The sequence below is a fragment of the Nonomuraea sp. H19 genome (genome assembly GCF_052068215.1).
GTDB lineage: Bacteria > Actinomycetota > Actinomycetes > Streptosporangiales > Streptosporangiaceae > Nonomuraea.
The window spans coordinates 167,153-257,271 of sequence record NZ_JBQHCV010000016.1 but is presented as its reverse complement, the minus strand read 5'-3'; the positions used below and the strand labels follow the sequence as shown (position 1 = coordinate 257,271).

Genomic DNA, 90,119 nt, shown 5'->3' with positions numbered 1-90,119 from the left:
CAATAATGACGGGGTTCATACATGTAAAAACATGCACTGGCTTTTAACACACTGTTGAGTTCTCAAGAAACGGACGCATACATCCTCGCCAGAAACTCTCGCTTCTGACCCGGAGGCGCAACTTCCGCAACGCTACCTTATCAGATCCCCAGCTTCCGTGTCAAATCCGAAGATCTCTCGAAAGCTGATCAAATCTAGCTAAGGTGGCGCACCCCGTTCTGGGGCAACCCTCTAAACTTACCGTGTCATCCAGAGCTTGTCGAATCAACCGATTTTCCGGTGATTCGGCGCGCCCAGGACAACTCGGACTCGAGCACGCCGAAGCGGCTCTGCCGAGTGGCTCGTCATTTCAAGGGGCTTGCCCTGAGGGCCCGTCCGCCTGATCGGCGTCCGGCTCACTCCCGGGGCGAAGTGAAAGATTAGGTCGCGATCCGCGACACGTCAAATCGCCAGCTCCGGGCTCGTCACGGCTTCGGTGCCGCGTCCCCGGGCCTCTCCTGCCCAGGGCCGTACCGGAGGTGGCCGGGCCGTACCGGAGATGCCTGGAGCGTCGGCCGGAACTTGGGGCCGCGCGTTTGTGGAACGGTAAGTCGGTAAGCCACCGACGGAACCCCATGGAAGAGGCCCGATGATTCCCGAGAGCCACCTGGATCTGCTGACCCGGCCGTTGTTCGCCCATCTGGCGACGATCGGACCCGACGGCGCGCCCAACGTGAACCCGGTCTGGACGATCTGGGATGGAGAGTTCTTGCGGTTCACGACCACAACCGACCGCCGCAAGTGCCGGAACGTCACAGAGAACCCGCACGTCGCGGTATCGATCAACGATCCGGACCAGCCGTACCGCTATCTGGAGATCCGTGGCGTGGTCGAGCGGCTGGAGCCCGATCCGTCGGGTGACTTTTTCGACGTGCTGGCCAAGCGTTACGGCCTGGAGTACGAGCGGCCGGTCGGCGACGCCGAGCGGCGGGTCCTGATCGTGGTGAAGCCGACGCGTACCACGCGTCAATGATACGGAGGTGAGCCGGCGCGCGGCGCGGGGCTCGCGGTGATCAGGTACGACTGCAGAACCCGCGCGACACGCCACGCGCGCGCCCGGTCCGGGCACGGCGGGTCGACAGGTGGCGCGCAGGTGGGCGTGCGACCACCGCGTGATACCGCGTGACCACCCACGTGACCACCGCGTGACCACGAGGACGTCGCCCTGGCCTCCGTGCTGGTGGTCAGCGGCACGGTCAACGGCCGAGCGTGACCGTTCGCGAGAGAGCACGCACCTGCTGCGCCGACTCGAACACCTGGGCCGCCATCCCCGCTTCCCGCGCCGCGACGACGTTCGCCTCGTTGTCGTCGAAGAACAGGATGTCCTGCGGCCTCACCCCGACGTTCTCCGCACAGATCTCGTACGCCCGCCGCGACGGCTTGGCCACCCCGATCCGGCACGAGAACGTCAACGCCGCGAACCGGCCCAGCCAGTCTCCGTGCCCGGACTCCCAGACCGGTACCAGGTCCTCGATGATGTTCGAGAGCAGGCCCAGCCGATGCCCCTGATCGGCCAGTTCGTGCACCACCGCCACCATGTCGGCGTCCACCTGGCACCAGCTGTCCAGATCGGCCGCGATGAGCGCGGGCACGTCCGCGAAGCGCGTCCCCAGCCGATCCGCCACCGCGCCCCAGTACGCGGCGCTGTCCTGACCCGCGTCATAGGCGGGCCGGCAGGCCCAGTACGCCTCCCAGAACCGCTCCCCGGCCACCCCCGCCAGGTCGACGATCTGCTGCCGCGCCTCGGGAGACTGGGTGCGGGCGATCACCCCATAGAGGTCAAAAACGATCACGTTCGCCATATCCCTGACCCTACGGCGCGTATCCTGCCCCGGTGACCACTGTCGCCACACTAGCTCCCCCAGCCCGCCCGGCCGCACGTCTCCGCACCTCAACCCCGTGGTGGATGGCGTTGCTCGCCGGGGGCGCGGCCTTCTCCGGAACGGGCTCGGCCACCTTGAACGGCGACGAGCTGGCCACCATCAGCGCCGCCTCCCGGTCGCTGTCAGGGATGTGGGAGCTGGCGCAGCACATAGACGGCCACTTCCTGCCGTACTACCTGTTCATGCACTTCTGGGCGCAGGCAGGCACGGCGGAGCTGTGGCTGCGGCTGCCGTCGGCCGTGGCGATCGGCGTGGCGGCCTGGTTCCTCGCGGACCTGGGCCGGCGGCTGCACTCCACGCGGGCCGGCGTGATCGCGGCCGCGATCTTCGCGATTCTGCCCTCGGTGTCCTACTTCGGCGCTTTCGCCAGGCCGTACGCCTTCGCCGCCGCAGCCGTCGTGTTCTCCTTCTGGACACTGCACCGGGCCCTCGAGCATCCCGCCGGCAGGCGGTGGGTGATCTACGGGGTGGCGGTCGCGCTGGTGTGCTCCACACATCTGTTCGCGGTGCTCGTCCTGCCCGCCCACCTGGCGCTGGCCCGCCGGGCGGCGCTGCTCCCGATGCTCGCGGCGCTGACGGCCGGCTGCGTGCCCGCCGCCGTGCTCGGCCTGATCGGGTACGGCGAGCGGCACGCGATCAGCTGGATCCCGCAGCGCGGGCCGGAGGTGTGGCTCAAATTCCCCAAGATGGCCGCGGGGACGGCCGGGTTCGGGCTGCTGCTGTTCACGATGGCCCTGGCCGGGGCGGCGCTGCTGTGGACGGCGCGCCGCGGACCCGCCCAGGCCGGCAGGCCGTGGGCCTTCGCGCTGGCCGGATGGCTGATCCTGCCGCCGCTGCTGCTCCTCGCGGTGTCGCAGCTCGTGACGCCGGTCTATGTGGATCGCTACCTGTTCGTCACCGCGCCTGCCCTGGCGCTGCTCGCGGGCCTGGCCGTGGCGGCGCTTCCCCGATTCCACGTCGTGGCGGGGGTGGCGGTCTTGGTGCTCGGGTGCGTGCTGTCGTTCCAGGATCATGTGGACGTACGCGACGAGAACGGGCGGTTCGAGAACATTCCCTGGGCGCTACGCGTGATCAAGGCCGAGCCCGAGGACGCGATCGTCTACGGGCAGAGCCAGTTGCGTACGGGATTCGAGTACTACGCGGACTCCTTGATGCCCGTCGATGTGCTCAAGGCCGGCGACGCGCCCTCGCCCGACGGCTTCGGCTATCCCGAGCGGTCCGATGTCTCGGCGGCGCTGGAGGGGCTGCAGCGGGTGTGGGTGGTCTGGCGCGGAACCAAGGCGTCGGGGCTGGAAGGAGACGGCATCGCGCGGGTCGGGGAGGTGCAGCGGGCGGGATTCGAGCTCAGCGTGGCCAAGCACTCCGCCGACCTGCCGGGGCTGACGGTGGCGCTGTTCACTCGCCGGTGAACCGGCGGCGGGCCTTTCCGCCGCCGGAAAGGCCCGCCTTCGCGAAGGGTCAGCCGACCTCGACGCCGCCGATCGACTTCTTGCCGCGCCGCAGCACCATGAAGCGCCCCTGCAGCAGGTCATCGGCGGTCGGCACGTACGCCTCGTCGGTGATCTTGACGTTGTTGAGGTACGCCCCGCCCTCCTTCACCGCACGCCGGGCCGCCGACTTCGACTCCACCAGGCCGCTGTCGGCCATCAGGTCCACGAGCGGCACCCCGAGTGCCGGGATCGCGGCCTTGGGCACCTCGGCCAGCGCCGCCTCCAGGGTGGCCGCCGACAGCTCGGTCAGGGAGCCCTGCCCGAACAGGGCCTTGGAGGCGGCCACCGCCGCGGCCAGCTCGTCGGCCCCGTGCACCAGCGTCGTCAGGTCCTCGGCCAGCGCGCGCTGCGCCTCGCGGGCGAACGGGCGGTCGGCGACGGCCTTCTCCAGCTCGTCGATCTCCTCGCGGGAGCGGAACGTGAAGACCTTCAGGAAGCGGATCACGTCCCGGTCGTCGGCGTTGAGCCAGTATTGGTAGAACGCGTAGGGCGAGGTCAGCGCCGGGTCGAGCCACACGGCCCCGCCCGCGGTCTTGCCGAACTTGGTGCCGTCGGCCTTGGTGATCAGCTTGCCGGTCAGCGCGTGGACGTGGGCGCCCTCGACACGCCTGATCAGGTCGACGCCGGCGGTGATGTTGCCCCACTGGTCGCTGCCGCCGACCTGGAGCACGCAGTCGTGCCGCCTGAACAGCTCCAGGTAGTCGTTGGCCTGCAGGATCTGGTAGCTGAACTCGGTGTAGCTGAGCCCTTCGCCGCCGAGCCTGGCCGAGACGGACTCGCGGGCCAGCATGCGGTTGACGGGGAAGTGCTTGCCGACGTCGCGCAGGAAGTCGATGGCCGACAGCTCGGCGGTCCAGTCGAGGTTGCTGACGAGCGTGGCGGCGTTCGGCCCCGGCTCGAACGCCAGGAACTTCTCCACCTGGACCCGGATGCGCGACACCCACTCGGCCACGACCTCGGCGGTGTTGAGCACGCGCTCGGTGCTGCGGCCGCTGGGGTCGCCGATCAGGCCGGTCGCGCCGCCGACCAGGCCGATGGGCTTGTGCCCGGCCCGCTGGAAGCGGGTGAGGATGAGCAGCGTGGCCAGGTTGCCGACATGCAGCGAGGGCGCGGTGGGATCGAAGCCGGCATAGACCGTGATCGGACCTTTCGACAGCGCCTCACGCAGGGCGTCGATGTCGGTGGTCTGCGCGAGGACGTCGCGCCATTCGAGCTCATCGAGAATGTCGGTCACGGTGCCGGCTTTCCATTAGACGGTTACGGGTCGAATGATTACAGCGTGCCCGATCGCCCGGGTCGCCCGCCACTTGGATACGCTCTGTCTCCATGTGGAGGGTCCGTCGCGAGCTGGCCGTTTTCAAGATCTTAGGGGCTCTGGCGTGCGCCGGGCTCGCCCTCTACTGGTGGATCGAGGGCGACGTCGGGGGCATGATCATCGCCGTTCCCGCCGCCGTCCTGGTGGGCGCGATGGGGCTGCGCGATCTGATCGTTCCCGTGCGGCTGGCGGCCGACGAGAGCGGGATCACCGTGGTGCACGGGTTCGCGGGCAAGCGGCACGTGCCCTGGGAGGCGATCTGGGACATCAAGGTCGACGTCCGCAGGAGGTGGGGGCTCCGCAGCGAGATGCTGGAGATCGACACCGGCGACTACCTGCACATCTTCAGCCCTCACGAGCTGGGCACCTCACCCACGGAGGTGGCCGCGGCGCTGCGGCGGCGCGGCACGTGAGCCCGGTACGGGGACACGGTCGGGTCCCCGTCGATCCAGAACCGCCACGGAGTGTCCTTGGCCGTCGAGATGCCGGTGCGGGGGCCTGACCTGATCAGTGCGGGGTCCGCCGCCCGGCCCTCCAGCATGGTGGCCGATCCGTGGGGCCGGCCCGTCAGGCGCGGCCCGCCCCCGTCCAAGGCGATCGCGTCCGGTGCGCCGTCCCAGATCGCGTCGAGGCCGTTGTGCTCGCGTCCCAGGCCGAGGGCGACCGCGAGCCTGGCCGGGCCGCGGGCGAGATCCCGGTCGGGGACGGGTTTGCGACCGGCGGCGCCCTGACCGCCGTCGCGCCTGCGGCGGGCCTCGTCCAGGCCCGCCACCACCTCGCCCGCCCGCAGCAGCACGGCCGAGCCGAAGCCGTCGGGCAGGCACACCAGGTTCGCGCAGAAGTGCATGCCGTAGGTGAAGTACACGTACAGGTGCCCGGGCGGGCCGAACATGACCGCGTTGCGCGGCGTCTTGCCCCGGTAGGTGTGCGCCGCGGGGTCCTCGCCCGGGCCGCCGTACGCCTCGACCTCGGTCAGGCGCACGGCGACGGTGCCGTCGGCGCTGCCGTGCACGAGCACGCGCCCGAGCAGGTCGGGCGCCACCTCGTGCGACGGCCGGTCGAAGAAACTCCGCGGCAGCGCGGCGGAGCTCAGCTGCCCGCCGCCCATGCCGCCTGCGCGTCGACCGCCTCGCGGAGGGCGATGAGCTGGTCGCGTACGCGGTCGGGCGCGGTGCCGCCGTGGGCCTTGCGCGCGGCCAGGGCGCCGGGCACGTTGAGCACGTCACGCACGTCGGGCGTCAGGTGCGGCGACACCTTGGCCAGCTCGTCGTCGGTCAGCTCGCCGAGATCCTTGTCGTTGACCTGGCACCACACCACCAGGTGGCCGACCGCCTCGTGGGCGTCGCGGAACGGCACGCCGCGCCGCACCAGCAGCTCGGCCAGGTCGGTGGCGAGCGCGAACCCGTCGGGGGCCGAGGCCTCCATGCGGGCGGTGTTGACCCGCATGGTCGCGACGAGGCCGGCCATCGCGGGCAGGACCAGCAGCAGCGTGTCGACCGAGTCGAACACCGGCTCCTTGTCCTCCTGCAGGTCGCGGTTGTAGGTCAGCGGCAGGCCCTTGAGCGTGGTCAGCATCGACATCAGGTTGCCGATGAGCCGGCCTGACTTGCCGCGGGCCAGCTCGGCCACGTCGGGGTTCTTCTTCTGCGGCATGATCGACGAGCCGGTGGAGTAGGCGTCGTCCATCTCGATCCAGCGGAACTCCTGCGAGGCCCACAGGACGATCTCCTCGCCGAGCCGCGACAGGTGCACGCCGATCATGGCCGCGTCGAACAGGAACTCGGCGGCGAAGTCGCGGTCGGCGACGGCGTCCATCGAGTTGGGCGCGGCGGCCGAGAACCCGAGTTCCTGGGCCACCGCCTGCGGGTCGAGCGGCAGCGACGAGCCCGCCAGCGCGCCGGCGCCGAGCGGGGAGATCGCGGCGCGCTTGTCCCAGTCGGTCAGCCGGTCGATGTCGCGGGCGAAGGCGTGCACGTGCGCCAGCAGCTGGTGGCCGAACGACACCGGCTGCGCGTGCTGCAGGTGCGTCATGCCGGGCGCGGCCGTCTCGGCGTGCTGCTCTGCCTGGGCCATCAGCGCCGTCTCCAGCTCGACCAGGCGGGAGACGATCGCGCGGGCGTGGTCGCGGAGGTAGAGGCGCAGGTCGGTGGCGATCTGGTCGTTGCGGCTGCGTCCGGCGCGCAGCTTGCCGCCGAGCGAGCCGAGCCGCTCCAGCAGGCCGCGCTCCAGCGCGGTGTGCACGTCCTCGTCGGCGACCGTCGGCCGGAACTCGCCCTCCTTGCAGGCGCGCTCCAGGTCGTCGAGCGCGCCGATCATGCGCTCGAGCTCCTCGTCGCTCAGCAGCCCCGCTCTGTGCAGCACGCGGGCGTGCGCCCTGGACGCGGCCAGGTCGTACGGCACCAGCCGCCAGTCGAAGTGCACACTCACCGACAGCCGGGTCAGCGCGTCGGCCGGTCCGCCTTCGAAGCGCGCGCCCCACAGCCGCATCGGCTTGCCATCACTCACCGTCATCTCCTCCGTTACTGTACTGATGCTCGCGCCCGCTTCGGTGCTCGCCGGCATCGTGCTTCGTTCTCTCCCCGAGCTCCTGTGCTCGGGCGCGACCATAGTGCAAGTCAGCCCTTCTTGCTGTCCCGCGCGGCCGCGATCTTGGCCGGGAGTGAGAAGAGCTGGACGAAGCCCTTGGCGAGGGACTGGTCGAAGGTGTCGCCGGTGTCGTACGTGGCCAGCGAGAAGTCGTACAGGGACTCCTCCGAGCGGCGGCCGGTGACGGTGGCCTTGCCGCCGTGCAGCGTCATGCGGATGTCGCCGGAGACGTGCTTCTGCGCCTCGGCGATGAGCGCGTCGAGTGCTCCCTTGAGCGGCGAGAACCACAGGCCGTCGTAGACGAGCTCGCTCCACCGCTGGTCCACGCCGCGCTTGAAGCGGGCCAGGTCGCGCTCGACGGTGACGTTCTCCAGCTCCATGTGGGCGGCGATGAGCGCGATCGCGCCCGGCGCCTCGTACACCTCACGGGACTTGATCCCGACGAGCCGGTCCTCGACCATGTCGATGCGGCCGACGCCCTGGATGCCCGCGCGCCGGTTGAGCTCGTCGATGATCTCGTACGCCGTGAGCTCCCGCCCGTCGATCTTGACCGGCACGCCCTGGTCGAAGGTGATGACGATCTCGTCGGCGTCGCGCGGCTTGGCCGGGTCGGAGGTGTAGGAGTAGACCTCCTCGGTGGGGCCGTTCCAGATGTCCTCGAGGAAGCCGGTCTCGACGGCGCGGCCCCAGAGGTTCTGGTCGATGGAGAACGGGTTCTTCTTCGACGTCTCGATGGGCAGGCCCTTGGCCTCGGCGTACTCGATGGCCTTGTCGCGGGTCCAGGCGAAGTCGCGGGCGGGCGCGACGACCCTGAGATCGGGGGCGAGCGCGGCCAGGCCGGCCTCGAAGCGGACCTGGTCGTTGCCCTTGCCGGTGCAGCCGTGGGAGACGATCGTGCCGCCGAACTGCTTGGCCGCCGACACCAGATGCTTGACGATGAGCGGGCGCGACAGCGCGGAAACGAGCGGGTAACGGTCCATGTAGAGGGCGTTGGCCTGCAGCGCGGGCACGCAGAAGTCGGCGGCGAACTCCTCCTTGGCGTCCACGACGACCGACTCGACGGCGCCGCAGTCCATGGCGCGCTTCTGGATGACCTCCATGTCCTCGCCGTCCTGGCCGAGGTCCACGGCGACGCAGATGACCTCGGCGTCCATCTTCTCGGCGAGGTAGGGGATGGCGACGGAGGTGTCGAGACCACCCGAATAAGCGAGAACCACTCTTTCCGACATAACTATTTCTCCGGTCTTCAGGACTGTCATTCAGTGCGGGAAAGCCCACCCGGTGGTGGGCTAACCACGCCGCACCGCCACTCTGAGCAGCGCGTCCGCGACGGCCTGTCCACCCGCGGGGTCGCGGCTGATGACGAGGATGGTGTCGTCGCCCGCCACGGTGCCGAGAATCGACTCCCAGTCGGCATGGTCGATGGCGGAGGCCAGGAACTGGGCGGCGCCCGGCGGAGTACGCACGATGACCAAGTTGGCCGACGCCTCGGCCCCGACCAGCAGCTCCTCCGCGATGCGGTGCAGCCGCGCGTCCGGGGACTCGCCGGTGCCCAGCCGGGCGAGCGGGATGCGGCCGCCGCCCTCGCCGGGCAGCGCGTACACCAGCGAGCCGTCGTCGGCCCGCAGCTTGAGCGCGCCGAGCTCGTCGAGGTCGCGCGAGAGCGTGGCCTGGGTGACCTCGAGGCCGCTGTCGGCGAGCAGCTTGGCCAGCTCCGGCTGGGAGCGCACGGCCTTCCGCCGCAGCAGATCTGTGATCTTCTGCTGCCTCGCCGCCTTGGTCATCGGGATGGTCATCGGCGGGTCACCAGCCAGTGCAGCAGTGCCTTCTGAGCATGGAGCCGGTTCTCCGCCTGGTCCCAAACCACGCTGCGCGGCCCTTCGAGCACCTCCTCGCTGATCTCGTAGCCGCGGTAGGCGGGCAGGCAGTGCAGCACGATCGCGTCCGGCGCGGCGTGCTCCAGCAGCTCGGAGTTGACCTGGTACGGCGAGAGCGCGGCCACCCGCTGCTCCTTGCCGTCCTGGCCCATCGACACCCACGTGTCGGTGGCGATCACGTGCGCGCCCTGGACGGCGGCGGCGGGGTCGGACATGGCGACCACCGAGCCGCCGGTCTTGGCGGCGATGGCGGCGGCCCGGTGGAGGATGACCGTGTCGGGCTGGTAGCCGGCCGGGGCCGCGATCCGCACGTGCAGGCCCGCGGTGGCGCCGCCGAGCAGGTAGGAGTGGGCCATGTTGTTGGCGCCGTCTCCGAGGTAGGTCAGCGTGAGCCCGGCGGTCCTGCCGAGGCGCTCCTGGATGGTCTGCAGGTCGGCGAGGATCTGGCAGGGGTGGTAGTCGTCGGTGAGCGCGTTGACGACCGGCACACGGGAGTGGGCGGCCATCTCGTCGATGAGCTCCTGGCCGCTGGTGCGCCACACGATGGCGGCGACCTGGCGGTCGAGCACCCTGGCAAGGTCGCGGGGCGGCTCGCCGCGGCCCATCAGCGCCGAGACGTTGTCCACGACCAGCGGCAGGCCGCCCAGCTCGCCGATGCCGGTGTGGAAGGACACGCGGGTGCGCGCCGACGGCTTGTCGAACAGCACCGCGACGGTCTGCGGACCCTCGAACGGGCGGAAACCGTACCGGTCCTTCTTCATCGCCGCGGCGAGATCGAGGACCTCCGCCTGCTCGGCGGGCGAGAGGTCATCGTCCTTCAAAAAGTGTCTGATGTGCGGCGAGTCCGCGCCATATCTGGTCACTTGGCAGCCTCCGTCAGGATCGAGGGGAACGCGGCGACGAAGGCGTCCACCTCGCCGGCCGTCACGACGAGCGGCGGCGCGAGGCGTACCGCGTCGGGCTGGAGGGCGTTCACCAGGAAGCCCGCCTTCGCGGCGGCCTGCTGCACCTGCGCCGAGTGCGGTTCGCTGAGCACCGCTCCCAGCCACAGGCCGCGGCCGCGGACGCCCTTGAGCAGCGGGTGGCTGATCGACTCCAGCCCATCGCGCAACCGGGCGGAGACGGTCTTGACGTGGTCGAGGTCCACGGTGTCGAGCACGGCCAGCGCCGCGGCGCAGGACACCGGGTTGCCGCCGAACGTCGAGCCGTGGTCGCCCTTCTCGAACAGCTTGCCCGCGTCGCCGAACCCGATGCAGGCGCCGATCGGCAGCCCGCCGCCCAGGCCCTTGGCCAGGGTCAGGATGTCGGGCGTGACGCCGTCGGCCTGGTGAGCGAACCAGTGCCCGGTACGCCCGATCGCCGACTGGATCTCGTCGGCCACCAGCAGCGCGCCGGTCGAGTCGCAGATCTCGCGGGCGGTCTCGAAATAGCCGTCCGGCGGCGGGACCACGCCGGCCTCGCCCTGCGTGGGCTCCAGGAAGAGCGCGATGCAGTCGCCGGTCACGGCCTCCTTGAGCGCGTCCGCGTCGCCGTAGGGGACGAAGCGGACCTCGACCGGGAACGGGCCGAACTGGTCGCGGATCGCCTTCTTGCCGGTCAGGGACAGAGCGCCGATCGTCCGGCCGTGGAAGCCGTTCTCCGCGGCGACGAAGTAGGAGCGGCCCTCGCGGCGGCCGTACTTGAGGGCCAGCTTGTAGGCGGCCTCGTTGGCCTCGGTGCCGGAGTTGGCGAAGAAGACCCTGGCGGGGGCGTTCAGCAGGGTGATGAGGCGCTCGGCGAGCAGCACCTCGGGCTCGTGCAGGAACAGGTTGCTGGTGTGCGCGATGGTGGCCACCTGCTTGGAGACGGCCTCGACCAGGGCGGGGTGGGCGTGGCCGAGCGAGCTGGTCGCGATGCCGCCGATGAAGTCGAGGTATTCCTTGCCGTCCACGTCCCACACGCGGGTGCCCTCGCCGCGTGTCAGGGCGACCGGGGGGACGCCGTAGTTGGGCATGAACGCCTTTTCGAACCTCTCGTAAAGGTTCATCAGGGCATCACCATCGTTCCGATTCCTTCGTTGGTGAAGATCTCTAGCAACATGGAGTGCGAGACGCGCCCGTCCAGGACGTGGGCGTGGGGAACGCCGCCCTGGACTGCGTTCAGGCAGGCCTCCATCTTCGGGACCATGCCGCTGGACAGGGTGGGCATCAGCGTCTCGAGCTCGTCGGCGGTGAGCATGTCGATCACGTCGGTGTCGTCGGGCCAGTTGGCGTACAGGCCCTCGACGTCGGTGAGCACGATCAGCTTCTCCGCCTGGAGCGCCACGGCCAGCGCGGCGGCCGCGGTGTCGGCGTTGACGTTGTAGATCTCGCCGTCGTCTCCCCTGGCGACGCTGGAGATGACGGGGATGCGGCCGTCCTGGATCAGGGCCCGCACCGCGCCGGGTTCGACCTTGATGATCTCGCCGACCTGGCCGATGTCCACGGGCTCGCCGTCCACGAGGGCGTGCTTGCGTACCGCGGTGAACAGGTGGGCGTCCTCGCCTGACATGCCGACCGCGAACGGGCCGTGCCGGTTGACCAGGCCGACGATGTCGCGGTTGACCTGGCCGACCAGGACCATCCTGACGACCTGCATGGCCTCCGGCGTGGTGACCCGCAGCCCGGCGGTGAACGTGGACTCGATGCCCAGCTTGTCCAGCGCGCTGCTGATCTGGGGGCCGCCGCCGTGCACGACGACCGGGCGCAGGCCGGCGTGGTGCAGGAAGACGACGTCCTCGGCGAAGCCCGCCTTGAGCGCCTCGTCGGTCATGGCGTTGCCGCCGTACTTGATGACGACGGTGGCGCCGTGGAAGCGGGTCAGCCAGGGCAGCGCCTCGATCAGGGCCTCGGCCTTGGTCTGCGCGGTGGTGACCCTCATGAGGAGTACGCCGAGTTCTCGTGGACGTAGTCGGCCGTCAGGTCCGTGGTGTGGACGGTGGCGGTGTGCGGTCCCGCGGACAGGTCGATGGTGATCGTCACGTCCCTGGGGCGCATGTCGACCTTGGAGCGGTCGTCGCCGACGGCGCCGCCGCGGCAGATCCAGATGCCGTTGATGGCCACGTTGAGCCGGTCGGGCTCGAAGACGGCGTCGGTGGTGCCGACGGCGGACAGGACGCGGCCCCAGTTGGGGTCCTCGCCGTGGATGGCGCACTTGAGCAGGTTGGAGCGGGCGACCGAGCGGCCGACCTTGACGGCGTCGTCCTCGGAGGCGGCGCCGACGACCTCGATGGCGATGGCCTTGGAGGCGCCCTCGGCGTCCACCAGGAGCTGTCTGGCCAGGTCGGCGCAGACCTCGGTGACCTTCTGCTCGAACTCGGCGAGGTCCGGCTTGACGCCGGAGGCCCCGCTGGCCAGCAGGAGCACGGTGTCGTTGGTGGACATGCAGCCGTCGGCGTCGAGCCGGTCGAACGTCATGGAGGTGGCCTTGCGCAGCGTGGCGTCGAGCTCCTCGCTGGTCAGGTCGGCGTCGGTGGTGATCACGCAGAGCATGGTCGCCAGCGCGGGGGCGAGCATGCCCGCGCCCTTGGCCATGCCGCCCACCATGTAGCCGCCGGCCCTCTTGAAGGAGATCTTGGAGACGGTGTCGGTGGTGCGGATGGCGTCGGCCGCGGCCAGGCCGCCGTCGCGGGAGAGCTGGGCGGCGGCGCTGTCGACGCCGGACAGCAGCGCGTCCATCGGCAGCCGCTCCCCGATCAGGCCGGTCGAGCAGACCGCGACCTCGCCCGCCGAGTCCTGGAGCACGTCGGCGACCTTCTCGGCGGTGGCGTGGGTGTCCTGGAAGCCCTCGGGGCCGGTGCAGGCGTTGGCGCCGCCGGAGTTGAGCACCACGGCGCGCAGCCGGCCGCCCGCCAGGACCTGCTGCGACCACAGCACGGGGGCGGCCTTGACGCGGTTGGCGGTGAACACGCCGGCGGCGGCGCGGCTGGGTCCGTCGTTGACGACGAGGGCCAGATCGCGGGCGCCGCCGGATTTGATCCCGGCGGCAATGCCCGCGGCTCTGAAACCAAGTGGCGCGGTTACGCTCAAGGTGCGACTCCTGTCAGGGGAAGGCCGAGCTCTTCCGGCAGGCCGAGGGCGAGGTTGACGCTCTGGATGGCGCCTCCGGCCGTGCCCTTGGTGAGGTTGTCGATGGCGATGACGGCGATCACGCGGCCCGCGCGCGCGTCGAGCGTCACCTGCAGGGCGGCGGTGTTGGCCCCGTAGGTCATGGAGGTGGCCGGCCAGACGCCCTCGGGCAGGAGCTTGACGAACGGCTCGTCCTTCAGCGCGACCTCGTAGGCCGTCCTGAGCGACTCCTTGGTGACGCCCGGCGCGGCGGGGGCGGAGCAGGTGGCGAGGATGCCGCGGCTCATGGGGGCCAGCGTCGGCGTGAACGACACCCGTACGGGCGTGCCGGCGACGGCCGACAGGCCCTGCTCCATCTCGGGGGTGTGCCGGTGCACGCCGCCCACGCCGTACGCGCTGACCGAGCCCATGACCTCGCTGCCGAGCAGGCTGGGCTTGAGCGACCTGCCGGCGCCGCTGGTGCCGCTGGCGGCCACCACGACCACGTCGGGCCCGGCCAGCCCGGCGGCGAACGCCGGTGACAGGGCGAGCAGCACGGAGGTCGGGTAGCAGCCGGGGACCGCGATGCGGGTGGCCTCGCGCAGCACCTCACGCTGCCCTGGCAGCTCGGGCAGGCCGTAGGGCCAGGTGCCGGCGTGCTCGCCGCCGTAGAACTCCTGCCAGGCGGCCGGGTCGGCGAGCCGGTGGTCGGCGCCGCAGTCGACCACGATCGTCTCCTCGCCGAGCTGCGCGGCGACGGCGGCCGAGTGGCCGTGCGGCAGGGCCAGGAAGACGACGTCGTGACCGGCGAGCGCGGCGGCGGTGGTGTCCTGGATGACGCGGTCGGCCAGCTGCGGCAGGTGGGGCTGGTGGGCGCCGAGCCGGCTGCCCGCGCTGGAGGCGGCGGTGAGCGCGCCTATCTCGAACTCGGGGTGGCCGAGCAGGAGGCGGAGCAGCTCCCCGCCCGCGTAGCCGCTGGCTCCCGCGATCGCTGCCCTCATTAAGCCCTCCTGCATATTCATGCGTCACCACTCATGACCTTGCTTGTGAAGATGATGCACTCCAGAGGATGAATATGCAAGCCGGGCCTTTCAGTCGGCTACAGGTGAACCTCAAGTCGAGTCCAGAATGATGAGCCTATGAGCGATTTCTTGCCCGATGTGCAGTTCGTCACGCCTGCGGGAAGAGACCCGGGACGGTTCGGCAAGATCGTCCTCGTGCTGCTGTGGCTCGGGGTCTGCGTGATGCCGATGGTGTTCGCGGTCCAGGATCTGCAGCTCGCCACGGGGCGGATCGGCACGCCGGGGACGCTGCGGGTGGCCTCGTGCGAGGCGCTGGGCGAGGGCCGCTATGACTGCAAGGGAACCTTCACCCCGGACTCGGGCGGCGCCTCGGTGCCGGTGGACGCCTCGCCGGACTCGGCGGCGGGCGAGGTGATGCAGGCCCAGCTCACGCCGGAGGGCGACCGCGCGGTCCCGGCCGGGACCATGGGCGTCCTGGCGGCGCTGGCGCTGCCGGCGCTCGGGTTCGGCGGGCTGGGGTTCCTGCCCTACGTGATCATGTACTGGGCGGGCGCGCGCAGGGGCCGCCGGGCCGCCGTGATCGGAGGATTCCTGGTCACGACGGCCGGCTTCATGGGGATGCTGGTCGGGCTGGTAGCGGCCTAGTCCTAACGCAGGAAGGCGGCGGCCACGCCCGCGTCCACCGGGATGTGCAGGCCGGTGGTGTGGGTGAGGTCGGCGCCGGTGAGGGCGAAGACCGCGGCGGCCACGTGCTCGGGCAGCACCTCGCGCTTGAGCAGGGTGCGCTGGGCGTAGAACTCTCCGAGCTTCTCCTCCTCGACCCCGTACACCGCGGCGCGGTTGGCGCCCCAGCCGGAGGCGAAGATGCCCGAGCCGCGTACCACGCCGTCCGGGTTGATGCCGTTGACGCGGATGCCGTGCGCGCCGAGCTCGGCCGCCAGCAGCCGGACCTGGTGCGCCTGGTCGGCCTTGGCGGCGCCGTAGGCGACGTTGTTCGGGCCGGCGAAGACGGCGTTCTTGGAGGAGATGTAGACGATGTCGCCGCCCATGGCCTGGTCGATCATCACCCGGGCGGTCTCCCGGGAGACCAGGAACGAGCCGCGGGCCATGACGTCGTGCTGCAGGTCCCAGTCCGCGAGGGTGGTCTCCAGCAGCGCCCGCGACAGCGACAGGCCGGCGTTGTTGACGACCAGGTCCACGCCGCCGAACGCGAGCACGCCCGCGCGTACCGCCGCGGCGATCTGCTCCTCCGAGGTGACGTCCACGCCGACGGCCACGGCCACGTCGGAGACGCGGTACGCGGCGGCGCCGAGCTCGGCGGCCACCTTCTCGGCGGCGCCCAGGTCGCGATCGGCGATCACCACGCAGGCGCCCTCGGCGGCCAGGCGGCGCGCCGTGGCGGCGCCGATGCCCGAGCCGCCGCCGGTGACCAGCGCCACCCGCGTGGCCAAGGGCTTGGGCTTGGGCATGCGGCGGAGCTTGGCCTCCTCCAGCTCCCAGTACTCGATGCGGAACTTCTCCGACTCGGGGATGGGCGCGTAGGTGGAGACCGACTCGGCGCCGCGCATGACGTTGATGGCGTTGACGTAGAACTCGCCGGCCACCCGCGCGGTCTGCTTGTCCTTGCCGAAGGAGAACATGCCCACGCCGGGCACCAGCACGATCGCCGGGTCCGCGCCGCGCATCGGCGGCGAGTCCGGGGTGGCGTTCCGCTGGTAGTAGGCGGTGTAGTCCTCGCGGTAGCCGGCGTGCAGCTCGCGCAGCCGCGCGACCGCCTGCTCCAGCGGCGCGTCCGGCGGCAGGTCCAGCACCAGCGGCGCGACCTTGGTCCGCAGGAAGTGGTCGGGGCAGGACGTGCCCAGAGCGGCCAGCCTCGGGTGCTCGGATCGGGAGACGAAGTCCAGCACCTCGGGGGTGTCGGTGTAGTGGCCGACCGTGCGGACGTCGGCGGAGGCCAGGCCGCGGATGACCGGGAACAGCGCCGCCGCGCGGGCGTGCCGCTCGGCCTCGGGCAGCGTCTCGTAGATCACCGAGCCGAACGGGTCGGGGCGGCCGTGCTCGGCCAGGTACGCCTCGGCGGTGCGGATGATCTCCAGCGAGCGGGACTCGCACTCCTCCGACGTGGCGCCCCAGGCGGTGATGCCGTGGCCGCCGAGGATGCAGCCGATGGCCTGCGGGTTGGCGTCCTTGATCGCGGCGATGTCCAGGCCGAGCTGGAAGCCGGGCCGCCGCCACGGCACCCACACGACCCGGTCGCCGAAGACGCGCCTGGTCAGCTCCTCGCCGTCGGCCGCGGTCGCGATGGCGATGCCGGCGTCGGGATGCAGGTGGTCGACGTGGCCGGCCTCGACCAGGCCGTGCATGGCCGTGTCGATCGACGGCGCCGCCCCGCCCTTGCCGTGCAGGCAGTAGTCGAACGCGGCGACCATCTCGTCCTCGCGCTCGACGCCCGGGTAGACGCCCTTGAGCGCGCGCAGCCGGTCCAGGCGGAGCACGGCCAGCCCGGACTCCTTCAGCGTGCCGAGGTCGCCGCCGGAGCCCTTGACCCAGAGCAGCTCGACCTCCTCGCCGGTCACCGGGTCGGGCGCGCTGCCCTTGGCCGAGGTGTTGCCGCCGGCGTAGTTGGTGTTGCGCGCGTCGGCTCCCAGGCGGTGAGAGCGTTCGAGCAGTTCGTTGATGACATCCATGGTGCTTCAGGCCCCCCAGCCGGCCTGTGTGCCGCCGACGCGGTCGGCGGCGATCTTCTCGAAATATCCTGACTTGGCGTACGCGGTCATCGGGTCGGGCGCCAGGCCCATCTCCTCCCGCAGCTCGGCGAGCAGCGGCCGCACGTCGGTGTTGTAGGCGTCCATGAACACGGCGTTCGCGCCCAGCACGTCGCCCTCGGTCTGTGCGGCGGCCAGCGCGTCCCGGTCGACCAGCAGCGCCTTGGCGGTGGCCTCCTGAACGTTCATGACCGAGCGGATCTGGCCCGGGATCTTGGGCTCGATGTTGTGGCACTGGTCGAGCATGAACGCGACCCCGGTCTCGGCGTCGAGCCCGCCGCCGCGCACGACCTCGAACATGATGCGGAACAGCTGGAACGGGTCCGCCGCCCCCACCATGAGGTCGTCGTCGGCGTAGAAGCGGGAGTTGAAGTCGAACCCGCCGAGCTTCCCCTCGCGCAGCAGGAACGCCACGATGAACTCGATGTTGGTGCCCGGCGCGTGGTGCCCGGTGTCCACGACCACCTGGGCCTTGGGGCCGAGCTTGACGCAGTGGGCGTACGCGGTGCCCCAGTCGGGCACGTCGGTGGCGTAGAAGGCGGGCTCGAACAGCTTGTACTCCAGCAGGAAGCGCTGCCCCTCGCCCAGGCGGCCGTACACCTCGGCGAGCGAGTCGGCCAGGCGGTCCTGGCGGGCGCGGATGTCGTCCTGGCCCGGGTAGTTGATGCCGTCGGAGAACCACAGCTTCAGCGTGTCGGAGCCGGTGGCGTCCATGATGTCCACACACTCGAGCAGGTGGTCGGTCGCCTTGCGGCGCACCCGCGCGGACGGGTGCGTGACGCTGCCGAGCATGTAGTCGTCGTCCTGGAAGACGTTGGAGTTGATCGCTCCGATGCCGACGCCCAGCTCGCGGGCGTGCCGGGCCAGGTCGGCGTAGTCGTCCACCTTGTCCCACGGGATGTGCAGGGCGACCGTGGGCGCCACCCCGGTGTAGGCGTGCACCTGCGCGGCGTCGGCGAGCTTCTCGTACGGGTCGCGCGGCACGCCCCGCTGGGCGAACACCTTGAACCTCGTGCCGCTGTTGCCGTACGCCCAGGAGGGCGTCTCGATGTGCTGCGCGCGCAGCGCGGCCTTGATGTCAGTCATTACTCCCCGATCAATCCAGGTGGAACACTTCGGTCAGCGGTGCCATGCCCTCGTCGGGGCGCCCGTCGAGGTCCTCGAAGAACGGCGCCATCTCGGCCTGCCAGCGGGCGTTGACCTCGGTTTCGGCCATGGCCTTCTTGGCGGCCTCGAAGTCTTCGGTCTCCAGGTAACCCACGAGCAGGCCGTCGTCTCTGAGAAAGAGCGAGTAGTTGTGCCAGCCGGTGCGCGTGAGCGCCTCGCGCATCTCCGGCCAGACCTCCCGGTGGCGTTCGCGGTACTCCGCCAGCCGCTCCGGGCGGACTTTCAGCAGGAAGCAGACGCGTTGCACTGGCACTCCCTTCAAAACGTTTTAATCCTTCGCCCAGGAAACTATGATTTCTGATGCTCGCCTGTCAATGCGGTCCCGGGCTCTTCGTGCGGCGGCGACAGGGCGTGAGGGTGGTGACACGTTTTAATCCATCTGGATCTTCGGCGTTCAATCGCGCCGGGGCGGGCCGGCCAGGGATGTGGCCGGCCCGGGAGGCGAACAGGGTCATGAGGTCAGCTTGTCACCCACCAGGGCGAGGTTCTGGATGGCGGCCAGGCCGTACAGGGCGGTGGCGTTGGTGGACACCCAGGCCGCCTCGTCGGTCGGGTTGAGCGTGGTGGCGACCTTCTCGGACTTCCACGGCAGGTTCGGGGCGTAGCCGTCGCCGGTGGCGAACTCCTGCCAGGCGCGGGCGGCGAGGTCGTCGCGCTTGAGCCGGACCGCCGCGTACGCCGTCAGCCGCGCATGCCCCTGCTTGAGGGTCCGGTTGCCGAAGTGGGCGCCGGTCTCGGCGGCCTGCTCGGCCCTGCTGGCGTTGTACAGGCGGCAGTACTGCAGCCAGGCCTTCTCGAACTCCGGCATGTCCACCAGGTCGATCAGCTCGGCGCAGATCTCCACCTGCCCGAACATGGCCGACAGATGGGACACCGAGACCTTCTTCTCGGCCGGGGCGAACTCGCCGGTGTTGATGTTGTAGATCCCCTCGCCCGTGACGAAGCCGTTGGGCATCGCGGCGATGGTCCGCATCGTGGCCTTGAGCTTCTTCTCGGCGATCGGGTCGCCGCCGCGCTCCCATTCGGTGAGCCAGGCCGCGGCCAGGCCGCTCCAGTCCGTGCCCAGTCCGATGGCCAGGGCCTCGGGATTCGGCGTGTACGGCTCCGTGCGGATCTTCCGCAGCGGGTCGAGCGCCATGAACGTCTTGTCGGAGTCCACCAGCGCCCGCATCAGGTCGCCGGTGCGCTCGTCGCCGGTCAGGAAATAGAAGATGCGCCGGTAGACGGCGGTGGAGATGCGCTGCTGCTTGGCGCTGCACCCCCAGTGCTGGACGTTGTGGCGGGTGCCGAGCCCGGCCCACGGGCCCAGGTGGTAGACGTCGACCTCGCCGGTGTGCCGGGTCATCGCCTCGGCGAACCGGAAGATGTCGGACCGGCCCGAGCGCAGGTAGGCGTACCAGAGCCACAGGTCGGGCGACAGCTCGGAGTTGTCCCAGGCGTAACCGCCGATGTCGTAGCGCCACACGTGCCGGTCCTCGTCGAACGTGTGCATGATGTCGCCGTAGTCCCAGAAGCCGTACCAGTGGCGCTGCTCGACCTGCTTCTTGTAGTAGTCGAAGAGGAAGTCGAGCCGGTCCTCGATCGTCTTCTTCGCCGGCGTGGCCCGGTCGACCGGGCTGAACAGGCCGCCGAACACCTTGGCCGCGGCCAGGTGCGCGGGCGGGGCGATGATCAGCGGCGGCGTGCGCACGGCGTCGGCCATCGCCCCGAGCCGCGCGGCGTCCGGGGTGGCGGCCACTGCCCAGAACGTCAGCTCGGTCGTCCGCGCGATGCCCAGCGGCGTGCCGAACTCCGGCTCGTAGTCCTCGTAGGTGATGTTGAGGCCCTCGATCTGCTCGGGATAGGTGTCCTGGCCGAGCCCGTCGTGGTAGAAGCGGGTGTCCATCGGCCCGGCCTCCGGCGACCACATCCAGACGGTGACCTCGGCCTCCTCAGAGGCGGCGCCGCGGATGTCGAGCTGGGTGGGGTGGCGCTGCCAGAAGTCGCGCATGCCGAACGCCAGACCGCCGCTCGTGCCGCCCACGTACCCGCAGCCGGAGGCCCGCTTGCCCTGGTCGACGGCGACCCAGCCGTACCCCTTCTTGGTGCGCTTCTTGAGCGTGAAGCCCTCGGAGGACAGCTGGGAGAGGGTGTAGTCGCCCCAGTCGGGGATGAGGTGGATCCGGCTGCTCACGCGGGTGTCCCAGGTGGCGATGTCAGGCAGCTTCTGCCCGGCGACCTGCGCCTGGCGCACCGCGAGGCCCGGGTCGCGGCGCAGGCCCGTGATGCCCTTGACCGCCTCGGTGAGCAGGCCGTGGCCGTCGCCGACGAAGCGGATGTGCCGGTTGTACGCCTCGTCCCGCATCGGCACGCGGAAGCGTACGCCGAGCCCGGCGACGAAGTCGTGCTGCCCGTCCCGGTCGAACACGAACGTGTGCACCATGCGCACGCTCTCCGCCCCGGCGTAGAAGTAGAGCCTGATCGTGAACGGCAGCCAGGACTTGCCCTTCTTGGAGGTGTGGCGGCCCTCGATCCGGACGACCGCGCGTACCGGGCCCGACTGCTCTACCTCGACCTTGGCGATGTCGCTGAGGTAGGAGTCGACCTCGGTGGTGCGGTCGTCGCCGTCTTCGATCTTGCCTTGCCTGAGGCTGACGAGCTGGCCCTTGCGGGCGATCTCGGTCTCGCCGCGCCAGATCTGGCTGATCAGCTCGCTGCCGTTCTTGCGGACGCGGACGCGGATCACGCCGGTGTCCACGTCCACGTACTGCTTGCTGTCGTCGACCTTGACCGCTTTGGCGGGGGCGGCCGCGGTGCCGGGGCGCAGTGTGTACGTCTCGGCGACCGGCGCGTCGGGGCCCACGGCGTGGGCGGTCCACTTGAGCGTGCCGTCCGGCCAGTACGCCAGCGGCCACGTCTGGACCGGCACGGCGGCGCCGTCGGCGGCGGTCAGCGCGAACGCCTGCTCCTTGGGCACCGTGCCCTTCGGCCAGGGGACGCCCCAGGTGGTGCCGGGGGTCTCGGCGGGCTTGCCCTCCAGCCAGCGCAGGGTGACGTCGGGGACGTCGAGGGCCGCCATGGCGGGTGAGTCCAGCATCGAGGCCAGCGGCACTGCGGCTCCGGCCGCAGCCATTCCCTTTAACGCGTCTCGTCGCGATATTCCGGACATGGAATGCACCTCCGTGCGGAAAGGGGCGCCCTGTGCTGGGCGCCCTGGGGGGTGGTCGGAGGGACGGCTCCTTGGGGGAAGCGCTTTCCCTATGACAGGAGAAGCTGGTGCGGGCGCGGTGGGCGGCGGTGCGGACCGTCAGCCCGGGATGACGCGGGCGTCGCCGGCCGGCACGGTGACCTTCTGCCCTGCGGGGGTGGTCACGACCGCGTCCTCCTCCGTGTGGTTGATCGCGAACAGGAAGGACCGGCCGTCGGCGTGCGAGCGCCGTACCACCTCCACGCCCGGCGCGGCCTGCGCGGCGGGCTTCGCCCCCGCTTCGGCGCACACCGCGGCCATCACCTCGGCCAGCGCGTCGTCGTCCAGCCGGGTGGTCAGGTAGTGCGCGGCCCCGTCGCCCTGCTCGTTGCGGGTCCAGGCGGGCTCGCCGGTGACGTAGGTGTCGAGGACCTTGGCCCCGTTGACGTGCGCCACCTCGCTCCAGACGCTCGCCGTCGCCCCCGACTCGAGCCGGATCGGCCCGTCCAGCGGGAAGAACTCCTCGACGCTCACGCCGAGCAGGTCGCGCCAGGCACCGGGATAGCCGCCCAGCCGCACCCGGTCGTGCTCGTCCACGATCCCGCTGTACGGCCCCACGAGCGCCACCCCGCCCCGGCGGACGAAGCCCTCCAGGTTGGCCGCTCCCGCGTCGCTCACCAGGTAGAGCGCGGGCACCAGGACCAGGCGGTAGCCGGTCAGGTCGCCCTCGGGGTGGGCGAGGTCGCAGGTGACGCCGACTCGCCAGAGCGCGGCGTGCCACCGCTTGGCCTCCTCCACCGGGTCCAGGTCCGAGGTCGGCTGGGCGGGATGGTCCTGGGCCCAGACGCTGGAGTGGTCGAGCAGGATCGCGACGTCGGCCTTGACCGTGCTGCCGGCCACCTCGGCGAGCCCGGCCAGCTCGGCGCCGAGCGCGACGACCTCACGGAAGATCTTGGTGTCGGGGCCCGCGTGCGGCAGCATCGCCGAGTGCCACTTCTCGGCGCCCGCGCGGGAGGCGCGCCACTGGAAGAACATGATCCCATCCGCCCCCCTGGCCAGGTGCTGCAGGGAGTTGCGGCGCAGCTCGCCGGGCGCCTTGGCGAGGTTGCGCGGCTGCCAGTTGACGGCGCTGGTCGAGTGCTCCATCAGCAGCCAGGGCCGCCCGCCGTTCAGCGAGCGGGCGTAGTCGGCGGCGAAGGCCAGGTCGATGTGCGGCTCCGAACGCGCCCCGATCAGGTAGTGGTCGGTCGAGACCACGTCCAGCTCGGCGGCGAAGGCCCAGCAGTCCATGTCCCAGTGCGCGCCCGCCATCAGGTTGGTGGTCACCGGCACGTCAGGGGTGATCTTCCTGAGCAGGTCGCGCTCGGAGGTGTAGAGCTCGACGAGCGCGTCGGAGCTGAACCTGCGGAAGTCGAGTTGCTGGCCCGGGTTGGGGAAGCTGGGGGTGGCGCGCGGCGGCAGGATCTGGGCCCAGTCGCTGTAGCGCTGGGACCAGAACGCGGTGCCCCACGCGTCGTTGAGCGCGTCGAGCGAGGCGTAGTGCGTACGCAGCCAGGCGCGGAAGGCCGCCGCCGAGGTGTCGCAGAAGCAGCGGGCGTTGTGGCAGCCGTACTCGTTGTGCACGTGCCACATCGCCAGCGCCGGGTGCTCCCGGTAGCGGGTGGCCACCTGCTCGGCGATCCGTAACGCCTTCTCGCGGTAGATCGGCGAGCTGGGGCAGAATCCCTGCCTGCTGCCGTGGGACAGCCGACGCCCGTCGGCGTCCACCGGCAGGGCCTCGGGATAGGCGTCGGCGAACCACGGCGGCGGGGACGCGGTCGGGGTGGCCAGGTTGGCCTGGATTCCGTTGGCGGCCAGCAGGTCCATGACGCGGTCGAACCAGCCGAACTCGAACACCGCCTCGACGGGCTCCAGCATCGACCAAGAGAAGATCCCGGCGCTGACCCGGTTGACGCCGGCCTCGCGCATCAGCGCGACGTCCTGCTCCCACGTCTCCTCGGGCCACTGCTCGGGATTCCAGTCCCCGCCGTAGGCGATGACATCCGGCATGAGCCTGCCTTTCACATGACTGTTAGCGCCCACAGCTGGGTTACGCCGATGTTTACCGGGGATTAAAACGTTCCTCTGCCCGAGCGCACAAGTCCTTACCCGCCTCGGCGGGCAGATTTCCGCTGCTCAGGGCGGAGGAAATCGGCGTATTCAGGGGCCCCGACCGGCCCTGGAGGTCAAGGAGTGGCGGTGGCCTCGAAGAAGGTTTCAATGCCGCCGTTCAGCCGATGGTAGAACGGGCTCTCCGGGGTGATCTCCTCCCTGCGCACGGGCCGGCCGGTGAAGGCGGAGGCGTACAGGCCGGTGACGAACTCCATCGCCCGCCGCCCGTCCGTCCCGCTCGCCGGCGGCCGCTCGCCCCGCTCGTAGGCGTCGAGCAGCCCGCCCAGCTGGGTGGCGTGGCTGCTGGGGACGTCCTCCGGCGGGTTCCACAACGGCGAGGTGGAGGTCCAGTGCTCGTTGCGGTAGCCGTACAGGTGGCGCAGCTCGACCGTGGCGGCGGCGAAGTCGAAGCGCAGGTAGCTCTCCTCGCGCGGCGACAGCACGCTGGTGACGACGGAGGCCATCGCGCCGGAGGCGAACCTGACCATGGCCATCGACACGTCCTCGGTCTCGATCGGCCGGTCCAGCCGTCCCGCCATGGCCCTGATCTCGCTCCAGTCGCCGAACACCGACAGCATGAGATCCATCTGGTGCACGCCGTGCAGCACGGTCGTGCCGCCGCCCTCGGTGGCCCACTTGCCGCGGTACGGGACCGCGTAGTAGTAGTCGTCGCCGCGGTGCCAGGTCGTCTGGCAGAGCGCCACCAGCGGCCGGCCGAGCGCGCCGCCCAGCGCGCGCAGGTGCTCGGCGCCCGAGCCGAAGCGCTGCTGGCAGACGACCGACATGTACGGCCCGGCGGCGCCCTCCTCCGCCTGGATCAGGTCGTACTCGGCGAGGGAGAGCGCGGCCGGCTTCTCGCACCACACCCAAGCCCCCGCGCGCAGCGCCGCGATCACCTGCGCGACGTGCAGGTGCGGCGGCGTGCACACCATGACCAGGTCGGGCCGCTCGGCCTCGAGCATCTCCCCCAGCTCCCGGTACGCCGCCGGCACCCCGTGCTCGGCGGCGAACGACTTCGCCTTGTCCTCGGCCACGTCCACCACGGCCACCAGCTCGGCCCGGTCGCGGTGTGCCCGCACGGCGGGCACGTGGCTGTGCGCGGCGATGGCGCCCGCGCCTACAATGGCAGCCCGGATCACGAGCCCTCCTAGAAATAGAACGTTTTACTACCGGCGCGCGAGGTTAGGGGCCGCTCCGCGCCCGTGTCAACGCTGTGCCCCTGCACCGACTGGCGAACGATTCGTTTGTACGTTTTAATGAGGGCTCATGGCCATGGTCAGCATCAAGGACGTCGCCGCGCACGCCGGCGTCTCCCCCGGAACGGTCTCCAACGTACTGAACCGGCCCGCCAAAGTCGCCCCCGCGACGCGGGAGCGGGTGGAGGCGGCCATCAGCGAGCTGGGGTTCGTCCGGCACGGCTCGGCCTCGACGCTGCGCGCAGGGCACAGCAGGACGATCGGCCTGAGCGTGATCGACATCGGCAACCCGTTCTTCACGGAGGTCGCGGCCGGGGTCGAGGACGTGGCCAGCGAGCTGGGCTACGCCGTCATCCTGGGCAACTCGGCCGGCTCCCAGGACAAGGAGGACCGCAACCTGCGGGTGCTGGCCGAGCACCGGGTGCGCGGCGTGCTGATCACCCCGTCCGGTGAGGACCCGGCCAGGCTGGAGCGGTTGCGTGAGCGCGACATCAGCGTGGTGCTCGTCGACCACCCGGCGCACCGGCCCGACCAGTGCGCCGTCGCCGTGGACGACGTGGCGGGCGGCCGGGCCGCGGTCGCGCACCTGCTGGCCAGGGGCGCGCGCAACGTCGCCTACGTCACGGGGCCGCTGACGATCAGGCAGTGCGTGGAGCGGCGGGAGGGCGCCAAGGCCGCGCTGCGGACCGCCGGGCTCGACCCCGGCGAGCTGCGCGTCGTGGAGGCGACGACGATGACCGCCCGCGCGGGCGAGAAGGCGGCCGCCGACCTGATCGCCGCTCCCCTGCCCGACGCCATCTTCTGCGCCAACGACCTGCTCGCGCTCGGCGTGCTGCGGGCGCTGCTGCGCTCCGGGGTGCGGGTGCCCGAGGACGTGGCGCTGATGGGCTACGACGACATCGACTTCGCCGCCGCTTCGACGGTGTCGCTGAGCTCGATGCGCCAGCCCACCTACCAGCTCGGCCGCATCGCCACCGAGCTACTGCTGGACGAGTGCGACAACCCGGACACGCACGCCCACCAGCACATCATGTTCCAGCCCGAGCTGGTCGCGAGGGAGTCGACGCAATGAGCCGCCGTTTCGCCGCCGTGGACCTCGGCGCCTCCAGTGGCCGGGTGATGCTGGCCGACCTGTCCGACGGGCTGGAGCTGACCGAGGCGCACCGCTTCCCCAACGGCCCGGTCCGCGTGGCCGGCCGCCTCTACTGGGACATCCTGGGCCTCTACCGGGAGATCCTGACGGGCCTGCGGGCCGCCGGGCCGGTCTCGTCGATCGGCGTGGACTCGTGGGCGGTCGACTACGGGCTGCTCGACGAGTCGGGCGCGCTGCTGGGCAACCCGGTGCACTACCGCGACGACCGCACGCACGGCGTGGCCGGGCGCGTGGCCGAGGCGGTCGGCGCGGCCGAGCTGTACGACGTGTCCGGGCTGCAGGTGCTGCCGTTCAACACGATCTACCAGCTGCTGGCCGACCGGCTCGACCAGGCGGCCACGATGCTGCTGGTCCCCGACCTGATCGGCTACTGGCTCACCGGCGAGCTGGGCGCCGAGGTCACCAACGCCTCGACGACGGGGCTGCTCGACGTGCGCAGCAGGACGTGGGCGTCGCCCCTGATCGAGCAGCTGGGCCTGCCGGCCGGCATCTTCCCGCCGCTGCGGCAGCCCGGCGAGGAGCTCGGCGGGCTGCGGCGGGAGGTGGCCGCCGAGATCGGCTGGTCGGCGCCGGTCAGGGCGGTGGCCTCGCACGACACCGCCTCGGCCGTCGCGGCGGTGCCCGCCTCCGGTCCGGCCTTCGCCTACATCTCCTGCGGCACCTGGTCGCTGGCCGGGGTGGAGCTGCCGGGTCCCGTGCTGACGCCGGAGAGCCGCGCCGCGAACTTCACCAACGAGGCCGGCATCGACGGCACCGTGCGCTACCTGCGCAACGTCATGGGCCTGTGGCTGCTGCAGGAGTGCCTGCGCGCCTGGCCGGGCGCCGATCTGGGCGAGCTGCTGAAGGCGGCGGCGGGTGAGCGGCCGTTCGCCGCCGTGGTCAACCCGGACGAGCCGGTGTTCCTGCCTCCGGGCGACATGCCGGCCAGGATCGCGGCCGAGTGCCGCCGCACCGGGCAGCTGCCGCCGTCGACGCCGGCGGCGTACGTGCGGTGCGTGCTGGAGAGCCTGGCGCTGGGGCACCGGCTGGCGGTGCGGCAGGCGATGGAGCTGTCGGGGCGCGACGTCGAGGTCGTCCACCTGGTGGGCGGCGGGTCGCGTAACGAGCTGCTGTGTCAGCTCACCGCGGACGCCTGCGGGCTGCCGGTGGTGGCCGGGCCCGCCGAGGCGACCACGTTCGGCAACGTGCTGGTGCAGGCCCGCGCGGCGGGGCTGGTCTCGGATCTGGCGCAGATGCGCGCGCTGGTCGCCGCCGCCGAGCCGCTGCGCCGCTACGAGCCCTCCGGCGACGGCGCCGCGTGGGCCGAGGCCGCGTCCCGCGTCTTCTGAGCTCCCTCATGAGGCCGCCCGCGGCTCCTGACCCCCCTTTGACCTGCGGCTACGGTTTTCCGCCGCCCGCGCAGGGCAAGGGTGGGACCAGGGGGCATGGGGGGCGTCATGGAGTTCGCGTGGCCGCTGTTGCGGCAGGTGACGGGCAAGGACAAGTCCGGGCGGGGGGCGGCGGTGAAGTCCGCCGCGACCGCCGCGCTGCGGGCCCGTACGGCCGCCGCCGACCGCGTCGTCAAGTCGGTGTGCCCGTACTGCGCGGTGGGCTGCGCCCAGAATGTGTACGTACGAGATGAGAAGGTCGTCCAGATCGAGGGCGACCCCGACTCCCCCGTCAGCAGGGGACGGCTGTGCCCGAAGGGCGCGGCCAGCCTCCAGCTCACCACCGCGTCGGGGCGGCAGCGCAAGGCGCTCTACCGGCCGCCGGGGGCGGCGGACTGGCAGGAGATCGACCTGGCCACGGCCATGGACATGGTGGCCGACCGGATCATCGCCACCAGGCGCGAGACCTGGGAGTGGGAGCGGGACGGCAGGCGTACCAGCAGGACCATGGGCATCGCCAGCCTGGGCGGCGCCACGCTGGACAACGAGGAGAACTACCTCATCAAGAAGCTGCTCACGGCGCTCGGCGTGGTGCAGATCGAGAACCAGGCCCGGGTGTGCCACAGCTCGACCGTGGTGGGGCTGGGCGCGTCGTTCGGCCGGGGCGGCGCGACCACGTTCATGCAGGACCTGCAGCATTCCGACTGCGTGATCATCCAGGGCGCGAACTTCGCCGAGGCGCACCCGGTGGGCTTCCAGTGGGTGATGGAGGCCAAGGCGCGCGGCGCGGTGATCATCCACGTGGATCCGCGCTTCACCCGCACCAGCGCGCTGGCCGACCTGCACGTGCCCATCCGGGCGGGCTCGGACGTGGCCTTCCTCGGCGCGATCATCAACCACGTGCTGGAGAACGAGCTGTACTTCCGCGAGTACGTGGTCAACTACACCAACGCGGCCACCATCCTGCGCGAGGACTACCGCGACGCCGAGGACCTGGACGGCCTGTTCTCGGGCTTCGATCCGGACAGCCGCGCCTACGACCACGAGAGCTGGCAGTACGAGGGCATGTCATCCGTGCCCGCCGGCGACGGGGACCAGGACTCCCAGCGGCGCACCGGCCAGGCGACGCCAGGGCGCGGCGAGGTGCACGGCGGCACCGGCGCGCCGATGGAGGGCGTTCCCGAGCGCGACGAGACGCTGCGGCATCCGCGCTGCGTCCTGCAGGTGCTGCGCCGCCACTTCGCCCGCTACACGCCGGAGACGGTCGAGCGGGTGTGCGGGGTGCCGCGCCGGCTGTTCGAGGAGGTGTGCCGGCACCTGACGGAGAACTCCGGCCCCGACAGGACCGCCGAGTTCGTGTACGCGGTGGGCTGGACCCAGCACAGCGAGGGCTCGCAGTTCATCAGGGCGGCGAGCATCCTGCAGCTGCTGCTCGGCAACATCGGCCGTCCCGGCGGCGGCATCCAGGCACTGCGCGGGCACGCCAGCATCCAGGGCTCCAGCGACATCCCGACGCTGTTCAACCTGCTGCCCGGCTACATCCCGATGCCGCAGGCGCACGAGCACGAGCGGCTGCGGGACTTCCTGCGGGCCGACGCGCCGCACCAGGGGTTCTGGGCGAACATGCCCGCCTACCTGGTGAGCCTGCTCAAGGCGTGGTGGGGCGAGGCGGCCCGCCCCGACAACGACTTCGCCTTCGGTTACCTGCCCCGGCTGACCGGCTCGCACAGCACGTACGACACGGTGCTGGCGCAGCTCGACGGCGTCTGCAAGGGCTACCTGCTGCTGGGCGAGAACCCGGCGGTCGGCTCCGCGAACGCCAGGATGCAACGCCTGGGCATGGCGAAGCTGGACTGGCTGGTGGTCCGGGACCTCAACCTGATCGAGAGCGCCACCTGGTGGAAGGACGGCCCGGAGATCGAGACGGGCGAGCTGGCCACGGAGGACATCCGCACCGAGGTGTTCTTCCTCCCGGCCGCCGCGCACACCGAGAAGAGCGGCAGCTTCACCAACACCAACCGGCTGCTGCAGTGGCACCACCAGGCCGTCGAGGCCGAGGGTGACGCCCGCAGCGACCTGTGGTTCATGTACCACCTGGGGCGGATCATCCGGGCGAAGCTGGCCGGCTCCCAGGACCCGATGGACGCGCCCGTGCTGGACCTCACCTGGGACTACCCGGTCGAGGGCGCGAACGCCGAGCCGGTCGCCGAGGCGGTGCTGGCGGAGATCAGCGGCCGGGACGCGCAGGGCCGGCCGCTGCCGGGCTACACCGAGCTCAAGAGCGACGGCTCCACCACCTGCGGCTGCTGGATCTACAGCGGCGTGTACGCCGACGGCGTCAACCAGGCCGCCCGCCGCAAACCCGCGGCCGAGCAGGACTGGATCGCCGCCGAATGGGCGTGGGCCTGGCCCGCCAACCGGCGCATCCTCTACAACAGGGCCTCGGCCCGGCCGGACGGCAGCCCGTGGAGCGAGCGCAAGAAGCTCGTCTGGTGGGATCCGGGCGCGGGCCGGTGGACCGGCTTCGACGTGCCCGACTTCGAGGCGGGCAAGAGCCCCGGCTACCGGCCGCCGCCCGGGGCGCAGGGCGTGGCGGCGCTGTCGGGCATCGACCCGTTCATCATGCAGGCCGACGGCAAGGGCTGGCTGTTCGCCCCGGCCGGGCTGGTCGACGGGCCGCTGCCGACGCACTACGAGCCGCAGGACTCGCCGGTGGCCAACCCGCTGTACGGGCACCAGCGCAACCCGGCCCGCAAGATCTATCCGCACGAGGAGAACCGTTACCATCCGAGCGGGGACGAGCCCGGGGCCTCGGCCTACCCCTACGTGGTCACGACGTACCGGCTGACAGAGCACTTCACGGCGGGCGGCATGAGCCGGCACACGCCGTACCTGGCCGAGTTGCAGCCGGAGATGTTCTGCGAGGTCTCGCCCGAGCTGGCCGCCGAGCGCGAGCTCGTGCACGGCGACTGGGCCACGATCATCACGGCGCGCAGTGCCATCGAGGCCAGGGTGCTGGTCACCGACCGGATCGCGCCGCTGCACCTGGACGGGCGGGTGCTGCACCAGATCGGCCTGCCGTTCCACTTCGGGCACAACGGCCTGGCCAGGGGCGACGCGGCCAACGAGCTGTCGGCGATCGCGCTGGACCCCAACTCGCACATCCAGGAGGTCAAGGCGCTGTCGGCGGACATCCGGCCGGGCCGCCGGCCGCGCGGCCCGGCACTGACCGAGCTGGTGGTGTCCTACCGGCGGCGGGCCGGCGTGACCGGCGACACGGGAATGGAGGCGTGAGCGTCATGGCCTTCGACCTCGACGAGGCGATCGGCTCCGGCCGGGTGGGGTTCTTCACCGACACCAGCATCTGCATCGGCTGCAAGGCGTGCGAGGTGGCCTGCAAGGAGTGGAACGCCCTGCCCGACGGCGGCCTGGCCTTCACCGGCATGTCGTACGACAACACCGGAGAGCTGAGCGCGGACACCTGGCGGCACGTGGCGTTCATCGAGCAGCGGCGGCCGATGGGGCACCAGGAGCCCGGGCTCGGCGATCTGGACTTCCGCTGGCTGATGGCCTCCGACGTGTGCAAGCACTGCACGCACGCGGCCTGCCTGGACGTATGCCCGACGGGGTCGCTGTTCCGCACCGAGTACGGCACGGTGGTGGTGCAGGAGGACGTGTGCAACGGCTGCGGCTACTGCGTGCCCGCCTGCCCGTTCGGGGTGATCGGCAAGCGGGAGAGCAGCGGCACGGTGGCCAAGTGCACGATGTGCTACGACCGCCTGGGCGCCGGTCAGGAACCGGCCTGCGCCAAGACGTGCCCGACGGACTCGATCCAGTTCGGCGACCTGGAGGAGCTGCGCGAGCGGGCCGGGCGGCGGCTGGAGCAGGTGCGCGCGTCCGGCGTCACGTCCGCCCGCCTGTACGGGCACGACACCGGGGACGGGGTGGGCGGCACGGGCGCGTTCTTCCTGCTGCTCGACGAGCCCGAGGTGTACGGCCTGCCGCCCGAGCCCGTGGTGACCACCAGGGACCTGCCGTCGATGTGGCGGCACGCGGGGGTCGCCGCCCTCGCCCTGCTGGCGGGCGTGGCCGCGGCGACGTGGCCGAGACGCCCGGCCCCGCCGGGACGCGCGGCGGCGGGGGCACGCGCGGCGGCGGCGTTGGGGCGGTCGGCCGGCAACGCTTGGCGGAGGCGGTCGTCGTGAGCCAGACGGACGTGAGCCAGACGGACGTGAGGCTGGACGGTTCGGCGCAACTGCGGACCGAGCGCGAGGCCACGCCGGGCTCCGCGGGCCCCAGGCGCGGGCGGCTCGTGGCGCCGGAGCGGGACTACGACTCCTACTACGGGCGCCCGATACTGAAGAAGCCCACCTGGCAGGGGGCCGACATCGCCGGCTACCTGTTCCTCGGCGGCCTGGCGGGGGCCTCCTCCACGCTGGCCGCCGCCGCCGAGCTGACCGGCCGGCCGCGCCTGGCCACGGTGAGCAAGGCGGGGGCCGTGTGCGCGCTGGGCGGGTCGCTGTACGCGCTGATCCACGACCTGGGCCGGCCCGAGCGGTTCATCAACATGCTGCGGGTGTTCAAGGTGACCTCGCCCATGAGCGTGGGCACCTGGATCATCACCGCCTACGGCCCGCAGGCCGGTTGCGCGGCGGCCGCCGCCGTGACGGGCCGGTTCCCGAGGCTGGGCCGGGCCGCCACGGTCGGGGCCGGGCTGGCCGGACCGGCGCTGGCCACCTACACCGCCGCCCTGATCTGCGACACCGCCGTGCCGGCCTGGCACGAGGGGTACCGCGAGATGCCGTTCCTGTTCGCCGGCTCGGCCGCCGCGGCGGCCGGCGGGCTCGGCATGCTGGCGGCGCCGCCGGCCGAGGCGGGTCCGGCCCGCCGGGCGGCGCTGCTCGGCGCGGTCGCCGAGTGCGCCGCCGCCACCCGGATGGAGCGGCGGCTGGGACCGCTGGCCGAGCCGCTCAAGCGCAGCAGGCTGCTGCGTGCGGGCGAGGCGCTGTCCTTGGCGGGCGCGCTGGCCGGGATCGCCCTCGGCGGGCGCAGCAGGGTCGCGGCCGTCGCGGCGGGCGCGGCCCTGCTGGCGGGGTCGGCGTGCACCCGGTTCGGGATCTTCCGTGCCGGCTTCGAGTCGGCCGACGACCCGAAGTACACCGTGCAGCCGCAGCGGAGGCGGCTGGCCCGAGCGAGAGCGGAGCGTGAACTCACATGAGCCGGAAAGTCGCCGAATATCTGCCCTTCCTCGGCATCGTGCTGTTCGTCTGCACGGCGTCCTGGCTGGCCGGACGTGCCCTTCCGGGCGGGGTCCGGCACGAGCGCGGAACCCGGGGACGTACGATCAGCCAATGACCGAAAAGACCGAGACGACGCCCGGTTGGCTTTCCCCTGAAGAGCTGGAATCGGTGCGCGGCCAGTTGCCGATCCTGTATATCGACGCCGTGCCGGTGCGCGTCGACGAGACCGGCGCGGTCACTCGCGTCGGCCTGTTGCTGCGCATCGCCTCGGACGGGACGGTCAGCCGGGCGCTCGTCTCGGGCCGCGTGCTGCTCCACGAGCGGATCCGCGACGCGTTGATGCGCCACTTGGAGAAGGATCTCGGTCCCGTGGCGCTGCCTCGCGTCCCCGTGTCTCCGCAGCCGTTCACCGTGGCCGAGTATTTCCCCACGCATGGTGTCTCGCCCTACCACGACCCGCGCCAGCACGCCGTGTCCCTGGCCTACATCGTGCCCGTGGCGGGCGACTGCCGGCCCCGGCAGGACGCCCTTGACCTGGTGTGGTTCACGCCCGAGGAGGCGGCGTCCCCGATGGTGCAGCAGGAGATGCCCGGCGGGCAGGGCGTGCTGCTGAAGCAGGCCCTGGCCCACGTCGGATGCCTGCCCTGAGTCGTGCGGGTCAGGGGCGCTCGGCGCCCTTGCGCACCCAGGCGTAGAGGGGGTCCCCGGGGCACGAGGTGGCGTAGCCGTCCCTGTGCCCCTTGACCTCGCGGCCCGCGTCCCCGCGCTCGCGCAGATATTCGATGGCGTCGACGAGCGCGTTGAGCAGGTCGTCGTTGGGCTCGGTCAAGCCCGAGCTGCCGACCAGCGCGAGCACCGCGTAGTGGCCGGAGTTGAGGCCGGCGCCGTTGGCGGCGGGAAGAGCGTGCGCGCCGCGGCCCATGAACGTGCGCCGATGCGGGCAGCACACCATGCTGTAGCCGATGTCGATGTAGCGCTCGCCGCGGCCGCCCGCCATGTGCATGGCCTGGATGTCGCGGACCATCTCGACGCAGCGGTCGTGGTTGCCGGGCTCGGCGAGATCGGCGGCGACCTTCCCGCCGGTGTAGTGGATCTTCACGCCCTTGGTCGAGGACAGGCGGGTGTAGTCCGCGGTCGGCTTCTTCGCGCCCCACTCTGCGCGGGAAATCAAGTTCATCATGTGTCCCTCTGTCTAGATCTGGTTACTCTAGCCACAAGAAGGTCAACTTTGACTGGATTTGCCGCGTTCGAGTGAGGGCTCCACGTCATGTCGGGGCGCGCGGGAGGACGTCCCCGCTCAGGCGTCGATGTCGAGCGCGCCGGCGCTCGGCCGATGGGCCTTGCGGAAGGTGTGCGCCCTGCCGTCGGCCTCGAAGTCGGCGCGGACCACGACGCGGCGCCGGCTCGCGGCAGGCAGGGCGAAGCCGACGGTGATCGCGGCGCCCGGGTCCACCTGCGGCACCGGGTGCGCGCCGGCCCGGCGCGGCCCGTCGAGCCCCAGCCTGACCCCGCGCCATGGCACGGCCGACCCGTTGTGCAGGGTCACGACGACCTCGTTGCCGGTGATCTCCGTCCGCAGCCCGTACGGGAGGCGCGGGTCGGGGCCGATCGACTCGTCCAGCGTGGCGAGCAGCTCGTCGGCCAGCTCCGGCCGGGCGGCGGCGAGGTCGAGCCGTTCCCCGGGGTCGGTCGCCAGGTCGTACAGCTCGATCCGGCCCTCGGGGCCGGCGCCGGAGATGTTCGGGGCGAACCTGACCGCCTTCCACCGGCCGCGGCGGATGGCCTGGGCCTTGCGCGGCCGGTTCCACACCAGGTGGTCGTGCTTGGGCGCGCTCGCGCCGGTGAGCAGGCCGCGCAAGGAGAGCCCGTCGAGGTTGCCGGGCACGGGCACCTCGGCCAGATCCGCCAGGGTCGGCAGCACGTCCCACGACGCCACCGGCTGCTTCACCACGCGTGGCCGCAACGCGGGCGACCAGGCGATCAGCGGCACACGGATGCCGCCCTCGTACACCTCGCGTTTGTCGCCGCGGAAGGGGCCGTTGGAGTTGAACAGCTCGGGGGTCACGCCCTTCTCGCTGTGCGGGCCGTTGTCGCTGGTGAACAGCACGAGCGTGCGCCGGGCGACCCCGGCGCCGCGCAGCGCGCGCACCAGCGCGGCGACGTCGGCGTCGAGGCGCGCCACCTGCGCGGCGTGCCGGCGGTTGGGCCCGCTCCATGGACGGTCCTCGTACGGCCCCGCGTCGCCGGGGATGACGCTCGGCGCGTGCGGCAGGGTGCTGGCGAAGTACAGCAGGAAGGGGTCGTCGCCGCTTTCCTGGATGAAGTCGACCGCCCGCCGGCGGAACAGATGGGGCGCGTACGACCGGCCGCCGAGCTGCACCTTCGTGCCGTTGTGCCACAGGTACTGGGGGAAGTACTGGTGGGCGTGGGCGTGGCCGATGTAGCCGAAGAACTCCTCGAAGCCGCGCGCGTTCGGGTGCGAGGCCTGGCCGGGCAGCTCGGGCCCGAAGCCCCACTTGCCGATGCAGGCCGTCCGGTAGCCGGACAGCTGCAGCAGCTCGGCGAAGGTGAGGTCGGCGTCGGTGAGCGAGCGCTGCGGCCCGCCCTCGGGGTTCTCGCGGACCGTTCCGTGGCCCGCGTGCAGCCCGGTGAGCAGGGCACTGCGGGAAGGGGCGCAGAGCGGCGCCCCCGAGTACGCGGTCTCGAAGCGCACGCCCTCGGCCGCCAGCCGATCCAGGTTCGGTGTGCTGATCAGCCGCTGCCCTTGGCTGCCGATCTCGCCCCAGCCCAGGTCGTCGGCCAGGATGACGACGATGTTGGGGCGCGACGGCAGCCCGTCACTGGCGCCTGTCGCCGCGGCGGCCGGCATGGCGAAGCTGGCGAGGGTTCCGGCGAATAATGCACGGCGCGAGGGCCCATTGATCACGATGGGCAAGATATCGGAGCCCGTGGCGAATAGCGGGCAAATGACAGGCGAACTCTGTCACAGACCTGCAACCTTACGCCTCTCAAGGCATGTACTCCCACTTCCGGCAGATGTCCCTCAGCTCCTCGGGCACCTCGTCAGGCGATGGCAGCGGGCGGCCCGCGACCACGGTGCCGGTTCGGATCTTGTCCCGCCAGTCGCCGATGCCCTTAACGAACGCGCCGTGGTTCTTGTCGCCGTAGGTGAGCATCCCCGGCTCCCACTCGACGCCGAGAAACAGGCAGAGCCGGCGCAGCTCCGCCTCCGGGTCGGCGACGAGGGCCTCGTACCGCATGGTCAGGCCCTCCAGGTGGGTCCTCGCCTCCTCCAGGTAGGTCATGTAGCTGAGCGTGCGCGGCACGGCCTCCTCCATGGGCCGCTTGTCCGGGTCGGCCTCGTGCCAGGACTGCACGATGGACATCGGGTGGCGCAGCAGGAAGATGAAACGCGCGTCCGGCCAGCAGGTCGCGATGCGCCGCCAGGCGAAGACGTTGCTCGGCGTCTTCTCCACCAGGATCGGCTTGCCGCTGCGGCTCAGCTCCCGGTGCAGCAGCCGGTCCCAGACCAGGTGCTCGATGTCGCTGTGGGTGTGGCCGAGCAGTTCCATGGCCTGCCGCACAGGATCGGTGCCCAGCCCGACGGTCATCCGCCTGAAGTGCGTCTCGATCGGGGAGTGCACCCGCGAATGGCTGTTGAGCATGACGCGCAGCAGCGTGGACCCGGACCGTACGGACGACAGCAGGAAGACGGGCTCGCGCAGCAGCCGGTCGTGCACCGGGTCGGCGGGCGGCCGCACCGTGTCACCGGGGAGCCGTTGGAGCTCCAGCGGGGGCTTGGGCGGCGGTTTGGGCGGCTCCTTGCGCAGGCGTCGCGTCACGGTGTATCCGGTCAGGCCCTCGAGCGTCGCGTTGGCCCGGTACTTCCAGCTCATGGGCCTACAAGGTAGAGACAGCCGGTGAACCGCAGGTGAATCCGGCCTGTGAAATCGTGGAGGACTTGCAGCGGGTAGGGTCTGCGTAATTTGTGATCCACTGCTCTGAGGAGCCGGCATGAGGGTTCTCGGGATGATCTCCGGGACGTCGCACGACGGGATCGACGTCGCCGCCGTCGACTTCGCGCTCGCCGGGGGCGTGCTGGAGGGCCGGGTCGGGTACACGGCGAGCACGCCGTACCCGGCCGAGCTGCGGGCCCGGCTGATCGCGGCGCTGCCGCCGGCGCAGACCACCCTGGCTGAGGTGTGCGTGCTCGACACGCTCATCGGGCAGAGCTTCGCCACGGCCGCCGCCGCCGCGATCTCGGCGGGCGGGCCGGTCGACCTGATCGTCTCGCACGGGCAGACCGTGTACCACTGGGTGGAGGACACGCACGCGCGGGGCACGCTGCAGATCGGGCAGCCGGCCTGGATCGGCGAGCGGACCGGCGTTCCCGTGCTGTCGGACGTGCGCGTCCGGGACATCGCGGCAGGCGGGCACGGGGCTCCGCTGGTGTCCGTGCTGGACGGGCTGCTGCTGGGCGGACGCGCGGGCGGGGCCGCGGCGCTCAATCTGGGCGGCATCGCGAACATGACCGTGGTGCGCGAGGGCGAGTTGTACGCCTACGACATCGGGCCCGCGAACGCGCTGATCGACGCCGTGGTGACGAGCCGCGGGCTGAACGCGCGGGGGTTCGACGAGGCAGGCGCGATCGCGGCGGCGGGGCGCGTCGATGCGCGGCTGCTGGAGGTGCTGCTCGACGAGCCGTACTATCGGCTGCCCGCGCCGAAGAGCACCGGCAAGGAGCTGTTCCACCTGGCGTACGTGGAGGCGGCCGTGGCGAAGGCGGGCCTGCGGGCCGAAGACGCCGGCCCGGCGGCGACCGGCGCCGCGAGCGCGGCGGCCGAGGCGATCGGTGATGCCGATCTGGTGGCGACGCTGACCGAGCTGACCGTGCGCACGGTCGCGCGAGACGTCCGTGCCGCCGGGGTGGGGGCGCTGGTCGTCTCGGGCGGCGGCTGCCGGAACCCGATGATCATGGATGGGCTGCGGGCCGCGCTGCCCGGCGTGGAGGTGGCGCCGTCCGACGACTACGGCGCGCCCGCCGACGACAAGGAGGCGATCGCGTTCGCCCTGATCGGCTGGCTGACCGCGCACGGACTACCGGGCACCGTGCCCGGGGGAACGGGCGCCCGGGCCCCCCGCGTCCTCGGCACGCTGACGCCGGGCGCCGGACCGCTCGTCCTGCCCACGCCGCTCGCCGAGCCGCCGCGCTCGCTGGTGCTGAGCTCGCGCCGCATCGCCGGGCCGCCGGGGAGGCCCTCGTGAGCGCACCGCAAGAGCAGACCCCGGCGAACGCGCCCGCCGGCCTCGTCATGGCCGCCCGTACCCCGTGGTTCGACCTGACCGAGTGCACCGGGAACCGCACCGTGCACTGGACGGAGGACGGCGAGCGCGTCGGCGAGGCGCCCATGACCCTGGACACCTACCACGACCTCGCCTCGGTCACGAAGATCGTCGCGACCACGACGGCGCTCATCCGCCTGGTGTCGGACCGGCTCGTGGACCTGGACGCGCCGCTGAGCGCGTACCTGCCGCGGTCCTACGAAGCGATCACCGTGCGGGACCTGCTGCTGCACCGGAGCGGGCTGTGGGAGTGGTGGCCGCTCTACATCCAGCCGCGGCAGCCGCCGCCCCGCTACCGTCCGGGGCGCGCCCGGCACTACTCCGACCTCGGCTTCATCCTGCTCGGCGAGATCGTCACGGCCGCGACCGGGCTGCGGCTGGACCGGGCCGTGGCCGAGCTGGTCACCAGGCCGCTCGGCCTCACCCAGACCACGTACGCCCGCCCGACGGGCTCCGAGGTGGCCATGAGCGCCCTGGACGACCGGATCGAGATGACCATGCTCGACACCGGGCGGCCGTACCCCGTCCCCTACCGCAGCACCGACTTCGCGCGCTGGCGCTACGAGCCGGTGGCCGGAGAGGTCGCCGACGGCAACGCCTACCACGCCTTCGGCGGGGTCGCCGGGCACGCCGGGCTCTTCTCGACCGTGCCCGACCTGCTCAAATACTGCACCGCGATGTCCCGGTACGAAGAACACGACCGGCTGTGGCGGCCCGAGGTCGCCCGGGAGTTCTTCACCCCGGGACCCGACCCCGAGCAGGCGCTGGGCTTTCGCCGGCACGGCCTCGACCTGGCGGGCGAGACGGTCACCGTGCTCGGCCACCCCGGCCACGTGGGCTCCGCGATCGGCTTCGTGCCCGGCCGCGACGTCGCGCTGGTCGTGGCGAGCAACCGCCTCCTCGTCGCGGGCGCCCCGATCCCCACCGACGACCTCTGGGCCGAGCTGCTGCGAACCACCACGCAACGATCGAGGACCGTATGACCCCCCGCATGGAGATCCTCCTGGTTCAGCCCCCGCACTGGTCCCCCGACGGCCACGCCAACTTCGACGCGATCGAGCGGCTCGTCACCACCCGCACCGGTGACGTGATGCTGCTGCCCGAGCTGGCCGGCGCGAGCCTGCCGCGCGAGGACTACCTGGTCCGGGTGCGCGACCTGGCCGTAGGCGCCCGGATGGCGGTCGTCGGCGGCTCGCACTACGACGGCGCCGTCAACCGGGGCGCGGTGTTCGACGCCGACGGCAGGCTGCTGGCGGAGTACGACAAGGTCCACCCGTACGGCCTGGAGTTACGCTCGGGCGTGGTCCCCGGCCGCCCGAGCGCGGGCTTCGAGCTGCACGGCCGCCGCCTGCACGTGCTGCTCTGCGCCGACCTGTGGTATTCGGCCGGCCTGGCCGGGCGCGACGGCCTGGACGCGGTGCTCGTGCCCGCCTTCTCCGTCACCCGCTGGGACGGCCCCGCCCCGGCCCGCGAGCTGTGGCAGCACATGAGCGTGGCGCGGGCGTACGAGTTCATGACGTACGTGGCCGTGAGCGACTGGCACCACGAGACCACCTACCACGGGCACCCGTGCGCCGGGGTCACGGGCCTGGCCAACCCCTGCCCCAAGACGCACACGGGCTTCTTCACCGGCCCGCCCGACGCCGCCGTCTCCGTCCACGACCTGGACTTCGCCCGGCTGGACGCCTTCCGCCGCGACCGCACCGACCGGGGCTTCACGGCGGATGCCTGGGATCTCTGAACGGCACCCCGGTACGGGCGTTCAGCGCACCGCGTAGGCGCGGATCACCTCCTGCGTCAGGGTGTTGCCGTTGACGTCGGAGGCGTTGAGCCGCAGCGAGACGAACCCGGACGGCGCGCGGCCGAGCGTCGTCTCGTAGCTCCGCCGGCCCTGCTCACGCAGGGGGGCGGGCGTCCAGGTGACGCCGTCGTCGTACGACACCTCGAGCGAGACGTCCTTGATCGCGCTCTGCGCCGCGCCCTCCTGGTGGTGGAGGGTCAGGCCGAGCCTGCGGGAGCGGGCCTGGTTCCGCAGGTCCACGGGCGCGTCGAACGCGGCCAGCAGCAGCGGGATCACGGTGGCCTGCGCGGCCCGCTCGGAGCTGAACGTCCAGGCGGCCTTGGTGCGGGTGGACATCCTGGCCCAGATGGCGGCGTTGCTCACGGCGTACTCGATCCGGTACGTGGACCGCTCCGGCACCAGCGTCCCCGACCCCGACGGCAGGTAGTTCGTCTGCCACAGCAGCGTCTCGCCCTGGTAGAGCCGGAAGTCGGTCTTCAGTCCGGCCTCGTACGGGGTGGTGTAGGCCTCGCCGTAGTTGCCGCCGGCGTCCACGAACCCCTGCATCGAGATCCGCAGCCGGTCGCCCTCCCTGCGCATCGGGTTGCGCGGGTTGACGCCGGGCAGCAGCGGCTGCTTGAACACCGTGCGGCCGACCCGCTCCCCCGCCGCGTACGGGCGGAAGTCGGGCGAGGCCAGCGCCACGTTCGGGGTCTGCGGGTGCGGCCACATGTTGTTGTAGGACCGCTCCGGGCTGATCGCCGACGTGCTCCACCGCAGCTCGGGATCCGGGGTGACGTAGTCGGTCCGGGTACGCGGCGTCTTCGCCATCGGGTGGTTCGTGGAGATCGACAGGGTGTCCCACGGCTCGAAGACGAACCGGGCCTCGTTCACGGTCACGTCGCCGGCGAGCTGGCTGCGGTAACCGGTCTCGATCTTGGCCAGCGACCTGGAGCGGACCACGTAGGTGAGCGCGTCGCGCACCTGGCCCTGCTCGCGCAGGTACAGGTCGTACACGTACGGGCTGGCGGCGATGCCCTTGGCCACGACCGGCACCGGCAGCCTGCGCAGCCGCTCGACCAGCTTCAGCCCTTCCTCGTGGGTGAGCCGCACGGTCGGGACGGCGAGCTTGACCTTGTTGCCGCCCGTGGTGACGTCGGAGCCGGGCCCGTCGCTGTAGACGGCCACCATCGCGGCCCCGGCGGCCGCGGCCGCGTTGGCCTGCGTGGAGACCGGCACGCCGGCGGTGCGGCGGATGACGGCCAGCTTGCCGCGCAGGTCGCGGGCCGTGATCTCGGCGGCGCTGCCCCGGCCCACGTCGGCGGCCATGAGCAGCCGGGTGCCGTCCAGGCGCGGGTACTCGGTGGAGTAGTCGCTGAACTGGACCGGATCGACGTACTCGGGCTCCAGGTCGAGCCCTGGTGAGGTGAAGGCGATCTCGGGGGCCTTCAGCCGCCAGCGGGTGGAGACGACGAAGGTGCCCTTGGTGACCTTCCTGGTCGGCTGGACGAACAGCCGCTCCTCGATCTGCGCGCCGGGCGAGATGGTGGTGCCGCCGCGTAGCGCGGTGCCGCGCTCGCCGGTGCGGTACCACATGAGCGCGGCGGCGGCGCCCGTGTTCCGCTTGGTCTTGTGGTCGGGCGTCTCGATCCGCACCTCGACGGCCTTGCGGGCGTCCAGCACGACCTCGGTGTTGTCGGTGATCTCCATTTCGGGGTCGCCGAGCAGGCTCTCGTTGAGCGGCTTGCCGCCGGTGGTGCTGTCCTGGGTGGCGGGCATGGTGAAGATGTGGCCGAGCACGGAGTAGGTGCCCGGCTTGACGAGCAGACAGGTGCCGGTGCCGTACTTCTGGTCGGTGCACGGCTGGGCCGGGTCTCCCGGGAGCACGCGCCCGACCAGGGTGCCCTCGTCGAGGTTGAGCACGGTGAAGCCGCCACGGCCGGTGCGGCCGTCCCTGGCGATGCCGCGTACGCGCAGCTCCACCCGCTTCTCCTCGACGCTGCCCGTCAGCAGGGTGCGCACGGGGGCGCTCCCCTCGATGGCGGCGGTCAGCTCCTGGCGCAGCCGGCCCGGCGCGGCGGCCTTGATCGTGACCTTGGCCTCGGCCGTCCCCGACGCGGGCACGGTGAGTTCGGCCGGCTCGACGGTGACCGCGTCGCCGCTCGTCAGCGCCAGCTCGGCGGGGGCCTGGCCGAGGTTGCGGTACGTCACCGTGAGGCTCTTCTCCTCGCCCGGCGTCAGCTTGCCGAAGGTGAGCGAGCCCTGCGCGGCCACGACGGAGCCCTTGAGCGCGGCGGCCACGTCGATGCGGCCCGCGCCCTGCGCGTCGACCGGGATGTCCTGTCCTGGCCTGGCGGTGGCCATGAGCAGGGACTTCAGCTCGCCTGCCGTCAGGCCGGGGCGGGCCTGGCGCAGCAGCGCGGCCGCGCCGGCGACGTGCGGGGTGGCCATCGAGGTGCCCGACAGGGTGGCGGTGCCGCCGCCGGGCCGGGCGGCGGCGATCTCCACGCCGGGCGCGGTGACGTCGGGCTTGACGGCCTGGCCCGCGGTGATCGGGCCCTTGCTGGAGAAGGGGGCCAGCTCGTCCTCGCGGTCGACGGCGCCCACGGTCAGCGCCTCGGGGGCGTCGCCGGGGGCGCCCACGCACTGGTCGCAGCCGTCGTTGCCGGCGGCCACCACGAAGAGCGTCCCGAACTGCTCGGTGAGCCGGGACACCGCGTCGGTGAGCGGGCCGCCGGGCTCGCGGCTGCCGAGGCTCATGTTGACGACCTCGGCCCGCTTCTCGCCGGCCGCCCACTCCATGCCGTCGATGATCCAGGACAGCCGGCCGTAGCCGTCGGCGCCCAGTACGCGGCCGTTGAGCAGCTTCGCACCGGGCGCGACACCCTTTGCGCCGGCCACCGTGCTCGCCACGTGGGTGCCGTGGCCGTGGGGGTCGCCCGTGACGTTCTCTCCGGCGAAGTCGCGCTGGCCGGCGACCTTGCCCGCGAGGTCGGGGTGGGTGGCGTCCACGCCGGTGTCGAGCACGGCGACGGTCGTGCCGGTGCCGTCGTACCCGGCGGCCCACGCCTCCGGGGCGCCGATCTGCGGCACACTGCGCTCCAGCGCCGGCTCCACCTTGCGGTCGAGCCAGATCTTCGACACGCCGGCCAGCGGGCCGGCGGAGCGCGCTCGGGGGGCGGCGAGCCTGGCCAGCTCCGCGCCGAACCGGGCCGCGTCCGCCGTGGCCACGCTCACGCCCGCGCCGCCGATGCTCTCCAGCGTGCGGACCGGCCGCACGCTGGAGAGCATCGGCGGGATCGCGGCCTTGGTCGCGTTCCCGGTGTAGGTGAGGATGAGCGGGATGGCGGCGCCGTAGTCCTGCTCGGCCAGCTCGGTCACGTTGAACAGCGCGCTGTCGAGCCGCTCGGGGACCAGGGCGGCGACGTCGTCGGGGATGACGGTGACCGCGCCGTCCGCCTCCAGCACCTGGAACGTCGGCACGGAGCCGTCCTGCCGCGGTGCGGGGGTGACCGTCACCGTGCTGTGCTCGCCGTCCACTGGCCGCACCCGCACCTGGTCACCGGTGATCAGCGTGATCTCGTCGCTCGCCGCGCCGCCCGTGAACGTCACGGGCGGCGCGGCCGATGCGTGTGCGCCGGGAACCGAGAGCAACGAGGAGGCCATGGCCAGGCAGACGGCCACCGCCGTCCGCCGCCGCCCGCGCCCCGCTCGCCCCAACCCACGCGGCATGGACGACCTCCAAAGAATCGGTAAGCACGAATACCGAATTCCTAGTCATCCTGAACAGGTGTTGTCCATGAGATTAGTGTGGCTAAATCCCGACTTGTCGTGAACCCGCCATCTCGGCCGGACCGGCATTGCCGGGAAAACCGGGGGATGCTTAACGTGCCAAAGACCGCTGCCCGTCACTCTTTGCGAGGGAGCCCCGATGCACGACGACCGCGAACTGGTCGAGGCCCGACTGAAGCGCGTGCTGGACGAGCGCATCCGCCCGGCCGTCCACCCCGAGTCGGTGCCGCTGGAGGTGGCCGTCTGGCACGCGCCGGGCGAGCCGGTCCCGGTCGCCGAGGGGCTGGCGGCGACGCCGGAGCCGATCGCGCCCGGCACCGCGTGGGGCGCGCCGTGGGGCACGAGCTGGTTCACGGTCACCGGAGCCGTGCCGCCGGAGTGGGCCGGCAGGACCGTGGAGGCGGTGCTCGACCTGGGCTTCACCGAGGCGATGCCGGGCTTCCAGTGCGAAGGCCTCGTCTACCGTCCCGACGGCACCCCCGTGAAGGGCCTCCACCCCCGCAACCAGTGGGTACGCATCGGGTCCCCCGTCGCGGGCGGCGAGCCGGTGCGCCTGCACATCGAAGCCGCCTCCAACCCCGTCATCTTCGGCCGCCCCGCCTTCCGGCCGACGCGCCTGGGCGACAAGGAGACGGCCGGCACGGACCCGCTCTACACCCTGGCCCGCATGGACCTGGCGGTCTTCGACGAGAGCGTGTGGCAGCTCGTGATGGACCTGGAGGTGCTGGGCGAGCTGATGGCGCAGCTGCCCATGGAGGGCGCGCGCCGCTGGGAGCTGCTGCGGGCCCTGGGGCGCGCGCTGGACGTCGTCGACCTGCAGGACGTGAACGCCACGGCGGCGGCCGCCCGCGCCGAGCTGGCCGGCGTGCTGTCGGCTCCGGCCGTCCCGTCGGCGCACCGCATCAGCGCGATCGGCCACGCGCACATCGACTCGGCCTGGCTGTGGCCGCTGCGCGAGACCGTGCGCAAGGTGGCCCGCACCGCCTCCAACATGGCCGCGCTGCTGGAGGACGAGCCGGACTTCGTCTTCGCGATGTCGCAGGCGCAGCAGTGGGCGTGGATCAAGGAGCACCGGCCCGAGGTGTGGGCGAAGGTGACCAAGGCGGTGGCCACCGGCCGGTTCGTCCCGGCGGGCGGCATGTGGGTGGAGTCGGACACGAACATGCCCGGCTCCGAGGCGATGGCCCGGCAGTTCGTGCACGGCAAGCGGTTCTTCATCGACGAGTTCGGCATCGACAACGAGGAGGTGTGGCTGCCGGACACGTTCGGCTTCGCGGCCGGGCTGCCGCAGATCATCAAGGCGGCGGGGGCGAAGCGGCTGCTCACGCAGAAGATCTCGTGGAGCCAGACGAACACGTTCCCGCACCACACGTTCCTGTGGGAGGGCATCGACGGCACGCGGATCTTCACGCACTTCCCGCCGGTGGACACCTACAACTGCGCCATGACGGGCGGCGAACTCGCGCACGCGGCCCGCAACTTCAGGGACAAGGGCGTCGCACGGCACTCGCTCGCCCCGACGGGCTTCGGCGACGGGGGCGGCGGCACCACGCGCGAGATGGTCGCCAAGGCGGCCAGGCTGCGCGATCTGGAGGGCTCGCCCACCGTCACCTGGGAGCCGCCCGCGGCCTTCTTCGCCAAGGCGGAGGCCGAATATCGGCATCCGCCGGTCTGGGTCGGGGAGCTTTACCTGGAGCTGCACCGCGCCACGCTCACCAGCCAGGCCAAGACCAAGCAGGGCAACCGCCGCAGCGAGTCGCTGCTGCGCGAGGCCGAGCTGTGGGCGGCGACCGCGGCCGTGCGCAAGGGGACGCCGTATCCGTACGCCGAGCTCGACCGGATCTGGAAGACGGTGCTGCTGCACCAGTTCCACGACATCCTGCCGGGGTCGTCGATCGCGTGGGTGCACCGGGAGGCGCGGCGGACGTACGAGGCGGTGGCCCGGGAGCTGACCGCCATCATCGGCACCGCCCAGCGCGCCCTGGCGGGCGATCCGTCCGGTGGCACGCTGGTCTTCAACGCGGCCCCGCACGCCCGCCACGGGGTCGCGGCCGGCGGCGCGGGGCCCGCTTCGGCAAGCGCCGCAACCAGCGTGCGCGCTCGCGACGGTGGCGGCTACGTCCTGGAGAACGACCTGCTCAGGGTGGAGATCGACGACCGCGGCCTGGTGGTGTCGGCCTACGACCTGACGGCCGGGAGGGAAAGCGTGGCCCCGGGCCGGGCGGCGAACCTGCTGCAGCTCCACCCCGACTTCCCCAACAAATGGGACGCCTGGGACGTGGACGAGTTCTACCGCAACACGGTCACCGACCTGGTGGAAGCCGGCGACGTGAGCCTCGACGGCGACGCGGTCCGCGTCACCCGCTCCTTCGGATCCTCCACCGTGACGCAGCTCCTCACGCTCGCCGGAGGACGGCTCGACATCGCCACGGAGGTCGACTGGCACGAGACGGAGAAGTTCCTCAAGCTGGCCTTCCCGCTGGACCTGCACGCCGACCGGTACGCGTCCGAGAGCCAGTACGGCCACACCTTCCGCGCCACCCACACCAACACGAGCTGGGAGGCCGCCAAATTCGAGGCCTGCAACCACCGCTTCGTGCACATGGAGGAGCCCGGCTGGGGTGTCGCGCTGGTCAACGACTCGACCTACGGCCACGACGTCACCCGTACCGTCGAGGAGCCGGGCACCACCACGACGCTGCGCGTGTCCCTGTTGCGCGCCCCGCGCTTCCCCGACCCGGAGACCGACCAGGGCGTGCACCGGTTCCGGCACGCGCTCGTGCCGGGCGCGACGATCGGCGACGCGGTCCGCGAGGGCTGGTTCATCAACCTGCCCGAGCGCCGCGTGCCCGGCGACGCGGCGGTGGAGCCGCTGATCAGCGTGGACGACGACGCGGTCGTGGTGACGGCGGTCAAGCTGGCCGACGACGAGAGCGGCGACGTGATCGTACGCTGCCACGAGTCCCGCGGCGGCCGGGCCCGCGCCACGCTGGCGGCGGGCTTCCCCGTCGCCCAGGTCGTCGCCACGGACCTGCTGGAACGCCCGGTGGGCGAGCCGCGGCGCGACGCGAGCGCGGTGTCGCTGACGTTGCGCCCGTTCGAGCTGGTCACCCTCCGTTTCAAGCGGTCAGCCGCTGAGTAGGGTCCCGAGCCTGGGCGCGTACGTGGCGTGGAAGACCAGCGCCGATCGCGGCGGCGCCGGCCGCGATCGGCGAGGTCTCGTTGAAGGGCGTCGCCTTCTTCGAGTACACCGACCAGCAGCTCGACAGCTTCGCCAAGCCCGCGGGCGTGCCGTACGCCAGGGCGGCGCAGTTCGACCACCTGTCGCTGCACCTGCCGGACGAGGACGCGCTCATCAGGCTCCGCGACCGGCTCAAGGCGCACGGTTGCGAGGTCACCGACGTCATCGATCACGGGTTCCTGCGCTCGATCTACTTCAGTGACCCGAACGGCATCGCCCTGGAAGCGTCCTGGTGGACGCTCGACCCGACAGGACGGCCGGTCGACTACTCCGATGAGCGGCTGTTCGCCGACCCCGACCCGGTGCCCGCCGTACGCGAGCTGCGCGACGACGGCCGGCTCCACCACACGGTCGCCACGCGGCTGGTGGACGGCATCATCGAGGACCTCGGACGCGAAGGCATCACCCTGGAGCCTTGACTCCCCGGCCACGATCCCGCAGCTGCTCCTCGCCGAGCAGGGCGTGCCCAGCAGAGATCCCCTGGGCGGCAGGAGCACGCCCAGGGGATCCCCGGCGAACCTCAGGCGCAGGTGTACCCGGAGGGCGCCTGGGTGTTCCCGCTCGGCCGGCCGGCCTGGAAGCCGAAGCTGGTGCTGGCGTTCGGCGCCAGGGTGCCGTTGTAGGAGAGGTTCTTGGCGGTGACGGTCTGCCCGCTGACGGTCACGCTTGCGTTCCAGGAGCCGGTCAGCGTGTGCCCGGCGGGCAGCGTGAAGGTGACGGTCCAGCCGCTGATGGCGGACGTGCCGGTGTTGGTGACGGTGACGGGCTGCACCACGTAGCCGTTGTTCCACTGGTTCTGCACGGTCCCGGCGGCCGTGCAGCCGCCGCCACCGGGGCCGGTCGTCGTGGTGAACGTGGCGAGCGGCGAGTTACCCGACAGGTTGCCCGCGCCGTCACGCGCCCGGACGTACACCTGGTATTGGATTCCGGAGCTGAGCCCGGTCAGCGTGATCGAGTTCGTGGTGCTCTGGCCGAGCACCGGGTCCGTGGCCCCCTGCTCGCGGTAGACGTTGTAGCCGGCCAGCCCGCTGCCGCCGCTGTCGGTCGAGGCGGCCCAGGTCAGGGTGGCCGAGTTGGAGGTGACGTTGCTCGCGGTGGGCGTGCCGGGCGTGGTCGGCGGGGTGGTGTCGGTGGTGGAGCCGCCGGCGAGGGCGTCGTGCACGGCCGTGTACGACGACTTCTGCTGGTAGTTCTCGTCGTAGATCAGCGCGGCGCCCTGGCCCTGGAAGGTGTCCGGCACCCACGAGTACTTGTCGGTGAAGCCCCAGATGGTGACGCCCGCGCAGGCGGTCACGGCCAGGCAGGCGTTGACGACGTTGCGGTAGTAGGTGGCCTGCGTGGCGTCCTTGGAGGCGTCTCTGGGCATCTGCATGCGCACGTCCAGCTCGGTGATCCGGACCTGGACGCCGAGGTCGGCGAAGCGCTGCAGGTTCTGCTGGAGGTCGTTGGGGAAGCCGTACTGGATGGCGAGGTGACCTTGGAAGCCGACGCAGTCGACGGGCACGCCCTGCTGCCGCAGTGACGAGACCAGGTTGTACATGGCGGTGCTCTTGGCGTTGATCCCTTCGACGTTGTAGTCGTTGATGCACAACCGGGCGTTGGGGTCGGCGGCGCGGGCTGCGCGGAAGGCGTCGGCGATGTAGCTCTGGCCCAGCGTGTTGTACCAGAACGAGGTACGCATGTTGCCGTTGTCGTCGAAGACCTCGTTCACCACGTCCCACGAGACCACGGCGGGGTTGGCGGCGTAGCGGCCGACGACCTGGCTGATGTGGTTCTGCATCGCGCTGCGCATCGCGGTGGCGCTCAGACCCTGCACCCAGCTCGGCGTCTGGCTGTGCCACACCAGCGTGTGGCCGTGGACCTGCTGGTCGTTCTGGGTGGCGAAGTCGACGATGGCGTCGGCGCCGGAGAAGTTGAACTGGCCCTGGCTGGGCTCGGTGGCGTCCCACTTCATCGCGTTCTCGGCGGTGATCTGATTGAACTGGGTGGCCGCGATGTTGCGGTACGCGCTCTCGTTGGCCAGCGGGCCGGTGGCGAGCGCCGCGCCGATGAACTTGCCCTTGCCCGCCGCGTGCGTGCGCAGGGGCGCGGAGGCATCGGCCGAGGTGGCCGGCAGGAGGACGGCTAAGAGCGCCCCCACCAAGGTGAGGACTCTGACGAGCGGGGAGGAAAGCACGGACATCTACCTCCGGAGGCAGGCACTCGATCCGAAAGTTTCGATCCCTCTTGGATCGCATCGCTGACGGTATTGACATGCGGGTGGAGGGTCAATGCCGAGTTCGCGCACCGGCCAAATCAGCAGCTTGACGATAGAAACTATCGGCACATAGATGAAACTTTCACATATGGGCTCGTTCTGGTGGCGCTAGCGCGACGTACCTACCGGTCGGTACTGTAATGATCCAGAATAATCGTCCACCGCGGGGAGCGTCGGCATATGTCTCTTTCGCACGCCCAGGTTCAGGCCCAGCTCACCGGTCCCGGCCAGCTCTTCGAGATGGAGGAGATCGGCGGCACCGGGGTACGCACGTGGAAGCACGCGCCCGTCCACTTCCGCGCCCTGCTGGAGATGAGCCGGTTCCACGGCGAGAACGTCTTCCTCGTCTACGAGGACGAGCACATCACCTTCGAGGACCACTTCCGCCGCGCCGCCACGCTGGCGGGCCGCCTGGTCGAGGAGTACGGCGTGCGCAAGGGCGACCGGGTGGCGGTGGCCATGCGCAACTACCCGGAATGGGTGATCTCGTTCTCGGCGGTGCTGGCCGCGGGGGCCGTCGCCGTACCGCTGAACGCCTGGTGGACGGAGGCCGAGCTGGCCTACGGCGTGCGTGACTCCGGCGCGAGGGTGCTGATCGCCGACGGCGAGCGGGCCGCGCGGCTGGCCTCGACGGGCGTGCCGCTGATCGTCACGAGGGGCGCGCTGCCGACGGGGGCGCGCGGGTTCGACGAGGTGATGGGCGAGGTCTCGGCCGACGTGCGACTGCCTGACGTGGAGCTGTCCGCCGACGACCCGGCCACGATCTTCTACACCTCCGGCACCACCGGCAACCCCAAGGGCGCGCTCGGCAGCCACCGCAACGTGGGCCAGGCGCCCATGACCGTCGCCTACGGGCTGATGCGCGCGGTCGCGATGTCGGGCAAGGACCTCGGGGCGGCGGCGGGCACGCGCCGGATCACGCTGCTGACCGTGCCGCTGTTCCACGTCACGGGCTGCTTCTCGGCCATGACCACGATGATGTTCAGCGGCGGCGGCCTGGTGCTCATGTACAAGTGGGACCCCGGGCAGGCGCTGCGCCTGATCGAGCGGGAGAAGGTCACCGCCATGATCGGCGTGCCGACCAACGCCTGGCAGCTCATGTCCCACCCGGACTTCGGCGAATACGACCTGTCGTCCCTGACCACCCTCGGGTACGGCGGCGCCCCCGCCCCGCCCAAGCTCCTGGAGCGCATCTCCCGCAACCTCCCCGACCGCGCTCCCTCCAACGGCTACGGCATGACGGAGACGACCGGCCTGGCCGTCGGCAACGGCGGCGCCGACTACCACGCCAGGCCCGACAGCATCGGCCTGCCCACACCCGTGGTGGACGTGCGCGTGGTGGACCCCATGGGCATCGAGCTGCCGCCCGGCGAGGTCGGCGAGCTGTGCGTGCGCGGCCCGAACGTCATCCTGGGCTACTGGAACAAGCCGGAGGCGACGGCGCAGACGTTCGTCGGCGGCTGGGTGCACACCGGCGACCTGGCCAAGATCGACGAGGAGGGCTTCGTCTACATCGTGGACCGGGCCAAGGACATGGTGATCAGGGCCGGCGAGAACGTCTACTGCGCCGAGGTGGAGGCGGCGCTGTTCGAGCATCCGGCCGTCGACGACGCGGCGGTGATCGGGGTGCCGAACGAGGAACTGGGCGAGGAGGTGGGCGCGGTCATCCGCCTGGCCCCCGGCGCGGCGACCACGATCGAGGAGCTCCAGGCGTTCCTGTCGGAGCGGATCGCCAAGTTCAAGATCCCGTCGCACGTCTGGTTCCGCGACGGCGAGCTGCCGCGCAACCCCGGCGGCAAGATCCTCAAGACCCACCTGCGCCGGGAGGTCCTCGGAAACGCTTGACTCCTGGCCCACGGCCGGCGGCTGTGCGGCATATACACGCGCGACCTGCCCGGCCTCTCGCTCAACGACCGCAAGGGCCGCTAGCGGATCCGCGTGCACTACGCGTGGTTCGCGTGGAAGGGCGAGCGCGAGGCCGGCCAGCGGCTCCTGATCATGGCGTTCCCCGCCAAGGGCGACAAGGTGGTGACCTACAAGAAGCGGCCCAGGCAGTGATCGCCATCACATTCTGAGCGCGTCACGCTGGTCGAGCCGGGTATCGCCGCTTTCACTTACCTGGCGCGTAATCGCGGCCCCAACCCGTGGCTGACATCTTTCAGGTGTCGCAACAAACCACTGAAGGAGCCCGATATGACCGCCGTTACCGTCACCGCCGACAAGGCCAAGTTCCTGCGCCTCGCGCTGGCCGCCGACGCCGTCGTCACCGGCGGCAACGGGCTGGTCTACCTGGCCTTCGCCGGCTTCGTGAGCGACCTCCTCGGCCCGGACGCGGCCCTGCTTCGGGGGATCGGCGTCTTCCTGCTCGTGTACGGCGCCGCCGTCGGCCTGCTGGCCACCCGGCGCGCGATCAGCCCGGCGGCCACCAAGGCCGTGATCGCCCTGAACATCATCTGGACCCTGGGCAGCGTGGCCGCCGTCGTGACCGGGGCGCTGAACTTCACCACGGCCGGCGCGATCTGGGCCATCGCCCAGGCCTTGACCGTCGCCGGATTCGCCGAACTCCAGATCATGGGCCTGCGCAAGGCCCGCAACCAGTAGTCAAAGGGGAAGACCATGACTCTCATCGAGCGCTACGTCGCCGCCTGGAACGAGACCGACGCCGACGCCCGCGCCAAGGCCGTGGCCGAGCTGTGGACCGAGGACGCCACCTACACCGATCCGCTCGCCGGCGTGGCCGGCCACGCCGGGATCGCCGCGGTCATCGAGGGCGCGCAGGGCATGTTCCCCGGCCTGGTGTTCACCCCCGGCGAGGTGTACGACGCCCACCACGACATCGCCAGGTTCACCTGGCACCTGGGCCCGGCGGGCGGTGAGCCGGTCGCGGTCGGGTTCGACGTGGTGGAGCTGGCCGAGGACGGCAGGATCCGCAAGGTCCTCGGCTTCCTGGACAAGGTCCCCGCCTGATCCGCCAAGGGTCCCCGGTCCGCCGGGGGCCCTTTTCATGCTCGGAAAACGATTTGCCACGGCTGCCGCATTCGTCCGACAATCTGACTTCGTGCCTGCTGGACTGAAACGGTTGCTCCGTCACCTGTCGATCGACGTGAGCCCCCTGCGCGACTCACGCGACTACCGCCTGCTCTTCGGGTCCGGGGTCATCACCATGTTCGGCACGCTGATCTCGCTGGTCGCGGTGCCGTACCAGATGAAGGAGCTGACGGACTCCTATCTGGCGGTCGGGCTGGTGAGCCTGGCGGAGTTCGTGCCGATGGTGGTCTGCGGCCTGTGGGGCGGCGCCATCGCCGACGCACTCGACCGCCGCAAGATCATCGTACTGAGCGAGCTGGGACTGCTGGTGACCTCCGCGGCCCTCATGGTCAACGCGATGCTGCCGGACCCGCAGGTCTGGGTCCTGTACGTGATGGGCGCCGTCTCCACCGGCATCGCCTGCCTGCAGCGCCCGAGTATGGAGGCCGCGCTGCAGCAGATCGTCAAGCACGAGCAGCAGGGCGCGGCGGCGGTGCTGTCCAGCCTGCGCTGGAACTTCGGCGCCATCGTGGCTCCGGCACTGGGCGGATTGCTGGTGACCACATACGGCGTGGCGGTCGCGTACGGGATCGACATGGCCACCTTCGTGCTGTCGCTGGCGCTGCTGTGGCGGATGAGGTCGCTGCCGCCCGCCGAGCACGCGGCGCCCGCGTCGCTGAAGTCGCTGGTCGAGGGCGTGCGTTACGCGGTGGGCCGCAGCGATCTGATGGGCACGTACCTGGTGGACATCGCCGCCATGGTGTTCGCGATGGCGACGGCGCTGTTCCCGTTCCTCGCCGACGAACTGCGCGCCCCGCAGGCGCTGGGCCTGCTGTACTCGGCCGCCGCGGTGGGCGCGCTCATCGCCTCGCTCACCAGCGCCTGGACGGCACGGGTGCAGCGTCAGGGCCTGGGGGTGATTGTCGCGGCAGCACTGTGGGGCGTGGCGGTGGCCCTGACCGGTCTGGCTCCGAACGTGTGGCTGGTTTTCGTCTGCATAGCGCTGGCGGGCGCGGCCGACATGGTCAGCGGCATCTTCCGCATGACCATGTGGAACCAGACGATCCCGCAGGAGCTGCGCGGGCGGCTGGCGGGCATCGAGCTGCTGTCGTACGCCAGCGGCCCGATGCTGGGCAACGCCCGGGCCAGCCTGATGGCCAACTTCGGCGGCACCCGCTTCTCGCTCGGCGCGGGCGGCCTGCTCTGCGTCGCCGCCGTGCTGGCCCTGGGCACGGCGCTGCCCAAGTTCCGCCGCTACGACGCCAGGACGGACGAGCACGCCCTGGCGGAAAAGGCCCGCAGAGAAGCCACCGTCTGAGCGGCCGGAGGCACGCCACGCCGCATTGGCGAATTCCGAGCCTCAGCCCGACTCCCGCCACCCGTCGTACCGCTCCACCAGCTCATCCACCTTGGCCAGCGCACTCTCGTCGAGCCCTTCGACGACGATCAGCCACTGCGCGTCCTCTGCGTCGTCCTCCCCGGCAAGCGTCTCCCGCAGGACGCGCGGCACTCCGGCCTCGGGGAACCATTCGCCCAGCGTCCCGGCGACCTCCTCGGCGTCCTCACGCTCGCCGAACACCAGCAACTGCGTCATGTCACCGCATTCTGCCAGGCCGCGCGAAGAGCCGAACGCCAGAGCACGTAGCGTAGCGGCGCGCTAACGTTACGCCATGACCGCAGTAGAAGAGGACATCGACTCCCTCCCGTCATGGGTCATCCCGCCCCCTGAGGGGTTCAAGGCCGAAGACCTCGATCGCCTCCCAGGACTGCCCAACCACGCCGAATTGATCGACGGCAGCCTGGTCTTCTTCGCCCCGCAAACCTCCATCCACTGCCGGGCCCTGATGCTGTTCCATTCGGCACTGGACCGCACAGCCCCCGACGACCTCCTCGTGTGCAGCCGGATGACGGTCATCCTCGACGAGGACCAGCGCCCCGAACCGGATGTCATCGTCATCCGCGCCGAGGCTCACAAAAGCCTGGACGAGACCTTCTACCTCGCCAAGACGTCCGACTGGCGGTCGAAGTCGTCACCCATGACACCAGGTCCCGCGACAGGAAGCGCAAGCCGGTCCTCTACGCCGAGGCCGGCATCCCGCATTTCTGGCGGGTCGAGACCGACACCGGCCAAGCAGTCGTCTACGTCCACGAGCTCGACCCCGCCACGCTTTCCTATGCCCTCACCGGCATCCATCGAGGCAGGCTGCGACTGACGGTCCCGTTCGAGCTGGACATCGACCTCACCGAGATCGACCGCATGTAAGCGAAAGGGCCGGCACGGCACCCGCCGTACCGGCCCCTTCCGAGCTCAGGCGCTCCGCAGCTGCGCCCCCACGCGGTCGGCCGCCATGGCCACCGCCGCGTCCCGCGCCGCCGTCGTCTCCTCGACCGTCAGCGTACGGTCGGCCGCCCGGAACCGCATCGAGTAGGCCAGCGACTTGTTCCCCTCGCCCACCTGCTCCCCGGCGTAGACGTCGAACAGCCGGATCGACTCCAGCAGCTCCCCGGCTCCGTCGCGCAGCGCCGCCTCCACGTCCGCCACCGGCGTGAAGTCGGGCACGATCAGCGCCACGTCCTGGATGGCCACCGGGTAGGCGGACACCGCGGGGGTCTCGACCGGACCGGGCATGGCCGACTCCAGCCGCGACAGCTCCAGCTCCATGGCCGACGTACGCGGCGGCAGCCCGTACGCCTCGATCACCCGCGGGTGCAGCTCGCCCGCGTGCCCCACGAGCGTGTCCCCCACATAGAGGGCGGCGCACCGCCCGGGGTGCCAGGGCTCGTGCTGGTCAGCGATGATCGACAGCTCGAGCCGCGACTCGGCCGCCACCAGCCGCGCGGCCTGCACCGCGTCGGCCCAGGAGGCCTGCCGGCCGCCGCCCCACCAGCCGGATCGCTCGAACTCGCCGGCCAGCACGACCGCGACCCGCAGCGGCTGGTCGGGCAGCGCCGCCTCGATCGAGGCCAGCTCGTCGGCGGTGGGCCTGCGCTCGACTCCGAGCACCGGCGCGACCTCCGGAGCGTTGTCCCGCGGCCGGTAGACCGGCCCCGTCTCGAACAGGGCGACGTCCGCGAACCCGCGCCCGACGTTGCGTACCAGGGTCTTGAGCAGCCCCGGCAGCAGCGTGGTGCGCATCAGCGGCTCGTCCTCCGACAGCGGGTTGGCCAGCCGCATCGCCCGGCGCCGCGCGTCCTCGGCGGGCAGCAGCAGCCGGTCGAAGTCGTCGCCGCTGATGAACGGGTAGCTGAGCACCTCGACGTAGCCGCCCTCGGCCAGCGCCCGGCCGACCCTCCTGCGCAGCCGCTGCCCCTCGGTGAGCCCGGCGCCCGCCGGGGCGGCGGGGAGCACCGACGGCAGGTTCTCGTAGCCCTCCAGCCGGATGACCTCTTCGGCCAGGTCGCTCGGGTCGGTGAGGTCGGGCCGCCACGTCGGCGGCGTCACCGTGATCATGTCGTCGCCGGCGACGGCCAGCTTGGCCGCGAGCGCGCCGCCGGTGACGACCCCGGTCGGGTCGACGCCGCCCTGGCGGACGGCCGGGTCGTCGCCGTCGACCACGACGCAGCCGACCTGCTCCAGCCGGGCGACCACGGTCTCCTTCGCATACGGGACGCCGGCCACCGCGCCCGGGTGTCCCGACGGGATCGCGATGCGCGCGGGCGACACCTCGACCTCGGCGTGCGTGACCCCGGGCCGGATGCTCGCCCCGCCGAGCTCGGCCAGCAGCTGCACGGCTCGCCACGAGGCCACCAGCGGCAGCTCCCGGTCGACGCCGCGCTCGAACCGCTTGGAGGCCTCCGACACCAGCCCGTGCCTGCGGGACTCGCGTGAGATGCCGGTGGCGGAGAAGTGGGCGGCCTCGATGACGATGGCGGTCGACCCGCCGGAGATCTCGGTCTCCAGCCCGCCCATCGTGCCCGCCATCGAGATCGGGCCGGTCTGGTCGGTGATCAGGATGTCGTCGGGGTCGAGCTCGCGTACGACGTGGTCGAGCGTCTCCAGGCGCTCGCCGGCCGCGGCCCGGCGCACGACGATCTCGCCGGTCAGCTTGTCCCTGTCGAACGCGTGCAGCGGCTGCCCGAGCTCCAGCATCAGGTAGTTGGTGATGTCCACGGCCAGCGACACCGGCCGCATGCCGGCCCGGGTGAGGCGTGTCCGCATCCAGAGGGGGCTCTGCGCGGCGGGGTCGAAGCCGGCGACCTCACGCAGCACGAACCGGTCGCACGCGGTCGGGTCGGCGATCGAGGCCGGCCACGACGGCCCGCTCTCGTGAGGCAGCTCGACGTCGGCCGGGTCGCGGAAGGCCACCCCGAACGCGGTCGCCGCCTCGCGTGCCACGCCCCTGATCGACAGGGCGTAGCCGATGTCGGGCGTGATCTCCAGCTCGATCACGTCGTCGCGCAGGCCGAGCAGCTCGACCACGTCCGCGCCGATCGGCGTGTCCGGGGGCAGCACCATGATGCCGCCGTGGTCCTCGCTCAGTCCGAGCTCGCGCTCGGAGCAGATCATGCCCTCGGACATGCGCCCGTACGTCTTGCGCGCCCCGACCTCGAACCCGCCGGGCAGCACGCCGCCGGGCAGGACGACGGGAACGCGGTCACCGACGACGAAGTTCGTGGCTCCGCAGACGATCTCGCGGGGCGTCGCCTCGCCGGTCTCGACCTGGCAGTGCCTGATCGGCTTCTTGAAACCGGTCAGCTCCTCGATGTCGAGCACCTCGCCGACCACGACGTTCTTGACGTCATGGCCGTGGGAGCTGATCGACTCGAGCTTGAGCCCGGCCGCGGTGAGCTTGTCGGCCACCTCGTGGGCGGTGACCGCCGGGAGATCGACATACTCCCGCAGCCAGGAGAGCGGGACCTTCATCAGATCTCCATTCCGAACGGGAGCGTGAAGCGCACGTCTCCTTCGACCATGTCACGCATGTCCTCGGCGTTGTGGCGGAACATCAGGGTCCGCTCGATGCCCATGCCGAACGCGAACCCGGAGTATCGCGAGGGGTCCACGCCGCACGCGATGAGCACGCGCGGATTGACCATGCCGCAGCCGCCCCACTCGATCCAGCCCTCCGACTTGCAGGTGCGGCAGGGCGGGTTGCCGGGCACGGCCGAGGCGCCGCGGCAGACGAAGCACTTGAGGTCCATCTCGGCGGACGGCTCGGTGAACGGGAAGTAGTTGGGCCGGAACCGGGTGGTGATGCCCTTGCCGAACATGACCTCGGCGAAGCGGTCCAGCGTGCCCTTGAGGTGGGCCATCGTCAGGCCCTCGTCCACGGCCAGCCCCTCGGTCTGGTGGAAGACCGGGGTGTGGGTGGCGTCGAGCTCGTCGGTGCGGAACGTCTTGCCCGGCGAGATCACGTAGACCGGCAGCTCCCGCTGGAGCAGGGCGCGGATCTGCACCGGCGAGGTCTGCGTGCGCAGCACCATGCCGGAGTCGGTGGAGCCGACGAAGAACGTGTCGTGGTCGGAGCGGGCCGGGTGGTCCTTGGCGATGTTGAGCGCGTCGAAGTTGAACCACTCGCCTTCGAGGTCGGGCCCCTCGGCCACTTCGTAGCCCATGGCGACGAACGCGTCGGCGATGCGCTCCTGCAGCGTGGTCAGCGGGTGGCGGGCGCCGCGCGGCCGCCGGTCCCAGGGCAGGGTGACGTCGACGGTCTCCTCGACGAGCACCCGCGCGTCGCGCTCGGCCTCCAGCTCGGCCTGGCGGGCGGCCAGCGCCTCGTTGATCGCTCTGCGGGTGCCGCCGACGCGCTTGCCCGCCTCGGCTCGGGCGGCCGGCGGCAGGGCGCCGATCTCGCGGTTGGCCAGGGCGATGGGCGAGCGGTCACCCGCGTGCGCCAGCCTGGCCTGCTTGAGTGCGTCGAGGCTGTCAGCCGCCTTGATCGCCGCGATGGCGTCGGCCTCCATGCGGGACACCTCGTCGGCATGCAACGGTGTCACCTCGACGGGGTCGTAGTCAGACAAGAGTGAGCTCCGTATCCAGGGCTTGAGCGGAAAGAGTCTAGTGGCGTCGGCCCACCGGGCCCGAATCCCGCGCTCTGCGAGGCTGCTAGGCAGAGGTGGCGAAGTCGGGTGTGCCGGTGGGCACGGTAAATCGGAACTCCGCCCCGCCCTCGGGCGCCCGCTGCACGGTGATCGTCCCGCCGTGCGCCTCGACCAGGCCCTTGACGATGAACAGGCCGAGCCCGGTGCCGCCGCGCCTGCGGCTGTTGCCACCCCGCCAGAACTGCCTGAAGACGCGCGGAGCCAGCTCGGGCTCGATGCCCTCGCCCTCATCGCGCACCGACACGGCAACTCCCCATCCGACGGACTCGATCTCTATTGTCACAGTGCCGCGCCCGTGACGCAGCGCGTTTTCCACCAGGTTACCCAGAATCTGGTCGACCTTGTCCTGGTCGAGCCACGTCTCCGGCAGTTCGTCGCCGACGATCAGCCGGAAGCGCTCCTCCGCCTCGCCCGCCGCGACCCGGCCCGCGATGAGCCGGCGCACCCTGGCGGGCAGATCGACGACCTGGCGGCGCACCTCCAGCCGCCCGGACTCGATGCGCGAGACGTCGAGCAGCTCGGTGATGAGCCTGGTGACGCGGTCGGCGTCGTTGTTGACGGTCTCGAGCATGACCAGTTTCTGCTCTTCGGTGAAGCGCGTCCACTTGGCCAGCAGGGTCGCGGTGAAGCCCTTGACGCTGGTCAACGGCGAGCGCAGCTCGTGGGCCACGGTGGAGACCAGGTCGGCACGGCTGCGCTCCAGCCTGGTGCGGGCGCCGCCGTCACGCAGGGTGATCGCGACGCGCTCGACCTCACCGCCGCGCTCCGGCTCGCGGACGAGCCTGGCGGCGACGTAGAGCTCCTGCCCGCCCGGCAGGTGCAGCGGCCGCTCGGGCACCCTGCTGCGGGTACGCAGCCCGCCCTCGGGGTCCAGCGCCTTCCACCAGTCGCGCCCGTCGTGGTCGCGGAAGGGGAACACGTCGTTCATGTGACGGCCGATGGCGCGCTCCGGGGCGACGCCGGTGAGCCGGGCCGCGGCCCGGTTGGCGGCCAGGACGCAGCCATATCGGTCGGTCACGATGAGGCCGTCGGGAAGGTCGTCGATGGCTATCGTGCACGCGGCGGTGACCACCCGCCCGTCGGTTTCTGCGCCGTGCACGACCTCGCCTCCTCCGCCTACAACGCCGACAATAGCGGGTTTCCAGCCGCCTAGGGCACTCGCTGAGCCCTTGCGGAGGAGTAAAGGCATACCGCCGCCGCGGTGGCCAGGTTGAGACTTTCAGCCTGTCCGTAGATGGGCACTCTGACCACATCGTCCGCTTCGGCGAGTATCTCCTCCGGCAGTCCCCAGGCCTCGTTGCCGAAGATCCACGCGGTGGGGCCCGACAGATCGACGTCGTCGAGCGTGTGCTTGCCCGCGCCGTCTGCCGCCAGCACGCGCAGTCCACGCTCCTTCAGTTGACGCACGGCGGCGCCGACCGGTGCACCGATGACGACGGGCAAATGGAACAGGCTGCCGGCGCTGGCGCGTACGCACTTGCCGTTGTACGGGTCCACGGAGGCGTCGGTGAAGACCACCGCGTCGGCGCCGGCGGCGTCGGCGGCCCGCATGACGGTGCCGGCGTTGCCCGGGTCGCGTACGTGCGCGAGCAGCGCGACCAGGCGGGGCTCGCCGGTCAGCGCCGCGTCGAGGGGGACGTGGACGAGCCGGCAGATGGCCACGAGTCCCTGCGGGGTCACGGTCTGGGAGAGCTCGGCCATGACCTCTCCGCTGGCGCGGTGCACGGGCACACCCTTGAGCGTGGCGTCGGTGATCAGCTCGGGGTGGCGCAGCTCGGCCTCGGCGGTGCTGAACAGCTCCAGGGTGATGCCGTCGAGCCGGAGCGCCTCGCGTACCGCCTGCGGGCCCTCGGCCAGGAACTTGCGGTCCTGGTCGCGGAAGGCGCGCTTGGTGAGGCGCCTGGCGGCCTTCACCCGCGGTGACTTCACGTTGGTCAGCTCGGATCCCGCCATGCTCTCCCCTTGCGTACGGTGGGTGGCGTTCAGCGGCCCACCGTAAGTGTCCGCACTTACAGCAAAGGGCCCACCGCCATCGGTGGGCCCTCGGTCAACGATCGCTTCAGCTCGCGGCCGGAGCGTTGACGTCCGCCGGCAGCGCCTTCTTGGCGGCCTCGACGAGCGCGGCGAAGGTCTGGCTGTCGTTCACCGCGAGATCGGCGAGGATCTTGCGGTCGACCTCGATGTTCGCCAGCCGCAGACCCTGGATCAGGCGGTTGTAGGTCATGCCGTTCTGACGGGCGGCGGCGTTGATCCGCTGGATCCACAGACGGCGGAACGCACCCTTACGGTCCTTGCGGTCCCGGTAGGCGTACGTCATGGAGTGGAGCATCTGCTCCTTGGCCTTGCGGTAAAGACGCGACCGCTGACCACGGTAACCACTCGCCCTCTCGAGGACGACCTTGCGCTTCTTCTTGGCGTTGAGCGCCCGCTTCACGCGTGCCATGTTTCTTCTCCCCGGGGAAAGTTCGCGCTACTTGGCGAGCAGCTTCTTGATCTTCTTGGAATCGGCGTCGGAAAGGACGACCTCGTTCTTGAGACGGCGCGTCAGCGTGGACGACTTCCACTCGTTGTAGTGGGCGCGGTTGGCGCGGCGACGCTTGATCTTGCCAGTGCCGGTGAGCCGGAACCGCTTCTTCGCACCACTGTGCGTCTTCATCTTCGGCATGTCGCCGTCTCTCCTCGTTTCGGTCGTGCCGGTGGCCGGGCCGGTGCTGGCCGACCCGGTCGCGGCGTCTTTCGTCTACCGGTGGCTCGTCGGGGTGCTTGGTAAGGCTAACCCCAACCGCGGGTCATCCTTCCTGTATGGAGGTGTCCTCGCCGCCACGCTGCGCCTTGGCTGCGGCCTTTTCGGCCTTGGCCTCGGCTTTCTTCTTGTGCGGACCGATCACCATGATCATGTTACGGCCGTCCTGCTTGGCGTGCGACTCCACGAAGCCGAGCTCCTGGACGTCGTCCGCGAGGCGCTGCAGCAGCCGGAAGCCGAGTTCCGGCCGGGACTGCTCGCGTCCGCGGAACATGATCGTGACTTTGACCTTGTCCCCCGCCTTGAGGAACCGCACCACGTGACCCTTCTTGGTCTCGTAGTCGTGCGGGTCGATCTTCGGCCGGAGCTTGATCTCCTTGATGATCGTGTGCGCCTGATTCTTGCGCGCCTCGCGCGCCTTCATCGCGGACTCGTACTTGAACTTGCCGTAGTCCATGAGCTTGCACACGGGCGGTCGAGCCGTGGCCGCAACCTCGACGAGGTCAAGGTCGGCTTCCTGGGCGAGCTTCAGGGCGTCGTGAATCGAGACGATGCCTACCTGCTCGCCGTTCGGGCCCACGAGGCGAACCTCGGGAACTCGGATACGCTCGTTGATGCGGGGCTCAGTGCTGATGGGGCCTCCTAGGTTTGCGATCCCTACGTGCTCGTCGTGCCGGAGGGCCTCTCGCGCTGAACGCGAAAAGCCCCGCACGTCGCGCATGCGGGGCCACTGAGCTCTATGGCTTTCGTGGCCTCGAGCTCCCCGGAGTAGTCCGGCGTGATCCTGGACCCGGCCACCTTTCGGCGACTCGGGTGGGAGGAGACCTCCGCTTGCGCGTCCAGCAAGGCATGCCGGACCGATCAGAGAGCTACATTACCACAACCACGCGGCCTCCTCGAATCATCCCTCCTGGCCAGGTGTCATGCCGTAGAATTCTGTCCAGAAAAATAGTCAGAATAAGGTCACATGACAATAGAGCAGGTCGAAGCGGCCAGATGGCAACTGCAAGAGGCCAAGCAGCGGTTCAGCGAGGTCGTTCGCAGGGCACACGACGAGGGGCCGCAGATCGTCACCAGGCATGGGCAGGACGTGGCGGTGATCCTCGACATGGAGGAATACCGTCAGCTCAAGGGGAAGCAGCCGGACTTCAAGGAGTTCCTGCTCTCGGGCCCCGACCTGAGCGTGCTCGACCTCGCCCGCGACCAGAGCGCCGAGACGCGGGACATCGACCTCGGGGACGTCGAATGAGCTACATCCTCGACACCAACGTCGTGTCGGAGATGACCAAGCGCACCAGGGACGAGAGCGTGCAGGCGTGGCTCGACACGATCACCGGACCCAGTCTTTACCTGAGCGTCATGGTGTTCGGCGAGATCCGGAAGGGGATCGAGCTCCTGCGCCGCCGGGACCCGTTGCAGGCGGGGGGTTATGAGTCCTGGCTCGACCGTCTTCAGCATGAGTTCAGGACCAGGATGCTGCCGATCACCAGCGTGGTGGCCCAGGAATGGGGACGGATGCAGGCCGTGCGACCGCTCCCGATCGTCGACGGCCTCGTCGCCGCCACCGCCCGCGCGCATGATTGCACCCTCGTGACTCGCAACGTGAAGGACTTCGCCGGGCTCGACGTGAAGACGATCAACCCGTTCGACTGGCCGTCCGCCTGAGGATCTCCGCCTCGCCGGCCGCGCGCATGGCCTCCACAGGCACATCCGACCGGCCTGTCATCAGCTCCACCTGCCGCGCCGCCTGATGCAGCAGCATCGCGAAGCCGGCGACCACGGTGCCGCCCGTGGCCTGCACGGCCGCCGCCGCGCGGGTCGGCCAGGGCGAGTAGACCACGTCGAAGAGCGCGGGCACGTGCGCCAGCCGGTCGGCGAATGCGTCGGCCGCCCCGCTCGGCAGCGTGGACACCACCAGGTCCACCTCGGTGAGCGCGTCGAGCTTGGCGAACGTCTCCACCGTCAGGGCCACGCCCAGCCGCTCGGCCACCTCGGCGGTCTCCCCCGCCCGCGCGGGGTCGCGGACCAGCAGGGTCACCGCGAACAGCCCGAGATTGCGCAGCGCCGCCAGCGTGGAGGCCGCCGTGGCCCCTCCGCCCAGCACGGTGGCCGACCTCGGCGCCGGCACCCCGGCCTCGGCCAGCGCCTGCTCGATGCCGTAGATGTCGGTGTTGTCGCCGTGACGCAGCCCGTCGCGGAAGACCACCGTGTTGGCCCCGCCGACCTCGACGGCCAGCTCCGAGACGGTGTCGAGCAGCGGCAGCACGGCCCGCTTGAGCGGCATGGTCAGCGACAGCCCGGCCCACGCGTCATCGTCGTCGGGCCCCTGCCCGCGCACGGGCACCAGCTCCCCCAGCAGCCCCGGCAGCCGCGCCTCATCGCACTCGAACTGCTCGTAGCTCCACCCGTCGAGGCCCATCGCCTGGTAGGCGGCCCTGTGCAGGTAGGGCGAGAGCGAATGGCCGATGGGCGATCCCATCACCGCAGCCCGCATCCGCACTCCTTTCGAACACGACGACCTTATCGCCAACTCTGTCGGGAACAGCGCTTCCCATCCCTGGAACAGTGAGCGGCCGCCCACCCGGCGCCGGGTGGGCGGCCTTTCCACAGCGGGTCCGGCGAAGGCGGCCGGTCAGCCGCCGCAGCCGCCGTTCTTGGTGCACTCGGCGAGCAGCGCCTGGCGCTCGGCCTCGGTGGTGGCGAACTTGGTGATGCTGCCCTTGGGGTCGGTGGCCACGAAGTACAGCCAGGAGCCCTTCGCCGGGTGGAGCGCCGCCTCGATGGCGTGGTCGCCGGGGTTGGCGATCGGGCCGGGCGGCAGCCCCTCGTACATGTAGGTGTTGTAGCGGGACTTGGTCTGCAGCTCGGCGTGGGTGGCGTAGGTGCGGTACTTGCCGAGCGCGTACATCACCGTGCTGTCCATCTCCAGCTTCATTTGCGGCTCGCGCTCGAGCCGGTTGTAGATGACGCGGGCGATCTTCGGCATGTCCTCGGCCCGGCCGGCCTCGGCCTGAATGATGCTGGCGATGATGACGATCTCGTGCGGCGTGTGGCCGAGCGCCTTGGCGCCGCCTTCGAGGTCCGCCGTGTCGGCCGACTTCTTGAACCGGCCCACCATCGCCGCGAGCATCTGCGTCGGGGTGGTCTTGGGCTGGAACTCGTACGTGGCGGGGAAGGCGTACCCTTCGAGCCTGCCCTTGGCGTAGGACGGCAGGTCCAGCGCGTCGAGGTTCTTGGACGCGGCGGTGAACTCCTTGACGGGCTTGCCGGTCTCCTTGGCGAGCGTGGTCAAGGTATCCGACAGGCGCTTGCCCTCCGGGATCGTCACCTTGGCGAGCAGCCGGTTCGCCGGGACAAGCATCGAGACGGCCATGGCCGCCGACATCTGCTTGCGCAGCTTGTACGAGCCCGGCTGCAGCTTGTCGCTCATGTTCGCGTTGCCGATCGCGTTGGTGAACGCCCTGGCGCTGGCCACGACCCCCTGCCGCTCCAGCTCCTGTGCCACCTCCGACGCGCTCTGGCCATCCTTGATCTCGATGACGACCTCGCCGCTGCCCTGACCGGTGTAGTCGTCGGGCACGAGCGCGTCGCTGAGCCAGAGGTAGCCGTAGTAGCCGCCACCACCGATGATGCCCGCCAGCACGACGAAGGCGAGCAGCGGGGCGATGAATCGGCCCCGGTTGGGGCGCTTGCGCCGCCTGCGGCTGGCGCCGCGTCTGCCGGATCCACGAGAGCGGCGCGCGGGCTGACCTTCGTCGTCCTCGGCGCCGAGCAGCGTGTTCAGATCGAGATCGTTCATAGGTTCGCTGGCCAATCTCCCGGTACAGCCGGTCGGGAGTCAAGCGGAACTGCCCAACCGGCTGGGGTCACCGAGCGGAACGGGGGAATCCGCCGGACATGCTCCCATGACCGGCGGTGATCACTCTGAGTAGCCATGCTAAGGGACGGAAAGAGGACGCATGCCCCGTTTTGGGACTTCTGTACGGGAGCTGGGGGTATCCCGTCGAACATCAGTTCGCCCCGAGGTTCTTGTTCAACTCTTCCCGGTATCTCACGAACTCGCTCTCTTTGTCGGTGAATTTGGTGATTCTATGCGCCGGATCCGTCGTTACAAACCAGCGCCAATCGCCCTTTGCCGGGTTCAGGGCCGCTATCAGGGCCTTCTCCCCCGGATTGGCGATGGGTCCCGGCGGGAGTCCCTTGTGGCGGTAGGTGTTGTAGGGAGAGTCGACCTTGGTGTCCCGCTCGGTCACTCTCAGGGTTCGCCGGTTCTGCGCGTACAGGACGGTGCTGTCGATCTCCAGCTTGGTGCCCCGCTCGAGGCGGTTGTAGATCACTCTGGCGATCTTCGGGTAGTCCTCGTCGGTCCCGCCCTCGGCCTGAATCAGGCTGGCCACCGTAACGGCATCCAGCGGCGTCAGCTGTACGCGGGCCGCACCCGTCTCCAGGCCCACCTTCCTGGCCGCGGCGCCGAAGCGTTCGACCATCGCCGCCAGCACGTCCACGGCCGTGTCGCCGGGCTCGATCTCGTAGGTGGCGGGGAACAGGAACCCTTCGAGCCCGCGGGCGTACTTGGGCAGGCCGAGCAGGCCCTTGTCGACGTTCTGCAGCTCCTTGAGCGGCAACCCGGCCCGTTGCGCCAGGCGGGCCAGCACCTCGTTCACCCGCAGCCCCTCGGGCACGGTGACCTTGCGCACCACCCTGGAGGCGGGGCTGAGCAGCAGGTCGAGCGCCGCGCTCGCGGCCATGCCCTTGCGCAGGCGGTAGTGGCCGGGGCGCAGCCGGTCGGCCACCGCGCGGTCCTCGGTCGCCCGGATGAACGACTGCGTGCTCGCCACGACGCCGGCCTCGGCCAGCGCGGACCCGATGGCCTCCGCGCTGGACCCCGGCGAGATCCGCACGGTCACCGAGCCGCTGCCGGCGCCTTCGAAGTCGTCGGGGCTGAGGTACGGCTTGAGCATCACGAACGCCCCCGCCCCCAGCGCCGCCACCGAGGCCACGAGTGCGGCGGAGATCAGGCCGGCCTTGCGGATGGCCCGCCGGCGCTGCGCGGTCAGCGGGGCGACGTCCGCCTTCGCAGCCCTCTCGGCCTTCTCGGCCTCCTCCGGCTCGCGCCCGGGCTGCCGGTCGCCGCCCTGAGACGCCGAGCCAAGCCGCCCGTCGCCGCCCTGCGGCTCGGGGTCGAGCCGCCGGTCGCCGCTCTGAGGCTCGAGCTCCTCGGATTCGGAGTCGCCGGCCTGGAACGGGATCATGTCGCCGGCGTCGTCTTCCGGCGTGCCGTTCGGCGGCTCGGTCGGTGCGCCGGTCATGCGACCACCCCGCCGACCACCGGCCGTACCGTCCTGCGGCCCGCTGCCATGTCCACACCGGTGACGCGCCGGCCCCGGTACGCCACCACGCTCCTGCGCCGAGCGGAAGGAGGCGACACCACCGCACGAACGTGCCTCATGGGCCGACGCGGATCCGGCGGGTCGCCGTACCCCGTGGACCGCCCGTTCATGAGGCAGGTCCGTCGGCCGCTGAGGGCGGTGCGACGGGCCTGCCTGGTGGTCTCTCGGTGGCACGCTCGGAGTCGAGCGCGTCCTGCAGCAGCACGACGGCCGCCGCCTGGTCGACGACCCCGCGCTGCTTCTTGGCCTTCACGCCGCTGGCCCGCAGCCCCTGCTGGGCGGCGACCGTGGTCAGCCGCTCGTCGAACAGCCGCACGGGCGTCGGCGCGAGCCGTGCCGCGAGGCGGGAGGCGAACTCGCGCGCCAGCCCGGCCGCCTGCCCTTCGCGCCCCGACAGCGAGGTGGGCAACCCCACCACGACCTCGATCGCCTCGTGCTCGGCGACGATCGCGGCGATGCGGTCGAGGTCGCCCTTGCCCCGCCTGACGGTCTCGACCGGCGTGGCCAGCAGCCCCGATGGGTCGCTGCGGGCCACGCCGACGCGTACGGAACCGACGTCCACGCCGATCCGTGAACCGAACCTCATGTCAGCCGAGCTGCCCAGTGATGGCCTGCTCAACCAGGCGCAACGCGTCGTCGATCGCCTCCGGCCGCGTGCCGCCGCCTTGCGCGACATCGTCCTTGCCGCCACCGCCACCCCCAAGAGCCTTGGCGGCGACGCCGACCAGCTGTCCGGCCTTGAGCCCCCGCTCGCGCCCCGCCTCGTTGACCGTGGCAACCACCACGGGCCGGTCGGAGGGGGCACCGGCGATCACGACGACCGCCGGCCGGTCGGCCGGGAACCTGCCACGCACATCAAGCGCGAGCTTACGCAGGTCATCCGCGCCGGTGCCATCAGGCGCGCGGTGTGTCACGACGGAGACGCCCTGCAGGTCACGAGCCTGGGAGACCAGATCGCCGGCCACCTGGAGCACCTGGGCGGAGCGGAGCCTCTCCAGTTCCTTCTCCGCCGTGCGCAGCCGGGTGACGATGCCGTCGATGCGCTCGGGCAGCTCCTCACGGCGCGCCTTGAGCTGCTCGGTGAGCTGGGCGACCAGCACGCTCTCGCGGGCCAGGAAGCGGAAGGCGTCGATGCCGACCAGGGCCTCGACGCGGCGCACGCCCGCGCCGACCGACTGCTCGCCCAGCACCTTGACCAGGCCGAGCTGGCCGGAGCTGTGCACGTGGGTGCCACCGCACAGCTCGCGCGAGTAGTCACCGATCTCGACCACGCGGACCTCGTCGCCGTATTTCTCGCCGAACATCGCCAGCGCGCCCATCGCCCTGGCCTCGGCCTGCGTGGTGTAGAAGGCGTTGACCTTGAGGTCGTTGACCAGCACGGCGTTGACCTCGTCCTCGACGTCGCGCAGCATGCTCGCCGGGACCGCGCCGGCCGCGGTGAAGTCGAAGCGGAAGCGGCCGGGCGAGTTTTCCGAGCCGGCCTGGGCGGCCGTCTCGCCGAGCGCGTTCTTGAAGCCGCGGTGGACGAGGTGGGTGGCGCTGTGGCTACGCGAGATCGCGCGGCGGCGCTCGAGGTCGATCTCCGCCTGCGCCTCGTCGCCGACCTTCAGCTCGCCGCTGCGGATCTTGCCGCGGTGCACGATGAGCCCCTTGATCGGGGACTGCACGTCGACGATCTCGACCTCGGCACCGCTGGTGCGGATCACGCCCTGGTCGGCGAGCTGGCCGCCGCCCTCGGCGTAGAACGGGGTGCGCCCGAGCACGACCTCCACCGTCGTGCCCGCGCCCGCCGCGGGCACGGAGACGCCGTCGAGGAGGATGCCGACCACGCTGGTGTCGGCCTCGGTCTGGTCGTAGCCGAGGAACTCGACCTTGCCCGCCGCCTCCAGCAGCTGGCCGAAGACGGAGATGTCGGCGTTGCCGGTCTTCTTCGCCGCGGCGTCGGCCTTGGCGAGCTGCCGCTGCTCCTTCATGAGGCGGCGGAAGCCCTCCTCGTCGACCTTGAGCCCCTGCTCGGCCGCCATCTCCAGGGTCAGGTCGATCGGGAAGCCGTAGGTGTCGTGCAGCTTGAACGCCTGATCGCCCGACAGCGTGGTGCCGGACTTGCGCTTGGTCTCCTCGACGGCCACGTCGAAGATCGCCGTGCCGGTCCGCAGCGTGCCCAGGAACGACGCCTCCTCGGCGTCGATGACCCCGTGGATCTGCGGCGCGTCCACCTTGAGCTCGGGGTATTGCTCCCCCATGACGTTGATCGCGACGTCGGTCAGCTCGTGCATGTAGCGATCGTCGCCGGAGCCGAGCAGGCGCAGGTTGCGGATGCTCCTGCGCAAGATGCGGCGCAGGACGTAGCCGCGGCCCTCGTTGCTGGGCAGCACGCCGTCGGCGACGAGCATGGTGCCGGTGCGCACGTGGTCGGCGATCACCCGCAGGCTGACGTCGGCGCGGTGGTCGCGGCCGTAGCGGGTCTTGGTGAGCTCGGCCGCCCGGTCGAGGATCTTGTAGGTGGTGTCGATCTCGTAGATGTTGTCGACGCCCTGCAGGATCGCCGCCATGCGCTCCAGGCCCATGCCGGTGTCGATGTTTCGGGCCGGCAGCTCGCCGGCGACGTCGAAGTCGACCTTGGTGCGGACCGCGCTGAGCTGGTATTGCATGAAGACGAGGTTCCACACCTCGAGGTAGCGGTCCTCGTCTGCGACGGGGCCGCCCTCCTTGCCGTATTCGGCGCCGCGGTCGTAGTAGATCTCCGAGCAGGGGCCGCCGGGACCGGGCACGCCCATGTGCCAGTAGTTGTCCTCCAGGCCGCGCCGCTGGATGCGCTCCTCGGGCAGGCCGACGCGGTTGCGCCAGATGTCGAACGCCTCGTCGTCGTCGAGGTAGACCGTCGCCCACAGCCGGTCCTCGGGGAAGCCGAAGCCGCCGTCGGACTCGGAGCGGGTGAGCAGCTCCCACGCGAACGGGATCGCCTCGGACTTGAAGTAGTCGCCGATGGAGAAGTTGCCCAGCATCTGGAAGAACGTCGCGTGCCGGGTCGTCTTGCCGACCTCTTCGATGTCGGGGGTGCGCACGCACTTCTGCGCGGTGGTCAGCCGGGGCGCCGGAGGCGTGCGCTGCCCCAGGAAGTACGGCTTGAACGGCGCCATACCGGCATTAACCAGGAGAAGCGTAGGGTCCTCAGCGATCAGGCTGGCCGAGGGCACGACCTTGTGCCCACGCTCCTCGAAGAAGCGCAGGAAGCGGCGGGCGATCTCTGCCGACTCCATGTTGGCCATCCTTTGCGTTAGTCAGTTGTTGTCTTCAACGTTGTCGAGCCCGAAGCGCGCCCGCAACTCGGTTTCCCGCTCGGCGGCCTCGCCGAGCGCGTCAGAGGTAAAGTCTCTCACCCGCTGGAGCATGCCCGCTGCGCCGGCGGCGGTCCTGCGGGCGACGTGGTCGGGGTGGAGCGCCTGCAGTCTGCGCATCACCCAGAAGGCGAGAAACGCGCCGAGCGACAGGTAGAACAGCCTTCTGATCATCGCGTCCGCCCCGGCCTGGGCTGACGCCTGGGCGGCCGGCGGGCCTCGATGGCGCGCCGCACGCCGTGGCCGAGCGACGACACCTTGATCAGCGGCCCGGTGAAGATGGTCTGCGTGACCGCGCTGAGCTTGGCCGCGTGGCCGCTGACCTGCTTGACGTCCTTGGCGATGGCCTCGACGGCGATCAGCTGCCGGTTGGTCTCGTTGACCGTGACACTCACGTCGTCGAGCAGCGGCGCCAGGCGGTTGTTGAGGTCGGAGACCGCCTTGGTGGTCTCCGTGAGCAGCCGGGCGAGCTTGACGAGCACCATGGCGAGAACGCAGACCAGGACTATCCAGCCCGTGGCGGCGATCAGCCCGGCGACCTCTCCGGCGGTAAGCATCCGCTCATCTCCCTCATACGCTGGGCCGGAACGGCAAGACCCTATCGCGTTCGAGCGACAACGTTGGCGAGGACGCCGAGCGGGTCAGGCCACCGCGTCGGCCGGCGCCGCTTCCTCGATTGCCCGCACGAGGCCGCGCGCGCCGCCGGGATCATCGGCGCGACCAGCGCAGGGGCCCATACGCCGGCCGAGAAGTTCCCTCCCGGCAGCGCCGAATGCCGGCAGTTCGCCGGTCACCCATCGCGATCATCGCCTGCGTGGGGCGCGGCACCGGCGGACAGGCTCCCCTTCGCCACTTCTCCCCGAGGACGGCGACCAGCAGCCGTGAGGCGGTGGTGGAGGGCCGGAGAAGGGTCAGGAGCCGCGCAGGAAGTCGCGGATCTTGGCCCAGCGGTCGGCGATCGGGGCCTCGGCGCCGTGCCGGGTGGGCTCGTAGTAGCGGCGGTCGCGGACCTGCTCCGGCGCGTAGTCCTGGCGCACCAGCCCATGGTCGAAGTCGTGCGGGTATTTGTAGCCGTCGCCGTGCCCGAGCTTGGCCGCCCCCGGGTAGTGGGCGTCGCGCAGGTGGCCGGGCACCTGGCCGATCAGCCCGCGCCGCACGTCGCCGATCGCGGCCCCGATGGCCTTGACGACGGCGTTGGACTTGGGCGCCAGCGCGCAGTGGATGACCGCGTGCGCCAGGTTGATCTGCCCCTCGGGCAACCCGATGAGCTGCACGGCCTGGGCGGCGGCGACCGCCGTCTGCAGGCAGGCCGGGTCGGCCATGCCGACGTCCTCGGAGGCGAAGATGACGATGCGGCGGGCGATGAAGCGCGGGTCCTCGCCGGCTTCGATCATGCGGGCCAGGTAGTGGAGCGCGGCGTCGGCGTCGGATCCGCGCATCGACTTGATGAACGCGCTGATCACGTCGTAGTGCTGGTCGCCCTGCCGGTCGTAGCGCACGGCGGCCTTGTCGACGGCCTTCTCCACGACCTCGACGGTGACGTCGTCGGACAGCAGCGCGGCCGCCTCCAGGTAGGTCAGCGACCTGCGCGCGTCGCCGCCCGCGAGACGTACGAGATGATCCAGCGCCTCCGGGGCGAGCGTCACCCGGCCGTCCAGGCCGCGCGGGTCGGACACGGCGCGCTCCAGCACCGTCCGGATGTCGTCGTCGGACAGGGACTCCAGCGTGAGCAGCAGCGAGCGCGACAGCAGTGGCGAGATGACCGAGAAGAACGGGTTTTCCGTGGTGGCCCCGATGAACGTGACCCAGCGGTTCTCCACGGCGGGCAGCAGGGCGTCCTGCTGAGCCTTGTTGAAGCGGTGCACCTCGTCCACGAACAGCACGGTCTGGCGGCCCGTCATGCCCAGCTCGCGCCGGGCGGTGTCGATGGCGGCCCGCACGTCCTTCACCCCCGCGGAGACGGCGGAGACCTCGACGAAGCGGCGCTTGGTGACGTTGGAGACGACGTAAGCGAGCGTGGTCTTGCCGGTGCCCGGCGGCCCCCACAAGAACAGCGACATCGGGGCCTCGCTCTCGACCAGGCGCCGCAGCGGGGTGCCGGATCCGAGCAGGTGCCGCTGGCCGATCACCTCGTCGAGCGTGCGCGGGCGCATGCGTACGGCGAGCGGCTGCGGGGTGGCGTCCTCGGCCGCCGAGTCGAACAAGCTCTCCACAACGCGAGATTACATGGCCCACACGGCTCTCGCTCCGGAGTCGCCGGCGCGGAAGACGTAGTAGCCGGCCACGGCGGCCAGCGCCAGCGTCACCACGGACAGGATCAGCGTGACGGGGCGGCCGAACCTGTCGCCGCCGATCGCGTCACGGGCCGGCCGGGTGGCGTACACGAGCAGCAGGGCGGCCGCGGCGAGCCCGAGCACCGACAGCAGCAGCGGGCTCGCGAAGCTCTGGTGGGTGGAGATGCGGGCGCCGAGCTCGCCGTTGGCCGTGCTGAATTGGGCCGCCTTGAGGCTTTCGCCGCTCTCCTTGGCGGCGAAGACCGCCGCGGGCGCGGCCAGGGAGAGCAGGACGACGGCCCACGCCACGTACGCACGCCAGCGCGCGACCAGGGTGTAGGCGGCCGCCAGGCCGACGAGCAGCGGGGTCAGCACGACCGCGAAGTGGATGATCAGGGGGTGGGCCGGCAAGCCCAGGATCTGGTCGAACATGGGGGGCTCCTTAGTGCTCATTTCAACTACGACTGGCAGCACCATAAGGTTCGCGATCCCACATGTCGCGCCTGCGGCTTTGGTCACTTACGTCCGGCACATATCGGAGACCGGTAGCATTCGCGAAGTTGTTTGGTCATATGTCGGCAAAGATGAAGGAGACAAGCGGTGAGCGGCGACGACGACCGCAAGAACGAGCTGGCGCGGGAGCACAAGGAGCGGCAGGAGAAGCGCGCAGCCGAGCAGACCGCCAAGGGACGGCGGAACACCTTCATCGGCGCGGGCGTGGCCGTGGTAGTGGTCGCGGGCGGCATCTTCGCCGCGACCACCCTGGTCAACAAGGACGGCAGCGAGGCGGCCTCGGCGGCGAGCACCCCTTCGGCGTCCGCCTCCTCCCCGGCGCCGACCACGCTCCCGAGCACCACGCCGCCGAAGAAGCCGGGTGACGTCACGTGCACGTACAAGCGGGATGACTCGGTGCCGAACAAGTTCGTGGGGCTGCCGGGCAAGAAGCCCAACCTGAAGCTCAGCACGATGACCGTCAGCACCAACCACGGCGACATCGTCATCGAGGTCGACGCGAACGCCACCCCGTGCTCGGTCAACTCGATGGCGTTCCTGGCCAAGAAGCGCTTCTACGACAACACCAAGTGCCACCGCCTGGTGACGCCGGAGACGGCCGGCCTGTTCCTGCTGCAGTGCGGCGACCCGCAGGCCAAGGCGGACGGCAAGAACCCGACGGACGGCCAGGGCACCGCCGGCTACGTGTTCGGCGACGAGGCCGCGGGCACCATCCCCTACACCAGGGGCGTGGTGTTCCTGACGCAGCCGGCGGAAGCCGCCGGGCAGAACAGCAGCCAGTTCGCCATCTCGCTGTCGGACGAGAACTCCCAGCTCGACCCGCAGTACTCGGTGCTGGGCATGGTCAAGTCCGGCCTGGAGATCATCGAAAAGGTGGCCAAGGACGGCGTCCTGGTCAACCCGGACGACATCACCGGCGACGGCGGCTCCACCGCGCCGAAGAACCCGATCATCATCAAGAGCGTCACGGTCAAGTAAGCGCCGCTGAAGCGGGAAACGGCAGGCGCCCCGGGCGGGGGTGCCTGCCGTTTTCGCGTGTACGGCCGAGCCCGCCGCTTGCGCCGTACGGCGGCCGCGGCAGGCGGGCCGGCTACGCCTCGCTCTTCGGCTGGGCGTCGACGCCCGCCTCCTTGCGCTGGTCGGCCGTGATCGGCGTGGGCGCGCCCGTGAGCGGGTCGAAGCCGGAGGCCGTCTTCGGGAAGGCGATCACGTCGCGGATCGACTCGCCGCCGGACAGCAGCATGCAGATCCGGTCCCAGCCGTAGGCGATGCCGCCGTGCGGCGGCGGGCCGTACTTGAACGCCTCCAGCAGGAAGCCGAACTTGCTCTCCGCGTCCTCCTTGGAAATGCCGAGCACGTCGAAGACGCGCTGCTGCATCTCGGCCCGGTGGATACGGATCGAGCCGCCGCCGATCTCCATGCCGTTGCAGACCATGTCGTAGGCGTAGGCCAGGGCCTCACCCGGGTGGTCCTGGAAGTTGTCGGCCCACTCCGGCTTGGGGCCGGTGAACGGGTGGTGCACGGCCGTCCAGCCGATCTCGCGGCCCACCTCGTCGTGCACGGGCTCGAACATGGGGGCGTCGACGACCCACAGGAACGACCACGCCGACTCGTCGATCAGGCCGCAGCGGCGGCCGATCTCCAGCCGGGCCGCGCCGAGCAGGTCACGTGCGGCGTGCTTGGGGCCGGCCGCGAAGAACACCGCGTCACCGGGCTCGGCGCCGACCTTGGCCGCCAGCCCGGCGGCCTCCTGCTCGGACAGGTTCTTCGCCACGGGGCCACCGAGCGTGCCGTCCTCCTGCACCAGCACGTAGGCCAGGCCCTTGGCGCCGCGCGAGCGGGCCCACTCCTGCCAGCCGTCGAGCTCCTTGCGGGTCTGCGAGGCCCCGCCGGGCATGACGACCGCGCCCACGTATTCGGCCTGGAAGACGCGGAAGGACGTGCCGGCGAAGTAGTCGGTCATCTCGACCAGCTCCTGGCCGAAGCGCAGGTCCGGCTTGTCGGAGCCGTAGCGGGCCATCGCGTCGGCGTACGTCATGCGCGGCAGCGGCGTCGGCAGCTCGTAGCCGGCGATCTCCCGCCACAGCCTGCCGATCAGCTTCTCGCCGACCTCGATGACGTCTTCCTGGTCCACGAAGGACATCTCGACGTCGATCTGGGTGAACTCCGGCTGCCTGTCGGCCCGCAGGTCCTCGTCGCGGTAGCACTTGGCGAGCTGGTAGTAGCGCTCGAGCCCGGCGACCTGCAGCAGCTGCTTGAACAGCTGGGGCGACTGCGGCAGGGCGTACCAGTTGCCGGGCTGCAGGCGTACGGGCACCAGGAAGTCGCGCGCGCCCTCGGGCGTGGAGCGGGTCAGCGTCGGCGTCTCGACGTAGACGAAGCCGAGCTCGTGCATGACCTCGTTGGCCAGGTAGGTGGCCTTGGAGCGGGTGCGCATCGCGTTGGCCACCTGCTGGCGGCGGATGTCGAGGTAGCGGTATTTGAGCCGCGCCTCCTCCGACACGCCCACGTTGCCCTCGATCGGGAACGGCAGCGGCGCCGACTCGCTCAGCACCTCGACCGTGTCGGCCACGACCTCGATCTTGCCGGTGGGCAGGTCGGGGTTCTCGTTGCCCTCGGGGCGCACCCGGACCTCGCCGACGACCTGCACGCAGTATTCGGCGCGCAGGTCGTGGGCGTGGTCCTCCTCGCGGAAGACCACCTGCGCCGAGCCGGAGGCGTCACGCAGGTCGATGAACACCACGCCGCCGTGGTCTCGGCGGCGGGCCACCCATCCCGCGAGCGTCACCTTCTGCCCGGCGTGCTCCTCGCGGAGCGACCCGGCCGTATGCGTGCGGATCACTGCACTTTCCCCTTCAAAACGTCCACGACCTGGGCCAGCGGCACCTCGGTCTGGTCAGCGGTGGTCAGGTCTTTCACTTGCACGGCCTCGGCCGCCAGGTCACGCTCGCCCAGGATCAGCGCGAAACGGGCGCCGGAACGGTCGGCACCCTTCATCGCCCCCTTGAGCCCCTTGCCGCCAAAGGCCATCTCGGCGCTGACGCCCGCCTCGCGCAGCTCGCCGATGAGCAGGAACATCCGGCGGCGGGCGTCGTCACCCAGCGGGACACCGTACACCTGGACGCGCGGCTGCGCGGCCTCGTCGCCGAGCAGCCCCTCGGCCTCCATGGCCAGGAACGTGCGGTCGACCCCGAGCGCCCAGCCGACGCTGGGCAGCGGCGGGCCGTCGAGCATCTCACTGAGCCCGTCGTAGCGGCCGCCGCCGCCGACGGCCGACTGCGAGCCGAGACCGTCGTGCACGAACTCGAACGTGGTGCGGGTGTAGTAGTCGAGCCCGCGCACCAGCCGCGGGTCGTCCTCGAACGCCACCCCGGCCGCGCTCAGCAGGGCGCGGACCTCCTCGTGGTAGGCCTTGCAGGCCGCGCACAGGTGATCGACGACCAGCGGCGCGCCGGCGACCTGGGCCTGCACCTCGGGCCGTTTGTCGTCGAGCACCCGCAGCGGGTTGATCTCGACCCGGGCCCGGGTGTCGTCGTCGAGGGTGAGGCCGCGCAGGAACTCCTGCAGCGCGGCCCGGTAGGCCGGGCGGCAGGCCTTGTCGCCGAGCGAGTTGAGCAGCAGCCTGACGCCCTTGAGGCCGAGCGAGGCGAAGCCGCGGGCGGCGAGCACGATCAGCTCGGCGTCGAGCGCCGGGTCCTCCGAGCCGAGCGCCTCGGCCCCGACCTGCCAGAAGTGGCGGTAGCGGCCCTTCTGGGCGCGCTCATAGCGGAACTGGCTCCCGGAATACCACAACTTGACCGGGAGCTGGCCGTTGTGCAGGTTGTGCTGCAGCACGGCGCGCACGACCGAGGCGGTGCCCTCGGGGCGCAGCGTCAGGGAGCGGCCGGCCTTGTCGGGAAAGGTGTACATCTCCTTGGAGACGATGTCGGTCGACTCGCCTACGCCCCTGGCGAACAACTGCGTGTCTTCGAAGACCGGCGTCTCGATGTAGCCGTAGCCCGCCAGGCGCAGGGGCGCGGCGAGCGCCTCGCGTACGGCCAGAATCCGCTCGGAGCGGGGCGGCAGCCAGTCGAAGGTGCCTTTAGGTGCTTGGAAGCTCATCAAATCCCTCGCGTGGGACCGGCGTGCGGCGCTGCTTCCTTCAGGTATGGGTTGGTAGCGCGCTCGTGGCCGATCGTGGTCTGTGGTCCGTGGCCCGGCAGGACGACCGTATCGTCAGGCAGCGGCAGACACTTGGTAGCCAGGCTGCGCAGGATCGTCGGGTAGTCGCCCCCGGGAAGGTCGGTGCGTCCGATGGAGCCGGCGAACAGCAGGTCGCCCGCGAACATGATGTCGTCGTCAGGCAGCCGGAAGCTCACCGACCCCCTGGTATGGCCGGGCGTGTGGTCGACCACGAGCTCCAGGCCCGCGAGCTCCAGCAGGGCCCCGTCGGTCAGCTCCCGCACGTCGTCGGGCTCGCTCAGGGTGAGGCCGCCGAACAGCGAGGCGCTCGTGTCCGACCAGCCGGCGGCCGGGTCGCTCAGCAGGTGGCGGTCCTCGGGGTGGATCCACGCGGGGACGTCGCGCGCGCCGCAGACCGGGGCGACCGACCAGACGTGGTCGAGGTGACCGTGGGTGAGCACGACCGCGACCGGCTTGAGCCGGTGCTCGCGCAGCAGCTCCTCGACGCCGTCGGTCGCGTCCTGACCTGGATCGACGATCACGCACTCCGCACCGGCGGCGGGCGCGACGACGTAACAATTGGTCTGGAAGGCCCCTGCTGGGAAGCCGGCGATGAGCATCTGCCTCAGGTGATCTCGTCGAAAAGCCAATGGGAATGTAACCGAAGGGTACCGGTGCGGGTCGCCGGGCTGCGAATCATTACCCGTTGGCCGATACGATTCGCCCACCTCAGTTGATTGACTATGGGAGGCAAAGCGGTGGCCACGGGGAAGGACCGGCAGAAGCAGCTGGCACGTGAGCACTACGAGCGGCAGATGCAGCGCCGTCTCGAGCGCGAGCAGAAGGCCAAGCGCACGGCGATCATCGGCTCGACCGTGGGCGTGGTGATCGTGGTCGGCGGAATCGTGGCCGCGGTCGCGTTCCTGGGCGGCGGCGACACGGGGACGGACGCGGCGGCCTCGCCCTCGACGCCCCCGGCCGACACCGCCTCGGCGGCTCCGAGCACGGGGCCCAAGCCGTACGACGCGGCGACCGGCACCTGCGACTACGTCGCCGACACCTCCGGGGGTCAGGTCAAGGACGTCGGCATGCCGCCGACGAAGGTCAAGACCACGCCCGCCACGAAGACGATGACGTTCAAGACGAATGTGGGCGACATCGTGGTCGAACTCGACAACGCCAAGGCGCCGTGCACGACCAACTCACTGGAGTTCCTGGCGAAGAAGAAGTACTACGACGGCAGCAAGTGCCACCGGCTGGGCAGCGCCAAGTTCCCGATGCTGCAGTGCGGCGACCCGACGGCCAAGGCCGACGGCAAGAGCCAGGACGGCGCCGGCGGCCCCGGCTACGTGATGGCCGAGGAGAACCTCCAGGGCGCCCAGTACAAGCGCGGCGTGATGGCGATGGCCAAAACGCAGGCGCCGGGCAGCACGGGAAGCCAGTTCTTCCTCGTTTTCGGCGACATCGGTCTCACGCCGGATTACACGCCAGTGGGTACGATCACCAAGGGGCTTGACATCCTGGACAAGGTGAACAAAGCCGGCGTCATCGCCGACATGGGAGATGGGACCGGAGCACCTAAGCAAACCGTCGAAATCAAAGACGTGACAATCGCCGGCAAGAGCTGACGTAATACAAACTAGGGACGAAGTAGTCCCGAAGGGTCTGATGGATAGTGCGGGAGGACACGGTGAGCACCGACCCGTGGGGCCGGGTAGACGACGACGGCACCGTCTACGTGCGTACGGCTGAGGGAGAGCGGGCCGTCGGCTCCTGGCAGGCCGGTGAACCCGAAGAGGCACTGGCCTACTTCCATCGCAAGTACGACGAGCTGGCGGGCCAGGTTCAGCTGCTCGAGCAGCGGGTCCGGGGCACCGACCTGGCTCCGGCGCAGGCCGAGGCGAGCATCGTCAAGCTGCGCGAGGCCGTCGCCGACGCCCACGCGATCGGCGACCTGGCTGCCCTGACCAGCCGGCTCGACGGCCTGACGGAGCTGGTCGCCCAGCGCCGCGAGGAGGTCAAGGCGGCTCGCGAGCACGCTCGGGCCGAGGCCAGGACGGTCAAGGAACGCATCGTCGCCGAGGCGGAGCGCATCGCGGAGGAGACCACCCACTGGAAGTCCGGCGGCGAGCGGCTGCGCCAGCTCGTCGAGGAGTGGAAGGCCGCCGACCGCATCGACCGGGTCACCGAGGCCGCGCTGTGGAAGCGGCTGTCGGCCGCCCGTACGGCGTTCGCCAAGCGCCGCAAGCAGTACTTCGCGGGGCTGGACGAGCAGCGTGAGGGCGTGCGCGCGGCCAAGGAGCGCATCGTCGCCGAGGCGGAGGCGATCGCCGACTCGACCGACTGGGGCGCGACCGCGGCCATCTACCGCGACCTCATGCAGCAGTGGAAGAGCGCGGGCCGGGCTTCGCGGGAGGTCGAGGACGAGCTGTGGGCCCGTTTCAAGGGCGCCCAGGACCACTTCTTCCAGGCCCGCTCGGCGGTGTTCGCCGAGCGCGACGCCTCGCTGGCGGCCAACGCGCAGGTCAAGGAGGAGCTGCTGGCGGAGGCGGAGAAGATCCTCCCCGTCACCGACGTCCGTACGGCCAGGGGCGCGCTGCGCCACATCCTGGAGCGGTGGGAGGCCGCGGGGCCGGTGCCGCGTGAGCAGCGCGACCGGCTCGAGGGCGGGCTGCGCAAGGTGGACGAGGCCGTGCGCAAGGCCGAGGACGCCGAGTGGAAGCGCTCCAACCCCGAGGCCAGGGCCCGTGCGCAGAGCGCGGTCGACCAGCTGCGCACCTCGATCGAGCAGCTGGAGAAGCGGCTGGACAAGGCGCAGGCGGCCGGGCGCGCCAAGGACATCAAGGAGACCGAGGAGGCGCTGATCGCCCGCCGCTCCTGGCTTGAGGAGGCCGAGCGGACGCTGGCCGAGTTCAGCTGACGTGCTTTCCCGCCCGATCACGGGGAATCGGGCGGCACGCGGCGGGGGCTGAGATCTAGGCTGGCGGCATGGATCCCGTCAGCGCCGCGCGTGCTCTCGTCGAGGAGTTGTTCCCGGGGGCGCTGTACGCCTTCGTCGGCGGCAGCGTGCTCACCGAGCAGCGCACCGGCACCTCCGATCTCGACGTCGTGGTGGTGCTCGACGGCCTGCCCAGGCCCTACCGGGAGTCGCTGCGGTGGCGCGCGTGGCCCGTCGAGCTGTTCGTGCACAGCGAGACCAGCCTGCACGCCTACCTCGACAAGGATTTCGAGCGGCGGCAGCCGAGTCTGGCGCGCATGTGCGCCGAGGGCGCGGTGCTGGCCGACCGGACGAGCGGGCGGGCCAGTGACCTGCAGAGCGCGCTGGGCGAGCGGCTGGCCGCCGGTCCCGGCGGCTTGACCAGCACGCAGGCGGAGCGGGCCCGCTATGCCCTGTCCGACCTGCTCGACGACCTCTCGGGGGCCACGGATCCGGGCGAGCAGACGTTCATCCGGTGGCAGGTGGTGCAGGAGACGGCCAGGATGGCGCTCGGCCTGGGGCGCCGGTGGCAGGGAAGCGGGAAGTGGCTGCTGCGCGAGCTGCGCGCGCACGACCCGGAGCTGGCCGAGGAGCTGCTGGCCGCGCACGACGACTCGGTGCGGCTGGCCGGGGTGGCCTCGGATGTGCTTGAACGGGCCGGAGGGCGCCTCTGGGAGGGGTACAGGGCCGAGGGCGACCCCTTTCACCGGCCGCTGCGTCACATCGCCTCTGGAGGGCTCTCGGGCGAGACGGCTCAGAGCGCCGGGATGCGCCGGCTGGCCGCGATCAGCGGCGCCACGGCCGGCTCGGAGCGCCTGTGGCTGGGCCAGACCCACGTCGCCCCCGCCACCCGCTCGTCCGACCACCACCACGGGGCCTCGGAGACGGCGATCTACGTGGTCAGCGGCACCCCCTCGTTCGTGTTCCTGGAGGGGTCGCGGGAGGTGCGCCTGGACACCAAGCCCGGCGACTACGTCTTCGTGCCGCCGTACGTGCCGCATCGCGAGGAGAATCCGGATCCGTCGCAGGAGGCGGTAGTCGTGATCGCCCGCAGCACCCAGGAGGCCATCGTCGTCAACCTCCCCGACCTCCGCCCCCGCTGACCGCCCCGGCCCACCGCACGGCGCTCCAGCCGGGGCCCCTGGCCGTGCGCAAGGCGCGCGGTCAGCTGCCCGCGCCGCTGACGCGGTAGACGTCGAACACGCCCTGGATGCTGCGCACCGCCTTGAGCACATGCCCCAGGTGCTTCGGATCCCCCATCTCGAACGTGAACTTGCTGATCGCCACCCGGTCGCGCGACGTCGTGACGGACGCGCTCAGGATGTTGACGTGCTGGTCGGACAGCGTGCGGGTGACGTCGGAGAGCAGGCGCGGCCGATCCAGCGCCTCCACCTGGATGGCCACCAGGAACACGCTGTCGTCGCTCGGCGACCAGCTGACCTCCACGAGCCGGTCCGGCTGCGCCTTGAGCTGCTGGATGTTGGTGCAGTCGTTCCGGTGCACCGACACGCCGTGCCCGCGGGTGACGAATCCGACGATCTCGTCGCCGGGCACCGGGGTGCAGCACTTGGACAGGCGTACCCACACGTCGGCGTCGCCCGCCACGACCACGCCCGCGCCGCCCCCGCGGGGACGGCCGCGCAGCCGGGTGGGCAGCGCGGTCTCGGCGATGTCCTCCTCGGCGCTGTCGACGCCGCCGATCGAGGCCACCAGCTTCTGCACGACGGCCTGGGCCGCGATGTGCCCCTCCCCCACGGCCGCGTACAGCGCGGACACGTCGGGGTAGCGCAGGTCGCGGGCCAGCGCCAGCAGCGCCTCGGTGGACATCAGCCGCTGCAGCGGCAGCCCCTGCTTGCGCATGGCGCGGCCGATGGCCTCCTTGCCCGCCTCGATCGCGGTCTCGCGGCGCTCCTTGGAGAACCACTGCCGGATCTTGTTGCGGGCGCGGCCCGACTTGACGAACTTCAGCCAGTCGCGCGAGGGCCCGGCGTCGGGCGACTTGGAGGTGAAGATCTCCACGGTGTCGCCGTTGCCGAGGCGGGACTCCAGCGGCACCAGCCGCCCGTTGACGCGGGCGCCGATGCAGCGGTGACCCACCTCGGTGTGCACGGCGTAGGCGAAGTCGACCGGCGTGGACCCCTCGGGCAGGGCGATGACCTGGCCCTTCGGGGTGAACACGTAGACCTCGGACACCGACAGGTCGAACCGCAGCGACTCCAGGAACTCGCCCGGGTCGGAGGTCTCCTTCTGCCAGTCGAGGAGCTGGCGCAGCCAGGCCATGTCGCTGCCCGGCTTGACCTTGCCGGTGGGGCCCGGGGCGCCGACCTCCTCCTTGTATTTCCAGTGCGCGGCCACGCCGTATTCGGCCCTGTGGTGCATCGCGTGGGTGCGGATCTGCAGCTCCACCGGCTTGCCCTCGGGACCGATCACCGTCGTGTGCAGCGATTGGTACATGTTGAACTTGGGCATCGCGATGTAGTCCTTGAACCGCCCGGGCACCGGATTCCATCGGGCGTGGATGGTGCCGAGCGCCGCGTAGCAGTCACGGACGCTGTCGACCAGCACGCGGATGCCCACCAGGTCGTAGATGTCGTCGAACGCCACGTCGCGGGCGATCATCTTCTGGTAGACCGAGTAGTAGTGCTTGGGCCGGCCCTTGACCACCGCGCGGATCTTCGCCTCGCGCAGGTCGCCGGAGACCTTCTCGATGACCTCCTGCAGGAACAGGTCCCTGCGCGGGGCCCGCTCCGACACCATGCGCGCGATCTCGTCGTAGCGCTTGGGGTAGAGCATGGCGAAGGCGAGGTCCTCCAGCTCCCACTTGATCGTGTTCATGCCCAGGCGGTGGGCCAGCGGGGCGAAGATCTCCAGGGTCTCGCGGGACTTCTGGTGGCGCTTGTGCTCAGGCAGGTAGCGCATGGTGCGCATGTTGTGCAGCCGGTCGGCCAGCTTGATGATCAGCACGCGGATGTCGCGCGACATGGCGACGACCATCTTGCGTACGGTCTCGGCCTGCGCCGCGTCGCCGAACTTGACCTTGTCCAGCTTGGTCACGCCATCGACCAGGGACGCGATGGTGTCGCCGAAGTCGCCGCGCAGCTCGTCGAGGCCGTAGGCGGTGTCCTCGACCGTGTCGTGCAGCAGCGCCGCGCACAGCGTCTCGTCGTCGGTGCCGAGCTCGGCCAGGATGGTCGCCACGGCGAGCGGGTGCGTGATGTACGGGTCGCCGGACTTCCGCTTCTGGTCGCGGTGGTGGTAGGCGGCCACGTCGTAGGCGCGCTCGATCACGCGCAGATCCGCCTTGGGATGGGTGGCGCGGACCGTGCGGAACAGCGGCTCCAGCACCGGGTTCATGGCCCCACCCCCAAACCGCCGTCGACGCACCGCAGGAACGCCGGACGGCTCGGCGTTGCCAGAGTCAGTTACGTCGGGCACGACCACATCACGGGGCACACAAACTCCTCCCGCAGCGGCTCCTCACGCAAAGGCTCCTCACGCATGGCTCCTCACGTTCGGGTCCAGATCCCCCAGTGTATCCAGGCGGCGAACCTGGGCCGTCGCGGGCCGGACCTCAGACGATCACGAGGGAGTGCAGCTCCACTCCCGGAAGCCGGTCACGTCCCTTGAGAAAGCCCAGCTCCATGAGCACCGCGATGCCGATGACCTGGGCGCCGGCCCGCTCCACCAGGTCCACCGCCGCCCTCGCCGTGCCGCCCGTGGCCAGCACGTCGTCGACGATGAGGACCCGGTCACCCGGCGTGAAGGCGTCCCGGTGGACCTCGATGGTCGCGGAGCCGTACTCCAGATCGTAGGACTCTTCCAGGGTTTCGGCGGGCAGTTTCCCCTTTTTGCGTACGGGCACGAATCCGGCCCCCGCCCGGTACGCCACCGGCGCCGCGAGGATGAACCCGCGCGCCTCGATCCCCACGATCTTGTCCACCTGGTGGAGCCCGGCCAGTTCGTCGATCACGGCCGCCATCGCGACCGGGTCGGCGAGGAGCGGCGTGATGTCCTTGAACAGGACCCCCGGCTTGGGGTAGTCGGGGACGTCCCTGATCCGGTCCAGGATCATCGTGCTCAGCTCGCTCATGGCGGTTCCCTCGTCTCTCTTCACCGTCCGTGTGCCGGGCTCCATGATGGTGCATTCCAGCCCGCCTCAGGACCATTCCCGCCCCTCCGGGAAAGCCCCAGCGGCGGCCTTTCCCCCGAAGCCCCGCGCTCGGTCATCCTCCCCGCCTGCGCGCCGCCCAGACCGCCCGTATGCGCCTCGCCGGGGAAGTCGGACGCATGACCCCAGGGCCGTCTCCCGGGGGCGGAGGCGCCCGTGTGGGACCAGAACGCGACGACGCCCCCACCCGTTGCCGGGCGGGGGCGTCGTCGCGCGAGGCTGTTGCCTATCCCTTGGCTACGGCCGCGCTTTTGGAACCCTTCGCGCCCTTGCCCCCGCTCGTGGAGGCGAGCCTCTTGGCGATGGCCTGGTACTTCGGCTCCCGCTCCTTGAGCGTCACCAGCAGCGGCGTGGCCACGCACAGCGAGGAGTACGTACCGACGATCATGCCGACGAACAGGGCCAGCGACAGGTCCTTCAGCGTGCCCGCGCCGAGCAGCGTGGTGCCGATGAACAGGATCGCCGCCACCGGCAGGATCGCCACCAGGGACGTGTTGAGCGAGCGGATCAGCGTGTGGTTGAGCGCGTTGTTGGCCGCCATCGAGTATGTCTGCTTGGACGTGTGCCCCAGCTTGGCCGTGACCTCCTTGATCATGTCGAACACCACGACCGCGTCGTAGAGCGAGTAACCGAGGATGGTCAGGAAGCCCAGCAGCGTCGCCGGCGTGACCTCGAAGCCCGACCAGGCGTAGATGCCGGCCGTGATGACGAGGTCGTGGACGAGCGCGACGATGGCCGCCAAGGCCATCTTCGGCTCGAACGCCATCGACAGGTACAAGATGATCGCCAGCATGAACACGCCCAGGCCGATCCAGGCCTTCTGGGAGACCTCACCGCCCCAGGACGCGCCGATCGACTGGATGCTGACCTCGCTGATGGGCACGTTGAAGTCCTTGGAGACCGCGGACTGCACGTTGTTCATGGCGCTTTCCGAGAGGGTCTCGGTGGTGACCCGCCAGCCGTCACCGGACGTGCCCATGGCCTGCACGATCGGCTGGTGGACGCCCTCTTCCGAGAACGTCTCGCGGACCTGCTCGATGGTGGCGCTGGGCGCCTTGAACGTGAAGACGGATCCGCCCGTGAACTCCACGCCCAGGTTGAGCCCGTTGAAGAGCAGCCCGGCCAGTGAGATGGCCAGCAGGAAGCCGGACAGGCTGTACCAGAGTCTCCATTTGCCGACGAAGTCGACGTCGATTTCGCCGCGGTAGAGGCGTCGCGCCAGTCCCATCTCAGGCCTCCTGCGGAGTGGTCGTGCGGCCGGTCGTGCTGCCGACTTCGCTCATGCGCTCGGAGTCGAGACCGGACAGCGGATGCCCCTTGGCGAAGAACTTGAGCTTCGCCAGCAGGGCGATGAACGGCTTCGTGAACAGGAACACCACCACGATGTCGATCAGCGTGGTCAGGCCCATCGCGAACGCGAACCCGGCCACACCGCCCACCGCCAGGAAGTAGAGCACGATCGCGGCGATGAACATGACGGCGTCGGCGATCAGGATGGTGCGCCGGGCACGGACCCAGGCCACCTCGACGGCCGCGCGCAGCGTCCGCCGGCCCTCCTTCATCTCATCGCGTATGCGTTCGAAGTACACGATGAAGGAGTCGGCGGTGATGCCGATCGAGACCACGAGGCCGATGATGTGCGGCAGGGACAGCCGGAAGTTGGCGTTGTGGCCGAGCACGACCACCGCTGTGTAGGTGATGATCGTGGCGACGACGAGGCTCAGCACCGCCACGATGCCCAGGCCCCGGTAGTAGAACATGCAGTAGACGACCACGAGCACCAGGCCGATGAGGCCGGCGATCAGGCCACCTTCCAGCTGGTCCTGGCCCAGCGTCGAGGAGACGGTGTCGATCGAGCTGCGCTGGAACTTCAGCGGCAGCGCGCCGTACTTCAGCTGGTCGGCCAGGTTGGTGGCGCTGATCTGATCGAAACCGCCGGTGATCTCGGCCCGGCCGCCGGGGATCGGGCTGATGATGTTGGGGGCGGTGATGACGACGCCGTCGAGGACGACCGCGACCTTGTTGCGCGGCTCCTGCGAGTTGTAGGCCGTGGTGGTGAGCTTGCTCCACTCGGCCGCGCCCTTGCTCTTGAAGTCGAGCTGGACGACCCACTCGACGGTGCCCTGCTGGACACCCGCGGAGGCCGTGTCGATGTCGGTGCCGACGACCTTGGCGACGTCGAGGACGTACTTGTAGCTGCCGTCGGTCTCACAGGCGGCGTACTGCTTCGCGGGGTCGTCCTGAACGCCCTGACCGCGGTTCTTGGGGTTGGCGCAGTCGAGAGCCTGGAACTGCTTCAGCACCGCCGGGTCGATGCCCTCGGTGTTGACGCCCGCGTTGGGGTCCTGGGCGGGCGGCGTGCTGGCCTGGCCCGTCGCGGTCGGGGCCGGGGTCGGGGTGGCCTTGGCGTTCTGGCCCTTCTTGGCGTCCTGCTGCCGGGCGCTCTGCGTGGCCGAGGGCGCCGGCGAGGCGGCGGGCGTCGCCGCGGTCAACGCCGACGACAGGGCCTTGCCCGTCGGAGACGCGCTGGGCTGCGGCGCCCCCGCCGACTGGGACGCCGACGGCTTGGCGGGCGGCGAGGCCGAGCCCGTCGCCGAGGCCGAAGGTGCGGCGCTCGGCGTGGGGGCGTTGGTGGCCAGCTCCTGCGGAACCTGCGTGGCCTGCATGGCTAGCACCTGGCGGAAGCGCAGCTCCGCAGTGGTGGCGACCAGCTTGATGGCCTCGCTCTGCCCGACGCCCGGGATGGAGATGATGATGTTGTCGCCGGACTTGGCGACCTCCGCGTCGGAGATTCCGGTGCCGTTGACCCGGTCGCGGATGATGTTGACCGCGCGGTCCAGGATCTCCTCAGGAGGAGAGGCGCCGTTCTGCGTCACGGGAGACAAAGTCACCGTCGTGCCGCCGGCGAGGTCGAGTCCCAGCTTGGGCGTGAACGCCTTCTGCAGGAGCATCGTCCCGCCCAGGGCGAGGATGAGCGCCAGCAGCACCAGGAGCGTGCGCCCCGGTCGGCTGTGGCGGCTGGTCGGTCGGGCCACTGGTCGTCAGTTCTTTCGGATAGAGGTTTGTCGCAGAGCTTATTCAGGACTGCTTGGTGCTGGAGTCCTGGTCGCCGTTGCGATCTACGGGGGCCTCGGACTCGTTCTTGTCCTCTTCGCCGGAGCCGGTCTCGTCGTCGGCCGTGGGAGCGTCGCCGGGGGTGATGACGCGGCCGATCGCGGCCTTCACCCAACGGGTCTCGATCCCTGGCGCGACTTCGAGGACGACGTCCTCATTGTCCACCGCGACCACGGTGGCGAACAGGCCTGTCGTGGTCATGACACGCGTGCCCGGCGTCAGGGAATTCTGCATCTTGATCGCCTCTTGCTGGCGCTTGCGCTGGGGGCGAATCAGCAGGAAGTAGAACACCACCACCAGAAGAATCAGCGGCAGGATGCTTCCGAGTTGTCCCATGTCCATAAGGGGCGACCTTCCATTGTCGTACAAGAAGTTGACACCGGCCTCGCGCCGGAAATTCCGTGCGTTGCTTCGGGGCCGCGCCGCTCAGCCCGTCAGCCTACACAGCCAGCCAAGCCACGGAGTGTAGGCGGTTGTTGCGAAACGCGGCAACGAGGCAGCGTTTCGGCGCGCGGGGAAGTTCCCCAATTGGAATGGTTGCAACCGTTCTGTAATCAGTCGAAAAGTGTAGCTCCGAACGCATCCGGGGGCGGTGTCATGCCGAGATGGGCCCACGCGGCCGCGGTCGCGATCCGCCCGCGCGGCGTCCTGGCCAGCAGCCCTTGGCGTACGAGGAACGGCTCGGCGACCACCTCGACGGTCTCCGGCTCCTCCCCCACGGCCACGGCCAGCGTGGACAGTCCGACCGGGCCGCCGCCGAACTTCTTCAGCAGCGCGTCGAGCACCGCCCGGTCGAGCCGGTCGAGCCCTTCGGCGTCGACCTCGTAGAGGTTGAGCGCCGCCGAGGCGATCTCCCGGTTGATCACGCCGTCGGCGCGGACGTCGGCGAAGTCGCGCACGCGCCTGAGCAGCCGGTTGGCGATGCGGGGCGTGCCCCGGGACCGTCTGGCGATCTCGTGGGCGCCCTCGGCAGGCAGGGCGACGCCGAGCAGCTTGGCCGACCGGTGGAGCACCTGCTCCAGCTCGCCGGCGTCGTAGAAGTCCATGTGCGCGGTGAAGCCGAACCTGTCGCGCAGCGGCGCGGGCAGCAGCCCGGCCCGCGTGGTGGCTCCGACCAGCGTGAACGGCGCGATCTCGAGGGGGATGGCGGTGGCTCCGGGGCCCTTGCCGACGACGATGTCGACCCGGAAGTCCTCCATGGCGAGGTAGAGCATCTCCTCGGCGGGCCTGGCCATCCGGTGGATCTCGTCGATGAACAGCACCTCGCCCTCGGCCAGCGTCGACAGGATGGCCGCGAGGTCGCCGGCCCGCTCCAGGGCCGGGCCGGAGGTGATCCTGAGCGGCGTGTTCAGCTCGGCCGCTATGATCATCGCCAGGGTGGTCTTGCCCAGCCCCGGCGACCCGTTCATCAGCACGTGATCGGGCGGCCGCTGCCGGCGCAGCGCGCTCTCGAGCACGAGGGACAACTGCTCGCGCACGCGGCTCTGGCCGATGAACTCGCTGAGCCGCTTGGGCCGCAACGCCGCCTCGATCTGCAGCTCTTCACCCACCGCGGCAGGCGAGACAAGCTCCCGCTCAATCCCCACGCGCCTCACACCTCCTCACACCGGCCGACACCGCGCCGCCGCACGACCGCGCCACAGGACCCGAAGCTCTCACCGTACGGCCCTCAGCCCTCACCGCGCCGCAACGGCGGGGTGTGGTACGGCGCACCGCGCACAACGCCCCGGCCGGGCCACGGAATCCGGCCGGCATCGCGTTCGTCACGGCGAGCACCCCGTGAGCCTTCACGACCGGCCATGACAGACGGAAACCGAGGTCGGCGCGTGCGGTCAACTCGGCACCGCCGTAAAAGAGAAAGAAGGCATCGTCATCGGACGCTCAGGTAGCGAAGTGCGGCCTTCAGCAGGGGGGCCACCTGGGGCTCGAGGCCGGCGTCGGGCTCTATGACGGAGATCGCCTCGTCGGCGTCCTTGCTGGAGTAGCCGAGCCCCACCAGCCCCGAGTGGACCTGCTCCCGCCACACCGCCACCCGCCGCTCTCCGTTGAGCGCGGCGTTGACGGCCGCCTCCGGCGTGCCGAGCCGGTCCTTCAGCTCCAGCACGATCCGCTGGGCCCCCTTCTGTCCGATGCCCGGCACCTGCGTGAGCGCCTTGAGATCCGCACTGGCCACCGCGACCCGCAGCGCGTTGGGCGTATGCACGGCGAGCATGGCGAGCGCCAGCTTGGGACCGACGCCACTGGCCGTCTGCAGCAGCTCGAACACGGCCCGCTCGTCGTCGGTCGCGAAGCCGTAGAGGGTCAGCGACTCCTCGCGCACCACCAGCGACGTGGCCAGCCGGGCCTCCTCGCCGAGGCGCAGCGTGGCGAGCGTGCCGGGAGTGCAGTGGGTGAGGATGCCGACGCCGCCGACCTCGATCACGGCCGCGTCCGGAGCGATCCCCGCGACCTTCCCGGCAACCGAGGCGATCATCGCGCGACGTCCTTTCGGGTGGCCTTGGCCAGCGCCTCAGCGAGGCGGCTCTGCGCGCCGCCGCGCCAGATGTGGCAGATGGCCAGGGCGAGCGCGTCGGCGGCGTCGGCGGGTTTGGGCATCTCGGCCAGCCGCAGCAGGCGGGTGACCATGGCGCCGATCTGCTTCTTGTCGGCGGTGCCGCTGCCGGTGATGGCGGCCTTGACCTCGGAGGGGGTGTGCAGTGCCACGGGCAGCCCGCGCCGGGCCGCGCACAGCACGGCGATGCCGGCGGCCTGGGCGGTGCCCATGACGGTGCGGACGTTGTGCTGGCTGAAGACGCGCTCGACCGCGACCGCGTCGGGCCGCACGTCGTCCAGCCACTGCTCGATCCCGGCCTCGATGCCGACGAGCCGCGTGCCGAGCTCGTCGTCGGAGCCGGTGCGCACCACCCCGACGGCCACCAGCTTCAGCGGCGTGCCGGGACGCCCTTCGACGGCGCCCAGGCCGCACCGGGTCAGCCCCGGATCGACGCCCATCACCCGCACCGGTCTGCCCCTCCCGCGCCGCCGAACATCTGTTCGGCACGAGACTTTACCCCGGCTGGGATGCCCACGCACCACCGAAACGCCCGGCGCACACGGCTCAAGCTTGGCAGAGATGGCCGCGGGCCGTGGCGGCCCGGCGGAAAGCGATCAGAAGTAGTCCAGCATGTACGGCTTCGCGGCGAAGACCGCGTCGAGGGCCTCGTCGTACCGGTCGTCCCCGGACATGAGCCCGCTGAGCCGGAGCGTGGCCGTCGGGATCCCGGCGTACAGCGCCGAGAAGCCGTTCACGCTGAGCACCGCGCCGGGAACTCCGGCCGTGCCGGGCGTGGCCGCGCCCGAGCCGCCCGAGACCTCCAGCCGCCAGGTCCCCGCGCCCCGCACCGGGTCGTCCACGGTGACGACGGCGTCGCAGGCCACGGGCGCCGGGTAGCCCCTGCGTTCGACGGCGGCGGCCACATCCAGCACCCTGAACATCCACC

78 protein-coding genes and 1 pseudogene (1 of these 79 cut by a window edge) are annotated in these 90,119 nt (G+C 70.8%); 27 read left to right on the top strand and 52 right to left on the bottom strand.

Annotation, left to right across the window (positions count from 1 at the left end):
- The first annotated feature begins 628 nt into the window (after positions 1–628).
- Entirely contained in the window at positions 629–1,012 is a 384-nt protein-coding gene (locus ACTMTI_RS32845) for a PPOX class F420-dependent oxidoreductase (RefSeq protein WP_441124526.1), read from the top strand.
- A gap of 223 nt (positions 1,013–1,235) precedes the next feature.
- Here the strand turns inward: ACTMTI_RS32845 and ACTMTI_RS32840 are convergent, their stop codons facing one another.
- Positions 1,236–1,832 carry an HAD family hydrolase gene (locus tag ACTMTI_RS32840; RefSeq protein WP_441124525.1) on the bottom strand — a complete coding sequence of 199 codons (597 nt, stop codon included), beginning with the start codon at positions 1,830–1,832 and terminating at the stop codon, positions 1,236–1,238.
- A 113-nt stretch (positions 1,833–1,945) separates the two neighbouring features.
- Between ACTMTI_RS32840 and ACTMTI_RS32835 the strand changes: the two genes are divergently transcribed.
- Positions 1,946–3,331 (top strand): glycosyltransferase family 39 protein, encoded by a 1,386-nt coding sequence (locus tag ACTMTI_RS32835; RefSeq protein WP_441124524.1) that lies wholly within the window; start codon positions 1,946–1,948, stop codon positions 3,329–3,331.
- A gap of 49 nt (positions 3,332–3,380) precedes the next feature.
- Here the strand turns inward: ACTMTI_RS32835 and tyrS are convergent, their stop codons facing one another.
- A complete protein-coding gene (gene tyrS, locus ACTMTI_RS32830; RefSeq protein ID WP_441124523.1) occupies positions 3,381–4,646 on the bottom strand; it encodes a tyrosine--tRNA ligase in 1,266 nt (421 codons plus the stop codon).
- A 92-nt stretch (positions 4,647–4,738) separates the two neighbouring features.
- On the opposite strand from tyrS, the gene ACTMTI_RS32825 reads away from it, so the two are divergent.
- Complete coding sequence (locus ACTMTI_RS32825) at positions 4,739–5,140, top strand: PH domain-containing protein (RefSeq protein ID WP_441124522.1); 402 nt, start codon at positions 4,739–4,741, stop codon at positions 5,138–5,140.
- On the opposite strand, the gene ACTMTI_RS32820 is transcribed toward ACTMTI_RS32825, so the two are convergent.
- The 9 genes from ACTMTI_RS32820 to argC form a co-directional block, all read right to left on the bottom strand.
- Positions 5,080–5,835 carry a DNA-3-methyladenine glycosylase gene (locus ACTMTI_RS32820; protein WP_441124521.1) on the bottom strand — a complete coding sequence of 252 codons (756 nt, stop codon included), beginning with the start codon at positions 5,833–5,835 and terminating at the stop codon, positions 5,080–5,082. The genes ACTMTI_RS32825 and ACTMTI_RS32820 overlap by 61 nt on opposite strands.
- Positions 5,817–7,238 (bottom strand): argininosuccinate lyase, encoded by a 1,422-nt coding sequence (argH, locus tag ACTMTI_RS32815; protein WP_441124520.1) that lies wholly within the window; start codon positions 7,236–7,238, stop codon positions 5,817–5,819. Before argH ends, ACTMTI_RS32820 begins: the two co-directional genes overlap by 19 nt.
- A gap of 104 nt (positions 7,239–7,342) precedes the next feature.
- Positions 7,343–8,542, bottom strand: coding sequence for an argininosuccinate synthase (locus ACTMTI_RS32810; RefSeq protein WP_441124519.1), 1,200 nt, complete (start codon positions 8,540–8,542; stop codon positions 7,343–7,345).
- Between the two features lie 60 nt (positions 8,543–8,602).
- Entirely contained in the window at positions 8,603–9,109 is a 507-nt protein-coding gene (locus tag ACTMTI_RS32805; protein ID WP_441124518.1) for an arginine repressor, read from the bottom strand.
- Positions 9,106–10,011 carry an ornithine carbamoyltransferase gene (gene argF, locus ACTMTI_RS32800; protein WP_441124517.1) on the bottom strand — a complete coding sequence of 302 codons (906 nt, stop codon included), beginning with the start codon at positions 10,009–10,011 and terminating at the stop codon, positions 9,106–9,108. The genes ACTMTI_RS32805 and argF overlap by 4 nt, the downstream gene beginning before the upstream one ends.
- Positions 10,012–10,049: 38 nt before the next feature.
- On the bottom strand, positions 10,050–11,216 hold the full coding sequence (locus ACTMTI_RS32795; protein WP_441124516.1) for an acetylornithine transaminase: 1,167 nt from the start codon (positions 11,214–11,216) through the stop codon (positions 10,050–10,052).
- Complete coding sequence (gene argB, locus ACTMTI_RS32790) at positions 11,216–12,088, bottom strand: acetylglutamate kinase (protein ID WP_441124515.1); 873 nt, start codon at positions 12,086–12,088, stop codon at positions 11,216–11,218. The genes ACTMTI_RS32795 and argB overlap by 1 nt, the downstream gene beginning before the upstream one ends.
- Positions 12,085–13,236 carry a bifunctional glutamate N-acetyltransferase/amino-acid acetyltransferase ArgJ gene (gene argJ / locus ACTMTI_RS32785; RefSeq protein ID WP_441124514.1) on the bottom strand — a complete coding sequence of 384 codons (1,152 nt, stop codon included), beginning with the start codon at positions 13,234–13,236 and terminating at the stop codon, positions 12,085–12,087. Before argJ ends, argB begins: the two co-directional genes overlap by 4 nt.
- On the bottom strand, positions 13,233–14,255 hold the full coding sequence (gene argC / locus ACTMTI_RS32780) for an N-acetyl-gamma-glutamyl-phosphate reductase (RefSeq protein WP_441124513.1): 1,023 nt from the start codon (positions 14,253–14,255) through the stop codon (positions 13,233–13,235). Before argC ends, argJ begins: the two co-directional genes overlap by 4 nt.
- Positions 14,256–14,393: 138 nt before the next feature.
- Here argC and ACTMTI_RS32775 point away from each other — a divergent pair, with 138 nt between their 5' ends.
- Positions 14,394–14,921, top strand: a complete 528-nt coding sequence (locus ACTMTI_RS32775; protein ID WP_441124512.1) for a hypothetical protein — start codon at positions 14,394–14,396, stop codon at positions 14,919–14,921.
- A gap of 2 nt (positions 14,922–14,923) precedes the next feature.
- Here ACTMTI_RS32775 and ACTMTI_RS32770 read toward each other — a convergent pair whose 3' ends face one another.
- The 6 genes from ACTMTI_RS32770 to ACTMTI_RS32745 form a co-directional block, all read right to left on the bottom strand.
- Positions 14,924–16,963, bottom strand: coding sequence for a bifunctional aldolase/short-chain dehydrogenase (locus ACTMTI_RS32770; protein ID WP_441124511.1), 2,040 nt, complete (start codon positions 16,961–16,963; stop codon positions 14,924–14,926).
- Between the two features lie 6 nt (positions 16,964–16,969).
- Positions 16,970–18,127, bottom strand: a complete 1,158-nt coding sequence (rhaI, locus tag ACTMTI_RS32765; RefSeq protein ID WP_441124510.1) for an L-rhamnose isomerase — start codon at positions 18,125–18,127, stop codon at positions 16,970–16,972.
- Between the two features lie 10 nt (positions 18,128–18,137).
- Complete coding sequence (locus ACTMTI_RS32760; RefSeq protein ID WP_441124509.1) at positions 18,138–18,455, bottom strand: L-rhamnose mutarotase; 318 nt, start codon at positions 18,453–18,455, stop codon at positions 18,138–18,140.
- Positions 18,456–18,659: 204 nt separating this feature from the next.
- On the bottom strand, positions 18,660–21,356 hold the full coding sequence (locus tag ACTMTI_RS32755) for an exo-rhamnogalacturonan lyase family protein (protein WP_441124508.1): 2,697 nt from the start codon (positions 21,354–21,356) through the stop codon (positions 18,660–18,662).
- A gap of 138 nt (positions 21,357–21,494) precedes the next feature.
- Positions 21,495–23,423, bottom strand: coding sequence for a beta-galactosidase (locus ACTMTI_RS32750; protein ID WP_441124507.1), 1,929 nt, complete (start codon positions 23,421–23,423; stop codon positions 21,495–21,497).
- 176 nt (positions 23,424–23,599) lie between these two features.
- Positions 23,600–24,664 (bottom strand): Gfo/Idh/MocA family protein, encoded by a 1,065-nt coding sequence (locus tag ACTMTI_RS32745; RefSeq protein ID WP_441124506.1) that lies wholly within the window; start codon positions 24,662–24,664, stop codon positions 23,600–23,602.
- 127 nt (positions 24,665–24,791) lie between these two features.
- Between ACTMTI_RS32745 and ACTMTI_RS32740 the strand changes: the two genes are divergently transcribed.
- From ACTMTI_RS32740 to ACTMTI_RS32710, 7 genes are all read left to right on the top strand, one after another.
- On the top strand, positions 24,792–25,793 hold the full coding sequence (locus ACTMTI_RS32740; RefSeq protein ID WP_441124505.1) for a LacI family DNA-binding transcriptional regulator: 1,002 nt from the start codon (positions 24,792–24,794) through the stop codon (positions 25,791–25,793).
- Positions 25,790–27,202, top strand: coding sequence for a rhamnulokinase (locus ACTMTI_RS32735; protein WP_441124504.1), 1,413 nt, complete (start codon positions 25,790–25,792; stop codon positions 27,200–27,202). Before ACTMTI_RS32740 ends, ACTMTI_RS32735 begins: the two co-directional genes overlap by 4 nt.
- Positions 27,203–27,310: 108 nt before the next feature.
- The gene (gene fdh, locus ACTMTI_RS32730) at positions 27,311–30,535 is read left to right on the top strand and encodes a formate dehydrogenase (RefSeq protein WP_441124503.1); all 3,225 of its coding nucleotides are present in this window, start codon (positions 27,311–27,313) and stop codon (positions 30,533–30,535) included.
- Between the two features lie 5 nt (positions 30,536–30,540).
- Complete coding sequence (locus ACTMTI_RS32725; RefSeq protein WP_441124532.1) at positions 30,541–31,446, top strand: 4Fe-4S dicluster domain-containing protein; 906 nt, start codon at positions 30,541–30,543, stop codon at positions 31,444–31,446.
- Positions 31,443–32,459, top strand: a complete 1,017-nt coding sequence (nrfD, locus tag ACTMTI_RS32720) for an NrfD/PsrC family molybdoenzyme membrane anchor subunit (RefSeq protein ID WP_441124502.1) — start codon at positions 31,443–31,445, stop codon at positions 32,457–32,459. The genes ACTMTI_RS32725 and nrfD overlap by 4 nt, the downstream gene beginning before the upstream one ends.
- Positions 32,456–32,596 (top strand): hypothetical protein, encoded by a 141-nt coding sequence (locus tag ACTMTI_RS32715; protein WP_441124501.1) that lies wholly within the window; start codon positions 32,456–32,458, stop codon positions 32,594–32,596. Before nrfD ends, ACTMTI_RS32715 begins: the two co-directional genes overlap by 4 nt.
- Positions 32,593–33,129, top strand: a complete 537-nt coding sequence (locus ACTMTI_RS32710; protein WP_441124500.1) for an NUDIX hydrolase family protein — start codon at positions 32,593–32,595, stop codon at positions 33,127–33,129. Before ACTMTI_RS32715 ends, ACTMTI_RS32710 begins: the two co-directional genes overlap by 4 nt.
- Positions 33,130–33,139: 10 nt before the next feature.
- On the opposite strand, the gene ACTMTI_RS32705 is transcribed toward ACTMTI_RS32710, so the two are convergent.
- The 3 genes from ACTMTI_RS32705 to ACTMTI_RS32695 form a co-directional block, all read right to left on the bottom strand.
- On the bottom strand, positions 33,140–33,661 hold the full coding sequence (locus ACTMTI_RS32705; RefSeq protein ID WP_441124499.1) for a peptidoglycan recognition protein family protein: 522 nt from the start codon (positions 33,659–33,661) through the stop codon (positions 33,140–33,142).
- Positions 33,662–33,778: 117 nt separating this feature from the next.
- On the bottom strand, positions 33,779–35,407 hold the full coding sequence (locus tag ACTMTI_RS32700; RefSeq protein ID WP_441124498.1) for an arylsulfatase: 1,629 nt from the start codon (positions 35,405–35,407) through the stop codon (positions 33,779–33,781).
- Positions 35,408–35,489: 82 nt separating this feature from the next.
- Positions 35,490–36,377, bottom strand: coding sequence for a sulfotransferase family protein (locus tag ACTMTI_RS32695; protein WP_441124497.1), 888 nt, complete (start codon positions 36,375–36,377; stop codon positions 35,490–35,492).
- Between the two features lie 118 nt (positions 36,378–36,495).
- Between ACTMTI_RS32695 and ACTMTI_RS32690 the strand changes: the two genes are divergently transcribed.
- From ACTMTI_RS32690 to ACTMTI_RS32680, 3 genes are read left to right on the top strand one after another with little or no spacing between them, the layout of a single operon-like run.
- A complete protein-coding gene (locus ACTMTI_RS32690; RefSeq protein WP_441124496.1) occupies positions 36,496–37,746 on the top strand; it encodes an anhydro-N-acetylmuramic acid kinase in 1,251 nt (416 codons plus the stop codon).
- Positions 37,743–38,807 carry a serine hydrolase domain-containing protein gene (locus ACTMTI_RS32685; RefSeq protein WP_441124495.1) on the top strand — a complete coding sequence of 355 codons (1,065 nt, stop codon included), beginning with the start codon at positions 37,743–37,745 and terminating at the stop codon, positions 38,805–38,807. The genes ACTMTI_RS32690 and ACTMTI_RS32685 overlap by 4 nt, the downstream gene beginning before the upstream one ends.
- An 8-nt stretch (positions 38,808–38,815) precedes the next feature.
- On the top strand, positions 38,816–39,565 hold the full coding sequence (locus ACTMTI_RS32680; protein WP_441124494.1) for a carbon-nitrogen hydrolase family protein: 750 nt from the start codon (positions 38,816–38,818) through the stop codon (positions 39,563–39,565).
- A 21-nt stretch (positions 39,566–39,586) separates the two neighbouring features.
- Here ACTMTI_RS32680 and ACTMTI_RS32675 read toward each other — a convergent pair whose 3' ends face one another.
- Positions 39,587–43,336: a S8 family peptidase gene (locus ACTMTI_RS32675; protein WP_441124493.1), complete on the bottom strand. Its 3,750-nt coding sequence runs from the start codon at positions 43,334–43,336 to the stop codon at positions 39,587–39,589.
- A gap of 199 nt (positions 43,337–43,535) precedes the next feature.
- Between ACTMTI_RS32675 and ACTMTI_RS32670 the strand changes: the two genes are divergently transcribed.
- Together ACTMTI_RS32670 and ACTMTI_RS32665 are read left to right on the top strand one after the other, a co-directional pair.
- Complete coding sequence (locus ACTMTI_RS32670; RefSeq protein ID WP_441124492.1) at positions 43,536–46,538, top strand: alpha-mannosidase; 3,003 nt, start codon at positions 43,536–43,538, stop codon at positions 46,536–46,538.
- Positions 46,539–46,618: 80 nt separating this feature from the next.
- Entirely contained in the window at positions 46,619–47,056 is a 438-nt protein-coding gene (locus tag ACTMTI_RS32665; RefSeq protein WP_441124491.1) for a VOC family protein, read from the top strand.
- A 101-nt stretch (positions 47,057–47,157) separates the two neighbouring features.
- On the opposite strand, the gene ACTMTI_RS32660 is transcribed toward ACTMTI_RS32665, so the two are convergent.
- On the bottom strand, positions 47,158–48,819 hold the full coding sequence (locus tag ACTMTI_RS32660; protein WP_441124490.1) for an endo-1,4-beta-xylanase: 1,662 nt from the start codon (positions 48,817–48,819) through the stop codon (positions 47,158–47,160).
- A 255-nt stretch (positions 48,820–49,074) separates the two neighbouring features.
- Between ACTMTI_RS32660 and ACTMTI_RS32655 the strand changes: the two genes are divergently transcribed.
- The 4 genes from ACTMTI_RS32655 (at position 49,075) to ACTMTI_RS32640 (ending at position 53,239) form a co-directional block, all read left to right on the top strand.
- Positions 49,075–50,739 (top strand): class I adenylate-forming enzyme family protein, encoded by a 1,665-nt coding sequence (locus tag ACTMTI_RS32655; protein ID WP_441124489.1) that lies wholly within the window; start codon positions 49,075–49,077, stop codon positions 50,737–50,739.
- 348 nt (positions 50,740–51,087) lie between these two features.
- A complete protein-coding gene (locus tag ACTMTI_RS32650; RefSeq protein WP_441124488.1) occupies positions 51,088–51,495 on the top strand; it encodes a hypothetical protein in 408 nt (135 codons plus the stop codon).
- 15 nt (positions 51,496–51,510) lie between these two features.
- On the top strand, positions 51,511–51,861 hold the full coding sequence (locus ACTMTI_RS32645; protein WP_441124487.1) for a nuclear transport factor 2 family protein: 351 nt from the start codon (positions 51,511–51,513) through the stop codon (positions 51,859–51,861).
- Between the two features lie 91 nt (positions 51,862–51,952).
- On the top strand, positions 51,953–53,239 hold the full coding sequence (locus ACTMTI_RS32640; RefSeq protein WP_441124486.1) for an MFS transporter: 1,287 nt from the start codon (positions 51,953–51,955) through the stop codon (positions 53,237–53,239).
- Between the two features lie 42 nt (positions 53,240–53,281).
- Here the strand turns inward: ACTMTI_RS32640 and ACTMTI_RS32635 are convergent, their stop codons facing one another.
- Positions 53,282–53,515 carry a hypothetical protein gene (locus ACTMTI_RS32635; protein WP_441124485.1) on the bottom strand — a complete coding sequence of 78 codons (234 nt, stop codon included), beginning with the start codon at positions 53,513–53,515 and terminating at the stop codon, positions 53,282–53,284.
- A 76-nt stretch (positions 53,516–53,591) separates the two neighbouring features.
- On the opposite strand from ACTMTI_RS32635, the pseudogene ACTMTI_RS32630 reads away from it, so the two are divergent.
- A pseudogene (locus tag ACTMTI_RS32630) lies at positions 53,592–54,184 on the top strand (Uma2 family endonuclease).
- A 45-nt stretch (positions 54,185–54,229) separates the two neighbouring features.
- On the opposite strand, the gene ACTMTI_RS32625 reads toward ACTMTI_RS32630, so the two are convergent.
- The 7 genes from ACTMTI_RS32625 to infC all read right to left on the bottom strand — a co-directional run bounded on the left by ACTMTI_RS32625 (position 54,230) and on the right by infC (position 61,427).
- A complete protein-coding gene (locus ACTMTI_RS32625) occupies positions 54,230–56,785 on the bottom strand; it encodes a phenylalanine--tRNA ligase subunit beta (protein ID WP_441124484.1) in 2,556 nt (851 codons plus the stop codon).
- Positions 56,785–57,825, bottom strand: coding sequence for a phenylalanine--tRNA ligase subunit alpha (pheS, locus tag ACTMTI_RS32620; RefSeq protein WP_441124531.1), 1,041 nt, complete (start codon positions 57,823–57,825; stop codon positions 56,785–56,787). The genes ACTMTI_RS32625 and pheS overlap by 1 nt, the downstream gene beginning before the upstream one ends.
- Positions 57,826–57,967: 142 nt before the next feature.
- A complete protein-coding gene (locus ACTMTI_RS32615; RefSeq protein WP_441124483.1) occupies positions 57,968–59,062 on the bottom strand; it encodes an ATP-binding protein in 1,095 nt (364 codons plus the stop codon).
- Positions 59,063–59,112: 50 nt separating this feature from the next.
- On the bottom strand, positions 59,113–59,916 hold the full coding sequence (locus ACTMTI_RS32610; protein ID WP_441124482.1) for a TrmH family RNA methyltransferase: 804 nt from the start codon (positions 59,914–59,916) through the stop codon (positions 59,113–59,115).
- Positions 59,917–60,022: 106 nt separating this feature from the next.
- Entirely contained in the window at positions 60,023–60,406 is a 384-nt protein-coding gene (rplT, locus tag ACTMTI_RS32605) for a 50S ribosomal protein L20 (RefSeq protein ID WP_441124481.1), read from the bottom strand.
- A gap of 27 nt (positions 60,407–60,433) precedes the next feature.
- On the bottom strand, positions 60,434–60,628 hold the full coding sequence (gene rpmI, locus ACTMTI_RS32600) for a 50S ribosomal protein L35 (protein WP_043622108.1): 195 nt from the start codon (positions 60,626–60,628) through the stop codon (positions 60,434–60,436).
- A gap of 124 nt (positions 60,629–60,752) precedes the next feature.
- Positions 60,753–61,427, bottom strand: coding sequence for a translation initiation factor IF-3 (gene infC / locus ACTMTI_RS32595; RefSeq protein WP_441124480.1), 675 nt, complete (start codon positions 61,425–61,427; stop codon positions 60,753–60,755).
- Between the two features lie 246 nt (positions 61,428–61,673).
- Between infC and ACTMTI_RS32590 the strand changes: the two genes are divergently transcribed.
- Positions 61,674–61,955 carry a type II toxin-antitoxin system Phd/YefM family antitoxin gene (locus ACTMTI_RS32590; protein ID WP_441124479.1) on the top strand — a complete coding sequence of 94 codons (282 nt, stop codon included), beginning with the start codon at positions 61,674–61,676 and terminating at the stop codon, positions 61,953–61,955.
- Entirely contained in the window at positions 61,952–62,371 is a 420-nt protein-coding gene (locus ACTMTI_RS32585; protein ID WP_441124478.1) for a type II toxin-antitoxin system VapC family toxin, read from the top strand. Before ACTMTI_RS32590 ends, ACTMTI_RS32585 begins: the two co-directional genes overlap by 4 nt.
- Here ACTMTI_RS32585 and ACTMTI_RS32580 read toward each other — a convergent pair.
- From ACTMTI_RS32580 to ACTMTI_RS32535, 10 genes are all read right to left on the bottom strand, one after another.
- Entirely contained in the window at positions 62,343–63,200 is an 858-nt protein-coding gene (locus ACTMTI_RS32580) for a shikimate dehydrogenase (protein ID WP_441124477.1), read from the bottom strand. The genes ACTMTI_RS32585 and ACTMTI_RS32580 overlap by 29 nt on opposite strands.
- A 138-nt stretch (positions 63,201–63,338) precedes the next feature.
- Positions 63,339–64,505, bottom strand: coding sequence for an endolytic transglycosylase MltG (gene mltG, locus ACTMTI_RS32575; RefSeq protein WP_441124476.1), 1,167 nt, complete (start codon positions 64,503–64,505; stop codon positions 63,339–63,341).
- 211 nt (positions 64,506–64,716) lie between these two features.
- Entirely contained in the window at positions 64,717–66,015 is a 1,299-nt protein-coding gene (gene mltG / locus ACTMTI_RS32570) for an endolytic transglycosylase MltG (RefSeq protein WP_441124475.1), read from the bottom strand.
- A gap of 187 nt (positions 66,016–66,202) precedes the next feature.
- Positions 66,203–66,682 carry a Holliday junction resolvase RuvX gene (gene ruvX, locus ACTMTI_RS32565; protein WP_441124474.1) on the bottom strand — a complete coding sequence of 160 codons (480 nt, stop codon included), beginning with the start codon at positions 66,680–66,682 and terminating at the stop codon, positions 66,203–66,205.
- Position 66,683: 1 nt separating this feature from the next.
- A complete protein-coding gene (alaS, locus tag ACTMTI_RS32560) occupies positions 66,684–69,356 on the bottom strand; it encodes an alanine--tRNA ligase (RefSeq protein ID WP_441124473.1) in 2,673 nt (890 codons plus the stop codon).
- Between the two features lie 21 nt (positions 69,357–69,377).
- On the bottom strand, positions 69,378–69,608 hold the full coding sequence (locus ACTMTI_RS32555; RefSeq protein WP_441124472.1) for a hypothetical protein: 231 nt from the start codon (positions 69,606–69,608) through the stop codon (positions 69,378–69,380).
- Positions 69,605–69,991, bottom strand: a complete 387-nt coding sequence (locus tag ACTMTI_RS32550; protein ID WP_441124471.1) for a DUF948 domain-containing protein — start codon at positions 69,989–69,991, stop codon at positions 69,605–69,607. Before ACTMTI_RS32550 ends, ACTMTI_RS32555 begins: the two co-directional genes overlap by 4 nt.
- A gap of 84 nt (positions 69,992–70,075) precedes the next feature.
- Positions 70,076–70,228, bottom strand: coding sequence for a hypothetical protein (locus ACTMTI_RS32545; protein WP_441124470.1), 153 nt, complete (start codon positions 70,226–70,228; stop codon positions 70,076–70,078).
- A 117-nt stretch (positions 70,229–70,345) separates the two neighbouring features.
- On the bottom strand, positions 70,346–71,647 hold the full coding sequence (locus ACTMTI_RS32540; protein WP_441124469.1) for a replication-associated recombination protein A: 1,302 nt from the start codon (positions 71,645–71,647) through the stop codon (positions 70,346–70,348).
- 9 nt (positions 71,648–71,656) lie between these two features.
- On the bottom strand, positions 71,657–72,139 hold the full coding sequence (locus ACTMTI_RS32535; protein ID WP_441124468.1) for a DUF2231 domain-containing protein: 483 nt from the start codon (positions 72,137–72,139) through the stop codon (positions 71,657–71,659).
- A gap of 168 nt (positions 72,140–72,307) precedes the next feature.
- Between ACTMTI_RS32535 and ACTMTI_RS32530 the strand changes: the two genes are divergently transcribed.
- A complete protein-coding gene (locus ACTMTI_RS32530; protein ID WP_441124467.1) occupies positions 72,308–73,198 on the top strand; it encodes a peptidylprolyl isomerase in 891 nt (296 codons plus the stop codon).
- Positions 73,199–73,310: 112 nt separating this feature from the next.
- Here ACTMTI_RS32530 and aspS read toward each other — a convergent pair whose 3' ends face one another.
- From aspS to ACTMTI_RS32515, 3 genes are read right to left on the bottom strand one after another with little or no spacing between them, the layout of a single operon-like run.
- Positions 73,311–75,062, bottom strand: a complete 1,752-nt coding sequence (gene aspS / locus ACTMTI_RS32525) for an aspartate--tRNA ligase (RefSeq protein WP_441124466.1) — start codon at positions 75,060–75,062, stop codon at positions 73,311–73,313.
- Positions 75,059–76,321, bottom strand: coding sequence for a histidine--tRNA ligase (gene hisS, locus ACTMTI_RS32520; RefSeq protein WP_441124465.1), 1,263 nt, complete (start codon positions 76,319–76,321; stop codon positions 75,059–75,061). Before hisS ends, aspS begins: the two co-directional genes overlap by 4 nt.
- Complete coding sequence (locus ACTMTI_RS32515; RefSeq protein WP_441124464.1) at positions 76,321–77,001, bottom strand: MBL fold metallo-hydrolase; 681 nt, start codon at positions 76,999–77,001, stop codon at positions 76,321–76,323. Before ACTMTI_RS32515 ends, hisS begins: the two co-directional genes overlap by 1 nt.
- 138 nt (positions 77,002–77,139) lie before the next feature.
- Between ACTMTI_RS32515 and ACTMTI_RS32510 the strand changes: the two genes are divergently transcribed.
- The 3 genes from ACTMTI_RS32510 (at position 77,140) to ACTMTI_RS32500 (ending at position 80,461) form a co-directional block, all read left to right on the top strand.
- Positions 77,140–78,009, top strand: a complete 870-nt coding sequence (locus ACTMTI_RS32510; protein ID WP_441124463.1) for a peptidylprolyl isomerase — start codon at positions 77,140–77,142, stop codon at positions 78,007–78,009.
- A gap of 62 nt (positions 78,010–78,071) precedes the next feature.
- Positions 78,072–79,301, top strand: coding sequence for a DUF349 domain-containing protein (locus ACTMTI_RS32505; protein WP_441124462.1), 1,230 nt, complete (start codon positions 78,072–78,074; stop codon positions 79,299–79,301).
- Positions 79,302–79,369: 68 nt separating this feature from the next.
- Positions 79,370–80,461: a cupin domain-containing protein gene (locus tag ACTMTI_RS32500; protein ID WP_441124461.1), complete on the top strand. Its 1,092-nt coding sequence runs from the start codon at positions 79,370–79,372 to the stop codon at positions 80,459–80,461.
- 61 nt (positions 80,462–80,522) lie between these two features.
- Here the strand turns inward: ACTMTI_RS32500 and ACTMTI_RS32495 are convergent, their stop codons facing one another.
- The 9 genes from ACTMTI_RS32495 to ACTMTI_RS32455 form a co-directional block, all read right to left on the bottom strand.
- Positions 80,523–82,712 (bottom strand): RelA/SpoT family protein, encoded by a 2,190-nt coding sequence (locus tag ACTMTI_RS32495; RefSeq protein WP_441124460.1) that lies wholly within the window; start codon positions 82,710–82,712, stop codon positions 80,523–80,525.
- Positions 82,713–82,929: 217 nt separating this feature from the next.
- Positions 82,930–83,448, bottom strand: a complete 519-nt coding sequence (locus ACTMTI_RS32490; RefSeq protein WP_441124459.1) for an adenine phosphoribosyltransferase — start codon at positions 83,446–83,448, stop codon at positions 82,930–82,932.
- A gap of 304 nt (positions 83,449–83,752) precedes the next feature.
- Positions 83,753–84,754: a protein translocase subunit SecF gene (gene secF / locus ACTMTI_RS32485; protein WP_441124458.1), complete on the bottom strand. Its 1,002-nt coding sequence runs from the start codon at positions 84,752–84,754 to the stop codon at positions 83,753–83,755.
- Position 84,755: 1 nt separating this feature from the next.
- Positions 84,756–86,561, bottom strand: a complete 1,806-nt coding sequence (secD, locus tag ACTMTI_RS32480) for a protein translocase subunit SecD (RefSeq protein WP_441124457.1) — start codon at positions 86,559–86,561, stop codon at positions 84,756–84,758.
- A gap of 43 nt (positions 86,562–86,604) precedes the next feature.
- Entirely contained in the window at positions 86,605–86,976 is a 372-nt protein-coding gene (yajC, locus tag ACTMTI_RS32475) for a preprotein translocase subunit YajC (RefSeq protein ID WP_441124456.1), read from the bottom strand.
- Positions 86,977–87,194: 218 nt separating this feature from the next.
- Positions 87,195–88,226 carry a Holliday junction branch migration DNA helicase RuvB gene (ruvB, locus tag ACTMTI_RS32470; RefSeq protein WP_441124455.1) on the bottom strand — a complete coding sequence of 344 codons (1,032 nt, stop codon included), beginning with the start codon at positions 88,224–88,226 and terminating at the stop codon, positions 87,195–87,197.
- Between the two features lie 284 nt (positions 88,227–88,510).
- Entirely contained in the window at positions 88,511–89,113 is a 603-nt protein-coding gene (gene ruvA / locus ACTMTI_RS32465; protein WP_441124454.1) for a Holliday junction branch migration protein RuvA, read from the bottom strand.
- The gene (ruvC, locus tag ACTMTI_RS32460) at positions 89,110–89,640 is read right to left on the bottom strand and encodes a crossover junction endodeoxyribonuclease RuvC (protein ID WP_441124453.1); all 531 of its coding nucleotides are present in this window, start codon (positions 89,638–89,640) and stop codon (positions 89,110–89,112) included. Before ruvC ends, ruvA begins: the two co-directional genes overlap by 4 nt.
- Before the next feature lie 147 nt (positions 89,641–89,787).
- A protein-coding gene (locus tag ACTMTI_RS32455) for a GNAT family N-acetyltransferase (protein ID WP_441124452.1) crosses the window boundary here: on the bottom strand, positions 89,788–90,119 show its 3' end. The gene runs 817 nt beyond the window's last position; only the last 332 of its 1,149 coding nucleotides appear in the window; its start codon lies off the right edge, out of view; it ends in the stop codon at positions 89,788–89,790.

What these genes read in the sequence shown, in the direction of transcription:
- ACTMTI_RS32845 (WP_441124526.1), top strand. Translation starts at nt 629, where the DNA reads ATGATTCCCGAGAGCCACCTGGATCTGCTGACCCGGCCGTTGTTCGCC.
- ACTMTI_RS32835 (WP_441124524.1), top strand. Translation starts at nt 1,946, where the DNA reads ATGGCGTTGCTCGCCGGGGGCGCGGCCTTCTCCGGAACGGGCTCGGCC.
- ACTMTI_RS32825 (WP_441124522.1), top strand. Translation starts at nt 4,739, where the DNA reads ATGTGGAGGGTCCGTCGCGAGCTGGCCGTTTTCAAGATCTTAGGGGCT.
- ACTMTI_RS32820 (WP_441124521.1), bottom strand. Translation starts at nt 5,835, where the DNA reads ATGGGCGGCGGGCAGCTGAGCTCCGCCGCGCTGCCGCGGAGTTTCTTC.
- argH (WP_441124520.1), bottom strand. Translation starts at nt 7,238, where the DNA reads ATGACGGTGAGTGATGGCAAGCCGATGCGGCTGTGGGGCGCGCGCTTC.
- ACTMTI_RS32810 (WP_441124519.1), bottom strand. Translation starts at nt 8,542, where the DNA reads ATGTCGGAAAGAGTGGTTCTCGCTTATTCGGGTGGTCTCGACACCTCC.
- ACTMTI_RS32805 (WP_441124518.1), bottom strand. Translation starts at nt 9,109, where the DNA reads ATGACCATCCCGATGACCAAGGCGGCGAGGCAGCAGAAGATCACAGAT.
- ACTMTI_RS32795 (WP_441124516.1), bottom strand. Translation starts at nt 11,216, where the DNA reads ATGAACCTTTACGAGAGGTTCGAAAAGGCGTTCATGCCCAACTACGGC.
- argB (WP_441124515.1), bottom strand. Translation starts at nt 12,088, where the DNA reads ATGAGGGTCACCACCGCGCAGACCAAGGCCGAGGCCCTGATCGAGGCG.
- argC (WP_441124513.1), bottom strand. Translation starts at nt 14,255, where the DNA reads ATGAGGGCAGCGATCGCGGGAGCCAGCGGCTACGCGGGCGGGGAGCTG.
- ACTMTI_RS32775 (WP_441124512.1), top strand. Translation starts at nt 14,394, where the DNA reads ATGAGCGATTTCTTGCCCGATGTGCAGTTCGTCACGCCTGCGGGAAGA.
- ACTMTI_RS32770 (WP_441124511.1), bottom strand. Translation starts at nt 16,963, where the DNA reads ATGGATGTCATCAACGAACTGCTCGAACGCTCTCACCGCCTGGGAGCC.
- rhaI (WP_441124510.1), bottom strand. Translation starts at nt 18,127, where the DNA reads ATGACTGACATCAAGGCCGCGCTGCGCGCGCAGCACATCGAGACGCCC.
- ACTMTI_RS32755 (WP_441124508.1), bottom strand. Translation starts at nt 21,356, where the DNA reads ATGTCCGGAATATCGCGACGAGACGCGTTAAAGGGAATGGCTGCGGCC.
- ACTMTI_RS32750 (WP_441124507.1), bottom strand. Translation starts at nt 23,423, where the DNA reads ATGCCGGATGTCATCGCCTACGGCGGGGACTGGAATCCCGAGCAGTGG.
- ACTMTI_RS32740 (WP_441124505.1), top strand. Translation starts at nt 24,792, where the DNA reads ATGGCCATGGTCAGCATCAAGGACGTCGCCGCGCACGCCGGCGTCTCC.
- ACTMTI_RS32735 (WP_441124504.1), top strand. Translation starts at nt 25,790, where the DNA reads ATGAGCCGCCGTTTCGCCGCCGTGGACCTCGGCGCCTCCAGTGGCCGG.
- fdh (WP_441124503.1), top strand. Translation starts at nt 27,311, where the DNA reads ATGGAGTTCGCGTGGCCGCTGTTGCGGCAGGTGACGGGCAAGGACAAG.
- ACTMTI_RS32725 (WP_441124532.1), top strand. Translation starts at nt 30,541, where the DNA reads ATGGCCTTCGACCTCGACGAGGCGATCGGCTCCGGCCGGGTGGGGTTC.
- ACTMTI_RS32715 (WP_441124501.1), top strand. Translation starts at nt 32,456, where the DNA reads ATGAGCCGGAAAGTCGCCGAATATCTGCCCTTCCTCGGCATCGTGCTG.
- ACTMTI_RS32710 (WP_441124500.1), top strand. Translation starts at nt 32,593, where the DNA reads ATGACCGAAAAGACCGAGACGACGCCCGGTTGGCTTTCCCCTGAAGAG.
- ACTMTI_RS32705 (WP_441124499.1), bottom strand. Translation starts at nt 33,661, where the DNA reads ATGATGAACTTGATTTCCCGCGCAGAGTGGGGCGCGAAGAAGCCGACC.
- ACTMTI_RS32695 (WP_441124497.1), bottom strand. Translation starts at nt 36,377, where the DNA reads ATGAGCTGGAAGTACCGGGCCAACGCGACGCTCGAGGGCCTGACCGGA.
- ACTMTI_RS32690 (WP_441124496.1), top strand. Translation starts at nt 36,496, where the DNA reads ATGAGGGTTCTCGGGATGATCTCCGGGACGTCGCACGACGGGATCGAC.
- ACTMTI_RS32680 (WP_441124494.1), top strand. Translation starts at nt 38,816, where the DNA reads ATGGAGATCCTCCTGGTTCAGCCCCCGCACTGGTCCCCCGACGGCCAC.
- ACTMTI_RS32675 (WP_441124493.1), bottom strand. Translation starts at nt 43,336, where the DNA reads ATGCCGCGTGGGTTGGGGCGAGCGGGGCGCGGGCGGCGGCGGACGGCG.
- ACTMTI_RS32670 (WP_441124492.1), top strand. Translation starts at nt 43,536, where the DNA reads ATGCACGACGACCGCGAACTGGTCGAGGCCCGACTGAAGCGCGTGCTG.
- ACTMTI_RS32660 (WP_441124490.1), bottom strand. Translation starts at nt 48,819, where the DNA reads ATGTCCGTGCTTTCCTCCCCGCTCGTCAGAGTCCTCACCTTGGTGGGG.
- ACTMTI_RS32655 (WP_441124489.1), top strand. Translation starts at nt 49,075, where the DNA reads ATGTCTCTTTCGCACGCCCAGGTTCAGGCCCAGCTCACCGGTCCCGGC.
- ACTMTI_RS32650 (WP_441124488.1), top strand. Translation starts at nt 51,088, where the DNA reads ATGACCGCCGTTACCGTCACCGCCGACAAGGCCAAGTTCCTGCGCCTC.
- ACTMTI_RS32645 (WP_441124487.1), top strand. Translation starts at nt 51,511, where the DNA reads ATGACTCTCATCGAGCGCTACGTCGCCGCCTGGAACGAGACCGACGCC.
- ACTMTI_RS32635 (WP_441124485.1), bottom strand. Translation starts at nt 53,515, where the DNA reads ATGACGCAGTTGCTGGTGTTCGGCGAGCGTGAGGACGCCGAGGAGGTC.
- ACTMTI_RS32625 (WP_441124484.1), bottom strand. Translation starts at nt 56,785, where the DNA reads ATGAAGGTCCCGCTCTCCTGGCTGCGGGAGTATGTCGATCTCCCGGCG.
- pheS (WP_441124531.1), bottom strand. Translation starts at nt 57,825, where the DNA reads ATGGAGGCCGACGCCATCGCGGCGATCAAGGCGGCTGACAGCCTCGAC.
- ACTMTI_RS32610 (WP_441124482.1), bottom strand. Translation starts at nt 59,916, where the DNA reads ATGGCGGGATCCGAGCTGACCAACGTGAAGTCACCGCGGGTGAAGGCC.
- rplT (WP_441124481.1), bottom strand. Translation starts at nt 60,406, where the DNA reads ATGGCACGCGTGAAGCGGGCGCTCAACGCCAAGAAGAAGCGCAAGGTC.
- rpmI (WP_043622108.1), bottom strand. Translation starts at nt 60,628, where the DNA reads ATGCCGAAGATGAAGACGCACAGTGGTGCGAAGAAGCGGTTCCGGCTC.
- infC (WP_441124480.1), bottom strand. Translation starts at nt 61,427, where the DNA reads ATGCGCGACGTGCGGGGCTTTTCGCGTTCAGCGCGAGAGGCCCTCCGG.
- ACTMTI_RS32590 (WP_441124479.1), top strand. Translation starts at nt 61,674, where the DNA reads ATGACAATAGAGCAGGTCGAAGCGGCCAGATGGCAACTGCAAGAGGCC.
- ACTMTI_RS32585 (WP_441124478.1), top strand. Translation starts at nt 61,952, where the DNA reads ATGAGCTACATCCTCGACACCAACGTCGTGTCGGAGATGACCAAGCGC.
- ACTMTI_RS32580 (WP_441124477.1), bottom strand. Translation starts at nt 63,200, where the DNA reads ATGCGGGCTGCGGTGATGGGATCGCCCATCGGCCATTCGCTCTCGCCC.
- mltG (WP_441124476.1), bottom strand. Translation starts at nt 64,505, where the DNA reads ATGAACGATCTCGATCTGAACACGCTGCTCGGCGCCGAGGACGACGAA.
- mltG (WP_441124475.1), bottom strand. Translation starts at nt 66,015, where the DNA reads ATGACCGGCGCACCGACCGAGCCGCCGAACGGCACGCCGGAAGACGAC.
- ruvX (WP_441124474.1), bottom strand. Translation starts at nt 66,682, where the DNA reads ATGAGGTTCGGTTCACGGATCGGCGTGGACGTCGGTTCCGTACGCGTC.
- alaS (WP_441124473.1), bottom strand. Translation starts at nt 69,356, where the DNA reads ATGGAGTCGGCAGAGATCGCCCGCCGCTTCCTGCGCTTCTTCGAGGAG.
- ACTMTI_RS32555 (WP_441124472.1), bottom strand. Translation starts at nt 69,608, where the DNA reads ATGATCAGAAGGCTGTTCTACCTGTCGCTCGGCGCGTTTCTCGCCTTC.
- ACTMTI_RS32550 (WP_441124471.1), bottom strand. Translation starts at nt 69,991, where the DNA reads ATGCTTACCGCCGGAGAGGTCGCCGGGCTGATCGCCGCCACGGGCTGG.
- ACTMTI_RS32535 (WP_441124468.1), bottom strand. Translation starts at nt 72,139, where the DNA reads ATGTTCGACCAGATCCTGGGCTTGCCGGCCCACCCCCTGATCATCCAC.
- hisS (WP_441124465.1), bottom strand. Translation starts at nt 76,321, where the DNA reads ATGAGCTTCCAAGCACCTAAAGGCACCTTCGACTGGCTGCCGCCCCGC.
- ACTMTI_RS32515 (WP_441124464.1), bottom strand. Translation starts at nt 77,001, where the DNA reads ATGCTCATCGCCGGCTTCCCAGCAGGGGCCTTCCAGACCAATTGTTAC.
- ACTMTI_RS32500 (WP_441124461.1), top strand. Translation starts at nt 79,370, where the DNA reads ATGGATCCCGTCAGCGCCGCGCGTGCTCTCGTCGAGGAGTTGTTCCCG.
- ACTMTI_RS32495 (WP_441124460.1), bottom strand. Translation starts at nt 82,712, where the DNA reads ATGAACCCGGTGCTGGAGCCGCTGTTCCGCACGGTCCGCGCCACCCAT.
- ACTMTI_RS32490 (WP_441124459.1), bottom strand. Translation starts at nt 83,448, where the DNA reads ATGAGCGAGCTGAGCACGATGATCCTGGACCGGATCAGGGACGTCCCC.
- secF (WP_441124458.1), bottom strand. Translation starts at nt 84,754, where the DNA reads ATGGGACTGGCGCGACGCCTCTACCGCGGCGAAATCGACGTCGACTTC.
- yajC (WP_441124456.1), bottom strand. Translation starts at nt 86,976, where the DNA reads ATGGGACAACTCGGAAGCATCCTGCCGCTGATTCTTCTGGTGGTGGTG.
- ruvA (WP_441124454.1), bottom strand. Translation starts at nt 89,113, where the DNA reads ATGATCGCCTCGGTTGCCGGGAAGGTCGCGGGGATCGCTCCGGACGCG.